Consider the following 89151-nt stretch of genomic DNA (forward strand, 5'->3'; position numbering starts at 1 on the left):
GGCAGACGCGTCTCCAGCAGGCCGTTGTCGACCAGGCGCTCCATCAGTCGCTCGGCGGTATCCGTATCGACGTCGAGCAACGCGGCGGCCGCGGGAATCCCGATATCCGGCCCCGGGCAGAACGTCAGCACCACCAGCGCCTCGACCGCCTGCCGGTCGCGCGGATCGTCGCTCTGCGCCAGCTGCTCCAGGGACAACCCGAGCGAACTCCGCACGCCCAGATCGTGGTGCTCGAGCTCGTCCAGTTGCCGGTGTTTGTCGCCGAGACGGGTGTTCACCAGCGAAACCGGCCACGGCGGCCGGGCGGCGAGACGCGCGCCGACGATCCGGATGGCCAGCGGGAGATGCCCGCAGCGACGGATCAGCTCCCGTACGGCGGCGGGCTCGGCCTCGATCCGGGAATCACCCGCCACACTCGCCAGCAAACCGATGGCCTCGCCGTCCGAGAACGTGTCGAGCTGGATCTGTTGCACCCCGGGCAGCGTGGTGAGGGACCGCCGGCTGGTCACGATCACCGCGGATCCGGCCGTACCGGGCAGGAGGTCGAGCGCTTGCTGCGCATCGGAGGCGTTGTCCAGCACGACCAGGACCCGTTTCCCCGCGAGCAGCGAGCGGTATCGCCCGGCCGCGTGCACGGGATCGACCGGGATTTCGTTCGCCGGTACGCCGAGGGCGGCGAGCAACATCGAGAGGGCCTGCCCGGCCGGCATCGGGTCGTCCGGGCCGAACCCGCGCAGGTCGACGTACAACTGCCCGTCGGGAAACTCGTCAGCCAGCTGATGTGCCACATGCACCGCGAGGGCGGTTTTGCCGACGCCGCCCATCCCGACCACCGCCGCGACCCCGACGCTCGTCGTATTGCTCAAGGCCGTCGTGAGCTCGGCGATTTGCCGCTCCCGGCCGGTGAAATCCCCGACCGTGGGCGGCAACATCCTTGGTACGTCGGCGCGCTCGGGCGAATCGGTCCCCGGTATGGGCTCGGGTGGTGGCTCGGAATCCGGCCGCGACGCGTAAAGCAGCCGGGCGCGATCGTGCGCCGACAACCGAAGCGCCTCGGCCAGCAACAGCACGGTCTCCCGCCGCGGAGACGTCCGCTTGCCCCGCTCCAGCGTGCTGACCGCCTGCGGGCTCAACGTCGCCAGCTCCGCCAGCCCGGCCTGGGTCAGCCCAGCCCGGGTCCGGAACTCCCGTAACAACGCCGCGAACCCCAACAACTCACTCGCCAAACCGTCCCCCTTTCAGCTGGTTCGTCAGGAAGCCGACCTGACGAACCACCCCCAGACCACTACCCGCGCGACAACCCGCGCACGGATGATCCGACGGCCACGCGCCGCCAACCGAACGGACCGCCATCAACACCTCCGGTCGTCGGCCGGCTCTCCCCAGAACCCGTCCAAGCGTCATTATGAACGACGCCTCCGACAACCTAGGCCGTTGTCCGCCAGTTAGCGGCCCCATTTCCGGTTCAGACCGCACCCAGAGGCCTCGCCACTACCTGCGATCCGGTCGCGGGCGGACCGCTGCGGATCACGCCGACTTCTTCTAACTCAGAACAGCATCTGGCGGTGAATTTCCTACGGCGATTGTCTCAACGCTGACGAATCATCGGTCCGTCGTACCAGTGCAGGTGTTTGCCGAGATCCTGTGCTGAGTTGCTCAGCACCTCGTCCAACTCCCTGGCGGCTATGGTGAGCCCAAGCCCTTCGTACATGGATCGAGCGGTTCGCCAGCAGATCTCGGCCTGGGCTGAGTCACCACGGGCTTGTAGAACTACGCCCATCACGTAGAGGGCCCGCGCTTCGAGCGACTGCACGTTGATCGCGCGGGCCTGCTCAACACTCTCCTGGATTGTGTCTAGTGCTTCAGCAGGCCGGTCCTGCGCAAGCTGGGTGCGCGCCAGTTCGACGAGCCCCACGCATCGATTTGGTAGCTGCACGGCGGCCTCGGCCGCTTTCACGCTAAGCCTCAGAAGCCGGGCGCTTTCTTCAAGGCGATCTGCACGACGATGAGCCATCCCGATGTGCTTGTAGACGTTGTGGCGTCTACGGAACTCGGCGGGGTTTTGTTCTACCAGGGCGATTGCACGCTCGAAACAAGCCAACTCCCGCTCGGTGTCACCTCGGAGACCGTGAGCGACGCCGAGATACATGTGCATCTGAGAGGCACGCGGCGGCACATCGGGCCGTCGCAGCAGCGCTAGACCGCGTTCGCCCGCGGCAATGCTGTCATCGAGCCGCCTGACGATGGCGTACACATGGGTGAGGTTACGGAGCACCATCGCCTCGGCGACGTGATCGTCGGCTTCACGGGCCAGGATCAAGGCGCGTTCGAACCGGTCAAGGCCTTCATCCGGATGGCCGGTCTCGAACAGGATCGCCCCGGCGTCATGAAGTAGGACGGCTTGAGCGGCGAGATCACCAAGGCGAATCGCGGCCTGCTGCGCGGTGGCGTTCACCGCTGCGGCGTCAGCCTGCATGGCCAGATCCATGTACCTGGGCATCAATCCGATGCCGAGTTGCACGATCAGCGCGTCATGTTCCGTCGTTGCCGCTGACACCGCCTCGAGCAGGTTCCGTCGTTCCAGCCCGAGCCAGTCGGCAGCCGCGGCGGTAGCGACGTCAGCGAATGATGCGACGGTGCCGAGCGTCAGGTCGTCGTACCAGGTGAGGCGCTCGTCGATACCCCAGGACCGGTCCGACGCCTGCCAGGCGTGGCGGGCGTAGAGGCGGAGCGCCCTGGTGAGGGAGGCGTGCTGATGATCTTTGGGGGCGCCCAGTTCACGGAGGTAGGCGCGGATCAGGTCGTGGAAGCGGTAGCGGCCGGGGCTGTGGCTTTCGAGCAGGGCGTTGTCGACCAGGCGTTCGAGAAGGTGCTCGGTGGAACTGGGGTCGCGGTCGATCCAGGCCGCGGCGACCTCGGTGCTGAAGTCTTGGCCGGGTGCGCTCGGCAACAGTCGCACGGTGGCCGCCGCCTGCCGATCCCTTTCGTCATCGCTGCTCGTGAGTTGGTCGATCGAAATGGCCAGCGAACGCCGGACACCGAGGTCGTGATGTTCCAGCTCGTCCAACTGACGCCGGTCGTCCGCCAGCCGGTCGCGCATCGCGGTCACGGACCAGAACGGCCGGGCGGCCAAGCGCGCGCCAACGATTCGGAGGGCGAGCGGTAGCCGGCCGCAATGTTGGGCGATCTCCTTAGCTGCTTGGAGATCCTCGTCCAGGGACCGGCCAGACGTCTGCGCCAGCATCGCGACGGCTTCGGCTTCGGTGAAGGTGTCCAGCCGGATCTGACCAGCGCCGGCGACCACGAGTGCCCTTCGGCTGGTGATGATCGCGGCTGAACCAGCCGATGTAGGCAGCAACGGTTCGACGTGGCGGGCGTCCAATGCATTGTCGAGTACGAGCAGGATCCGCCGGTCCGCCACCAGCGAGCGGTAACGCCCGATTGCGAGAGCCGGATCGGCGGGAATATCGGCGGCCGAAACACCTAGCGCGCCAAGCAGGATGGCGATCGCATCGATACTGGAGGTCGGGCCGCCGGTCGCGAACCCGCCGAGGTCGACGTACAGCTGTCCATCGGCGAACGTAGGCGCCATCTCGTGAGCGACTTGAAGAGCGAGGCTGGTCTTGCCGACGCCGCCCATACCGGTGATCACGATCAAACCGCTCGAACCGGTTGAGCGATCCAGTTGCGCCCGTACGGCGGCCGCCTCGCGCGTGCGGCCGGTGAAATCGGCGGTGACCGGTGGCAGCGTTCTCGGCACGATGCCGCTCGCGCCGGTCTGAATTGGGGTGCTGCCGGTTTGCTCCATATCGGTGTGGCGGGAGGAGCGCAAGAGGTGTTCGGTCTCGTCGGCCGATAGTTGAAAGGCGTTGGCGATCAGGAGGACCGTTTCCCGGCGCGGCTTGCTCCGTGTTCCCCGCTCCAGCGTGCTGACCGTCTGCGCGCTCAGGCCCGCCCGCGCGCCGAGCTGGTCCTGCGTCAGATCCGCCGCCGTCCGCAACTGCCGCAGCAGATCCCCGAACGTACTCCCCGAAACCATCGGCCCGATCCTCCCCCCGAACAAAAGGCGCTGTGGTTCAACCCAATCCAGCCGTCGGGCCCAGCCAGTAGGAGCCGCCCACAACGCCATCGACTGTAACCGGCCTCAAGCGATCTGGTCAGGTGCCACTTCCGGCGCGGAGAGGTCTTCAACGGCGACCGTCATGCCAAAGAGTCGGGCTGCTTGGTCCTGCGGGCCGGTCGGCCAACAGATCCTCCAGCTCGGTGATCGCCCCGACCGCCCCGAGCTGGCGGTAGATCGCCAGCGCTTCCTCCCAGCTGGCACGAGCGGCTGCCAACTTGCCGTCTCCAGCGAGTGTGCTGCCGACAGCTTGCAGAGCCCGGGCGTGTAGAGATTGAATCCCAGCTCCTTCAGCCAGCTCTATTGCCTCGTGCGCCGTCTGCAAGGATGCCGCAACGTCGCCCATCGCCGCCTGAGTTCGGCACAGCTCGATCAAAGCGACGACTTCGTGGGCCAACTGCCCTTGCTGCTGCGACGCCAGGATGCTTGCCTCCAGGAGTTCCGCACTCATCGGCAGACGTCCGGCGCGTCGATGAGCCGCCCCGATGTGCTTGAGGGCGAACGCGGCCCGGTTGGGTTGGTACTCCGCGGCAAGCATCTCCAGCGACCTCTCGAAATGCTGAAGTTGCTGCTCTTCGTCGCCCAATCCCTCTTCGCCGTAAATCGAGCCCAGCAGCATGTAGCACTGTGCCAGCCGGAGCGGCGGGTTTCTGCGCTTCGAGATCCTAAGCGCCTCCTGGCCGGCGGCCAGTCCGTCCTCAAGGCGGCCCAGTACGCCGTAGACGAAGCAGAGATTGCGAAGAACCATCGCTGCGCCAGTTGAGTCTCCAGCCTTGCGAAATAGGCCGAGGGCGGTTTCCAGACTGCCGACCGCCTCGTCAAGAAGACTCTGTTCGGCCAAGGCGGCGCCGCGGTCGTGAGCTACGAGACCTTGTGCGGCAACGTCGCCCAGACGGGCCGCGGCAACTCCCGCGATCTCGGTCAGGATCAGCTGCGCGTCGTACGCCGCCTGGTTGAGGTTGATCGGCATCATGGCCAACGAGAGCTGGACCAATAGGTCGTCGAATTCGGTACCGAGGCTCGCCAGCAGCCGTGCCAGTTCGAGGAGATGGCGCTGCTCGCCCTGCAACCACGCCACCGTGTCTTCCGCTGAGGTGCCGAGGCGTTCCAGCGGGCCGAGCCCGGTATCGCGCCAGATGGAACGCTCGTCGATACCGGAGACGCGTTCAGCCACTTGCCAGCCCGTCTCGACGTAGATCAAAAGCAGCCGCCGCAGCGATTCTCGGTAGGCGGCCGACTCGCTCGGCCTCATCGATCGCTGCCGGAGATAGGCGCGGATCAGGTCATGGAACCGGTAGCGCCCTGGCGTCGCCGTGTCCAGCAGCCCGCTGTCCACAAGCCGTTCTAGCTGTACCTCGGCCGCGGCAGGCTCGAGCTCGAGCATTGCGGCCGCCGACCGCACGCTCAGATCAGGACCGGGCGCTTGAGCGAGTAGATACGCACTCGCGGCTGCCTGGTGATCGCGAGGATCGCCGCTGGTGACGAGCTGATCGATCGAAACGCCGAGTGACGCCCGCACATCCAGATTCTGATGTTCGAGCTCGGCAAGCTGACGCTGCTCGTCGCTCAGTCGCGCTGTCAGCATCGAGAACGGCCAGTGCGGTCGGGCGACCAGCCGGGCGCTCAAGATGCGCATCGCAAGCGGCAGATATCCGCACCGGCGGGCTAGTTCCTCCGCGCCACTCTGTTCGGACTCGACTCTGTCCCGCCCGACGATGCTGGACAGCAGCGACAGAGCTTCCCGCTCGCTGAACGGGGCCAACTGCACGTGAGTCGCGCCTGGCATGGTTGTCAGTGACCGGCGGCTGGTGACCACCGCAGCTGAGCCAGCCGTGCCTGGAATCAGCGGCTGCACTTGGTCGGACCCAAGCGCATTGTCCAAGACGACGAGGACTCGGCGGCCGGCAAGGAGCGTCCTGTACTTGGCCGTGCGCAGGGCCGGATCGCGGGGTACCTCGGAAGGCGGGGTGCCTAGAGCCTCCAACAGAAAGGCCAATCCGTCTGCCGTCGTCATCGGTTCACCCGGACCGAAGCCTCTGAGGTCCAGATACAACTGGCCGTCAGGGAACTGTTCATGAAGCCGGTGCGCGACGTGAAGCGCCAAGGTGGTTTTGCCGACACCCCCCATTCCACTGACCGTCGCAATCCGGACCGCCCCCTGCGCGCCAGGAGCCGGCGGCATCAAAGCTGCGGTCAACCGGCTCACCTGCTCCTCACGACCGGTGAAGTCGCTTGATCCGGCCGGAAGCATGCGTGGCATGACCCATCGGCCGACGACGGCATCTCTAGCTGGAGCCTGAACCGTCCCGGGGCGTGAGGCGGACAGCAGCAGGGCTTGTTCAACGGAAGTCAGCCGCAGGGCTTGCGCCAACAACAGGACCGTTTCGCGGCGTGGAGCGTTTCTGGTGCCGCGCTCAAGTGTGCTCACTGTTTGCACACTCAGGGCAGTCCGCTCCGCGAGTTGCTGCTGCGTGTACTCGGCTCGCAGCCGGAAATGCCGAAGCAGGTCGCCGAAGGTCTCAGCCATCGGCCCTCCCGCCGCTGGAGCGGTCGATGAACAACTGGCCATCGGGATAGCTCTCGGCTAGCAGATGGGCGACATGAAGGGCCAATGAGGTCTTACCGACGCCGCCCATGCCGGCGATGACCGCAGATTTGGGTGCACCAGGAGCTAGTTGAGGGGTGGCCAGCAACTTCCGCAGTTGTTCGACCTCCGTTTGACGTCCCGTGAAGTCGGCCACGGAGGGCGGCAACATCCGTGGCACAAGCGCGAACGACGCGTCACTGCCAATCGGGTCGCTACTCGGCCATGGCTGTTTGACCGGCTGCGCCGCGGCTAGAAGCCGTTCGTGTGCGTCGGGGGATAGCCGGAGTGCCTCGGAGATCGCGAGAACTGTCGGCCTGCGCGGACTACTTCGGGTACCGCGCTCCAGAGTGCTGATGGTCTGCACGCTGAGCCCGGACAAGTCACCCAGCTCGGCCTGCGTGAGACCCGCCCCGGTACGAAACCGATGGAGCAGTGCTCCGAAGGATTCGTCAGCCATCCTGCTCCGTCCAAGTCAGTCGAACCGCGCGAGAGATCTCAGTCCGGGAGATCGGCCAAGTGTAAAGGGTTTGTGTTTTTTGCCGGGCTAAACTCGTAGCGCTACGGAGTGAATTGATCGCGGCGAGTTATTTCCTGGCGAAACGACGCCACGGTGCGTAAACGAGCTTCAGTTGATGTATTTGATCAAACACATCAAACATCCGTTTGATCGCCGTTTGATTGATTCCGGACAGTTGAATTCGGGCGCCGAAGGGAAGCGGTGGCAATCAAGCCGGATTGTTGCAGTGCGTGCCCGAATGCGGACGCTCCGCTGACAAGACCTGTCCAAGGACTGGTCTGGCTGTGAGCTGTGACCTAATTGCAAAGACCCCGGTCAAGGCCGGGGTCTTTGCTCTGCGTAGCCGCCTGAGTCAGGCGTTGGGGCGCTTGCCGTGGTTCGCGCCCTTCTTCTTACGTGCGCGGCGCTTGCGGCCGGTCTTTCCCATTCCAGAGCCTCCTCATTACAACTGCAAAGAGTGACAGTCTCTCATACCACAAGGGCGTCCTGAGTACAGTGCGGCGAGTCACCGGCTGCCTTACAGTGTTTCGGCGCGCCCCTGCTGAGCAAAATTCGTAAGAGAGTCAGCGAAGCGCTGTCTGCCCCCTGTGCCCACTTCGGTGGGTTCAAGACTACGCCGCTGATCGGAGGTGACGTATCATGTTCAAGGTCGATCCTGAGTGGTGAACCGGCTGAAAAGGCAAGATGACCGTGGCGACAACCAGGAGTGCCCTGCGGTTCCTGGTGTCAATGGTCGCCCTCGCTTCGCTGGTCGCGCTGGTGTACTCGGCGCCCCGCGTGAACGACTACCCGACTCTGGTCCAGTTGTGCGTCGTTGTTCTCGCTGCCAGCAAGCTCCGCTTCCCGTTCGCGGCTGCCCGGGGAGCCAACCTGGCCTCGATGGCGTTGATGTCTGTATACGTCATCTCCGGTCCTTTTGCGGCAGTAGTAGTCGCAGGGGTTGGCTCAGTGCTGCATGCTCGCGGCGTCCCATGGATCAAACGAATCTTCAACAGCGCCACACGGGTGCTGTCCGCCGTAGGCGGCGCTGTTGCCTACAGCCTTCTAGACGGTCCGGTCGGGCTGACGGTTTTCGACCACGTGCCGCGTGCCGTCGCTGCGCTGACAGTCGCTGGCCTCGTCTACCAGGCCGTGAGCATTGTCTTGATGTGTTGCGTGCTGACGGTTGAGAAGGGCGTGGGCGCGGCAAGCGCCTTCTTCAAGGAGATCGTCGTCCGGACAGCTCTTCCCTCGATCGGATACCGGTTCCTCGGCCTGCTGATGGCCTTCGTCTGGCTGGGCGGCCTGGGCATCTTGGCCGGTCTTCTCATCCTGGTACCGCTGATCGTGGCGCGATGGGCGTTCGCACAGGACGAAGCGGAACGTACTGCTCAAGCTGCGACCATGCGAGCCTTCATTCAGGTGATCGAGACCAAGGACCTCTACACCCGAGGGCATTCCGAGCGAGTCAGCCAAGGTGTGGGGATGCTCGGTCGGCACCTGAGACTGAGCGATCATCGGCAACACGCGCTAGAGCATGCAGGTCTGCTCCACGATGTCGGCAAGGTTGGCGTGCCGACCAGCGTCATCCAGAAACCCGGCAAGCTCGATGACTCCGAAATGGACGCGATCAGGCTGCATCCGGCGCGTGGAGTGGAACTGATCGGCAACATTCCCTTCCTCGAGGAGGTGAAGTCCGCGGTCCTCCACCATCACGAGAAATACGACGGAACGGGCTATCCGGCCGGATTGAGCGGCGTCAATATTCCTTACTTCGCCAGGATCATCGGCATCGTGGACGCCTTCGACTCGTTGACCTCCACTCGCTCGTACCGGCCCGCGCGATCGGTTGAGGAAACGCTGGACATCCTCATTCATGACAGGCATACGCACTTCGATCCCGACCTTGTCGACTCGTTCGTGGCGCTGATTCGCGCCGAGGGCTGGCAGCCCCAGGCCGTCGAGCAGCCCGCGCCCGACTCCGCCGCGCGCGCAACCGTCGACCACGACGACCTCAGCCTTGGCAGCGGTGGGGGCGCCTCCGGCTCGGCCGCGGGTCCGGCATGACAGCCGGGGCCCGGGCGCACAGCGTCGATCCACGGCAGGCCGGCAGTGGGGTAGTCGTCGTCGTTGTCGGCGCGGTGGTCGGCGCGTTCGCGCTGCTGATCACCATTCGCCATGGCGTCAGTGGCTGGTCGTTCGCCTTGACGTTCGGTGCCCTGATCGCCATCGGCGAGATGGTGCAGTTCCGAGTCGACAGGACGCGGAACCGCGCTCCGATCGCGACCAGTGCGGCACTGGGCTACGCGATGCTACGCGGGCCCGAGGTGATGGATCCGCCCGACCTGGCACAGGTCATCGCGATCACCGGCCTCGCCACTCTCCTTGGTGTGATGCCACGTCTGATCGCCGGTTTGTGGTGGGACATGGTCATCTCTTCGCGGCGAGTTCTGTCAGTCGCCTGCGCTGCCGGTGTGTTCGCCCTGGTCACTCCAGATCGCTTCTACTGGAGTGGGTCATGGACTCACGCCGTGCCTCTTACCGCCGTCATGTTCCTGGCGGTTCTCGCCGCAGGCCTGCTGGATGCGCTGATCGGCGCGGGGCAGGACACGGAACGCTTCAACAAGCCATTTCCCGCTGCGCTTCGTGACGAACTCGCCGTTATGGGGCGGATCGGCATGGCGATGGGTATCAGCGGCATCCTGCTGGCCGCAGGCACTTCACTGATAGGGCTATGGGCTCCGCCGCTTGTCGTGGTTCCGCTTCTGATGACTCAGTTCGCCTTCAGGAGGTACGCGTCGGCTCAGCGAACCTACCGCACGACGGTCAGATCGATGGCGCGGAGCACGGAGATCGCTGGGTTCAGTAGTCCTGGCCAGAACGTGCGAACGTCCACGCTGGCTGTTGCTATCGGCCATGATCTGGGTCTGACGCCGTCGCGGATGGAAGCGCTGGAATATGCCGCGCTGCTATCGGGGGTGGGACAGCTTGCGCTGGCTGATCCCAGTCCGGGCGGTACGTCGCTGCTGCGCAAGCGGGCGGATCGCCAACGGGCTGCCGAAATCGGGGCAGAGATCATCGAGCGTTCAGGCGTGCTCGACCACGTCGCGGAGATTGTTCGTCACTCGAGCGACCCGTACCGGCGTGGCCGCGCCAGCAACACCGATATCCCCCTCGAGAGCGGCATCGTCAACGTGGCCCTGGCGTATGAGCAGTTGGTTGGGGAGGGGAATGGGCAGCGGCCGGAGAAGGCACTTGAGAGTATTGGGTTGGGGATCGGCGCTGAGTATGACCCGAAGGTCTACGAGTCATTGCGCCGAGTGGTTGCGCGTGGCTTCCGGTTCTGACGCCTTCGGGAACTCGGCCTGGGGCCTGGTCTGGTCTGAGGGGGCTTCGTCTGCTGCGACGTTGGGGTGAGATTTGAGGGTGGTGTGGAGGAGGAGGGCGGCGCCGGCGGCGGTTAGGAGGTCGCCGAGGCTGATGGCTTGGCCGGTGGTGGGGAGGGCCAGGGGGAGGGTGTCGCCTAGCCAGGGGAGCAGGGTGGTGGGGGTTTCGAGTTCGTGGCGGGGGCCGGGGGCGACGGTGGGGGAGAGGCCGGCGGCGGTTAGGGCCGAGGGGGCTACGGGCATGGCGCCGTTGAGGGATACCACCAGGGCGTTCGCGAAGAAGCCCAGCGCTAGCAACGGAACGCCCGGGCGGGTGAGGTTTTGGCGCAGGAAGATGGCGATGCAGACGGCTGAGGCGATGAGACCCGCCGCGTAGACGGTGCCGGCGGTGATCAGCGTCCCCGCGCCGGGGAGGCCGGCGGTGGTCGGTGTTCCCGCGTCGGAGAAGCCGGCGGTGCCCAAGGCGCCGAGGAGTTGGCAGATGGCGGCTGCGGCGAGCCAGCCGAGGCCGGTGAGCGGGTTGGAGGCGAGGTTCTGCAGCCGGCCGCCGGTGAGCAGGGCCAGCGGGATGGCCAGGAGGATCACCAGCAGAACCAGCAGCACAGTTGCCGATTCTTGCCGATCCAAGTGGTTTGATGGATGACATGGCTCCCGTGCGTGTCGGAATGCAGGCCAGCGTCACCGCTCCGGTCACCGAGGCGGATACCGCTGAAGCCGGTGGCAGCGGCGATCTGCCGGTGCTGGCGTCGCCGCGACTGTTGTCCTGGGCCGAGGAGGCCTGCTGCGACGCGATCGCCAAGGAACTCGCGGATGGCGCGACCAGCGTCGGCAGCCGGTTCGAGTTCCAGCACTTGGCGCCGAGCCCGGTCGGCGAGCTGATCACCGTTACCGCGACTGTTCAGTACGTCGACGGCAAGCTGGTCCGGTTCGACGTGGTCGCCTCTCATGGCGACGAGCGGATCGTTGCCTCCGGCACCATCACCCGGGTGATCGTCGATAGCACCCGCTTCCTCCGCCGCCTTCGCTGACAAAGGGCCCACGCCAAAGGGCGGCCGCCCTCAAGAAAGAGGGCGACCGCCCCGAGAAGGGAGCTAAGGCTTGGCCGGCGCCGTGCCGTCGCCGAGGATCTCCGGCAGATCCTTCACACCGGGATCGCCGGCATCCGCGCGGTAGTCGGACGGGTGGGTCGAGTCGTGGCCGTCGGCAACACCCAGCGCCCGCAGCGCGAAGGTGAGCACGACCGCCACCAGCAGGTTGATCCCGAACGCGACCAGCCCGATGTACGCCTGGCGATCCGTGAACGGGATCGTCGTCAGCGAACCACCGAAGTGCTTGCCCGTCGTCGGGTTCACCACGTTGTACGCCGTGATCGTGCCGTACAGCATCGCGACCGCCCAACCGGTCAGCAGCGCCCACTTGTGGAACCAGCGGGAGTACAGACCGCCCACAATCGCTGGGAACGTCTGCAGGATCCAGATGCCGCCGAGCAACTGCAGGTTCAGCGAGATCGTCTTGTCCATCCCGAGCACGAAGACGAGCGCGCCGAACTTCACCAGCAGTGAGGCCAGCTTGGAGACCTTGGCCTCCTGCTTCGGGGTCGCGTCCTTCTTGAAGTACTCGCGATAGATGTTGCGGGTGAACAGGTTGGCCGCCGCGATCGACATAATCGCCGCAGGTACGAGCGCGCCCACCGCGATCGCGGCGAAGGCGATACCGGCGAACCAGCTCGGGAACATCTGGTCGAACAAGCGCGGGATGGCGAGCTGCGGGTTGGCCACGCCGTCGAGGCCGGTGATGTTCACGTTGGCCGCGATCGCCATGTAGCCGAGCAGCGCGAGCAGCCCGAGCAGCAGGGAGTACGCCGGCAAGATGGCGGCGTTGCGGCGTACGACACTGCGGTTCTTCGTCGAGAGCACGGCGGTGATCGAGTGCGGGTACATGAACAGCGCCAGTGCCGATCCGAGCGCAAGCGTCCAATAGACGGAGTACCCGGCCTCACCTGGGATGAAGGCTCCGACTGGCTTCCCCGTGTTCGGGTTGGTCTGGCTCATCTTCTCCTTGGCAGCACCGAAGATGCTGTCCCAGCCGCCAAGCAGGTGCGGCAGGTACAAGATGGCTACGGCGATCACTAGGTAGATCAGGCCGTCCTTGACGAAGGCGATCATCGCAGGCGCCCGTAGGCCCGAGGAGTAGGTGTAGGCCGCAAGGACGGCGAAGGCGACTAGTAGCGGGATGTCCTTGGCCCAGATGTTGTTACCGCCAAGGCCCATCGTTTCGAAGACGGCCTGCATACCGACGAGTTGCAGAGCGATGTACGGCATCGTGGCCAGGATGCCCGTAAGCGCGACGGCCAGTGATAGCGGCTTGCTGCCGTACCGACCGGCTACGAAGTCTGCAGGTGTTACGTACCCGTTGCGGTGCGAGACCGACCATAGGCGGGCCATGAACACGAAGATGATCGGATAGACCACGATCGTGTAAGGCACCGCGAAGAAGCCACTGACGGCTCCAGTCGCGTACATGGCTGCAGGGACGGCAATGAACGTGTACGCCGTGTAGAGGTCGCCGCCGAGTAGGAACCAGGTAATGAACACACCGAAGCCGCGACCGCCCAGTCCCCACTCGTCGAGGGAGTCGAGGTGGCCGACGCTGCGCCAGCGGGCAGCCATGAAGCCCATCGCCGTGACGCCGAGGAAGATGACAATGACGATGGAGAGCTGCACGTAGTTGACGTTGCTCATGCTGCCGGGCCCTCCTTCTTCTTGTCCGGGTCGCTCAGGCCCTGTGCGGCACGTCTCTTGCGTTCCTCACGGATTATCAGCCTGAAGGCGATACTGACCGTTCCGGCGGCAATGAACACCCAGAGCAGCTGGTACCAGTAGAAGAAGGGAAAACCCCACAGGTACGGCTCCTCCCTGGCGTACGTGGTCACCAGGAGCGGTACGGCAACAGTGATCGCCAGGAGGGCTCCGGCGATCCAGTGCGCGGGTCTGACCTCAGCCAGTTTCGACACGACTTCCTCCTCAGGGGACGCGCAGAGTGACTAGCGCAGTGCTGCACGCTACCTCCCACCGTTATCGGCGCACTAGACCCGTCCTACAGTTACTTGCCACTAGCCACGAGCAGGGGAGTCCGGTGCGAGCCGTAGCGATCAGGAGCGCGGTATTCCTTCTAGTGGTGGGTCTACCGCTCTTCCCAGGGCCGCTGGGCGGCTACACGCCCTTCGCCCAGTTGAGCGCGTTTCGGCCGCAGGGGATCCTCCTGATCGCCTTGCTCTGCGTACTGGCCTTCAACCGCAAAAGCCTCAGGTTGTACGCCGTACTGGGGCTGGCGTTGGCGGTTATCGCGGCCCTCAATACGGCGCCGAGGCTATTATCGACGCCTGAGCCAGCAGCATCCGGGCGTACGACCTTGACCGTGATGGGCGCCAATATCCTTGGTGGCGGCGCGAGTCCGGAAACGGTGGCCGCCTTGATCCGCACCCACCAGCCGGCCTTCGTATCGTTGCCGGAGGCCACCGAAGACGTGCGCAAGGCGATCGAGGCCAAGCTGCCGGGCTATCGGGGCCACACCATCCAGACTGACGATTCGCCGGTCAGCGCGACGAGCGTCCTGGTATCGACCCGGCTGGGCGACGTCCGGTTCGACGCGGCGGGGGATCCGACCAGCTTCGGCCACGTGGCAGTGACTGGTGGTGCGTTGGGGGAGCTGCGGCTGATCGCGTACCACTCGTTCCCGCCGGTTCCGTCCGCGGCTGGACGGTGGCGCGACGACCTGAAGGCGATCGGGCCGTGGTGCGCCGACGGCAAAGCCGTCATCGTCGGCGATTTCAACGCCTCTATCGACCACGCGCCGTTCCGGAAAGCCCTTGGTGACCGGTGCCGAAGTGTCGCGCCCAGTGTGGGCAGGGGCCTGATCGGGACGTGGCCCGCGGATCGGCCGGCCTTCGTACGGACCCAGATCGATCACGTGGTGTTCACCGAGGGCCTCGCGCCGATCGGCTTCACGGCGTACGACCTGAAGGGCAGCGACCACCGCGCCGTGGTCGCGAAGCTAGCTGTGTGAGTTGTTCGCGGCCGGGCGGTAGATATAGGGCTGGGAGCTGCGAACGGCCTCGGTGACCATCAGCAGCAGGTCCGCCCGGGTCTCGATCGGCCGGCCGAACAACTCGTCATCGCCCGGGATCGGGAAGCCCTTCACGCCGATCGCGAGCTGACTGAGCAACGCGTGCAGTACGCCGCGGGCGTTGAAAACCGACGGCGTCGGCCACTCCGGCAACGTCTCGTGCATCACCGGCTGTTGGGCGGCCAACGCGGCGACCGGCTTCAGCCAGCGCTCGAGCTCGTCGCTGGTCAGCATGTTGCGGTGCAGGATCGTCATCACCGCGTGGGCGACCCGGTCGTGCTCCTCGTGCACCCAGCGGTACGGCGTCTCCTTCACGACCCGGTCGGCGAGTACGTCGAGCAGTGCGCGCAGTACTCCCGCGTCGCAGTGGCGGGAACGAGCCAGGGCACCGATCGCGTCGGCGCCGTGCGCGACAACGTGCGCCCAGCCGCAGTCGGGTACGTAGCCGCGCAGATCGCGTTCGCGCAGCAGCCAGGTGGCGAGCCGGTCACCCCAGCGCATCACCACCTCGTCATGAACGAGGAACTCGGCGTTGTCGCGGTGGATCACCTCGGCCAGCGTCAGCGCCGTGAACGACCGGCGGAAGACCGTGTCCGTACCGTCCTCACCAAGGCCGTAGGCCAGACCCGCGCACAACCCATCGCCGAATCCGGGCAGCAGGTCGTCGTACACCCCGCGCTCCAGCCAGGTGGCGAGCGTCGGATAGGCCAGCGAATCCCGGATCTGCGGATTGGTGCTGGCCAGACCACGGACGAGCTCCTCGGTGAGGTCGGGCAGCGCGCGGTCGTTCGGTACCGCGTAGTCCGCGGCCATCACGTCCTGCCAGTACATCGACTCCACCAACGCATCCTTTCACTTTGTTCCCCCGCGGCAACACCCGGACGGTTAAATTCCCATCAGCTCTGCGGATACACCCTGCGGCCGGTCAAGGCAAGAGCAACCCTGCACTAGGCTCAAGAGGTGCCGTCTTTGAGCGATGTGGTGCGACACCACACCACGCTGGACCAGGCCGACCTGGATCGGCTGCAGCTGCTGATCTCCGATTGGCAGATGCTGGCCGACCTGTCCTTCGCGGATCTGGTGCTCTGGCTGCCCGATACCGACGGCCTGGGTTTCTGGGCCGGAGCGCAGATGCGGCCGACCACCGGGCCCACGGCGTACCTCGACGACATCGTCGGCAGCTTCATTCCGCGCGACCGCCGGCCGTTGCTGGACCAGGCGTACGACCTGGGGCGGATCTGCCGCGAGGGCGATCCGGAATGGCGCGACGACGTACCGGTCCGGGTCGAGACCATCCCGGTCCGGCGCGGCACCGAGGTGATCGCGGTGATCGCCCGTAATACGAACCTGCTGGGCGTCCGTACGCCGAGCCGGCTGGAGCTCGCCTATCTGCAAAGCGCGACCGACCTGGCCCGGATGATCAGCGACGGCATCTTCCCGTACGGCGGGGAGCGGTTGCTGTCGACGTCGCCCCGGGTGGGAGATGGCTGCATTCGCGTCGATCGGCACGGAATGGTGACGTTCGCGAGCCCGAACGCGTTGTCCGCCTATCGAAGAATGGGCCTGGTCACCGATCTGGTCGGCGGACGTCTCGCCGATGTCACCGGCGAGCTGGTCCAGGGCCGGCAGCCGGTCGACGACGTACTCGCGACGGTGCTGTCCGGCCGCGCGGCTCGTGAGATCGAGGTGGAGAACGACGAAGTCACCTTGTTCCTGCGGGCTATCCCGCTTCGGGCCGAAGGTGCTCATGTCGGCGCGCTGATCCTGCTCCGGGACGTGACGGAGCTGCGGAGCCGGGAGCGGGAGTTGGTGACCAAGGAGGCCACCATTCGGGAGATCCATCATCGCGTCAAGAACAACTTGCAGACGGTGGCCGCGTTACTGCGAATGCAGGGACGGCGGATCAAGGTGCCGGAGGCCCAGGCCGCGCTGGCCGAGGCGGTACGGCGGGTCGGCTCGATCGCGATCGTGCACGAGACGTTGTCCCAGTCGTTCGACGAGCACGTCGAGTTCGACGAAGTCGCCGATCGGGTCGCGGCGATGGTCGCCGAGGTGTCCACCGTGGCCGCCGAAGTGTCCACCAGACGGACCGGCAGTTTCGGCGTACTGGCTTCGGAGATCGCGACACCACTGGCCATGGTGCTGACCGAACTCATGCAGAACTCGGTCGAACACGGCCTTGGTGCCCAGGCCGGAACAGTCGAGCTGGCGGCGGAACGCGCCCTTGGCCGTTTGCGCGTAAGCGTTACGGACAACGGCAGCGGACTTCCGCCAGGGTTCGACTCGGAGACCTCTGGCAATCTCGGCCTGTCCATCGTGCGCACCCTGGTGATCGGTGAACTCGACGGCGTACTGGAATTCGGCCCCCGGGCCGACGGATCCGGCACCACCGTCGTCGTCGACATTCCAGTAAAGGAATGACATCGCTCCGTGAGATCCGGGCCGTCAACAACTAACGGCCAAAACCCCTTGTGGGTAAAGGAAAACCCGCCAGGAACGACAAAGGCCCCGCGCGATCCGCGGGGCCTGTAAGTCGACTTCGAGTCAGGCGGTGCGGATCCGTGCGCGCGCATTGCGGCGCTTCAGGGCCCGACGCTCGTCCTCACTCAGCCCGCCCCAGACACCGTGGTCCTGGCCGGCTTCCAGTGCCCAGGCAAGGCACTGTTCGCGCACGTCGCAGCGGCGGCACACCTGCTTGGCCTCCTCGATCTGCATGATCGCGGGCCCGGTGTTGCCGATGGGGAAGAACAGTTCCGGGTCCTCATCGAGGCAAACGGCCCGGTGACGCCAATCCATGGCGGATCCCATCTCTCTCAGTGGTTTGAACGCTGCGTCTGGTCAGTGACAGCAGCGAATCTCGCGGCCCCGCACGAGGTGGTGCGGGGAGTTGTGAACGTTTTCACGAACAGGTACATCGTCCCAAGCTGTGGAGGCCGAAACAAGACCTTCAATCATCAAATCGATCACAAGGTTTTGAAACGTCGCCATTGCGGGTACAGCGGTGACTCACGTCCGCATAACGGACGTTAGCCGGTTGTTGCGATGTCCCGTTCACAGCTAGTAACCGATCGAACCGGCCGGGGGTTACGCAGAACATCTACTCTTGCTTCCGTGCCGAGTAAATTCATCTCTGACGAGTCCCCATCGACGACGCCTGCAAACGTACCCGCCCCACTCAAGGTTGCCGCGGGCATCGTCGCGGCCGAAGGTGCGCTGGCCATCGTGATGGGCGTGCTCGAGGCATTCACCATCAACGCCGACCGGCTCGTACTCGGCCTGACCACCGCAGTCTTCCTCCTCCTGTACGGCGCGGGCCTCGTCGTGGTGGCCCGAGGCCTAGCCCGCGCGGCCACCTGGAGCCGCGGGCCCGCCGTATTCGCCCAGCTCATCCAGCTCGGGGTCGCCTGGAGTTTCTGGGGCGGCTCCACTCGCTGGGTAGCGGTTCTGCTGGCCGTGAGCGGGGTTGCCGTGCTTGTAGCCATCTTCCAGAAGGCCTCCCTCGACGCACTCGTGGACGACCCGAACCGGCGATAGCGCGTTCTTCCGGGGGATGTGCTGGAGGGCTTGTTTCCTTGGTGCCGTCGGATTGGTGGCGCTGGTTCGGTGGTCACCCGTCCCCCTGAGTGGTCGCAATTGTCAGGTGGACCCGGGCCGCGTCAAGGGTTGAGATCGGCTGCCGGCGACGCTGCGCGCCCTTGACGCGTCCCGGGTCCACCAAGTGCGGCGGGCTATCAGGGGGACGGGTGGGGTGTGGCCGGTTGTGTCGGGTTGGTTCGGTGGTGGCGCGGCTGGTTGGCCGGGTGGTTCGCCCGGGTCGCCGGGTTCACCGGGATCGCCGGGATCACCCGGGATCGCCCGGGGTCGCCGGGGTCGCCGGGATCGCCCGGGGTCGCCCGCATCCGTGGGAGTGGCTGGCCACTGGGGTGGTGGGTTACCACCTGGGAATCCGGGGTGGTAACCCACCGGCGGGGTGGCTGGCCACTCGCAGGATTGGCGTGAGGTGGTGTTGGTGGCGATCGGTGCTGGGGTTTCGGGTCGGCTGCCGGGTTTTTGCTCGGTTACCGGGTTTTGGTGTGTCCGCTGCCGAGTTGTTTGACCGCTACCCGGTTGTAGCCGGGTAGTCGTACCAAAAGTCGGTAGTGGGTTCGGCTGGACCGCCCCGGGCCTTCGCGGCGCCCGCTGGGGGCATCGGGACCGCCCGCCGGGTCGTCGGGATCCCCAGTGAGGGTCATCGGGACCGCCCGCCGGGGGCATCGGGACCCCAGTCGGGCCAGCGGGACCCCAGCCGGGCCGCCGGGATCCCCGGTCGAGCCGTCGGGGCCGTCAGTTGGGCCGGTGGGACGGTCAGTCGGGCCGCCAGCGCCGGGTCGAGGGTGGTGGACCCGCGCGGGGGGCGTGCCGGAGGTCCTGGCGCGGAGCGTGCGGATGTCCCGATCCCGGGCAGACCTCACCCGTCCCCCTGATAGCTGCCGCCTTTTGGTTGGTTCGGGCCGGGTCAAGGGCGCGCAGCGTCACCGCAGGTGATTCCCAAAACCCTTGACGCGGCCCGGACCGACCTGACAATTCGAAAGACCTCAGGGGGACGGGTGCCAACCGGAACCACCCCGCCCCACCCAAACGAGCCAACGAGCTACTCCTTCAAAAGCCCCGTCCGCAGCTCAGTGAGCGTCCGCGCCAACAACCGCGACACGTGCATCTGAGAGATCCCGATCTCCTCCGCGATCTGCGATTGAGTCATCCCCCGGAAGAACCGCAGGGTCAGAATCCGCTTCTCGCGAGTCTCGAGCTGCGCCAGCAATGGCTTCAGCGACTCGCGGTACTCCACGCTTTCCAACGCCTCGTCCTCGCCGCCAAGCGCGTCGAGCACCGTGCTGGAATCCGTCTCGCCTTGATCCGGCGCATCCAGCGACAACGTGTTGTACGCGTTCGCAGACTCGAGCCCTTCGATCACCAGATCCTCAGCCAGCTCCAGCCGCTCAGCCAGCTCCGCCACCGTCGGAGCCCGGCCAAGCTCCTGAGTGAGATCAGCCGTCGCAGCCGTCAACGACAGCCGCAGCTCCTGAAGCCGGCGAGGCACGCGGATCGCCCAGCCCTTGTCCCGGAAGTACCGCTTGATCTCACCGAGGATCGTCGGCGTCGCATACGTGGAGAACTCGACGCCACGGTCGGAGTCGAAGCGGTCGACCGCCTTGATGAGGCCGATCGTTGCCACCTGGACGAGGTCGTCGTACGGCTCGCCGCGGTTTCGGAACCGGCGGGCCAGGTGTTCGACCAGGGGCATGTGCAGGGAGACCAGGCCGTCGCGGGCCGCGCTGTGCGCCGGTTCGCCTTTGCTCGCCGCGGCCATCGCCCGGAACAGGGCGGCGGTTCGGGAGCGGAGGTCGAGCGGCTCTTCAGGGCCAGCGGCGGCTGCCTCGGTCACGCGTCCTCCGGGGTGAGGGCTGACGCGGTCACGGTGATGGTGAGCCGGCCTTCGATCGTCTCCGCCTCGACGGTTTCCACCAGGGCGGCCAGCACGGTCCAGCCGAAGGAGCCGGTGTCGGGCTTCCAGCCGTTGGGCACGGTGGCCGACGTGGTGACGGTCATCAGCGGCGGCTGGATGGCGAAGACGCACTCCAGTACGCCGTCGGTGGCCTGCGGCAACAGCAGCGAGCAGGCCTCGTCGATGGCGATGCGCAGGTCGTCGATCGCGTCGACGGTGAAGTTGTTGCGGGCGGCGAGATTGCCGACCACGGACCGGGGCACCGCGACGTACGCGCCGTCCGCGGGAATGGTCAGCCTGACCTCGGCACCTTGTCCGCTGCTGCTCACTGCGTGTCTCCTCACGAATTCTGCTCGGGACCAGGCGCCCGCCGCGTACATCTTCCACGCTTGGCGGCCTGGGCGCATCAGCAAGCGGCTCGCTGGCGCCGACCGGAGCGCGGGTCAGGTGACGCCCTGCAAACTCTTGCACGTTAGTGACGAATGTGATCGGATTGCGAGCATAATCACGCAGCGCTTGCGTCGGCCCCGGTCCTCTCCTTCCCGCCAGTGGCCCGGGCCGCCGAGCCCCGACGACAGGAGCCAACGTGAATCCCACCAGCTCGCGCCGATCGATCCTCGGAGCCGGCCTTGCCGCCGGCGTGATGGCCGTGACCGGCGTTCCCGCCGCAGCCGCGACTACGCCGCCGGTCGAGCCCCGGCGGCCGGGGCAGCGGTCGATGATCGGAGTTCCGTTCGAAGCGCATCACCGGGTCCGGATCGGCGTGATCGGACTGGGCAACCGCGGTATGGGCATGCTCAGCGGCTGGTCGGCGGTGCCGGGCGCCGTGGTCACCGCCGTCTGCGACATCCGGCCCGAGCGAGCCACCAAGGCCGCCGACCGGCTGGTGCAACTCGGCAAGCCGCGGCCCGCGATTCACTCGGGCTCGGCGAAGGCCGCGGCCGAGTTGTGCCAGCGGGACGACGTGGACCTCGTTTACATCGCGACGCCGTGGGAGTTCCACTACTCCCAGGGCAAGGCCGCGCTGCTCGGCGGCAAGCATGTCGGTATCGAGTTGCCGATCGCCACCGAGATGGCCGAGCTGTGGGACCTGGTCAACACCTCGGAGCGCACTCGCAAGCACCTGTGGCTGATGGAGAACTGCAACTACGGCCGCAACGAGCTAGCCATTCTCAAGATGGCCCACGACGGTGTCTTCGGCGATATCACCAACGGCCACGGCGGCTACATGCACGACCTGCGGGCGTTGCTGTTCAGCGATACGTACTACACCGACTCCTGGCGCCGTCTGTGGCACACGCGCAGTATCGCCAGCTTCTACCCGATGCACGGGCTTGCACCGATCGCGGCGGCTATGGACGTCAACCGCGGCGACAGGTTCGCCACCCTGGCTGCGACGGCTACGGAGGCCAAGGGCCTAGCGGACTACCGGCAGCGGTTCATGCCGCCCGGACACCCGTCGTGGAAGGAGGAGTACATCAACGGCGACCTAATCACCTGCATGATCAGTACGGCGCAAGGCCGGGTGATCCGGGCAGAACACGCTGTAAGTTCTCCGAGGCCCTACAGCCGGATCAACAGCCTGGTAGGTAGTCGGGGCATCGTGGAGGACTACCCCGAGCGGATCTACCTGGAGCCGGATCACACCGGTGACGTATGGAAGCCGTTCGCGCCGTACCGCGCGGAGTACGACCACTGGCTGTGGAAGAAGATCGGCGACGACGCTGCGAACAACGGCGGCCACGGGGGCATGGACTACGTGCTGCAGTGGCGGATCGTCCAGCAGATGCGTGCAGGCCTTGTGCCCGATATCGACGTGTACGACTCAGCCGTTTGGTGTTCGCCCGTACCGCTGAGTGTGGAGTCGTTGCGCAAGGGCGGCAAGCCCGTCGACGTACCGGACTTCACCCGCGGCGCCTGGCGCAAGCCCCGCGCAGGCCTCGACTCCCGCGACACGGACATGCCGCCGCTCTAACCAGACCGAGCCGCTCCAACAGGAGCAGCTGCCAGTACGACGATGGGCCCGCGCCAACCGGCACGGGCCCATCGTCGTACCAAGAGCAATCAGGTGGGTTCGACGTGCGTCGGGTCGAGAACCCGGCGCAGGAAGGTCTTGGTCCGTTCCTGCTGGGGGTTGCCGATCACTTCCTCGGGCGGACCCTGCTCGACGATGACGCCACCGTCCATGAAGACGACCCGGTCGGCCACCTCACGGGCGAAGGCCATCTCGTGGGTGACCACCAGCATCGTCATACCGTCGAGCGCGAGCTTGCGCATGACGGTCAGTACGTCGCCGACAAGCTCCGGGTCGAGCGCCGAGGTGGGCTCGTCGAAGAGCATCAGCGCCGGGTCCATCGACAGCGCTCGCGCGATCGCGACGCGCTGCATCTGACCGCCCGAAAGCTGGGCCGGATACGCGTCGACCTTTTCGGTCAGGCCGACCCGCTCCAGATTGGCGCGGGCAATCTCGTTCGCCTCGGCGGGTTTGCGCTTCAGCACCGTGACCTGGGCGACCGTGCAGTTCTGCAGCACCGACAGATGCGGGAACAGGTTGAACTGCTGGAAGACCATGCCGATGTGCTTGCGGGCGTCGTCCAGGTGGCAGTCCGGATCGGTGATGTCCTCACCGCGGACGAACACCTGGCCCTGCTGCGGCTGCTCCAGCAGGTTGACGCAACGCAGCAGCGTGGATTTACCGGACCCCGACGGCCCGATCACGCAGACCACCTCGCCCTGCTCGACGGTGAAGTCGATACCACGCAGCACGTGGTTGTCGCCGAAGGACTTATGCAGGTCCTTGATCTCGACCAGGGACATCAGTTCGCCCTCGCAGCCTTGGCCTCGAGCCGCCGGACCAGAACACCCAGTGGCAGCGTGATGAGCAGATAGCAGAAGCCGGCCGTGACCAGCGGCGTCAGGTTCGACTCGGTGTTGGCCAGTTCCTTGCCGAAACCGGTCAGCTCCAGCGCCGTGGCCGACGTACCGATGATGAACACCAGCGAGGAGTCCTTCACCAGCAGGATCAGGTCGTTCGCCAGCGGCGGCAGCACGATCCGGAACGCCTGCGGCAGCACGATCTTGCGGGTCGCCAGCGCCGGCGGCATGCCGAGCGAACGGGCCGCCTCGAGCTGGCCCTTCGGAACCGCCTGGATGCCCGCGCGAATGACCTCGGCCATGTACGCCGCGGCGACGATGCCGAGCGCGAGCCAGACCGTGCCGTACGGGTCGAACGGAATGATCAGGCCCTCGAAGGCCAGCGGCAGCAGGCTGAACGCGATGAACACGATGATCGCGGGCAGACCCCGGAAGAACTCGATGTACGCCGTGGACAGCCAGCGGTACGGCGCGACCTGGCTCAACCGCATCAGGGCCAGGATCGTGCCGCCGACCAGGCCGATCACGAACGCGCCCGCGGTGTAGACGACGGTCTTCACCAGCGCGTTCAGCAGACCCTCCGCGAAGGCGCCCTTGATCAGCTCAGGCCGGAGGAAGACGTCGACGATCTGGGGCCAGTCCGCCGCGAAGGCGGCCAGGATCGCGATCGCGATCAGGATCGCGTACTGGATCAGGCGGGAGCGCTGAGCCCGCTGGCGCGGACTCAGCCCCTTCCGCTTCGCTTCTACGTCAGTACTGGTCGCACTCACTTCTTCGGCTCAACCCCGAACCACTTCTTGAAGATCTCGTTGTAGGTGCCTTCGGACTTGGCCTTGGTCAGCACCTTGTCGAGCTCGGCCAGCAGCTTCACGCTGCTCGGGTCGGTCTTGTCGAGCGCGAAGCCGTACTGCTCGCCGGTGTCGAACTCCGCCGTGACGGCGGTCTCCGGGTTGGCCTTGACGAAGTCGTAGAGCACGCCGTTGTCGTTGATCGCGGCGTCGACCCGGCCCGACTTCACGTTGTTGGCCTGGATGCTGAGGTCCGGGAAGGTGATCACGGTGTAGCCGTTGGCGGCCGCGTTCTTCTCGGCGTAGGTCTTGCCGGTGGTGTCGGCCTGGACACCGATCTTCTTGCCCTTCAGGTCGGCCAGCGACTTGATGCCCGAGTCGGCCTTGACCAGCAGGACCTGGGTGGCGTCCATGTACGGCGTCGAGATCCCGATGGCCTGCTGGCGCTCGGGGGTGATCGTCATCGCGCCCATACCGACGTCGCACTTCTTGGCCTTGAACGCGGCACCGGAGGTGATCTGCGCCCACTCGATGTCGACCACGTCCAGCTCGACCTTGAACTGCTTGGCCAGCAGGTCGAGCAGGTCGACGTCGAACCCGACGACCTTGCCGCCCTCCTTGAACTGGAACGGCTTGTACGGCAGGTGGGTACAGACCGTGAGCTTGTCCGACTTGACCAGCGTGATGCCCTCCGGCACGGCGGATGCTTCCCCGCCACCGCCCGAGTCGTCCCCGCAGGCCGTGAGCGTGAGTGCCAGCAGGGCGGCCGAGGCGACGGCGACCGAGGTCCGGCTCTTGCGGAGGGTGGAGAGGATGTTCATCGGTAAGGCTCCTCGAACGGTGGTTCCGGTCCCGTACCCGGTGGTACCGAGCGCGGTTGCCCGCATCCTGACACAGCCCGGTGCTCCCTGTCGGCTGATTCGGCGCGATGGAGACTCGATCGTCACCGTGTGGCAGCCCTCACAAAAGAGACCAGTGCCTCCTGTGGTTTACTCGTAACCACGGGTGACCCCCGAGTAGCACCGGCGGTACTCGACGCACCCGAGTCGACCGCCGCCGCCTACCGACTGAACAGAACAAGCTTATTTCGTTGGCTTGCGCGCCAACGGGAGTACCGAAGGGTCACCATGGCTGCTGAAGCATTTCCCACCCAGAACGACCATCCCCAGGCGGACGCCTACGCCGGCGATCCGGTCTTCGATCTGCACGTCGGCGGCAAGATCGAGGTGATCTCGACCGTCAAGGTCGGTGACGCCGACGATCTGTCGAAGGCCTACACGCCGGGTGTTGCCCGCGTCTGTACCGCGATCGCGCGGGACCCCGCACTGGTTCGCCGCTATACCTGGAAGGCGAATACGGTCGCGGTGATCACGGACGGTACCGCCGTGCTCGGTCTGGGTGACATCGGTCCCGAGGCCTCGCTGCCGGTGATGGAGGGCAAGTCGCTGCTGTTCAAGGAGTTCGGCGGCGTGAACTCCGTGCCGATCGCGCTGGACTGCACCGATGTGGACGAGTTCGTCGAGACGGTCGTGCGGCTCGCGCCGACCTTCGGCGGTATCAACCTCGAGGACATCTCCGCGCCGCGCTGCTTCGAGATCGAGCGGCGCCTCAAGGAGCGGCTCGACATTCCGGTCTTCCACGACGACCAGCACGGTACGGCGGTCGTGGTGCTCGCCGCGCTGCGGAACGCGCTTAAGCTCACCGGTAAGTCGATCGAGTCGATCCGGGTGGTCATCTCCGGAGCCGGTGCCGCCGGAGTGGCGTGCGCGCGGATCCTGCTCCAGGCCGGTGTGAGCGATCTCGCCGTCGTGGACAGCAAGGGCGTGCTCTCGAAGGACCGGGCCGACCTGACGCCCGTCAAGCTTTCGCTGGCCAACGACACCGATGGTCCGTCCGGCCGGTTGGTCGACGCGCTCGACGGCGCCGACGTGTTCATCGGCGTCTCGGGTGGCACCGTGCCCGAGGACGCGGTGGCCCGGATGGCCGAAGGCGCGATCATCTTCGCGCTGGCCAACCCGACGCCCGAGGTGCATCCCGACATCGCCCACCGGTACGCCGCTGTCGTGGCCACCGGACGGTCGGACTTCCCGAACCAGATCAACAACGTGCTGGCGTTCCCGGGCATCTTCCGCGGCGCCTTCGACGTGGACGCGTCGCGGATTACCGAAGGCATGAAGCTCGCGGCGGCCGAAGCCCTTGCGGCGTTGATCCCGGACGGCGAACTGCGCGCGGACTACATCATCCCGTCGCCGTTCGATCCCCGCGTTGCCACCGCCGTCGCCGCGGCCGTCTCCGCCGCCGCCCAGGCGGACGGCGTCGCGCGCGCCTGACCGCCGGAACCCTCCTGACGCCCATACGTCCGGAGAACCTTGCGCTAGCGGGCAAGGTTCTCCGGACGTACTGCGTCCTGGCGTGATGCCGGCGGACGTGCTGCCGCCCGGTGTGATGCCGGCCGACGTACTGCCTTCCGGTGTGATGCCGGCCGACGTACTGCGGTGGGCGTGACGTCAACCACTGTCGCGACGGCGGGACCGGCCTAGGGTGGGGACATGCTTGCTGCCTACGCTGCCAGGTTTGCGCCCGAGGACCCGATCTCCGCGCTGGAGGTGGGGGAGCGGCCCGAGCCGGTCGCGCCCGAGGGCTGGGTGACGGTGGACGTGAAGGCCACCGCGCTGAACCACCATGACCTGTGGTCGCTGAAGGGCGTCGGCCTGTCCGAGGACAAGCTGCCGATGATCCTCGGTTGTGACGCCGCCGGATTCGATGCGGACGGCAACGAAGTCGTCGTACACGCGGTCATCTCGGATCCGGCCTGGAAGGGTGACGAAACGCTCGACCCGCGCCGCAGTCTGCTGAGCGAGCGGTTCCAGGGCACACTCGCGGAGAAGGTCGTCGTACCCGCGCAGAACGTGATCGCCAAGCCCGCTGGCCTCAGCTTCGAGGAGGCCGCGTGCCTGCCGACGGCCTGGCTCACGGCGTACCGGATGTTGTTCACGCAGTCGGGCCTCAAGCCGGGCGACACCGTGCTGGTCCAGGGCGCGGGTGGTGGCGTCGCGACGGCCTTGATCACGTTGGCGCGTGCGGCCGGTTACCGGGTGTGGGCCACCAGCCGGGACGAGGCCAAGCGGGCGAAGGCGATCGAGATCGGCGCGCACGACGCGTTCGAGTCGGGCGCACGGTTGCCGGACCGGGTGGACGCGGTGATGGAGACGGTTGGCCAGGCCACTTGGTCGCACTCGCTGAAGTCGCTCCGTCCGGGCGGCACGGTGGTGATCTCCGGCGCGACGAGTGGCCAGGCGCCGAAGTCGGCCGAGCTGAACCGGATCTTCTTTCTGCAGATGCGGATCCAGGGATCGACCATGGGCACTCGTCAGGAGTTGGCCGGGCTGTTGTCGTTCCTGGCCAATACAGGGATCAAGCCGCACATCGACTCGGTCATGCCGCTCAAGGACGCCCGCGACGGCTTTGCCCGGATGAACGAGGGCGACGTCTTCGGCAAGGTCATCTTCACGGTCTGACCCATGCAACTCGAGATCGTCGTACGACGCCTGGAGTTGGCTGATGCCGAGGCGGGCGCCTACTGCCACTTGAAGTGCTGGCAAGAGACGTACGTCGGCTTGGCCGATCCCGAGAAGCTCGCGGCAGCTACAGCCGATGTAGACCGCCGGATCGAACGATGGAGCACCAGGCTGGCCAACGGGCAGGTGGTGTGGGGCGCGATCAACCCCGACCCAGACGCGCCCGTACAGGAGAAGGTGATCGGGTTCGCTCAGTCCGGGGCTAATCGGGACGAGCAGCCGCCAACGATTCTGGAGCTCTACGCCATCTACGTCCGCAATGCGTGGTGGGGAAGCGGTCTAGGCGATCAGTTGATGCAGGAGGCGATCGGAAACGCTCCAGCCAGTCTGTGGGTTCTGGAGGGCAACAGTCGCGCCCAGGCCTTCTACGCGAAGTACGGCTTCGTTCCCGATGGCACCCGGGTGGACGAGCCTTTCTTCGGTGTCCCCGAGATCCGGATGGTCCGCTCCGGGGTGTGACTGTTCGTCGCGCCCGGTGGGTACTGGTGAAGAGAGGGCAAGCCGCCCATCCGCCATGCTCGTTGGGAGACGTGATGTTCGCGATCATTGCCGCAGTGATTTTCGGTTTGGCACTCATCTTGGATTGGGCTAACGCCAGCGTGGGTGACGCCTTCACGACCCAGACGCTGTTGATGGCAGGACTGCTCTGCATCGCCTTGCATCTGGCGGGTGTCGGTACGTCGGCCCGCTGGCGCGGACGCCGGCGATGAGGCCCGGGCCGCCACGAATTGCCGCCGTGGCGGCCCAGAAGTGTGGGAGGCCGGAACCGGACGTTGCACGCCGGAAACAAGTTCGTCGCACCGGGGCAACGGTTCTGACCGAAGCTGACCTCACCACGGGAAACCCCCGGGATCGATCCGCCTGATCGATGACGGAAACAGGAGCGCCCATGAGGCCTACCTTGACGGTGATCGCTGACCCCGCCGACCGCTGGATGTCCAAAGCCGCTTGTATCGGCCAGGGACCGGCGTACGACGAGACCGCCAGTGTCTGGGAGCGGCGGAAGGCACAATCCGTCTGCCTGACGGCCTGCCCGGTGCTGGAGGACTGCCGGGCCTGGGCCCGGCGGACCAAGTTCAGCGGTGTCGCCGCGGGGGAGAACTTTCTGAACGGACGTCGCCGCGGCCGCCCCGGCCCCGCCGATCGCCGCGACGAACAACAGGCCAGCTAGTGTCCTGAGTCGGAAGTTCGTGCACATCTCCGGCGCCCAGGCACGCACCTCGCGGCGTTGGAGAAACGGCCACGATGCTAGAGCATCGCGACCGCTTCTCCGCCTTGCGATGCACGCACCTGGACACCGGAGCTGAAGCACGAACTTCCGACTCAGGACACTAGCTGTTGGGTGGCACGAGGTTGATGACAGTGAAGCCGAGGCCCTCGGCCGCGGGGTCAGGCTGACTGTCGTGACGGCTTGATTCCGACGTCCGTGGCGCCGTGCCCCGGAGTGGCCAGCACACTTAGCAGGAGTCCGGGGAACCGCTTCTCGAGTTCATCGGTCCGCAGGTGCACGTAGCACCGGGTGCCTTCCTCCCGGGTCCGCGTGACCCCCGAGGACCGGAGCACCTTCAGGTGATGGCTGAGCGTGGAGTTCGCGACGGGTGCATCAAGTTCACCCCACTGACGCTCCACGCCGTCGGAAAGTAGTCGCACCAGACCCAACCGCAAAGGGTCGGACAGGGCTGCAAGGACGGTGGTCAGTGCCACCTCGTCCAGGTCCGGGTGATGTGCATCCTTCGCCACCTGTCCAGTATCGCACTGCCGCCACCTTATTCGATGTTCGTCGATCATCGAATAAGGTGGCGGCATGAGACGCCTTCAACTGCCCGGCTGGCTGGCCGGCCTCTTCGTCGCCACACTCGCGCTGGGTACTGACGAGTTCGTGGTTGCCGGCCTTCTTCCCGAACTGGCCGCCGATCTACAGATCACCACGGGTACGGCGGGCCAGTTGATCACTGTGTTCGCGCTGACCTTTGCGCTCGGTGCGCCCGTGATGGCGGTTGTGCTCGATCCCTATCCGCGGCGTCGCGTGATCCTCGCCGGGTTGGCGACATTCGTGGTTGCGAACCTCGCCGCTGCCTTGGCGCCCGCATTCGGCGTCCTGGTCGTGCTGAGGGCAATCGCTGGTCTCGCCGCGGCAGTGGTGTCGTCCACCGCGTTCGCCGTCGCCGCGCAAGGGGCTCCGCCTGATCGTCAGGGGCGCTACCTCTCGGTCGTCACCGCAGGGCTGACCGTCGCGCTGTTCACCGGAGTTCCAGTCGGGGCGTGGGTCGGTGCCCTGTTCGGGTGGCGCTCGACGTTCGTGCTGATCGCGGTCGTCGGGTTCGTGGCCATGCTTGTGCTCGGCGCTCGACTGCCTCAGCTCAGTGGCTCCCCGGCAGCAGGTCTGGCCGAGCGGCTGAGTCCCCTTCGCGACGTGCGCGTGCTGCGACTTGTTCTCGCCGTCACCCTCTCCGGCGTAGGGGGCCTGATGTTCTACAGCTACCTCTCTGCTCTCCTGGAGCACCATCAAGCCAACACGCAGGCACTACCGTGGGTGCTGCTGCTCGTCGGTGTTATCGGCGTCCCGTCGGCATTTCTGGGTGGCAGACTCGCCGATCGCTACGGTGGGCGTCGCAGTCGCCTGATCGTCGTGGGCGGGCATGCGCTGGCTCTCGTCCTGGTCGGAGGCCTTTTCGCGCTGGGCGCGCCGGTCCCGCTCCTGCTGGCCGGGATCGCTATCTGGTCGGTGTTCGCGTGGGCTCTTAATCCTCCGCTCCAGGCCAGCACCATCGAAGCGGCGCCGAGTGCTCCCATGACGGCCATCTCGCTCAACATCTCCGGTCTCTACCTCGGAACCGCGGTGGCGGCCGGTCTCGGCGGCCTTCTCGTCGATGGCCCTGGGCCACTGTGGGTTCCGTTTGTTGCCGCCCTCGCCCTGGCGCTCGCGTGGGTCAGCGCTTCGTTCCGGACGCCTCAGCCCACGGTGGTCGCAGCGTGAGAAACGCACCGCTCCGTATCGAGGAGGTGGTCGGCTCGTTGAGCGATGCGACTCCAAGACCGATCTAGGCGGGCTTCAGACGAGTTGGTGTTGTTCCGCCGGAGCCGGAGCCACGGCGGGCTCCCGGCGGAACGGCGCCAGCAGTGTCGGAATGATGTGGTGGCGGTTGTGCACGAACGCACCGATCGCCAGCACCAGGTAGATCCCGCAGAGCACATACCGCCCGGTCTGACCGGGCACGGCGAACTGCACCGCAAAGAGGCCGAGCAACGTCCACGCCGCCCAGCGCGGGAAACGAAGCGCAAGCAGTACGGCGATGCCCAGCAGGGTCTGCGTCGCCGTAAGCAGGAACTCCTCGGTCTGGCGGCTGTCGAGCTGCAAGGCTGCCGGACCGCCTCCGATGCCGTAGGCGACAGGAAGACTGCCGACGAGCAGCGTCCACTGGTTCACCTTGGCCGAGATGAGCAGGCCGATCGCGGCCGCGCCCTTGCCACGCCAGGCGAACAGGATCGCCACCAGGAACTCAGGAGTCTCCGACGCGAGCGGCGCCAACCACTGCACCAGCAGGAACTCGTCGACGCCCAGGACGCGTCCACTGGCGACCAGTGATTCCGCGAAAGGCTCGGCGCAGGCCAAGATGATGGCGGCCGCGCTGATGAACATGCCGATCACGAGCGTACGGCGCTGCGCGGTGGCCAGGGCGCCGATCCGGGCCGCGGGACCGACCAGTTCGGGCTCGTCGTCGTCACCCGACATGGCCGCACGCCACAGGTAGAACGCGAAGAACGCCAGCAGTCCGATCCCCAGCACGAGGTGGATCTGCCCGCTGATCGGGATCGCGAAGGCGACCACGGCCGCGATCGCGAGGAAACCCAGCTCGCGGCGATAACCCGAGTCGAGCACGAGGGCCCGGACCGTACGGCCGCTGCGCTTGCTCGCGATGAACAGGCTGACCAGCACCACCACGGACCAGCCGAGGCCGAGCAAAAGCCGGTTCGATCCGGTCATGTTGGCCGCCGCGTAAGCGACGTACTCCGGATTGCTGCCGGCGGTGTGCGCGAAGTAGAGATCCACCGCATACTCCGGCAGAACCGCGATCAGGGCCAGCACGGCGATGGCCAGTCCGCCCGAGATGTCGACCTCCGCCGCCTCGGCGGCCCAGGCCAGCACGAACGACGCGGCCACCACGCCCAAGCCGAAGACGGCCAGCGAAATCGCCGGCGCCGGGTGGAGCCCGGTAAGCCTCAGCACCACGGCCGGAATGGCCAGCGCCAGGCAGAGGGCTACGGGGCGGAAAGCTCTGAACACAGTTCAAGCCTGCCATCACTTCGATACTTTCGCAATTGCGCAAGTATGAGAGCGTCATCACCTGCGGCCTGGCGTCCAGAAAGTGGACGCCTCAGGCACCAGAATGGCTTTTGCGATGACAGAACCGACCCGCGCCCAGCTTGATGCCGCCGCCAGCACCTTCGCGATGCTCTCGGCGCCTGTTCGCCTGCACCTGGTCTCCCTCGCGGCGCAAGGCGAGTACGACGTCGGCACGCTGGCCGACCGCGTCGGCGTCAGCATCGCGACGGCCAGCCAGCACCTCGGCAAGCTTCGCCTGGCCGGCATCATCACCGCCCGGCGCGAAGGCCGTCGCCACATCTACACCGTGGACGACCCGCACGTGCTCACCCTGGTGGACCAGATCTTCGAGCACATCGCCCCCGACGGCACCCTCGCCCCCGACCCACCCCTGCGCCGCAACAAACCCTCCGTCGCCGACCCGGAGTAACCCGCCTCGGCTTCGATCCACCTCCGCCCGGCCCTATGGACGCCGACAGAACTCCCGTCGCTGGCCCGCCTCGTATCACCAAAGCCGGTAATACCTCGGTGGTCACCCGTCCCCCTGAGTGGTCGCGATGGTCAGGTCGGTTCGGTCCGCGTCAAGGGTCGAGATCGGCTGCGCCGACGCGTACGCGCCCTTGACCCGGCCCGAACCGACCAAAGGCGGCGGGCTATCAGGGGGACGGGTGAGGTATGGCCGTTCGCCTGAGTGGCCCCGCCTGAGTGGTCCCGAGTGGTCCGGGTGGTCGCGGAAGGTTCGCGGCAGGGGTATCGCGGCCGGGCCGGGTGGTTGGGCCTGGTCGGACGGTCGACTGCCGAGTTTTGGTACGACTACCTGGCTGCAACCGGGTAGTGGCACAACAACTCGGCAGCGGGCACGCCACAACCCGGCATCGGCGCAATAACCCGCCAGCCGCGCAACACCCCGGCATCCGGCCACCACTTCGGTCCTGTACGTGGCCAGCCATCGCGCTGATGGGTTACCACCCCGGAATCCGAGGTGGTAACCCATCTCGATCGTGGCCAGCCACGCTCTCGCCGGGCCGTCCGGCCGACCGTCGTGGCGTCCGGGGTCAGATGATGTGGCGGAGGTAGCGGTTGGGGGACTGGAGGAAGGCCTTCCAGTTCTGCACCAGTTCCAAGTCCGCCCAGGTGGTTTCGCGGATGCCCCACTCGCCGACTTCGAGGATGCGCGCGCCCGGTACGGACGCGACGACGGGGGAGTGGGTGGCGCAGAGTACCTGCGCGCCGCCGTTGGCCAGCTCGTTGAGTACGCCGACCAGCGCGAGGCTCGACGAGAACGAGAGGGCCGACTCGGGTTCGTCCAGGCAGTAGAGCCCGGGGCTGTCGAACCGGCTGCGGAGGATCTCGAGAAAGCTCTCGCCGTGGCTCATCTCGTGGAAGTTGGGGTCGTACGCGCCCGGGTTGTTCTCCAGATACGTGTAATACCCGTGCATCGTCTCGGCCCGGAGGAAGAACCCCCACCGGGCGGCACCCGCGCCGCGAGTCAGACGGATTTGCCCGGACAGAGGCGATTCGGACTCACGCGTACTCAATCTGGCGCCGGTGGAACCGCCCTCGGGGGACATGCCGAAGGCGATCGCGATGGCCTCGACCAGGGTGGACTTGCCCGCGCCGTTTTCGCCGACGAGGAAGGTTACGCCGGGGGAAAGATCGAGGCCGTCGCGCAGGAGCTGCGCGACGGCCGGGATCGTATGAGGCCACTCCCGGCCGGGTGCGACGCCATCAGCCGCCTGCACCCGCCGTACCGGATGTGTCTCGAAAACCACTTCTGCTTAATCGTCTTCGTCGTCCAAGCGGGCCAGCCAGGTGGCGAACCGCTCGATCGGCGTTTCGAACTCCGGGTTCAGGTCGACGAACTCGCGCAGCCGTTCGGCCATCCAGGCCAGCGTGACGTCTTCCTCGCCACGCCGGCTCTCGAGCTCCTCGATACCTCTGTCGGTGAAGTACACGTCAGCTGAAGGCCTGCTTCAGCAGCGTGGCCTGCTCGGCCGCGTGCACGCTGTGCGAACCAACCGACGGCGCGGACATGTCCGCACGCGACACCCGGTAGAACGGCTTGCCGCCGAGGTGCTGAGTCAGGTTCAGCGCCATGAACGGCCACGGGCCCTGGTTCGCCGGCTCGTCCTGCACCCAGCGGATCTCCTGCAGGTTCGGGTACTTCGCGAGCTCCGCCTGGATCTCGGCCACCGGCAGCGGGTAGAGCTGCTCGACCCGGACGATCGCGGTGCTGAGCTTGTCCGGCTCGGCCTTCTTGCGCTCGGCGAACAGGTCCCACGAGACCCGGCCGGACGAGAGCAGTACGCGCTCGACGCCACTCGCGACCGCGGGGTCCGTGGAGGTCTCGTGGTCGCCGATGACCGGCTGGAACGCGCCGCGGGTGAACTCCTCGGGCTGCGAGACCGCCGCCTTCAACCGGAGCAGTTGCTTCGGCGTGAAGACGATCAGCGGGTGGTGCTCCTCGCCGAGCGAGTGGCGCCGCAGCAGGTGGAAGTACGACGCGGGGGTCGACGGCTGTGCCACCGTCATCGCGTCCTCGGCGCAGAGCGTGAGGAAGCGCTCGATCCGGGCCGAGCTGTGGTCCGGGCCCTGGCCCTCGTAGCCGTGCGGCAGCAGCAGAACGACGCCGGACTTCTGGCCCCACTTCGCCTCACCGGACGAGATGTACTCGTCGATGATGCTCTGCGCGCCGTTCACGAAGTCACCGAACTGCGCCTCCCACAGCACCAGGGCGTCCGGACGCGCCACCGAGTAGCCGTACTCGAAGCCGAGCGCGGCGTACTCGCTGAGCAGTGAGTCGTAGACGTAGAAGTTCTCCTGGCCCTCGTCGAGGTGCTGCAGCGGCGTGTAGTCCTGGCCGGTGACCCGGTCGATGATCGTCGCGAACCGCTGCGAGAACGTACCGCGGCGGCTGTCCTGACCCGCGAGGCGGACCGGGCGGCCCTGCAACAGCAGCGAACCGAAGCCGATGATCTCCGCGGTACCCCAGTCGATCGGGCCCTGGGTGATCGCGGCGGCGCGGCGCTGCAGCTGCGGCAGCACCTTCGGGTGTGCGGTGAAGCCCTCCGGCAGCGTGGTGTACGCGTCGGCGATCTTCTTCAGCACCTCCGGCGTGGTCGCGGTCGCGTCCGGGCCCTCCGGCTTGTCCGGGTAGATCGGCACCGTCACGTACGGCGGCGGGGTGTCCGGCTCGGACTTGGCCTCGCGCACCTCGGTGAAGACCCGCTCGAGCCGCTGCTGGAAGTCGCGCAGCACCTGCTCGGCCTCTTCGACGGTGATGTCGCCACGGCCGATCAGGGACTCGGTGTAGAGCTTGCGCACCGAGCGCTTCTGCTCGATCAGGTCGTACATCAGCGGCTGGGTGAAGCTCGGGTCGTCGCCCTCGTTGTGACCGCGGCGGCGGTAGCAGACCAGGTCGATCACGACGTCCTTGTTGAAGGCCTGGCGGTACTCGAAGGCCAGGTCCGCGACCCGGATGCAGGCCTCGGGGTCGTCGCCGTTCACGTGGAAGATCGGCGCCTGCACCATGCGCGCGACGTCGGTGCAGTACATCGACGAGCGAGACGAGGCCGGCGAGGTGGTGAAGCCGACCTGGTTGTTCACGATCACGTGGATCGTGCCGCCGGTGCGGTAACCGCGCAGCTGCGACAGGTTCAGCGTCTCCGCGACGACGCCCTGGCCGGCGAAGGCCGCGTCGCCGTGCACCAGCACCGGCAGGACCGGGAAGGCCGCGCCACGGTTCAGGATGTCCTGCTTGGCGCGGGCGATGCCCTCCAGGACCGGGTCGACGGTCTCCAGGTGGGACGGGTTCGCCGCGACCGACACCTTGATCTTGTCGCCGTGCTCGGAGATGAACTCGCCCTCGGCGCCGAGGTGGTACTTGACGTCACCGGAGCCCTGCACCGTGCGCGGGTCGATGTTGCCGTCGAACTCGCGGAAGATCTGGCTGTACGACTTGCCGACGATGTTCGCCAGCACGTTCAGCCGGCCGCGGTGGGCCATACCGATGGTGACCTCGTCCAGGCCCGCGCCGGCGGCCTCCTCGCAGATCTCGTCCAGCAGCGGGATGGTGGTCTCGCCGCCTTCCAGCGAGAAGCGCTTCTGGCCGACGTACTTGGTCTGCAGGAAGGTCTCGAAGGCCTCGGCCTCGTTCAGCTTGGCGAGGATGCGGAGCTGCTCCTCGCGCGGCGGCTTGGTGTGCGGACGCTCGATCCGCTCCTGCAGCCACTTGCGCTGTTCGGGGTCCTGGATGTGCATGTACTCGATACCGACCGTGCGGCAGTACGAGTCGCGCAGGATGCCGAGGATCTCGCGCAGTTTCATGAACCGGCGGTCGCTCTGGGCCCCGAAGGAACCGGTGGCGAACTCGCGGTCCAGGTCCCACAGGGTCAGCCCGTGGGTGGCGACGTCGAGGTCGGGGTGGCTGCGCTGCTTGTACTCCAGCGGGTCGGTGTCGGCCATGATGTGGCCGCGCACCCGGTAGGCGTGGATCAGCTCGAGGATGCGCGCCTGCTTGCTGACGTCCTCCTCGTGGCTGTGCGGCAGGTCCTGGGCCCAGCGGATCGGCTCGTACGGAATCCGCAGCGCCTGGAAGATCTCGTCGTAGAAACCCTCCTCGCCGAGCAGTAGCTTGTGCAGCCGGCGCAGGAACTCACCCGACTGGGCGCCCTGGATGATGCGGTGGTCGTACGTCGAGGTCAGCGTCATGACCTTGCTGACCGCGAGCTTGGCCATGGTCTCCTCGGCCGCGCCCTGGTACTCCGGCGGGTACTCCATCGCGCCGACGCCGACGATCGCGCCCTGGCCCTTCATCAGCCGCGGCACGGAGTGCTGGGTGCCGATGGTGCCGGGGTTGGTCAGGCTGATCGTGGTGCCCTGGAAGTCGGGCAGCGCGAGCTTGTTGTCGCGGGCCCGGCGCACGATGTCCTCGTACGCCATCCAGAAGTCGGCGAACGTCATCGTGTCGGCGGCCTTGATCGACGGCACCAGCAGCTGCCGGGTGCCGTCCGGCTTCTGCATGTCGATGGCCAGGCCCAGGTTGATGTGGGCGGGCTTCACCACCGTCGGCTTGCCGTCGACCTCTTCGTAGTACGCGTTCATCTCGGGCAGCGTCTTGAGCGCCTTGACCAGGGCCCAGCCGACCATGTGGGTGAACGAGACCTTGCCACCCCGCGCGCGCTTGAGGTGGTTGTTGATCACGATCCGGTTGTCGATCATCAGCTTGACCGGCACCTGCCGGACGCTGGTGGCCGTCGGGACCTCGAGGCTCGACTCCATGTTCTGCACGGTCCGCGCGGGCGCACCGCGCAGAATCATCCGCTCGGGCTCTGCCTGGGCGGGTGCGGACTGGGGTTGCGCGCTGGGCGGCTGGTTCACCGTGCCTCCGGTCGGGCTGCCGCTTCCGGCAGGTGCTGCTTTGGTCAGGGAAGTTGCGGGCTGCTTGGCCGGGTCGGCCTTGGCCTCGGCGGCCGGCTGCGCCGCGGCGGGCTTCGCAGCCGCCTGAGCGGCCGGCTTGGCGGCCCCTGCCGCGGGCTGAGCCGAAGCGGCCGGAGTCGCCGAGGCGGCCTGTTTAGCCGGGGTGGCCGTGGCCGGGGTGGCCGAGGGAGCTACGGGCTGAACGGCGGCGGGCACACTCGAGGCGGGGGCGCCGGCGGCGGTACCGCGGCTCGGCGCCTCGGGCGTCTTGTTGTCGGAGACGGCATCCGGGCGCGGGGCATCGTTGGAGGTGCCCTTGGTCGTCCGGTTCGCACCGGCATCCGGGGTGTACCCCTTGAAGAAATCCCACCAGGCCCTGTCCACCGAGTTCGGATCCTGAAGGTACTTCTGGTACATCTCGTCGACCAGCCATTCGTTCGCGCCGAAGGCTGCAAGGGGATTCGTTTCTGATGGCTCGGTGGCCACTGGGCAGTTCGCCTCTTCCGATCGTGTCAATGCCGGTGATGTGCATGCCGAAGTTATGGGTAGGTCCCGAGTGCAAGGCTAATAGCACGGCCCACACTTCTACAGCCCGGGCCTACCGGACCACTCGCCCCACTGGTTGCCTCGCCACCCGCGTGCACCCCCGGTTCGGCGGCCGGCAAGGCGGGTTCGTCCGGCAAAGGCCTGCCAGCAGACCGTTGTGGGCACCGCGATCACCACCCGCAAGCCGACCCGTACAGTCCGTGCTGTGGCGAACGTCACTCTCAACCTTCACCACAATTTCACCGCTTGACCAGCCTCCGCTCGCCATCCGGTGCGCCGCATGCCCACGCCGCAGCTATGACCTCCGGCCCGGTCCGGACGGCGGACGCCAGTGGTCACCGTGCCGGAAGCGGCCGGGCGGGCTGGTTGGGCGGCATACTGACCGAATGGCGCTGACGGACGAGGCGATCGTCAAGATCAAGTCGATGATCACTTCGGGCGAGCTGGGGCCGGGCGACCGGTTGCCCAAAGAGGCGGATCTGGCCGCGCGGCTTGGGCTCTCGCGGAACTCGTTGCGCGAGGCGGTCAAGGCCCTCACCCTGGTCAACGTGCTCGATGTCCGGCACGGCGACGGCACCTATGTGACCAGCCTCGACTCGGCGCACCTGCTCGACGCGTTGAGCTTCATGGTCGATCTGCATCGGGACGACTCGGTGCTGCAGTTCTTCGAGGTACGGCGTTTGCTGGAGCCGGGTGTCGCGGCCCTCGCGGCCGGCCGGATCACGCCTGAGCAGCTGGCTCATCTCCGTGAGCTGACCAGTTCGCTCACGCCGGACGCGGACGTGGACACGCTGGTGGCGAACGACCTTCGCTTCCATCGCGGCATCGCCGAGGCGACCGGCAACACGGTGGTGTGTTCCCTGCTGGACGGCGTATCCGGGGCGACCCAGCGTGCCCGGGTCTGGCGCGGCATCACCCAGTCGGGCGCGGTCGAGCGAACCCTCGCCGAACACAGCGCCATCCTGGACGCGCTCGAGGCCGGCGACGCCGAAGCCGCGCGCGCCTGGATGACCGCGCACATCGTCGGCGTCGAGACCTGGCTGCGAAAAGCCGCCACCGCCGACTGACTCCGGCCGTTCCGCCCCGCTTGACTGACCCCGACGGCCCCACCCGCCGACTGACCCCAGCAGTCCCACCCTGCCGACTGACCCCCGATGTTCCGGGCGGCCCGGCGCCGGTCGTCGTACCGGGTGGAAATAAATGGGTTGAACGCCTGCGTTGGGCCTAGGTATCGTTCCGCTTGCCTTATTGCCTCTGATCGGAGACCCGGTTGTTCCGTTGAGATCGACTTTCGCCGCTGGCCGCCCCATTTCTTTGGGTGTGTGGCCTCGACACCGATCTCAGGAGCCACCATGTCTATTTCGCCTATCAGCACGGCCATTTCCTGCACCGACCTGCACTTCGCCTGGCCCGACGGGGATGTCGTCTTCGACGGCCTGTCGTTTGTGGTGGGCCCGGGCCGTTCCGGTCTGGTCGGCCGCAACGGCACCGGTAAATCGACCCTGCTGCGGTTGATCGCGGGCCGGTTGCGGCCGCAGGGCGGTGCGGTGAAATCCACCGGCCTGCTCGGTTATCTCCCCCAGGACCTCACCCTGGACGTCGGGCTCACCGTCGACCAGGCGCTCGGTATCGCCACCACCCGCCAGGCCATCGCGGCCATCGAGGCGGGCGACGCGTCCGAGGCCAACTTCACCGCGGTCGGCGACGACTGGGACGTGGAGGAGCGGGCCGAGGCGATGCTCGGCAAGCTCGGTCTCGGCAGTATCGGCCTGGATCGGCGGATCGCCGAGCTGTCCGGTGGCGAGACGATCCTGCTCGGGCTGGCCGCGGAGCTGATGCGCCGTCCTGACGTCCTGCTGCTGGACGAACCGACGAACAACCTCGACCTCAGCGCACGGCACCGGTTGTACGACGCCGTCGCGTCCTTCCGTGGCGCCCTGCTGGTGGTGAGCCACGACCGGGAACTGCTCGAACGGGTGGACCAGATCGGTGATCTGCGTCAGGGCGAACTCACCTGGTACGGCGGCAACCTGTCGGCGTACGAGCAGGCCATCGCGATCGAACAGGAAGCAGCCGAGCGGATGGTCCGCGCGGCCGAGTCCGACGTACGGAGGCAGAAACGTGAACTGATCGAAGCCCGGATCAAGATCGACAAGCGCCGGGCGCAAGGACAACGCGCGCAGGAGGCGGGTGGCATCCCGAAGATCGTCGCGGGTGGTCTCAAGCGCAGTGCGCAGGTGGCCGCGGGCAAGCATCGCAACCTGCACATCGATCGCCTCGAAACCGCGAAGGAAACGCTCGCCGAGGCGGAGACCCGGGTTCACGATGACGACGGTATCCGGATCGACCTGCCGGCCACGGCCGTACCGCCGGGGCGCATCGTGCTCCAGCTCGACGGGCTGGGCCTGCGGACCGGTCAGGAGATCGACCTGGAGATCCGGGGACCGGAGCGGATCGCCCTGGTCGGGGCGAACGGCGCCGGCAAGAGCACGCTGCTGCACGAGATCGTGAAGTCGGCGGCTCCGGTCGTGCCGTACCGGTTGCTGCCGCAGCGCCTGGACCTGCTGCGCGACGACCTGACCATCGCGGAGAACCTCGCCGAGGTCGCTCCGCAGACCGACAACAACGAACGGCGGGCCCAGCTGGCGCGGTTCCTCTTCCGGGGCCGGGCGGCGGATCAGCTCGTCGGCACGCTGTCGGGTGGTGAGCGGTTCCGGGCGACGCTGGCCGCGCTACTGCTGGCGGAACCACCACCGCAGTTGCTGATGCTGGACGAGCCGACGAACAACCTCGACCTGGCGAGCGTGGCCCAGCTGACCGACGCCCTCGCGTCGTACGCCGGGGCGCTGGTGGTGGCGAGCCACGACCTGCCCTGGTTGCGCTCGATCGGCATCACCCGCTGGCTGCAACTCGATTCGCACGGACTGTCGGCTATCGATCCACTCTGAAAGGGGGACGAATGACTTCTGCGATCACTTGTACTGATCTCACGTTCGCCTGGCCCGACGGAGAGTTCGTGTTCGACGGGTTGTCGTTTGTCGCCGGTCCGGTCCGTTCCGGGCTGATCGGCCGCAACGGCACCGGCAAGTCCACCCTGCTGCGGTTGATCGCCGGCCGCCTCCAGCCCCAGCAGGGCGAACTCCGGATCGCCGGGCGGCTCGGTTACCTCCCGCAGGACTTCACCCTCGGCGTCGACCAGGTCGTCGCCGAGGTCCTCGGGATCGCTCGGATCCGCCAGGCCATCGCGGCGATCGAACGCGGTGACGCCTCCGCGGCCAACCTGGCCGTCGTGGGAGACGCCTGGGACGTCGAGGAACGAGCCGAGGCCACCTTGGCCAAGCTCGGCCTCGGCGGTATCGGCCTCGATCGGCGGATCGGGCAGTTGTCCGGTGGCGAGACCGTGCTGCTCGGCCTCGCGGCGCGACTGCTGGATCGACCGGACGTGCTGCTGCTCGACGAGCCGACCAACAACCTGGACCGCGACGCGCGGGCCAGGCTGTACGACGCGGTCGAGGCCTTCCGTGGCGCGCTGCTGATCGTCAGCCACGACCGGGAACTGCTCGACCGGGTGGACCAGATCGGCGACCTGCGCAACGGCCGGATCGGCTGGTACGGCGGCAACCTGAGCGCGTACGAACGGGCTGTCGCGATCGAGCAGGAGGCGGCCGAGCGCGCGGTCCGGATGGCGGCGGCCGATCTGCGCAAGCAGAAACGCGAGCTGGCGGCGGCCCGGATCAAGCTCGACCGGCGGCAGCGGTACGGCCAGAAGATGTGGGACACCAAACGCGAACCGAAGGTGGTGATGGGCAATCGCAAGCAGGACGCACAAGTTGCCGCAGGCAAGCACCGCCACCTGCACCTGAACCGGCTGGCGACCGCCGATCAGGCGCTGACCGAGGCCGAGGCGTTCGTGCACGACGACGACTCGATCCGGATCGACCTGCCGGAGACGGCGGTTCCGACCGGCCGGGAGGTGGTCCGGCTGGTCCGGCGGATCCGCACCGGCCAGCGGATCGCTCTCGAAGTCCGAGGGCCCGAGCGGATCGCCCTGCAAGGCCCGAACGGCGTTGGCAAGACGACGTTGCTCCGGGCCCTTGCGAGGGACCCGCTGGTGCCGTGCCGGTTCCTGCCGCAGCGGCTCGACGTACTCGACAACACTCTCTCGATCGCGGAGAACCTGGCCAAGACCGCGCCCGAGGCCGACAACAACGTACGGCGGGCTCGGCTGGCGCGGTTCCTCTTCCGTGGCAGGGAGGCCGATCAGCTGGTCAACACGCTGTCCGGCGGCGAGAGGTTCCGGGCGACGCTGGCCGCGTTGCTGCTGGCCGAGCCGCCTCCGCAGTTGTTGATCCTCGACGAGCCGACGAACAACCTCGACCTGGCCAGCGTGGCTCAGCTGACCGACGCGTTGCTGGCGTACCAGGGCGCGCTGATCGTGGCCAGCCATGATCAGACCTGGCTGGACACGATCGGCATCACCCGCTGGTGGTCGCTGAGCGCGGACCGCCTTACGGATCAGGGGAGTCCGGGCGGCCTGGCGGAGTGGGGGAGTTCGGGCGGCCTTATGGGGTAGGGGCGTCCGGACGGATGAGACCGGCCGAGCGAAGGTCTGACCAGACCTCGGCCGGGATGTCCGCCCGGACGAGCTCGGCATTGGCGTGCACCTCCGCGGCGGTCTTGCAGCCCACGGCAACGCCGGCAACGGCCGGATGAGCCAGTGGGAAGTGCAAAGCCACCGCGGGCAGGGAGACACCGTGGCCTTCGCAGATGTCCGCTAGCTGGTTGGCCTTGGCAATGAGCTCGGGCGGCGCCGGCGCGTAGTTGAAGGTGGCGTCGGCCGCCGGACGTGGTTGAGCCAGCAAACCCGAGTTGAAGATGCCTACCGCGATCACCTGGACGTCGTTCGCCTGGCAGGCGGGCATAACGTTGTCGAGCGCCTGGTGGTCCAGCACGCTGTAGCGACCCGCCAGCATGATCACGTCGACGTCGACCTCGTTGACGAAGGCGGTGAGCATCTCGGCCTGGTTCATGCCGGAGCCGATCGCACCGATCACACCCTGGTCCCGCAGTTCGACCAGGGTGGGGAACGCAGTGGCGACCGCCTCCTCGTAGTGGTCGTCCGGGTCGTGCACGAACACCACGTCCAGCCGGTCGGCGCCCATACGTTGGAGGCTGTCTTCAACGCTCCGCAGTACGCCATCCCGGCTGAAGTCCCAGCGACGCCTGCGCGTGGTGGTGACGGCAAAGCCTTCGGTATCCGGTGCAGGGCCTTGGTCACTCTCGTAGAGGATCCGCCCGACCTTGCTGGACAAGACGTACTCGTCGCGCGGCTTGTCCCGCAGAGCGGCGCCAAGCCTTTCCTCGGACAGGCCGAGGCCGTAGTGCGGTGCCGTGTCGAAGTACCGCCAGCCTTCTTGCCAGGCGGCTTCGATCGCGGCCGCCGCATCCTCGTCCGAGACCTCGCTGTAGAGATTGCCGAACGGACCGCCGCCGAGGCCTACGCGCTGGTCTGCCGGGAACAACCTCATTGCTTCACCGCCGGAAGGCGCAGGTTCTGCATGCCTCCGTCGACCGCCAGCGCCGTACCGGTGGTCGAACCGGCCAGTGGGCTCGCCAGGTACACGATCGCCTGGGCGACCTCGTCAGCCGTTACAAGTCGGCCCATCGGCTGACGTGCCTCTAGGTTGGCTCGCTCGGTGGCGGAGTCCGCCGCGGCGTCTAGGAGCCGTCCGACCCACGGAGTGTCGGCCGTACCCGGGTTCACACAGTTGACGCGAATGCCTTCACGTACGTGGTCTGCGGCCATCGCCATGGTTAGTGCGAGTACCGCGCCCTTGCTGGCGCTGTAGAGCGCCCGGTTCGGTAGGCCAGCCGTAGCCGCGATAGAGCAGGTGTTGACGATTGCGGCCGCCTCAGACCGTTTGAGGTACGGGAGCACCGCACGGGAGACTCGGGCGATTCCGACCACGTTGACGTCCAAGACGCGGTGCCACTCGTCGTCGTCGTTCGTGGCGACTGTGCCTTGCGCGCCGATGCCCGCGTTGTTGACGAGGATGTCGATGCCGCCAAGGCGCAGAGCCGCCGCGGAGACCGCCGCGCGGACGGAGGCGTCGTCACTCACGTCGGCCGCGATTCCGTTCAGTGGCTCCGGTACGTCGGGCTTGAGGTCGAAGACGACCACCTGCGCGCCGCGAGCCGCCAGCAGCGAGGCGGCGGCCAGGCCGATGCCCGACGCTCCGCCGGTCACGACGGCCCGCAGGCCGGTGAAGTCCGTCACGCGATGTTCTCCTTCTGCCAGCCGGTGGATAGTTCGGTCCAGACCTTGCCACCTGGATACCGGTGCTCGGCAAGGGTGGCCGGATTCATCTCAGCGCTGTACCCCGGCCGGGTCGGCGCCAGGTAGTGTCCGTCGCGAATGATCACCGGGTCCACGAAGTGCTCGTGCAGGTGGTCGACGTACTCGATCACGCGATCATCGGTGCTGCCGCTGACCGCGATCAGGTCGAACATCGACAGGTGCTGGACCAGCTCGCACAGGCCGACACCACCCGCGTGCGGGCAGACCGGAATGCCGAACTTCGCCGCCAGCAGCAGAATCGCGATGTTCTCGTTCACCCCGGCGACCCGGGCGGAGTCGATCTGCAGGAACGACAGCGACTTGGCCTGCAGCATCTGCTTGAACACGACCCGGTTCTGCACGTGCTCGCCGGTCGCCACCCGGGCCGGCGCGATGGCCTGCGCGATCGCGGCATGGCCGAGGATGTCGTCCGGACTTGTCGGCTCCTCGACCCACCACACGTCGTACGGCTTGAGCGCCTCGATCCAGGTGATCGCCTCGGCCACGTCCCAGCGCTGGTTGGCGTCGATCGCGATCCGGATGTCCGGTCCGACCGCGGCACGGGCCAGCCGCATCCGGCGGATGTCGTCGTCCAGGTTCGCGCCGACCTTGAGCTTGATCAGGCCGAAGCCCTCCGCGACCGCCTCGTGGCACAGCCGGACCAGCTTCTCGTCGTCGTAGCCGAGCCAGCCGGGGGTTGTCGTGTACGCCGGATAGCCCTTGGCGCGTAGCAGTTGCTCCCGCTCGGCCCGGCCTGGTTCAGCCCGGCGCAGGATCTCCAGCGCCTCGTCGCGGGTGAGGGCGTCCGTCAGGTAGCGGAAGTCGACCAGGTCGACGATCTGCTCGGGGGTGAGATCGGCCAACAGCTTCCACAGTGGAACGCCCGCGCGCTTGGCCGCGAGATCCCAGACCGCGTTGACAACCGCTCCGATCGCCATGTGCATGACGCCCTTCTCGGGGCCGAGCCAGCGCAGCTGGGAATCGTGCACCAGGGACTTCCAGAAGCCGCCGAGATCCGCCAGGGTCGCCTCGACGTCCAGGCCGAGTACGTGGTCGCGCAACGCCTCGATGGCCGCGGTCTGTACGTCGTTGCCCCGGCCGATCGTGAAGGCGAACCCGTGACCCTCCAGACCGTCCCCGGCGTCGGTACGCACGATGAGGTACGCCGCGGAGTAGTCCGGGTCGGCGTTCATCGCGTCGGAGCCGTCCAGGTCCACCGACGTGGGGAAGCGGACGTCATAGGTCTCGAATTCGGTGAAGCGGCTCATCGTTACCCGTTCTGCTCGGCGGTAGCCAACGTCAACTGCGCCCGAATCCTATAGGATGTATGGGCAAGCGCATACCGCTAACTGCAAATTGATCGGATCTCTGCGCCGATTACAGTCGGGCGCATGATCCGGCGCCTCACTTCCACGGCACACCTGACCGAAGCCGAGCTGATCGCGGCGTACGCGCCCGACGACCGCTCGACACCTACTGTGCGCGCGAACATGGTCAGCAGCCTGGATGGCGCCGTGGAGGTTGAAGGCGTCTCGAAGAGCCTGGGCGATGACGACGACAAGCAAATGCTCGGACGACTGCGGATGCTCGCGGATGTTGTGCTGGTTGGTGCCGGCACGGTCCGCGCCGAGAACTACAACCCGCTCCGGGTTGGCAAGGAGCGTCAGGCCTGGCGACGCGAACAAGGCCTTCCCGACAACCCGGGCCTCGCGATCGTCTCCGGCCGTCTCGAGCTGGACCCGTCGCACCGGGCCCTCGCCGAAGCGCCCGTGCGCCCGATCGTCATCACACACGCAGCAGCACCGCCCGAGCGTCGTACGGCGCTGGCGGAGGTGGCGGACGTGGTGGTCGCGGGGGAGCAGGAGGTCGACCCCACGGTGGCGCTGTCCGAACTGACCGCCCGAGGTTTGCCGCAAGTGCTCTGCGAAGGCGGACCCGGTCTGCTCGGCACGCTCATCGAGGCCGATCTGCTCGACGAACTCTGCCTCTCGCTATCCCCGCTACTAGCCGGAGCCGGTTCAGGCCGAATCGTGGCCGGCCCCGCCTCCGCCGTACGCCGGATGACCCCGCTGCACGTCCTCCAAGGCGACGGCGGTCTGCTGTTCACCCGCTACCGCCGGGGCGTGCCGGCGGGACTTTAAGAAAAGCTGAAGCCAGGCCTGGAGAATTGCTGGTAAGAGCCGGTCAATGGGGGATGCGGCTCAACCGGAGGGGGAACTTCCATGGCCAAGAGCGGACCTCAGCGTTTTCCCGGCGCGTCCGTCGACAACTTCTGGCAGTCCAAATGGGGTGGGGACCCGATGGAGTCCAGGATCGTCGTCTGGCACACGACCGAGGGCACCAGCCTGCCCGGCTACGAGCAGGGTGGTAAGGCGCCGAACTTCACCGCGGTGCCCAACTTCACCGCGCGCAAGCTGGTCTGGCACCAGCACTTCGACTTCGACGTCTCCAGCCGGGCCTTGCGCAATCTCTCCGGCGGCGTCGAGACGAACACGCTGCACGCCGTCCAGGTCGAACTGGTCGGCACCTGCGATCCGAAGACGCACGCGGAGTGGAAGGCGAGCAAGATCCCGCATTTGTTCACACCGGCACTGCCCGACTGGGTGCTGCGGGACCTCGCCACCTTCGCGCGCTGGGCCAACGTCCAGCACCAGATCCCGTTGTCCTCGAACGTCAGCTGGAAACCGTTCGACGCGTCCTTCGGCGCCGGCAACGGCGTCCGCATGACGCCGGCCAAGTGGCGGACGTTCAAGGGCCATTGCGGTCACATGCATGTTCCGGAGAACAGCCACGGCGATCCCGGCACCCTGCCCATCGCCCGGATCCTCGGTCTCGCCAAGTCCCCGGCGCCACCGCGTCCCGCGGCCCCGCGGCCTTCGGTACCGCGGCCTTCGGTACCGCGCCCGCCGGTGGCGCGGCCGAAGGTGCACGTGGTGCGATCCGGCGAGACGTTGTCCGGGATCGCGAAGGCACACCGAATCACCCTGGCCGCCCTGCTGACCGCGAACCCCAGCCTCAAGCCCAACCCGAACCTCATCCGGGCCGGGCAAAAACTCCGCCTCCCCGCCTGACCACCCGCGGCGTCCACCGCCGAGCACCTATTCGCCACGTGGACATGCGGAACAGGGAGTGGACCCGCGAGATCTGACGGGTCGACCCTCGAGTCCGCAGGCCGACGTGGCGAACGGGACCGGCCCACCGCGTCACTGTCGCGAGCTCCACCGAGTCGCCCGGAGTCGTCGGAGCCACCGGGCCGCACCGGCGACCTGTGATCGGGTGGACAGGGGCGACAGCCGCGGGGTCAGGAGGCCGGCTTGACCGGGGCCGGGACGTCGAAGGCCTTGGCCAGGTCGGTGAGGATGACCCAGGCGCCTTGCAGGCCGACGGCGGTCATCCAGGTGATGTCGGAGACCTCGTGCACCTTCGGGGCGAGCGGGGTCCACAGCGGGTTGGCCTTGAACTGGGCCTTGGTCTTCTCGCCCTTGCCCTCGTCGTCGGCGTAGACCGTCACGAAGATGGCGTCGGCGTCCGCGTCCTTGATCCGCTCGGGGCTGATCTCCAGGGCGAAGTCGTCGACGTCCTGGGACTTCGGCCGGGCCAGGCCCGCGTCGGCGAAGACGATGCCGGAGAAGCTGGCCTTCTGGTAGAGCCGGGTCGGGCCGTCGAGGAAGCGGACCACCGAGATGGTCGGGTTCTTGGCCTTGGCGTTGATGGCGGCGCCGACGGTCTTCGCGGCGGCCTCGTACTGGGCGAGCTCCTGCTCGGCGAGGGCCTCCTGACCGAGGGCCTTCGCCTCCATCCGGATGTTGTCCTTCCAGGTCGGGCCGGTGGTCTCGGACATCACCGTCGGCGCGATCTTGCTGAGCTGGTCGTACAACTTCTCGTGCCGGACCTTGGCCGAGACGATCAGATCGGGCTTGAGCGCCTGGATCTTCTCCAGGTTCGGCTCGGCCAGCGTGCCGACGCTCTGCGCCTCCGGGGCGAACTTCGTGCGGTCGTCGCCGAGGTAGTCGGGCAGCGAACCGTCGATCGTGCGGTACTCGGTGAAACCGACCACCGGGGTGTCCATGATCAGCGTCGCGTCCACGAAGCTCGCGTCCAGCGCCACCACGCGCTTGGGCTTGGCCGGCACCTCGGTCTTGCCCATCGCGTGCTCGACCGTGCGGGGCCATCCCTCGCCGGCCTGACCGGCGGAGGCGTCCGCGCCGGGAGCGTTGTCGGGCTCGTTCGATCCGCAGCCGGTCAGGGCGAGCGCGGCGACGGCGAGCAGGGCGGTGAAGCGGGGGAGGCGCACGGAATCTCCTGAGGACATCGGTTACTGTGCCTGCACCCTACTTCACGAGTAAGGCTTGCCTAACCATGCCCAAAGCGCGTCCGGTCGCCCCCGCGGTGGCCCTGCTGCTGCTCGCGCTCGCCGTGACGGTGGCCTTCGTCGCCAGTCTCGCGCTCGGGTCGCGCTGGCTCGGCCTGGACGCGATTCCGCACGCGCTGTTCGACTACTCCGGCCGCGACGCCGACATCATCGTGCGCAAGCTGCGGCTGCCGCGCACGGTGGTCGCAGTCCTGGTCGGCCTCTGCCTCGGCATCGCGGGCGCGCTGATGCAAGGGCACACCCGCAACGCCCTGGCCGAACCTGGCATCTTCGGCGTCAGCTCCGGCGCCGCCCTCGCGGTCGTGATCGGCCTGCAGGTTCGCGGCAACACCTCCATCGGTACGACGGTGTGGTTCGCGCTCGCCGGGGCCTTGATCGCGACGTACGTCGTCCAGCGCCTCGCGACCCGGGGAACCGGTGCTTCGCCGGTAGGGCTCGCGCTCACCGGCGCGGCCGTCGCGGCGATGCTGTCGGCAGTGACTTCGGCGATCGTGCTGCTCGACGCGGACACCCTGGACGGTTATCGCTTCTGGGCGGTCGGATCGGTCGCGGACCGCGGGTTCGACGTGGCCGGGCAGGTATTGCCGTTCGCCCTGGTCGGTCTCGTGCTGGCCATGATCAACGCGCGCAGTCTGGACCTGCTTGCCCTGGGTGATGACGTCGCAGCCGGGCTCGGCCTCTCGATCAGGCGCGCGCGGTTCGTTGGCCTGGCGGCGATCGGGCTGCTGACTGCGGCCGGAGTCGCCGCCTGCGGGCCGATCGGTTTCCTGGGGCTTCTGGCAGGTCACGTCGCTCGCAGACTGGTAGGCGCTCGCAACCTCTGGCTGATTCCAGCAGCAGGTCTAACCGGCGCCGCCGCGCTTGTGGCCGCCGACCTGGCCGGACGACTCATTGGCGGTGCTGGCGAGGTCCAGGCGGGCGTAGTCCTCGGACTGATCGGAGCGCCTCTCTTCATCATGGTCGTACGTCGACGGGCGGTAGCGCTGTGACCACGGCTACTCCGGTTGCTCCGGTTGTGATGGCCAAACCGCGTTTGGTTGTTCTTGCCACGCTCTTCGGCGTACTGGCCGTCGCAGTTGCTCTGGTGTCCCTGAGCTACGGCACTACGAAAATCCCGGTGAGCGAGGTTCTAGGCGCTCTTCTCGGTACGGGCGACAGCGGCACCATGCTCGTCGTCAGGGAGTTCCGGCTGCCACGAGTGGCTACGGGTCTTCTGGTCGGTATTGCCTTCGCGGTGTCGGGTGCGTTGCTGCAGACGCTTTCGCGTAATGCCCTCGCTAGCCCCGACATCATCGGGGTGAACTCGGGTGCGTCGGCTGCAGCCGTTTCGGTCATCGTGTTCGCCGGAAGCGCCGGTGGCGTCTCGGGGTTCGCCGCGAAGGTGGGAGTGCCTCTGGCGGCGATCGGCGGCGGGCTGCTCGCGACTCTGCTTGTGGGCCTGTTGTCCATGCAGCGAGGTGTAGTCGATGCAGGCCGGGTGGTCCTCATTGGCGTAGGTGTAGCCGCAGCAGCGAACTCACTCGTCGCCTGGCTCCTAGTCCTCGGTGACGTGATGGACGCGGGTCGAGCCGCCGCCTGGCTTGCAGGCTCTCTCAACGCCCGGTCGTGGGCTGACGCGACACCTGTCGCTGTAGCCGTGGTCGTGCTGGTTCCACTTGCCATGACGTTCGGACGCGACTTGTCGGCGCTCGTACTCGGTGACGACGTCGCGTCATCCCTAGGCGTCCGGGTCTCCCGCACGCGGCTAGCCCTGCTCATCATCGCCACCCTGCTTGCGGCGGTCGCGACCGCTGGCGCCGGTCCAATCGCCTTCGTGGCGTTGGTATCACCGCAGATCGCGCAGCGCCTCGCGAAGGCGGATCGGCCACCACTGATGGCCACTGCGATGTTGGGCGGCCTGTTCGTCGTACTGGCTGATCTGGTTGCCCGAACCGGTCTGGAGACCCTTGGGGTCGGGCCGTACGAATTGCCCGTCGGGGTGGTTACCGCCGCTTGCGGTGCGCCGTACCTGATCCACCTGATCGGCCGTCAGCAGAAGGGACGCTGAAACCGTGTTCGTCGAGAACATCACCCTCGCGTACGGCGCTGGGCCGACGATCGTGTCGGGCCTGTCGCTGGAGGTGCCGGCCGGTCGCGTAACCGCCATCGTCGGGCCGAACGGTTCGGGCAAGTCCACCCTGTTGCGCGGGATGAGCCGCCTGCTGACGCCTACCACCGGCCGGGTTCTGCTCGACGGCGACGACATCCACCGGCTGCCAGCCCGCGAACTCGCGCGCAAACTCGGCATCCTGCCGCAGGGCCCGATCACGCCGGAAGGCATCACCGCGGCCGAGCTGGTCGCGCGCGGACGGCATCCCCACCGCGGGTTGTTCGCACGCCTGTCCTCCGATGACCAGCAGGCGATCGAGGAAGCCCTGACCGCCGTCGAACTGCTGGAGCTGCGTGATCGCCCGGTCGATCAGCTCTCCGGCGGTCAGCGTCAGCGAGTGTGGATCGCGATGGTGCTGGCCCAGGGCACACCGCATCTGCTGCTCGACGAGCCGACCACCTACCTGGATCTGGCCCACGCGGTGGACGTGATGAACGTCGTACACGCGGCCGCTCATCGCGCCGGACGAACGGTGGTCACCGTGCTGCACGACCTCACCCTCGCCGCGCAGTACGCGGACCACCTGGTCGTGATGGGCGACGGCGCCATCGCCGAACAGGGCCCGCCGCGCGACGTACTGACCGAGGCCCTGCTCGCGGAGGTGTTCGGCCTGCGCGCGACGGTGGTGGAGGTCGGCGGAGCGCCGGTAGTGGTGCCGGATCGTACGCTGGCCCGGTGACGTATACCGCCCGCCGCATCGCCGGCCTGCTGGACGAGGAGCTGCCCTGGCTCTCCGTCCGTGCCGCCGATCGCGTGCCCGGGCCGGACTGGATCTCCTGCGCGGAGCTGGTCCAGTCACAACAGGCCGGGGCTGACCCGACGGCCGCTTGGCGGGCCGCCTTGGCCAGGGAGTACGGCCAGCAGTACGGGGTGGAGCCGCCCGTGCAGGTCGCCGCGATGTTCGTGCTGATGTGGTACGTCGGCGTGCCCGCGCTGGTGGCAGGACTTTCCGGCGCGCTGACGGGGGTTTCGCCCGATGTGTCACCCGCCGCGCTGGCCTTCCGGCGCCACCCGACCCAGCACTTCCCGACCGAGGTGGCCCTCCTGTCGGACCGGGTGATTCCGCTGGAGGTGGCGGCGGTCCAGCTCGAGGAACATACCCGGGCCTTCCTGGAGACCTTCCGGCCCGAGGTGAAGCTCAGCAGCCGCCAGCGGTACGGCGCGGCCGAGGACGAGTTGCGTCGGGCCATCCAGACGCCGGAGGAGGCGGAGTTCGCCAAGGAGACGGCCTCGGCTTTCGGCATCGACCTCGGTCAACAGGTCCGGACCTCTTGTTGTTTCTTCTACGCCTTGCCAGGTGTGACGCCGTGTGGCGGTTGTCCCCGGATCTGCTGATCCAGCGCTGGATTCCGGGCCGGACACGCGGACGCGGAATATTGTCGGTGGGCCCTGGCATTGTCTGACCTATGACGATGTCACGGAGCAGTAACCCGCTGTCAGTTGTCCGTGCCGTGGGCCACGGATAGGTTCGCAAGCGAGATGACCGAGACTCCGATGGGCCTCAGTACGGCTCCGATCGGCTCCCGCGAGGAGGCCGAGGGCTTTGTCGCGATGGTCTGTTTCAAGCACGGGCCACCGCGATTACACGGCGTCGAGCTGGAGTGGACGGTGCATCATGCGGACGATCCGCATCGCCCGCTCGACGCGGCACAACTGAGTTCCGCCCTTGGCGTGCACGCGCCACCCACCCTGGTCCCGGACAGCCCACAGCTTCCGCTCGGCCGGGGTTCCCTGGTCACGGTTGAGCCCGGTGGCCAGGTTGAGATCTCCGGGCCGGCCGCGGCCTCGGTGTCACAGCTGATCGATGACACCGCCGCCGACGCCGCCGAGCTCACCGCCCTGCTTGCCGCCGCCGATCTGGTTCCCGGCGACCACGGCCTAGATCCGTTCCGTCCTCCCCGGCGCCTGCTCGACGTACCGCGCTACGCCGCGATGGAGCGCGCCTTCGAGCGGCTCGGCCCGCACGGTCCCCGGATGATGTGCAGCTCGGCCGGCCTGCAGGTCTGCCTGGACGCGGGGGAGACCGCTCAGCGCTGGCAGGCCCTGCATGATCTGGGCCCGACGATGCTGGCCCTCTTCGCGAATTCCAGTCATCGCGAGGGTGCCGACACCGGCTGGGCCTCCGCGCGGACCGAGGCCACCTTCGGTACCTGCGCGCCGTTCACCGAACCACCGCCGCGGCCGACGGCCGATCCAGCGGCGGACTGGGCCCGGACCGCGATGGAGGCGCCCGTGCTCTGTTTGCGCCGCGGCGACAGCTGGGACTCACCACCCGGTCTGACTTTCGGCGCCTGGGCCGACGGCGCCCTGCCGGGGGACCGGCCGACGTACGACGATCTCGACTATCACCTCTCGACCTTGTTCCCGCCGGTTCGCCCGCGCGGTTATCTCGAGGTCCGCTATCTCGATGCCCAGACCGGCGACGGCTGGGTGGCGCCGACCGTGCTGCTCAGCGCGTTGATGGCCGGACCGGACGTGGTCGACCAGGCCTTGGCCGCGGCCGAGCCGGCTGCCGGGCGCTGGCTGCCCGCCGCCCGGAACGGCCTGGCCGACCCGTTGCTGCTGGAGTCGGCCCGGGAGGTGGTCGAGGTGGGCACGAATGCCTTCGACCGCCTCGACATCGGCAACGACCTGGCCACCGTGGTCGGTGACCGCCTGCACTCCATCGTCGACGACCTCAACGGAAGGCGAGCTTCATGAACTCCCACCAGCTGTCCGGCCTCACCGCCGAAGGGCTGCGTACGTTTGTCGCCGAGCAGCTCACCCGCTCTCGCGCGCGAACGGTCCAGCTGACCGACTCGGTCGATACCGACGACCTGGTTCGCCAGCACTCCCGCCTGATGTCGCCGCTGGTGTGGGACTACGCCCACATCGGCAACCAGGAAGAGCTCTGGCTGGTTCGCGACGTCGGCGGCCGTGAGCCCGTTCGGCAGGACATCGACGAGCTGTACGACGCCTTCAAACACGCCCGGGCGGATCGGCCGGCGCTGCCGCTGCTCGGACCGGACGAGGCCCGGGCCTACGTCAGCGAGGTGCGGGACAAGGTCTTCGACGTGCTCGACCACGTCCGGTTCGACGGGCGCGAGCTGGTCGACAACGCCTTCGCCTTCGGCATGATCGTTCAGCACGAGCAACAGCACGACGAGACGATGCTGGCCACCCACCAACTGCGCGAAGGCGTGCCCGTGCTCGACGCGCCGCCGCCTCCGCCGGGCCGCCGGTTGCCCTCGGCCGAGGTGCTCGTGCCAGGCGGCGAATTCCTGATGGGTACGTCGACCGAGCCGTGGGCCCTCGACAACGAGCGGCCCGCACATCCGGTGCGCGTCGCGCCGTACTTCATCGACACCGTGCCGGTCACGAACGGCGACTACCTGGCCTTCGTCGACGCCGGTGGGTACGACGATGAGCGCTGGTGGTCCCCGAACGGCTGGGCCCATCGGCAGAAGGCGAGCCTGGTCGCGCCCCGGTTCTGGCAGCAAACGCCCGAAGGCTGGTTCCGGACCAGGTTCGCGCATCGCGAGGCGTTGCCGCTGGACGAACCGGTGATGCACGTCTGCTTCTACGAGGCCGAGGCCTACGCCGCCTGGGCGGGTAAGCGCCTGCCCACTGAGGCGGAGTGGGAAATGGCCGCGCGGTTCGACCTGGCGACGGGCCGGACCAGGCGCTTCCCCTGGGGCGACGAGAACCCCGGCCCGCAGCACGCGAACCTCGGCCAGCGGCATCTCCGTCCGGCCCCGGTCGGCGCGTATCCGGCCGGTGCCTCGCCGCTGGGCGTCGAACAACTCGTCGGGGATGTCTGGGAGTGGACCAGCAGCGACTTCACGCCGTACCCGGACTTCCGCGCCTGGCCGTACGACGAGTACTCGCTGGTCTTCTTCGGCCCGGACTACAAGGTGCTGCGCGGTGGTTCGTTCGGCGCGGACGAGATCGTTGCCCGCAGCACCTTCCGGAACTGGGACTACCCGATCCGGCGGCAGATCTTCGCCGGCTTCCGCTGTGCGCGGGATCCACGGCCAGAGGAGCTGGGCTAATCCGATGTGCCGCCATCTGGCGTATCTCGGGCCGATCGTACCGCTGGCCGAGCTGGTTCTTGATTCACCCCATTCGCTCTACCGGCAGAGCTGGGCTCCGGCCGACATGCGCGGCGGTGGAACCGTCAACGCCGACGGCTTCGGCATCGGCTGGTACGACGCCACCGGCGCGGCGGTTCGGTATCGCCGCGACGTGCCGATCTGGGCGGATGAGAACCTGCCCGGCCTGGCCGCGTCCATCCAGACGGGCGCGGTTCTGGCCGCGGTCCGCAATGGCACTGCCGGTATGCCGCCCGGCGAAGCCGCCTGCGCGCCGTTCCAGGACGGGAACTGGTTCTTCAGCCACAACGGCGTCGTGCGCGGCTGGCCCGACTCGATCGCGAAACTGGCCGAGTCGCTACCCGTCACGGACTTGATCCGCCTCGACGCCCCGACCGATTCCGCGTTGCTGTGGGCCTTGATCCGGCACCGCCTCCGCGCTGGTACGGCGGCGCCCGAGGCCGTCTCGCAGGTGGTCGCCGAGGTGGTTGCGCTCGACCCGTGGGCGCGGCTCAACTTCCTGCTCACCGACGGCCGGCAGATCGTCGCGACCAGCTGGACCCATGCCCTCTCGGTCAAGGCCACGGTGGACTCCGTCGCGGTCAGCTCCGAGCCGTGGGCGCTGGCCGACGGCTGGGAGCCGGTGCCGGACCGGTCCCTGCTGGTCGCCACCCAGACTTCCCTGGCGGTAACACCGCTGGATCTCGATGACTCGACGGAAGGACCACAGTGACCCTGATTGATCCCACGATCGACATCCACCTGACTCCGGACTACGCCTCGCGCGCCCTCCGGGCCGACGCGCGGGCCGGACTCACGGCCGAGCCGAAGTGGCTCGCGCCGAAGTGGTTCTATGACGCGCGGGGCAGCGAGTTGTTCGAGCAGATCACCCGGCTTCCGGAGTACTACCCGACCCGGGCCGAGCGCGAGATCCTCGACGCCCGGGCCGGCGAGATCGCGGCCCTGACCGGCGCGCACACCCTGGTCGAACTCGGTTCCGGCTCCTCGGAGAAGACCCGGCTGCTGCTGCAGGCCTTGCACGACCACGGCACGCTCAGCACGTTCGTCCCGCTGGACGTATCCGAGGTCGCGCTGCGCGACGCGGCCCGGGCGATCAACGCGGACTTCCCGGCCCTCACCGTGCATGGAGTGGTCGGCGACTTCACCGCGCATCTGGACCGGCTCCCCGGTGAAGCCCCTCGGGTGGTCGCGTTCCTCGGTGGCACCATCGGCAACCTCCTACCCGCCGAACGGGCCGAGTTCTACACCTCGGTCCGGGCCGCGCTGGAGCCCGGCGAGTGGCTACTGCTCGGCACGGACCTGGTCAAGGACCCGGACGTGCTGGTCCGGGCGTACGACGATGCCGCCGGGGTGACCGCCGAGTTCAACCGGAACGTGCTGCGCGTGCTGAACCGCCAGCTCGGCGCGGACTTCGAGGTCGAGGCCTTCAGCCACCGGGCCATCTGGGACCCGGAGAACGAGTGGATCGAGATGCACCTGCGGGCCGATCGCGCGATGAGCGTGCTCATCCCGGAGATCGGCCTGGAGGTGGAGTTCGCCGAGGGCGAGGAGCTGAGCACCGAGGTGTCCGCCAAGTTCCGCCGCGAAGGCGTTGAGGCAGAGCTCACCAAGGGTGGTTTCGCTGCCGGCGCGTGGTGGACCGACAGCGAGGACCGCTTCGCGCTTTCGCTCTGGCAGGCGCTCTAGGTCTTCTTGCGGAACCCCGGTGATTACTTGATCCGCTCCGAGAGGTGCACGGTGATGGTGTCGCCGGGGTTCTTGCCGATCAGCGCCCGTAGCTCGGCCTTGACCGGCAGCTTGTGCGTGCCGTCGCCCAGCGCCATGAACGAGCTCTCGAACGGGTGCCCGTCCATCGTGCCGCGCACCTTCACCAGCCCACGCGTGCCGAAGAACTCGGCCGATCCGTCCATCTTCACGTAGGTCCAGCCGCCCTTGGCGTCACTCTGCAGCAGCTGAGCCGTGAATTCCTTGTCGAGCTCCATCGTCGTGCTCCCTTTCGCTTGGCTTCTTATCTGGGAGTAGAAGCCACTCAGCCATTCTCGACATCCCGTTCTCATCTTTTTCGTTCAACGGTCCGAAGTGTCTGCTCTCAGTAGAAAGCCTCCGGTGGAGGGCGGAAGCGCCCTAGGTTCGGAGGCATGATCCTCGACATCGATGACCTGCCGCTGCACTACGAGGTGTACGGCGAGGGGCGCCCGATCGTGTTCCTGCCGCGCTGGGGTGACCAGCTCAGCGAGAACCGGGACCTGCACGAGCCGGTGTTCGCGAACCGCCCGGGCTGGCAGCGGATCTACCTGGACCCGCCGGGCCACGGCGAGACGCCAGGCCGCTCCTGGATCAAGGGCCTGGCGGGGTTCCAGCAGGTAGTCCAGCGCTTCATAGACGAACTGATCGGCGACCGCCACTTCGTCATCGCCGGCGCCTCGGCTGGTTCGTTCATGGCGCGCGGAGTGCTGCGTGATCGCTTCGACCAGGTGGACGGCGTACTGCTGCGGGTCCCCGGCGTGGTGCTCGACCCGGACAGCCGGACCGTACCGGCCGAACAGCCGGGCATTCTCGACTCCGAGGACTACCAAGCGGCGTACAAGCTCAAGCAGGAGCGGTACTACGCTCCCGCGGAGCAAGCGGCTGACCTGGACTTCCTGGCGGAGGTGGTCGGCGATCTTGGCGCGAGCACCTACAGCGTCGACAACTTGCCTAAGCCGTGCGAAGTGCCTGCGCTGATCGTTACCGGCCGCCAGGACACCGCCACCGGGTACGTCGACCCGTGGAGCCTGCTGCCGGACTACCCGCGTGCGACGTACGTCGTACTTGATCGGGCCGACCACGACCTCCCGGTCCTGCAGGACGCGCTGTACCACGCGCTCGTCACCGACTGGCTCAACCGCATCGAGTACCCGTAGTGGCATACCGCCCGTACAAGTCGAAAGGCCGGTCGCCTTGGAGGGAAGGCGTCCGGCCTTTCAGTACTAGTTAGAAGTTCGGCACTAGTTAGAAGTTCGGCCAGGCCCAGCCGAGGTAGTTGGAGAAGTACGGCATTCTGGCGCTACCGATGGCTCCACCCACGCTTGTCGCGACGAAGTAGCCGCCGCCCTTGGAGACACCTACGTGGCCGTACGGCGCCGCGAGGTCCCAGTAGACGAGTGCGCCCTTGGGCGGGTTGAGGTCGCCTCGATGGGCTGCGCCTCGTGCCACCGCGTCGTTCCAGCCGGCCTTCGCGGAGGCCCAGATACCGGTCTTGCCGTACGAGTTCTCCGCCGCCTTCTCACACAGGCCCTGGTACGCCGTGGAGCCCATGCGGGCGTTGAACCACGCGATGGCCCGGTCGGCCCGCGGGTTCGCCGTACACAGGGGAGCGACCAGGCCGGTGCTACCGGTGTTGACGTACGCGTCGGAGACATAGCCCTTCCCCGGGATGTGGTCCCAGATCAGGCTTCGGCCGAACTTGCCGGTCACCGGCTCGCCGTAGATCTGGCAGTCGATCTGGATCGGCCCGTCGGGTTGGTTGCCGGCCGACCCGAAAGTGGTCGCGTTGCCGGTCCGAATGGTGACACCGGCCCCCGAGTCGGTCACAACCGTTCCAGTCGCCAGTACGGCGGTGGCAGTGGTCGGGGCGGTGGGAGCCGCGGAGGCGGTGGCAGCGGGCAGAACGATCAAACTCAGTCCACTGGCAAGTACGGCGGCGGTGACGCGGGAGATGGCGGTTCGCATCATGTTGTCCCCTTCTGGGTTGCGATTTGGCCGTACATGCAGAGAATCAGAGAGTCACGGTGTTGTCGCAGTGGGCAACGACCTACAACTGACCACTATCAGCCGCGCAATCGGCTCGAACGGGGGTTCGGCGTGCGAGCAGCACAGGCCCGGCAGGTGATCGGCTTGCGCATGCGTGAGTTACGGGAATCCGCGGGCGTACCACTGACGAAGGCCGCCGAGCAGTCCGGCTGGGACAAGGGCCACCTGTCCCGGGTGGAACGCGGGCACACCAAGCCCAGCCGGGAGTTGATCGAGTGGTACGACGCCGCCTTCGGCGCGGGTAGTGCCCTGGTCGCGCAGGTGGTTGATCTCGACGCCGCCGTCCGGGCCGACCGGGACATGGCGTTGCGGGACATGCGTAAACGTGGCCCCGAGCTCAACGCGCCGATGTTGCTGGGCGGTTCCGTTCCGGCCGACCACCACGCGGAGGACCGGGCCGAACTCGTCGGCGAGACCGTGCCCGACGGAACCCGGATCGTGCGGGGCCAGAGCTTCGAGAAGAGCTGGGATATCCGGAACAGCGGGGAACGCCCGTGGACCGGCAGGTGGCTCACCCGGCAGGGCGCCGCCGGCGTACCGGGATGGCTGCGGTCACCGGCGCGGGTCAGCCTGCCCGACGCGCTGCCCGGGGAGACCGTGACCGTGCGGATGATGCTGCAGGCCCCTGAACAGGCCGGATCCTCCACGGCGTACTTCAAGATCACCGACGAGGCCGGGCGGCTCTACTATCCGGGGCTGGAATCACCGCCGGTGTACTGCACGATCTTCAGCACCTACGAGGAATGATTGCCCTTGTTTGTGCCGCATGTGGCGATTTCCGGCTAGCCCGGCCATCACTCCTGACCTATGGTGCACGGGTCCTGCCCGCCCGTGATCAGGAGAGAATCACGTGAGTATTCGACTTCGAGTCGTCGCGGCCACCGCGGCGCTCGCCCTTGTCGGCGTGGCTCCGCCCGCCGCCACCGCAGCCGGGCCGGCCAAGCTGACAGACCCGGTCACGCCGTCGATCCCGCAGCGCTACCTGGACCAGCCGGTCTCCTGGTCGACCTGCTCGTTCGACGCGACCATCAAGGCCGCCTATCCGCAGGCGCCGACGACCAGCTGCGCCGTTGTCAAGGTTCCGATGGACTGGGCCAATCCCGACGCCCACCCGGACATCAAGCTGGCGATCTCGTACAGCAAGGCCACCGGCGTCTCGAAGGGCCTCCTGACCACCAACCCGGGCGGTCCCGGTGGCGCGGGCCTGAACTTCTCTGCCGCCCGTGCGACCCGCAAGACCCAGCTCTTCAGTGACTTCGATCTACTCGGTTTCGACCCGCGCGGATTCGGTCAGAGCGAGGCACTGCGCTGTGTCACCACGGCGGAGAAGCTGAACGCACTGCCGACCACGCCGGATTACAAGGAGCGCACCCGCCAGACCCACAAGGTCGAGGTGGCCGAGGCCAAGCTTCAGGCCGAGGCCTGCTCCTCGACCGAGTTCGGCCAGTTCGTCAGCAGCCAGCAGACCGTGTACGACATGGACTTCCTGCGTGAGCTACTGAAGGCCCGTCAGCTGAACCTCATCGGTTACAGCTACGGCACCTGGCTCGGCGGCTGGTACGCCGACACGTACCCGCACCGCACCGGCCGGATCGTGCTCGACTCGAGCATGGACTGGACCCACACCCAGTGGCAGAACGTGAACTTCGACCCGTTCTCGGGCCAGCGCCGGCGCGACCAGCAGCTGTTCCCCTGGATCGCCCGGCACGCCGACCAGATCCAGGGCCTTGGTAAGACCGCGGCCCAGGTGAAGGCCCGGTACAACGGCATCCGTGCGCAGACGGTCTCGCTGTACAAGTCCGGTGAGGGCACGCTGCGCGGCGACGACCTGGACGGCGCCATCTACAGCGCGATCTACAGCAACACCCGGTTCATTCGCGCGACGCTCGACATCCTCGTGTACGACGAGTTCGTGACGGCGCCGTCGGCGTCCGGCGAGGTCGAGCTCGGGCACGTCGACCGGGCCTGGGCACGTCTCGCCCCGGCACTGCAGGCGTACGACACCCTGGCCGCCACCCGCGCCCGGTACGGCGTCTCGGCCGCGGCCAGCCCGACCCTGCTCGCCGCCGCCAAGGTCAACACCCGCACCTCCGTACTCGACGACGCCCGTGAGCAGGCCGCGGCGGCCCCGAGCGGCGATACGGAGATCAACCTCGGCCCGATTGGTACCACCGTGCGGTGCAACGACACCGCCTGGAGCAAGGACCCGAACTTCTACCTTCGCGAAGCCGACAAGATGGCCCGCAAGTACGACTTCTTCGGGTACATGAACGGCGTACCGATGTGCGCCTTCTGGAAGTACGCGCCGCAGGACCGCAAGCTCGACATGGTCGGATCGCCGAGGATGCTGATCGTGCAGAGCGAGTTCGACCCGGCCACCTCGTACGAGGGCGCTTGGCGCACGCACCGCGACACCCTGGCCGCCACCCGGTTCGTCGGCATCGACGACGAGGGCCAGCACGGCCAGTACATCGGCAACATCTCCTCCTGCGTCGAGGCGATCGGTGACCTGTTCGTCTTCCGCGGCGAACTGCCCGGCAAGAACCAGGTCTGCGGCACCACCCCGCTGCCGGCCGAATCCGCGGTCTACCCGGTGGTCGGCCCGGTCGACGGCAAGGCAGTCCCGCTGCCCAAGTCCAAGGCCCGCACCGCTCCGACCAAGGCCGACCTCCTCAACCAGCAAATCGACGACATCCTCGCCAACAACACCCTCCGCTAACCCATCCGAACCGGCCCGCGCCTCCCACGGGGAAGGCGCGGGCCGGTTCTATTTGCCCGGCGCGATTTGGTCGTTCAATGCCGCGACCGTTCCAACGAGGCTTTGTGGCAACGGTCATCCAGCTGACCGCGGTCTCGTTGCCGTTGCCCTGAGGGGCGGGGGAGGAGGTGGGGAACTACGATCGGCGGGTGCTGACGAGTGAGCGGGGCCCTGGGTTTGTGGACTTTTGGACGGAGCGGCATTTGTGCACGCTCACCACGGTTCGCAGGGACGGGACGCCACACGTTGTGCCGGTGGGGGTGACAGTGGAGTTCGAGGCGGGGATCGCGCGGGTGATCTGCTCGGGTGGCTCGTACAAGGCGCGGTTGATCCGGGCCCAGGGCGAGGCGGCCGTCGCGGTTTGCCAGGTCGACGGTAAGCGGTGGTCGACGTTGGAAGGCCGGGCGGTTGTGCGGGACGAACCGGAGCAGGTTGAGGAGGCCGTACGGCGCTACGCCGAGCGGTATCGGCAGCCGCGGGTCAATCCTGAGCGGGTGGTACTCGAGATCACCGTCACAAAGGTGCTCGGCAATGTCTGACCTGACCGTGGTCGGGATCGGCGCCGACGGGTGGTCCGGACTCGCAGCGGCGGGCCGTGAGGCGGTCGAACGGGCCGACGTGGTGATGGGAAGTGCCCGTCAGCTCAAGCTGGTCCCGTCGACAGGGGAACAGATCGCTTGGCCGTCGCCGCTGTCCGAATCGCTTCCAGGCCTTCTAGCCCAGAACCGCGGCCGCCGGGTCGTCGTACTGGCTAGCGGGGATCCGACCTTCCACGGCATCGGTACGACGCTCACGAGGCTTCTCGGCGCTGACGCGGTTCGGGTGATCCCAAGTCCGTCGAGTGTTTCCCTGGCCTGCGCGCGACTCGGGTGGGCCCAAGACCAGGTGGAGGTGGTGAGCCTTGTCGGGCATCCTCTGGAACTTCTGCAGCCTCACGTTCAACCAGGGCGGCGGATCGTCGTACTGAGTTGGGGAGCGCATACGCCTGCGGAGGTGGCTGCGCTGTTGGTGGACCGTGGGTACGGCGACAGCGAGTTGACCGTGCTGGAGCAACTTGGCTCGGCTGAAGAGCGTATTCGCCGTGCTACCGCGTCAACCTTCGCGGAGGAGGACGTGAACAGCCTGAACGTCATCGGTATTACCTGTCGGGCCAACCCGGGGGCGCCGCTGCTGTCGACTAGCCCGGGATTACCGGACGAGGCGTACGAGAGCGACGGCCAGCTGACCAAGCGGGAGGTACGGGCCGTCACGCTCTCCAGGCTCGCCCCGACACCCGGGCAGTTGTTGTGGGATGTGGGCGGTGGCGCCGGCAGTATCGCCATCGAGTGGTCCCGGCATCACCCGAGCTGCAAGGCGGTCGCGATCGAGCAGGACGCCACGCGGGCCGGGCGGCTCACTCGCAACGCGGCCGCGCTCGGCGTTGTGGTCGAGGTGGTGACCGGGAAAGCGCCCGAGGCGCTGATTGACCTTGAGACGCCGCAGGCGGTTTTTGTCGGCGGAGGCGCTACCAAGACCGGGATGATCGAGACGTGCTGGCAGGCGCTCGCGCCCGGCGGCCGGCTCGTGGTGAACGCGGTGACGCTGGAGACCGAGGCGGTTGTCGCCAAGTGGTACGCCGAACTCGGCGGGGACCTGGTCCGCCTGGCGGTGCAAAGAGCCTCGCCCGTCGGTGGCATGACCGGCTGGCGAGCCGCCATGCCCGTAACAATCTGGAGTGTGACCAAGTGACCCGTGCCGCGACAAGCCGGAGCGTGACCAAGTGACTGTGCACTTCATCGGCGCGGGGCCGGGTGCTGCCGACCTGATCACGGTGCGGGGTCGCGACCTGATCGCCGCCTCGCCGGTCTGCCTGTACGCCGGTGCGCTGGTCCCGGTGGAGTTGCTAGCGCACTGCCCGCCGGACGCGCGCAAGGTGGATACAGCCGACCTGACGCTGGACGAGATCATCGCGGAGCTCGTCGCGGCCGACGCGAAGGGCCAGGACGTGGCTCGGTTGCATTCGGGCGACCCGTCGGTGTTCAGCGCGATGGCCGAGCAGATGCGACGGCTCGACGCGCTCAAGGTCCCGTACGACGTGACCCCCGGCGTTCCGGCGTACGCGGCCGCGGCGGCCAGCCTCAACCGCGAGCTGACCGTGCCGGAAGTCGGGCAGACCGTCATCCTGACCCGGCTCCAAGGCCGTGCCACCGCGATGCCGCCCGGAGAGGACCTCGCCACGCTCGGCGCCAGCCGGGCCACGATCGTGCTGCATCTCGCCGTGAACAACATCGAGCAGGTAGTCGCCGAGCTGGTCCCCAACTACGGCACGGACTGCCCGGCCGCCGTCGTCGCCTGGGCCAGTCGCGACAACGAGGTGATTCTGCGCGGCACTTTGGCCGATATCGCGGCTCAGGTGGTTGCCGCGGGCATCCGCCGTACGGCCGTCATCATCGTCGGTAAGGTCCTGGCCGCCGAAGGCTTTACCGACAGTCACCTTTACTCCGCGGCCCGCGATCGCGCGTGAAGGTCCTGCTACTCGGGGGAACCGGCGAAGCGCGTGAGGTGGCGCGCCTGCTGGCCGACGAGCACGAGGTGGTTTCGTCGCTGGCCGGACGGGTGAAGGACCCCAAGCTGCCGGTAGGCCAGGTGCGCCACGGGGGCTTCGGAGGCGTCGAAGGCCTGGCCGCCTACCTCCGGGCCGAACGAGTGGATGCGCTGGTAGACGCGACTCATCCGTTTGCCGCGACTATGACGGCCCATGCCGCCCAAGCCGCGCGCGAGGTCGGCGTACCGCTCCTACTGGTACGACGACCCGGGTGGACCCCGCAACCCAGCGACACCTGGCACTGGGTGGACGACCTGGCAGAGGCTGCGCAGGCTTTACCGGGCGTAGGCACTAGAGCGTTCGTCACCACGGGCAGGCAAGGGCTCGCCGCATTCGCCGCGGCCGAGGGCAGGGTATGGATGCTCGCGCGGTGCGTGGAACCTCCTGAGCCCGTACCGGCTTGGTGCGAGCTGATCCTGGCCCGCGGGCCGTACAGCCTCCAGGACGAGTTGAACCTGCTGCAGGAACACCGGATCGACGTACTGGTCACGAAGGACAGCGGCGGCGGGATGACCGCAGCCAAGCTGGAGGCGGCTCGCGCGCTGGGAATACCTGTAGTGGTCGTACGACGTCCTAGCGTGCCGGAAGACGTAGAACTCGTCACAGAACCGGCCCAGGTCGTCGAATGGCTCCAGGGCCGTCGATAGACTCGCGAATCTCATGGGTATTCAGATCGCGCCGAGCATCCTGTCCGCCGACTTCGCCCGTCTCGCCGACGAGGCGCGGGCCGTCTCGCATGCCGACTGGCTGCACGTCGACGTGATGGACAATCACTTCGTTCCGAACCTCACCCTCGGCATGCCGGTGGTCGAGTCGCTCGCGAAGGCGACGGACCAGCCGCTGGACTGTCACCTGATGATCGAGGACCCGGACCGCTGGGCGCCGGGTTACGTCGAGGCGGGCGCGAGCAGCGTCACGTTCCACGTCGAGGCCTGCCGGGCGCCGATCCGGACCGCGCGGGAGATCCGGGCCAAGGGCGCGCGGGCGTCGATGGCGCTGCGCCCCGCGACGCCGATCGAGCCGTACGAGGACATCCTGGCCGAGCTGGACATGGTGCTGATCATGACCGTGGAACCGGGCTTCGGTGGCCAGAAGTTCCTTGACGTGTGCCTGCCGAAGATCCGCCGAACCCGCGAACTCGTCGCCAAGCACGGCCTGGACATCTGGATCCAGATCGACGGCGGGGTATCGGCCGAAACGATCGAGCGCTGCGCCGACGCGGGCGCGGACGTGTTCGTGGCCGGCTCGGCGGTCTACCAGGCCGACGACCCGAACGTGATGATCGACAAACTCCGCGACCTTGCCACCAACGCCAGCAAGCTCTAACCCAGCACGAGAGCACCCGCAGGAGACCACCGCCGCCGGTTCGAACCGACAGCAGGGAGATCACGATGACTGACGCGAAGCCGGTCGAGAGCTGGCTGACCGACATGGATGGCGTGCTGGTTCACGAGGAGCGCGCGATCCCCGGTGCCGGGGAGTTCATCGCGAAACTGCAGGACTCGGGCAAGCGGTTCCTGGTCCTGACGAACAACTCGATCTTCACGCCGCGCGACCTGCGGGCGCGACTGCTTGCCGGTGGCATCGATGTACCCGAGCACTCGATCTGGACGTCGGCTTTGGCCACCGCGCAGTTCCTCGACGACCAGCGCGCGGGTGGTACGGCGTACGTGATCGGCGAGGCGGGTCTGACCACGGCGTTGCACGAGGTCGGTTACGTGCTGACCGAGCGCAATCCGGACTACGTGGTGCTGGGGGAGACCCGGACGTACTCGTTCGAGGCGATCACCCGGGCGATCCGGCTGATCGCCGACGGCGCGCGGTTCATCGCGACCAACCCGGATCCGACCGGTCCGTCGGCCGAGGGACCGTTGCCCGCGACCGGTTCGGTGGCGGCGCTGATCACCCGGGCCACCGGCGTCGCGCCGTACTTCGTGGGCAAGCCGAATCCGCTGATGATGCGCAGCGCGCTGAACCAGATCGAGGCGCATTCCGAGACCACGGTGATGATCGGCGACCGGATGGACACCGACGTGATCAGCGGGCTGGAGGCGGGGCTGCGGACCATTCTCGTGCTCACCGGTTCGACCGGCAGCCACGAGGTGGACCGCTTCCCCTATCGTCCAACCCGCATCGTCGACTCCATCGCCGACGTCGTCCCCCTGATCTAAAGCACCTGGGAGAGGAATTGCTGTAGCCGGGGGGATTCCGCGGCGCTGAAGATCTGTGCAGGTGGGCCGGCCTCGACCACGACGCCGTGGTCCATGAACGCGACCTGGTCCGCGACCTCGCGGGCGAAGCCCATCTCGTGCGTGACCACCACCATCGTCATACCGGCCTTGGCGAGCTCGGCCATCAGCGCGAGCACGCCCTTGACCAGTTCCGGGTCGAGCGCCGAGGTGGCCTCGTCGAACAACATCACCTCGGGCTTCATCGCGAGCGCCCGGGCGATCGCGACCCGCTGCTGCTGACCACCCGAGAGGTTGCCCGGTCGCGCGGACGCCTTGTGCCGAAGGCCGACCAGATCGAGCTGGTGCTCGGCCGCGGCGACCGCCTCGTCCGGCGACAGCTTCTTGATCTTGCGCAACGGCAGGGTCAGGTTCTCCAGCACGCTCTTGTGCGGGAAGAGGTTGAAGTGCTGGAAGACCATGCCGATCCGGCGGCGCAACTCGTCCGGATTGCTGCGCAGGACGGATTGACCACCGAGCCGTACGTCGCCCGCGTCTGGTTCGAGCAGGCGGTTCGTCGTCCGCAAGAGGGTGGACTTGCCGGAGCCGGACGGCCCGATCACGCAGGCCGTCGTACCGGCGGGCACGGCGAGATCTACCCCGCGCAGTACCTTGTTGTTGCCGAAGGCAAGCTCGATCCCGGTGACCTCGAGACTGGCCGCTTGGTAGCTGTCAGGCACGGGCCGACTCCTCTTCCAGGACCGGGCGGCCTTCGCGCAGCCGCTTGTCGAAGTAGTTCACCAGATGGGTGAGCGGGATCGTGATGAGCAGGTAGAAAATGCCCGCCAGCAGCAACGGCGAGAGATTGCCGTTGGTCGCGGCGGCGTCCTGGCCGATCCGGAACAGCTCGCGCTGACTGGCGAGCAACCCGAGGAAGTAGACCAGGCTGGACTCCTTCACCAGCGCGATGAACTGGTTCACCAGCGCGGGCAGGACCCGTCGTACGCCTTGGGGAATGACGACCAGCCGCATGCCCGAGGTGTAGCTGAAGCCCAGCGCCCGGGCCGCCTCCAGTTGCCCCTTCTCGATGCTCTGGATGCCGGACCGGAAGATCTCACCGATATAGGCGGCCGCGATCAACGACAGCGCGAGAATTCCCAGCGGGTAGGGATTCGGGCCCCACCAGTGCCGGGTGATCGGCGAAAGGCCCTGACCGATCAGCAGGATGGTCAGGATGGCAGGCAGACCGCGGAAGATGTCGGTGTAGATCTTCGCGGGCCAGCGCAGCCAGCGGCGCCGCGACAGCCCCATCACCGCCACGATCATGCCGAGCACGGTGCCCAGCACGACCGAGGCGGCGGCGAGGATCAGGGTGTTGACCAGTCCCACCTTGAGCATTTCCGGCAGGACCAGCTTCATCGACTCCCAGTCGAGAAACGTGTCGCTGAGGGTAGACCAGATATCCATCAGCTCGAGTGCGCCGGCGGCGCGAACTTCACCGTACCGCTGCCGGGCTTGAACGACGGCGGTACGGCGCGGCCCGGGTAGTACTGCTCGACCAGCTTGGTCCAGGTGCCCTCGGCGATGACCTCGTCGAGGGCCTTGTTCACCGCTTCACGCAGCTTGTCGTTGCTCTTGGCAACCGCGTAGGCGGTTGGCGCCGAGCTGAGCTCCTTCGCGGCCAGGATGACGACGCCGCCGCCCTGCTCCTTGGCCATCTTCTCGCCGATTTCGGCCGGGGAGATCCACGCGTCGGCGGTGCCGGCCTTGAGCTGGCCGACCGCGGCGTTGTAGTTCGGCACGCGGACCGGGTTGAGGTTCTTCTGGGTGGCGTAGTCGTCCTGAACGGTGCCCTGGACAACAACCACGCGCTTGCCCGGGAGCTGGTCGAACGAGGTGATACCCGAGGTCTTGGTGGTGTTCAGACCGAGGTAGCCGAAGTCGTAGCCATTGCTGAAGGCAACCGTCTTCTTGCGCGCCGCGGTGATCGTGATGGAGGAGCTGCCGAGATCGAACTGGCCGCCGTTCACCTGTGAGAGCAGGGCGGAGAAGTCGGTGCCGACGAACTCGGGCTTCAGGTTGAGCTTGGCGGCGACCGCGGTGATCAGGTCGTTGTCGAAGCCGGTGAACTTGCCGTCCTTGACGTACACGTTCGGCGGGGCGTCGGTGAGCGTGCCGATCCGCAGTGTGCCGGCCTGCAGCAGCCCGAGGTCAGGACCGTCGGTGGCGGGCTGGTCGTCGCCACCGCAGGCGGCGAGGCTCACGGCCAGGGTGATGGCGGTGCCGAGGGCGGCGAGCTTACGGAAGGCGCTGATGGCGCGCACGGGGATCTCCTTAGGTGCAGCGGGCAACGATCGTGGGGGTGACCCACACCTCGACGCTAACGCCGCCCGGCCGGGCCTCATTCCGCGCGAGCGGCGAATGAGACAACGCCCGAAAGTCCACCGCTCCTGTGCTATATCATCCCCACCGTAGAAGTCGCTGAGAGCCCGGTGCCGCGCCCAACAGGCACCCGGTCTGTGTCTCGGGGTGTGACCTGGGTCGTGGCGCGATTGCGGACTAGTGGCACACTGAAGGTACGAGTGAACCCACTCGCGTGCTCCGGGGTCGGTGTAATTCCGAGCCGGCGGTTATAGTCCGCGACCCGGTCGATGCGGTTTGTCGGCCGGTTGACCTGGTGGAATTCCAGGACCGACGGTGAAAGTCCGGATGGGAGGCGCACGCGATCGGCGGGTGCGTCTCGCGTGTGTCCGGAGGTCTGCCCGGATTCAGGTGAACGCGCGCGCCGGTTGTCACGACCCCGAGAGCTCGACCGTGACAACGAGGGACCGCCGTTCATGAGTTCCACCTCGCCGATCGACGTCGCGTGGATGCGCCGCGCCGTCGAACTCGCCGCGCGCGGTATCGGCAGCACCCATCCCAATCCCGTCGTCGGTTGTGTTATCACCGCCCGTGACGGCCATCCCGTCGGCGAAGGCTGGCACGCCGTGACGGGTGGCCCGCACGCCGAGGTCGGCGCCCTGCGGATGGCGGGTAACCGCGCCCGCGGCGGGACGGCGTACGTGACGCTTGAGCCGTGCAACCACACCGGCCGTACCGGGCCGTGCGCGCAGGCCCTGGTCGAGGCCGGTATCGCCCGCGTCGTGTACGCCGTACCCGACCCGAACCCGCAAGCCGCGGGCGGAGCGTCGTACCTGGTGGAGCACGGGGTCGAGGTCGAATCCGGCGTGCTGAGCGGGGAGGCCGAGGCCGGGAACGGGATCTGGCTGCACGCGGTTCGCACCGGAAGGCCGTTCGTCACCTGGAAGTTCGCCACCACGCTCGATGGGCGTAGCGCCGCCAAGGACGGTTCGAGCAAGTGGATCACCGGTACGGCGGCCCGCGCCGACGTCCACCGCCTGCGCGCGACGTGCGACGCCATCGCGGTCGGCACCCAGACCGTGTTCGACGACGACCCCGAGCTGACCGTGCGGGACGAGTTCGACGTACCCGTCGAGCGGCAGCCGCTGCGGGTGGTCGTCGGCGACCGCGAAATACCGGAGACGGCCCGGGTGCGGAACCCGCAGGCCGAAACGCTGCTGCTGCCCACGCATGACCCGGCCGAGGTCCTTCGCCAGCTCGCGGATCGCCAGATCCGGCACCTGTGGCTCGAAGGCGGCCCGACCCTGGCCGCCGCCTTCGTACGAGCGGGTCTGGTCGACCGGATCGTCACGTACGTCGCCCCGGCGCTGCTCGGCTCGGGTCGTTCCGCGGTTGGTGACCTGGGCGCGGAATCGATCGCGGACCTGCGGCGCTTCAGTCTTTCGGATGTCACCCGCCTCGGCGACGACGTCCGGCTCACGCTTTCCCCCGTAAGCCAGCACGCACAGTCCCCTGCACGAACTGATTTAAGGACGGTCTGAATGTTCACCGGAATCGTCGAAGAACTAGGCACGGTCGAGGCCTTCGAACTGCTGGAGGGCGACGCCGCCCGGCTACGGATCGCCGGCCCGACCGTGACGTCCGACGCGGGCCATGGCGACTCGATCGCGGTGAACGGCTGTTGCCTGACCGTGGTGGCGGTCGACGGTGAGACCTTCACCGCCGACGTGATGCGCGAGACCCTGCTGCGGACCAGCCTCGGCTCGGTCCAGCGCGGCTCCCGGGTCAACCTGGAACGCGCCGTCACCGCGCACTCCCGGCTCGGCGGCCACATCGTGCAGGGTCACGTCGACGGCGTCGGCACGATCGTGTCGCGCGAGCCGTCCACGCACTGGGAGAACGTCCGGATCGCGGCCGTTCCGCAGATCCTCAAGTACATCGCCGAGAAGGGCTCGATCACCGTCGACGGGGTCTCGCTGACCGTCACCGACGTCGACGACGAGTCCGGCACCTTCGGCATCAGCCTGATCCCGACCACGCTCGAGCTCACCGTGCTCGGCCGCAACCAGGTCGGCGACGTGGTGAACCTCGAGGTCGACGTGATCGCCAAGTACGTCGAGCGTCTGCTTGCCGGAGGCAAGGAATGAACTTCTTCAGCTGGCTGCTGCACGAGCAGGTGACGATCGCCGGATCGCCCGTGCTGGTGCGCGAGATCGTCGGCAACGTGTTCGGCCTGGGCAGCGCGTTGTTCGGCATGCGCCGGATGGTCGCGGCCTGGCCGGTCGGGGTGATCGGTAACGTTCTGCTGTTCACCGTGTTCGTCGGCGGCATGTTCGACAACCCGCAGGACAAGGATCTGTGGGGCCAGGCCGGCCGCCAGGTCTTCTTCGCGATCGTCAGCCTCTACGGCTGGTACCGCTGGTACCACAACCGCCACTCGGCCGGTACCGATGGGCACGGCGTGCAGCCGCGCTGGGCCACCAACCGCGAGCGGCTGGAACTGTTCGGCGCCGCGGTGATCCTGTACGGCGTGAGCTACTTCGTACTGAAGGAGCTCGGTTCCTGGGGCCCGCAGTGGGACGCGTGGATCCTGACCGGATCGATTCTCGCCACCTACGGTATGGCCCGCGGCTGGGTCGAGTTCTGGCTGATCTGGATCGCGGTGGACGTCGTCGGCGTACCGCTGCTGCTCAAGGCCAAGTTCTACCCGTCGGCCGTCATGTACATCGTGTACGGCGTCTTCTGCGTGATCGGATTCGCCGCCTGGTGGCGGATCCAGCGCCAGTCGCAGACCGCCGAGCCGCAGCCGGTAAGTACTGGAAAGGTGAGCTGACATGGGTGAGGTACTGAAGCTCGACACCATCGAGCACGCGATCGACGAGATCCGCGCGGGCCGCCCGATCATCGTGGTGGACGACGAGGATCGCGAGAACGAAGGCGATCTGATCTTCGCCGCGTCCAAGGCCACTCCGGAACTGCTGGCCTTCCTGATCCGGTACAGCTCGGGCGTGGTCTGCGTGCCGATGGAGGCCGCCGAACTGGACCGCCTCGGCATTCCGCTGATGACGCCGCACAACCGGGAGCGCCTGCGTACGGCGTACACGATCTCGGTGGACGCGCGCGACGGCGTGACCACGGGTATCTCCGCCGCCGACCGGGCCCGGACCATCCGGGTGCTGGCGGATTCGGCCTCCGAGTCGTACGACCTGGTGCAGCCCGGGCATATCTTCCCGCTGCGCGGTCGCGAGGGCGGCGTACTGGTTCGTCCGGGTCATACCGAGGCCTCGCTCGACTTGACCCGGCTCGCCGGGCTCGGCACGACCGCGGTGATCGCCGAACTGGTGAACGACGACGGCACGATGAAACGTGGTCCCGAACTGCGCGAGTTCGCCGACGAGCACGGGCTGGTGCTCGTCTCGATCGAGGACCTGATCAAGTATCGGCGCCGTACCGAGACACAGATCGAGCGGGTCGCCACAACACGGCTGCCCACCCGGTACGGCGATTTCGTCGCGCACGGCTATCGCAACACCGTCGACGGATCGGAGCAACTCGCCCTGGTTCGCGGTGACATCGGAACCGGGCCGGTACTGGTTCGCCTGCACTCGGAGTGCCTGACCGGCGACGCCTTCGGTTCGCTGCGCTGCGACTGCGGCCCGCAGCTGGACGAGGCGATGCGCCAGATCGCCTCGGCAGGCGGCGTGATCGTCTACCTGCGCGGGCACGAGGGCCGGGGGATCGGCCTGCTGCACAAACTGCGGGCCTACGAACTGCAGGACGCGGGCCGCGACACGGTGGACGCCAACCTCGACCTCGGGCTGCCGGCCGACGCGCGCGATTACGGCACGGGCGCGCAGATCCTCGCGGATCTGGGCGTCACGTCGGTGCGGTTGCTGACCAACAATCCGGAGAAGATGGCCGGTGTGCAGGGGCACGGCATCGAGGTGGTCGAGCGCCTGGGCATTCACATCGATCCGACCGAGCACAACCTGCGGTACCTGAGCACCAAACGCGACCGGATGGGCCATCACCTGCCCGGCGCTGCCCCCCTCATCGACGAGAACGGAGCCGGCTGATGTCCGGAAGTGGCGCACCGACCATCGAAACCCCGCGGGCTGAGGGCCTGCGCGTCGCGGTCATCGCGGCGCAGTGGCACCCGCTGATCACCGACTCCCTGGTCGCCGGGAGCGAGCGGGCCCTGGCGGAGGCCGGCGTCACCGATCACAAGGTCGTCCGGGTGCCGGGCTCGTTCGAGCTGCCCGTCGCGGCGTTGCACGCGGCCCGCAGCGGGTACGACGCGGTGGTCGCGCTCGGCGTGGTGATCCGCGGCGACACCCCGCACTTCGAGTACGTCTGCCAGGCCGCGACCGAAGGCCTCATGCAGGTCTCGGTGACCACGGGCGTGCCGGTCGGATTCGGCCTGCTGACCTGTGACAACGACCCGCAGGCCCTCGATCGCGCGGGCCTGCCGGACAGCCGTGAGGACAAGGGCTACGAAGCCGCCCAGGCCGCGCTCATCTCGGCCCTGGCTATCCGCTCACTCTGAAATTCGTGGGCCCCGGTTGTTGCCCGGGGCCCACGAGTTCTAGCGGCGGAAGGTGGTTCGCCAGTTGGCCTCCCAGGTCTGGCCGCCGTCGGTGGAGAACGACTGCTCCCACGTCGGCGCCGGACCGTTCTTGCGCCAGTGGAACCGGACCTCGATCGGTACCCCGTTGTGCTCGTCCGGCCCGTAGAACAGACCATTGCCCTCGGCATCGAACTTGCCGACCACCGGGGTGTCCAGCTTTCCGCGCAAGCTGTTGATCCAGTAGATCGACCACTCCTTGGCGATCGGGTCGAACGTCCGGAACGTCAGGCCCTTGAACCCGAGGCTCGGCAGCACCCCCTCGTCCACGCTGACGGCGCCGTCGAAGTACGTCCAGCCGGTCAGCGTGCTGGAGAACTCGTACCACTCGGTGCTACCGGTCAACGGCTCGCGCAGCCGCTGGTGTTCACCCTGCCAAACGCCGTTGAGGAACTCGAAGTCGTCCGTGACCTTCGGTAGGCCCAGCGGCTCCGGCGCATCGTCTCGCCGGGTGAACTCCATCACCCAGTTCGTCTCCCAGGTCTCCCCGTTGTCCACGGAGAATGCCTGCTGCCATTTCGCCGTACGCTCGGTGACGTCGGACCACACGTAGCTCGCGAGCACCGGGCGGCCCTCGTGCTCGTCCTCGCCGACGAGCCAGCAGCTGTCACCATCCCACCGCCCCCGGACCGGCGGCTGGGTCTTGCCGGTTTTGCTGTTGATCCAGTAGATCGTCCAGTCCTTCTCGACCGGATCGAACAACCGCAGCGACATGCCGTACGCCCCCTTGGAGGGGAACGTCACCTGGTCGATGCTGACCGCGCCGTCGAAAAGGATCCGCGCGTGGCAGGTTCCGGTGTATTCCTCCCAATCGTCACTCCCCGTCAACGGGTTCTTCAGTTGGCGGTGCGCGACGTCGAAATGCCCGGTGAAGAAATCGAAGTCGCCGGTGATCTTCGCGGGCTGGGCTGCGGTGGTTGCGGTAGTGGTGTCTGTGCTCATGGATTGAGCTTGACGCCTATACCTGACAGCGAATGGCAGTCTTTCCGGCTAATCTCGAACCATGCGGTCCAGTCGGCTCCTCTCGATCCTCCTGCTGCTCCAGACCCGCCACCGGCTGACGGCGCGCGAACTGGCAGACGAGCTCGAGGTCTCCCTGCGCACGGTGTACCGCGACGTCGAGGCCCTCGCCGCCGCCGGAGTTCCCGTGTACGCCGAACAAGGCCGCGCCGGGGGATACCGCCTGGTCGACGGCTATCGCACTCGCCTGACAGGCCTGACCGAACAGGAAGCCGCCTCGCTGTTCCTGGTCGGTATGCCCGGGCCTGCGGCAGCACTCGGGTTGACCCGGCCCGCGGCCGCCGCCGAGTTGAAGCTGCTCGCGGCGCTGGCGCCGGACCAGCGGGATCAGGCCGGACGGCTGAAGGATCGGTTCTACCTGGACATGCCGGCTTGGTATCGGCAGGCCGAGGATTCACCGTTCCTGGCGGAGTTGGCGGAAGCGGTTCTGCAGGATCGTCGCGTGCGTGTGCTGTACCGGCGTTGGGAGGCACCTCGCGAGGTCGAACGCGTCTTGGAGCCGTACGGTCTGGTGCTCAAGAGCGGGAGTTGGTACGTCGTTTCAGGTACGGGGAAATCCGGCTTCCGGACGTACCGGGTGTCGAATGTGTTGTCACTGACGCCTACCGACGAGGTGTTCGAACGCGAGCCCGGCTTCGATCTGGCGACGCATTGGCAGGCGCATCTCGATGACTTCGAGGCTCGGAGGTTTACCGGAACTGCGCTTGTGCGGATCTCGCCCGGGTTGTTGCGACGGCTTTCGGATCTGTCGGCGACGTTGTTGCTTCGGGCCGTTGGCGAGAGTGGCTCCACTCCTGATGAGGAGGGGTGGGTGACGGCGGAGGTGCCGATCGAGTCGGTGGGGAACGCGGCTGAGCAGTTGATTCGGTACGGCGCGGGGTTGGAGGTTCTGGCGCCGGAATCGCTGCGGGGCAAGCTGGCGGAGATTGCGGGGGAGTTGGTTGGGATGTATTCGTCCGGGGGAGTGATTGATTCTGTGGGGTGGTTTCGGTTGGCACCGGTCCCCGGGATGTCGCGCACGCTCTGAGTCGGGCCACCGCGCTTCGACCAGGTGGTTGACGGCCCAACTGGCGGTCCAGGCGGCCGGGCGGGCGGTCCCGATGGACCAGCGGGGGTCCGGTCCAGCCGACTACCGATTTTTTGTACGACTACCCGGCTGCAACCGGGTAGCGGTCAAACAACTCGGCAGCGGCCACCCCAAATCCGGGTAGCGGAGCGAAACCCCGGTAGCCGCCCCGAGCCCCGGCGACCGCGCGGCCCAAACCACCACATCGGGCCCGTCCAGAGTCCACATCGCGCCCGTCCAGAGTCCACATCGCGCCCATCCGGAGCGCGGTCATCCGAGCCCATCAACGCCGACGGCCGAGGACCCCGGGTTCGAAGGCCATCGACACCGGCACCGGGCAGTCCTGCGAGTGGCCAGCCATCCCGCCGGTGGGTTACCACCCCGGAATCCGAGGTGGTAACCCACCTCGCGAGTGGCCAGCCACTCCCACGATCGGCATGCGCAGCACCCGGTCGCGCATCGGCCTGGATCGGGGGAGATCGCGCTGCAGCGAGCGGATCACGGCGACTATTTCAGGGGTCGACATGTGAAGTCGGGGGTCGACTCGTCAAGTTTCGAACGCCGACCCCCCAGTTGACACGCCGACCCGCGAAACTTCCAGGCGATAACCCGCCGACGAGCGGCCGACCCCGTCGATTCGGCCCATCGGCCGCATCGACCAACCACCCGACCCCCGCGGGACCACCCGACGCAACCGGCCAGACCCCACCCGTCCCCCTGATAGCCCGCTGCACTCGGTCGGTTCGGGCCGGGTCAAGGGCGCGAACGCGTCGGCGCAGCCGATTCCAACCCTTGACGCGGTCCGGACCGACCTGACAATTCGCAAGACTCAGGGGGACGGGTGCAACGAACCACCCGCCGACACACACTCCGGCCGGACCTCAACCCGCCGACGCACAACACGGTCGGCCCCACCCGCAGTGGCACCACGCGGCCGCCCTCCCGCAGGGACTACGCGGCCGTTTCCCGAGGTGTACGACCACCCTGGTACGACGGCACGGCTGAAGGTGCTCGGGGAGGTGGCGAAGGAGCTCGGGATGACGCCGGGACAGGTCGTACTCGCCTGGTTGTTGCCGTCGATCAAGGCCATCATCGGCGCGAGCAGTCGGGCCCAACTGGACGAGGCCCTCACCGCGGGCAAGCTCGAACTCACCGACGACCAGCGCACCCGCCTCGACGCCGCCCACTGACGGACTACGACACGGTGGCCAGCGCCGGACCATGACACGGTGGCCAACGCCGGACCATGACACGGTGGCCAGCGCCGGACCATGACACGGTGGCCAGCGCCGGACCATGACACGGTGGCCAGCGCCGGACCATGACACGGCGGCCAGCGCCGGACCGTGACACGGTGGCCAGCGCCGGAGCACCACGTGGCCCCGAGCGTCGGCATTCCCGGAAAGGTAGGTTTCGGGGATGCCTTTGCAGCACCTTGCCGGACGGGTTTGGCTCTGGCCGCATGATCCGGATCCGGATGCGATTCGCGGCTGTGTCGCGGTGATCGCCGACGATCGGGGCAGCGTGATCGTGGATGCCGGCAATTCGCCGGACCAGGCCCGCCGGATCCAGCAGGCCATCGCGGCCGAACAGCTGCCGGCGCCACGTTGGCTGACGTACACGCATAACCACTGGGACCACACCTGGGGCGCCTGCGCCTGGGAAGACGTCGAGATCGTCGCGCACTCCGCCGCGACCGCCATCCTCGAGAGGGAGGCGGCCCGCCCGTGGAGCCACGCCTACCTCCGCGACCAGGTCGCCGCGAATCCGAAACTTGGCCCGAGCTTCCGGGCGAGAGCCCTGGCGATGGCGGATTGGACCGGTTTCAAGGTCGTACCGCCGCACCGCACGTTCGACGGCACCCTGACGTTGCCGACCGGCGTACGGCTCGAACATGTCGGCGGCAGTCACGCGCCCGACTCCCTGATCGTCATCGATGACGAGTCGAGCGTGGCGCTGCTGGGCGACTGCTTCTACCCGCCGCCGTTCCACGAACGCGAGGGTGACGAGAGCACGGATTTCGCCATGGTCCGGCGCCTGATGAAAACCGGACTGGAGTGGTATGTGGACGCCCACTCAGCGCCCCGGCGGATGGCCGGTAGGCTGAGCGGGCGATGAAGACCTTTGACGAACTCTTTGCCGAGCTGGGTGAGAAGGCGCTGACGCGACCGGAGGGATCCGGCACCGTGGCAGCGCTGGATGCCGGCGTGCATACGATCGGCAAGAAGCTGGTCGAGGAAGCCGCCGAATCCTGGATGGCCGCCGAGCACGAGGGTAAGGAGCGGGCCGCCGAGGAGCTGTCCCAGCTGCTGTACCACGCCCAGGTGATGATGCACGCGCTGGGACTGAGCCTCGACGACGTGTACCGACATCTGTAGCAGTGCCGCTACAGATCCCGGTTCATCTCATTCGAAAGGCCGATCCATGCTGCGCGTCGCAGTGCCGAACAAAGGCTCGCTGAGCGAAGCCGCCATCGACATCCTGACCGAGGCCGGATACCGGCAGCGCCGTTCCACCAAGGACCTCGCGCTGACCGATCCGGACAACGAGGTCGAGTTCTACTACCTGCGCCCCAAAGACATCGCCGTGTACGTCGGGCTGGGCACGCTGGACGTGGGGATCTCCGGCCGTGACCTGGTGCTCGACTCGCACGCCGAGGCCGAGGTCATCGTCGAGCTCGGCTTCGGCCGGTCCACCTTCCGGTTCGCGGGTCCGCCCGGCGTGGCCGGTTCGGTGAAGGACCTCGGTGGCAAGCGCATCGCCACGTCGTACGCCGGAGTCCTGGCCGACCACCTCGCGGAGAACGGGGTCGAGGCCCAGGTGGTCCGGCTCGACGGCGCGGTCGAGTCCGCCGTACAGCTGGGTGTCGCCGATGTGATCGCGGACGTGGTCGAGACCGGGACCACGCTGCGGCAGGCCGGGCTGGAGGTCTTCGGTGAGCCGATTCTCAAGTCCGAGGCCGTGCTGATCACGCGCAACGGTGTGACCGAACCGCCCAAGGGCCTGGAGCAGCTCGTGCGCCGGTTGCAGGGCGTTCTGGTCGCGCGCAACTACGTGATGATGGACTACGACATCCGCGCCGAGGCGGTCGAGAAGGCCAACGCGCTCACGCCCGGCCTGGAGTCGCCGACGGTATCGCCGCTACATCGGGAAGGCTGGGTCGCCGTCCGCGCGATGGTGCCCCGGGCCGACGCACAGCGGATCATGGACCAGCTCTGGGAGGTCGGCGCCCGCGCCATCCTCACCACGGACATTCACGCATGCCGGATCTGATGGCCAAGACCGTGGCACCCCTGTGGCAGTTCCGCGCGCGGGTGCTCGCGGTGATGTCCGCGATGCTGACGGCCTCGATGGTGTCGGTGTTCGGCGTGATCTGGATACGGCTGTCGGACGAGATCAAGGAGACGTTCACGCTGTTCCAGCGGCTGACGTTGCTCTTTTTCGCCGGCATCGTGCTGTGGGGGCTGTACCGGATGGCCACGGTTCGCGTTGCGGCGTACGAGGACGGCCTGGCGGTGCGCAACGTCTTCAAGTCGTACCGGCTGAAGTGGAGCGACATCTCCGTACTACGGCTCAGCCCGGGTGATGCCTGGTTGCAGGTGTTCGATCAGGAGGGCACGCGCCTCGGAGTGCTCGCAGTGCAGACTTCGGACGGCCCGCGGGCCCGCGAAGCGGCGAAGGATCTCGCTCGCATCGCGAAGGCCCACGGCGCCGGCCGGACCTGATCAGGCCACGCGGTACGACGTGCTGTGGCGGTCGCCCGGCGCCAGCACGATGACGTCCTCGCCGGTGACGAAGGCGTTCGGCGGGCAGGTCATCGGCTCGACCGCGACACCGGCCCGATCGATGGCGTTCGCGGAGTAGAGCTGCAGCCAGCGGGTGTCCGAGGTGAGCGCCACCGAGCGGTCGGACGACGGATCGGTCAGCCGCACGGTCCACTCGTCCGGCAGGTCCGTGAAAGCGTTGTCGATGAACAGGTCGCCAACCACCCGGCCCGTGCTGAAGTCGAACGGCGTGCCCGCAACGTCCTCCACGCCTCGCGGCAGGAGCCGGTCGGGATCGACATCGACCCGCTTGCCGGCGGTGAAGGACAGCTCGCACTCGTCGAGCCGACGGCCCACGGTCAGATAGGGATGCGTGCCAAAGCCGTACGGCGCGTTGGTGGTGCCGATGTTCGTCGCGGTGGCCTCGACCGCGAGGCCCTCGGCCGAGACCTCGTAGCGGATCGAGAAGTCCAGCTGGTGGCGGTACCCGGGTTCGCCGTACAGGCGGTAACCGACCACGCAGACGGCCTCGCTCGAACCGTCGTCCAGCCGGGACCAGGAGGCCCATCGGGTGAGGCCGTGAATGGCGTTGTGCTTGTCCGGTTCGGTGAGGGAGAGCTGCTCGTCAGTGCCTTCGAAGGTGTAGCGGCCGTCGGCGATCCGGTTGGGCCAGGGCAGCAGTTGCTGGCCGATTCCCGCGTGGGCGCTCTCGTTCTCGCCGTACCCGATCAGGACGTCGGTACCGTCCCGGGTGAGGCTGCGGACTCCACCGCCTACCTCGACGATGGTGGCGGTGTATTCGCCCGAGCTGATGGTCCACTGGCGTCCAGACGGAGAGGTCATGCGGTCAGCTTAGTTGTCCCTTTAAGTACAAGTTCCGCCTCGGTGCCCGGTCCGGCGCCGTCGACGATCAGGTCGGCCCGGTCGCGGGTGGCCTCGGTCGCGAAGTAGTCGCGTTCCCAGCGCATCCACTCCAGCCAGCGGTCCCGCATCGCCTCGCCGTCGCGCTCGATCCCGCGGTCCAGGCGCAGGGCGTTACCGGTCTCGACCCAGATCCGCAGGGACGGCCAGGGCTCGACGCCACGGTTGGCCGAGGTGACTCCTTCAACGATCAACAGCTCCACCGTGGCCGGGACCAGGTGGACCTCCGCGTACGCGCCGGCTTGCCAGTCGTACCGGCGGTAGCGGCCCTCGAGCCCCTTGGCCAGGCGCGCCAGCACGTGGTCCCGTAGCAGGGCGAATCCCTGCTCGGCGCCGTCCCAGCCGGCGTACAGGTCGTCCATGTGCACGACCTGCACCCGCAGGCCACGGCCTTCGGCGGTCTGGGCCAGTCGCCCGGCGACGGTGGTCTTACCCGAGCCGGCCGGGCCGTCGATGCAGATCAGCCGGGTGGCGCCGAGCGCCGGGGGACTGGCCAGCACCTGGTCGAGGAGCCGGCCGTAGGTGATCGTCTTAGTTGATTCCATGGCGCTTCAGGATGTCCTCGATCTCGTCGAACTCCTCCGAGGTCTCCGCCTTCTTGCCCGGCTTCGAGGCCTTGGGAGCTCTGGCCGGCTGAGCCGAGGCGGTCTGCGGCAACTGGCCGGTGGCGGCTTTGGGGGAGTCCTTGGTGGCGGCCTTCGGCGCGGTCCGGCCCTTCACGAAGCCGGACACCACGAACAGCACGACCGAGACGCCGAACAGCGCGATACCGGCCCAGACGGTCGGGGAGAAGATCAGCTGGGTGACCCAGTCGACGGACGCCTTGACCACGTCCCAGAGCAGCTCCAGCAGGTTGGTCAGGTAGAGGGCGACCGGCAGCAGGGACCAGGCCACGCCGCGAATCCCGGCGTTCAGGCCGCGACGGCGCCAGGCCGCCCAGCTGGCGATCAGCCCGATCAGGGTCAGGCCCACGCAGAGTGGCAGCAGCGTCAGATCGTTGAAGTCAGGCACATACCCAGGCTTGCACAGGTCCGGCCGGAACCAAGCCGGGAACAGCCCTGACGCCACCCTGAATCACCCGCCGGGGACAATGACAGGGTGGAACCCAAGCGGCAGTTGGCCTTCACCGGATTCGAGCACGACGACGGCACGGCCGATCCCGCGCTGGCGGCGGCCCTCGCGGCCGGAGCGCCCGGGCCGATCCTGGCCGCGCTGACCAAGGCCCGCCTGCTCGTACCGGTCGTGGCCCTGCTCGGCGAGGTGGAGTACGACGAAAACGGTCTGGCCCACGACAAGACCTCCGATATGGCCGTCGCGCTCCTGCAAGGCCAGGACGGCCGGAAGGCGCTGCTCGCGTTCACCGGTACCGAGAGCCTGCGTCGGTGGAGCCCCGAGGCCCGGCCGATGCCGACCCAAACCGCGCTGGCCGCCACCGCCGCCGTACAAGAAGGCGCCGACGCCATCGTGGTCGACCTGGCCGGCCCCGCGTCGTACGTCATCGAGGGCGACGACGTACGACGCCTCGCCTCCGGGCAGCAGGTGCTTCGCCTGGAGGACGGCAGCTTCGCCTGGGCGCAGTCAGTCCCGGCCGACGGAGATGCCGACCGGACCTGAGACGCGCGCGGCCACCCATTCGCGGTGGAAGGCGCTGCCCGGCGCGACCTCGTCCCGTCGTTCCGGCTCGGCCAGTAGATCGACCGGGGCCTGCAGCGTTCGCTCGGGCTTGACCGGCTCCGGATGCGGGCCCGCGATGATCTCCGCGATGGCCTCGGCCGCCGGTTTACGCCGGTGGTCGACCGTGAAGAGGCCCAGGTCGTACTCGCGATCCGGGAAATCGGCCAGCGAGCGATCGATGTCGTGCGACGACCACCACGTGACGCCCCAGAGCGCGGGATTCGTCAGTACGTGCGCGAGGGTCTGCCGTACGAAGGTGGCGGCGTCACCCGGCGGCACATCCGGCTCCGGTACGCCGATCTCCTGGAGCCAGACCGGCCGATCCGGGTCCAGCGCGGTGGCGGCGGCCAGCTCCACCAGGTAGTCCGCGTGCGAGATCGTGGCGGGCCCGAGTGGTCCGTCGATTCGGGACACCCCGTTGAAGACCCAGGAATGAACCGTCGTCAGGTCACCCATTTCGACCGCCTCGGCCGGCGTGAACGGGTGATCCGGCTTGTACCAGGCGTCGTCGAAGACCGAGTGCAGACAGAGCTTGTCCGGCGCTGCCGCCCGGGCCGTCTCGAGTAGCTCGCGCGCCCAGTCGTACGACGCGGCCGCGGTGGTGGTATTCGTGGGCCAGAGGTTGTTCACCTCGTTGCCCAGGGTCAGCGCGAAGACGTTGTCCCGGGTGCCGACGGCCCGCGCGAGCGTGTCGACGTACTGCGTGAGGCCGTCGCGGACCAGGCGGTCCTCGAACAGGCTGCGCTGATGCCAGGTCAGGGCCCAGGACGGCAGGAAGTCGTAGCTGGACAGGTGGCCCTGGATGAAGTCGACCGAAACCGCCAGACCGAACTCCGCCGCGGCGTCGATCGTGTCCAGCAGGTCGTCGATCGGCCGCTGCCGCACGATCGCCCGGTTCGGCTGGATCCACGGCCAGATCGGGAACACCCGGACGTGGTCGAGGCCGAGGCCGGCCAGGTCCTCGAAATCGCGCCGGACGTCGTCGCCGGAGTAGTCCAGCCAGCTGTAGAACCAGCCGCGCGACGGCACGTAGTTGGCGCCGAAGCGGGGCGCGGGCGGCGTACCGGTCGGGCCGGTGATCGGATCGGGGCGCATTCGAGGATGCTAAAGCGATTTAGTCAAGACCGCCAGTCAGTCTCATTCCGCCGGCGGTGCCGTGCTCTCCCGAACGGTCAGCACCGGCGTCGCGGTCTTGCGGTTGATCACCGTGGTCGGGTCCGCCAGGACGGCGAGCAGCACCTCCGCGGCCTGCCGGCCGAAGTCGAAGGTGTCGCGGGACAGCGCGGTCAGGGCCGGGTGCATCAACTGGGTCAGCACCGAGTCGTCGAACGCGACCAGCGACAGCTCGCCCGGCACGGACACACCCATCTCCATCGCCACCCCGAGCCCGGCGACCGCCATCACGTCACTGTCGTAGACGATCGCGGTCGGCCGCTTCGCACCGGACAGCAGCTTGCGCGTGGTCGCGGCCCCCTCGGCGTCGCTGAAGTCGGTCGGCAGTGAGACGACGTCCAGCCCAAGGCGCGGTACGACGTCGCGGATCGCCCGGATCCGGCGCTGGGTGTGCTGGAAATTCGGCGTACCGGCTACGTGCGCGATGCGGCGGTGGCCGAGCGCGGCCAGGTACTCCACGATCGACAGCATCGCCTCGCGGTCGTCGGCCCACACCGACGGCAGGCTGCCGCGGCCACCTCGGCCGCCGATCACCACGGTCGGAATCGCCAGTTCGCGCAGGAGGTCGACGCGCGGGTCCTTCACGGTCAGGTCGACCAGCACGATGCCGTCGACGCGGTGCTCGGAGGCCCAGCGCCGGTACACCTCGATCTCGGCGGCGGTGTCCTCGACGATCAGCAGCTGTAGCGAGATCGAGCGCGCGGACAGGCCCGACTGCAGGCCGGAGAGCAGTTGCGCGAAAAACGGCTCGACCCCGAGCGTGCGGGCCGGCCGGGCGATCACCAGGCCGATCGAGTCCGCCCGGGAACCACCGAGCGCCCGCGCGGCGCTGTGTGGCCGCCAGTGCATCTGGTCGGCGATCTCGAGGATGCGCGCGCGGGTGGCTTCGCTCACCCCGGGCCGTCCGTTCAGCGCGAACGAGACCGCGCCCTTGGACACCCCGGCGCGGTCGGCGATGTCCGCGATCGTCGGTCTGGCCATGGCCCCTCCTAAGCGTCCTGTGCTGGGCATTGCTTCGCCCCGGTGACGCGGCGTTGCTCTTGACAGCGGATTCTACGGGGTGGATAGTCCGGGAACTAGACCGGTTTATCTGTTCAGGAGAATTCGATGTCAAAGCGTCTGACTTCAGCGGCCGCCCTGGTGGCCACCGCCGCACTTTCCCTGTCCGGCTGCGGGCTCGGCGGCGGCGAATCCGCAGGAGAGAGCAAGCCGACCGTCTCCACCGGCGCCGAGGTGAAGGGCGAGGTCAGCCTGCAGACCTGGGCGCTGAAGCCGAAGTTCACGACGTACGTCGAAGGCGTGATCAAGGCTTTCGAGGCGAAGTACCCGGGCACCAAGGTGACCTGGCTGGACCAGCCCGGTGACGGCTACGACAAGAAGGTGCTCAGCCAGGCCTCCGCCGGGCAGTTGCCGGACGTGGTGAACCTGCCGCCGGACTTCGCGCTGCCGCTGGCCAAGCAGAACCTGCTGCTCGACGTCGCCGCGGCCGACCCGGATCTGGGCAAGGACTACGTCGAAGGTGGTGTCGCGGCGTACCAGTTCCAGGGCCAGGACGGCACCTTCGGCTACCCCTGGTACCTCAACACCGACATCAACTACTGGAACTCGGCGAAGTTCGCGGCGGCCGGCCTGGACGTGAAGAACCCGCCGAAGACGTTCGACGAGCTGCTCGCCGCGGCCAAGGTGATGCACGACAAGTCGAACGGCCGCGAGTACCTGATGAGCCGCTTGCCGGGCATCGGTGACCTCACCAACGCCGGGGTCAAGATCCTGTCCGACGACGGCAAGAGCTTCGTGTTCAACACCCCCGAGGCCGCCGCGCTGCTGGACAAGTACCGCGACGCCTACCAGGCCGGTTACCTGCCGAAGGGCATCCTGACCCAGGAGTACCTCGGCAACTCCAAGCTCTTCACCGAGGGCAAGGTGGCGTGGACGACCGGTGGCGGTAACGCGATCCAGGACTTCGTCAAGGACAACCCGTCGCTGAAGGGCAAGGTCGTGCCCTCGCCCGCGCTGGACACCCCCGCGCTGTACGTGCAGGGGCTGTCGGTTTCGGCCAAGACCAAGAACCAGGCCGCGGCGATCGCGCTCGCCCGGTTCGTCACCAACGCCGAGAACCAGGCCGCCTTCGCGAAGATCGTGAACATCTTCCCGTCCACCAAGGCCTCCGCGAGCGACCCGTACTTCTCCAAGAGCGACGGCACGCCGGAAAGCGAAGCGAAGGTGCTCGCGTTCGAGTCGCTGGCCAAGGCGAAGCCGCTGCAGCCCGCCATCATCAGCGGTGCCACCAACGACTTCATCAACCAGCAGATCTCGCTCGCGATCGCCGGCAAGGTGAGTTCGAAGCAGGCCCTCGACGCGGCCGTCGCAAAGGCGAACCAGTTGCTCAAGCAGTAGTCCTCGTTGTTCCTTCGTTCCTGGAAGTAGGCAATGCGCTCCCACCGCTGGTTCTCACCCTGGCTGCTGGTTCTGCCCGCGTTCGTCTGGTTGCTGGTGTTCAGCCTGTGGCCGTCGATCAACACGGTCATCCTGTCGTTCACCAATGCCCGCCCCCTTGGCGGCGGTCAGTTCGTCGGCCTGGCGAACTTCCGTGCCCTGCTGGAAGACGAGCAGCTCCGGTACGCCCTGATCAACAGCGTCGTCTACATGCTGGTGTGCCTGCCGCTGCTGACGATCCTGCCGCTGCTGATCGCCGTACTGGTGGAGAAGAAGCTGCCCGGAATCACGTTCTTCCGGACGGTCTTCTACACGCCGGTAGTGGCCTCGGCGGTGGTGGTCGCGCTGATTTGGACTTGGCTGCTCGACGAGCGCGGGCTGGTCAACGGCCTGGCGGAGAAGCTCGGCTTCATCCAGGGGCCCTTGCCGTTCCTGAGTGACCAGTGGCTGCTGTTGTTCAGCGCGATCAGCCTGACGGTCTGGAAGGGCCTTGGCTACTACATGATCATCTACCTGGCCGCACTGGGGAACGTCGGCCGCGAGCTGCACGAGGCGGCCGCGGTCGACGGAGCCAGCGCGTTCCGGCGGTTCATCAACATCACCATTCCCGGTGTGCGCGGCACGATGATCCTGATCGCGATCCTCATCTCGGTATCGGCGCTGCGGATCTTCTCCGAACTGTTCATCCTCAGCGGCGGTACCGGTGGCCCGGGCGGCCGGGACAGCTCGGTGGTGATGCTGATCCAGCAGTACAGCCAGGGCTTCGAGGGCAACCTCGGTTATGCCTCCGCGCTGTCGATCGTGCTGTTCTTCGTCACCGTCGTACCGATGCTGGTGCTGGCCCGGATCAACCAGAAGGCGGCGGACGCATGAGCATCGTGACCGACCCCGCGCGGCCCATCGACGTACCCGATGCCGCTGACGCACCCTCTGAGCGCCGGGGGCGTCGTTCCGGCGGTGGCTTCAACAAGATCACGTGGCAGGAGCTGGTGCTGCGCTACGTGCTGCTGGTGTTCGTCCTGATCATCACGGTCGGCCCCTTCCTGTGGCAGCTGTCCACCTCGTTGAAGGGCTCGGGGGAGGACATCTACACCCGGATCCCGAAGCTCCTGCCGTCGGAACCGACGTTCGACCACTACCAGGCGGTCGCCGACACCATCCCGGTGTGGGACTACGCCGGCAACTCCCTGTTCGTCGCCGCACTCGTTGTCAGCGGCAACGTCATCGGCGCTTCGCTGGCCGGGTTCGCGCTGGCCCGGCTGCAGTACCGCGGGCGCAAGCTCGTGCTCGGTCTGTTCCTCGCCACGCTGATCCTGCCCGGCGAGGTCACGATCATCTCCCAGTACGTGACGGTGCGGGAGTTCGGTCTGGCGAACACCCTGTTCGGGGTGGCGCTGCCCGGCATGATCGGCACGCTGAACGTACTGCTGATGTACAACGCGTTCCGGGTGGTGCCGCAGGAGATCGACCAGGCCGCGATCGTCGACGGCGCGAACGTCTGGCAGCGCTTCCTGTACATCGGTTTGCCCAGCGTGCGCGGCACCCTCAGCGTGGTCGCGATCTTCGCCTTCATCGGCGCCTGGGACGACTTCCTCTGGCCGCTGATCGTGCTCACCGATCCCGACAAGTACACCCTGACGGTCGGCCTGCAGTACCTGAGCGGCACCTTCAGCAACAACCCCCGGCTGATCGCCGCGGGCACGATGATCGCGTTCATTCCGATCGTGATCGTGTTCGGCACCCTGCAGCGGTTCTTCTTCAAGGGCGTTGAGGAGGGCGCCGTCAAGGGCTAGAACCGCGCCTGTTTCGACCATCCATCCGCCCGAAGTTTCGGTTGGTTCGAAGTCAAAGGAGCACCAATGTTTCGTGAGGCAATCACCGCGCTGGCCGTCACGGCCCTCGCCGGTGCCGCGCTGACCGCCCCCGCCGCTGCGGTTGTGAGTCCGGCCGCTGCACCGGTCTCGGCTGTTGCCGACAGCAAGCGTGTGGTCGTGTACTACCAAACGCAGTACCTGAACAACGTGTACGTGTCGCCCAAGCCGATGACCGACAACAACACCGGCGTCACCGACGTACTGGTCGGCGCGATCCACCTCAACAGCGATGGCAGTACGCACCTGAACGACCACCCGCCGGGCGATCCGCGGTACAACCAGATGTGGACCGACCTGAAGGCCATGCAGGCCAAAGGCGTGCACGTGCTGGGCATGGTGGGAGGCGCCGCGCAGGGTACGTTCCAGCGCCTGCAGAACGACTTCGCGACGTACTACCCGCGGCTGAAGAACGTCATCACGACGTACGGCCTGGACGGGGTGGATCTCGACGTCGAGGAGACCATGTCCCAGGCCGCGATCAACCGGCTGATCGACCAGTTGACCACCGACTTCGGCACCGATTTCATCATCACGCTGGCCCCGGTCGCGACGGCCTTGTCCGGCGGTGGCAACCTCTCGGGCTTCAACTACGAAACGCTCGAGCGTGAGCGTGGTACCAAGATCGACTGGTACAACGCGCAGTTCTACTGCGGCTGGGGCTCGATGGCCAACACCACCGGGTACGACAACATCATCAACCGCGGTCTGTTCACCCCGAACAAGGTCGTCGCCGGCGTCGTCACGAACTCGGCGAACTGCGGCGGCTACGTCCCACTCGCCACGCTGAAGAACACCCTCGGCGCCCTCGTCGCGAAGTACCCGAATTTCGGCGGCGTCGACGGCTGGGAGTACTTCAACTCCGACCCAGGCGGTACGGCGGCACCCTGGCGCTGGGCCGCCGAAATGACCTCCGCGATGTCCGGCGGCAGTACCGGCCCAGCCAACCTCGCGCTGAATAAGCCCGCCACTGGCTCAACCCCGTGCACGTCGACCGAAGGCCCTGCGAAGGCCGTCAACGGAACCGTCTCTGGTGGCAACACGGACAAGTTCTGCTCGCTGGCGTCGTCGAAGTTCCTGCGCATCGACCTAGGCGCCCCGACGTCCCTGCGCTCGATCGAGATCTCCCACGCGGGCGCCGGCGGCGAGTCCACCGCCTACAACACCCGCGCCTTCACCATCCAGGCCTCGAACGACGCCACCACCTGGACCACCCCGGTCACCGTCACCGCGAACACCGCCTCAGTCACCACCCACCCGGTAGCCCTGACCACCCGCTACCTCCGCATCACCATCACCACCCCCACCCAAACCACCGACCCCGCCACCCGCCTCTACGAGGTAAAAGCCTTCGCCTAACCAGCTCACGCCTTCTGCTTGACCAGACCAGGGGTGCCGCCCAATCCGGTGGGCGGTACCCCGACCTTTGCTCCCGACCTTTTTGCTCCCGGCCTTTGGTCCTTCCACTGCGGCAGTCGTCGCCCTGTTCCGTGGTGTGATCCCGCGATGGACCTGCGCGCACTCGAAGACCAGCTCACCGGAAGCCGCATCGTGCGAGTGGCGCACCGCCCCCACGAGATCCGCGTTCGCCTCCTGCGTCCGACCGACCCCTCGATCTGGCTGTGCCTCGAACCAGCCGGCACCGCAACCGTCGACGTACTCCTACCCGACGCGACCATCACCGGTGCCTCGGCGGAGGAGTCAGACGGCCGAGTACGGATCCAACTGTTGTCCGCCGATGGCGTCGCCCTCACCGCCATCGCCGACTCGTGGAGCTGGCACCCGTACGACCGCGACGAAGGCCTCTGGAACCTCGCCGACGACGAAAAGGCCGCCGTACGCCGAGCCGTCGAGGCAGTGGTAGCCCGCGACGCAGCCTCCCTGGCCCCGATGCTGCCGCCGGACTGGACCCAGCCGGCCGAGGACTTCTGGATGTGGGCCATCGACAGTGACGACGTCCCGGTCAACCTGCTGCTCCCACCCCCGCCCTTCGACGACTGGGAAGGCTCGGTACTGCGCCTGCCGGCGGACACCGAGGTCGTCATCGACTTCCTCAACGCCGACGACCCCACCCAACTCATCGACCTGACCCTCGAACTGACCCTGACCCGCACCCCCGACGGCGCCCTCCACACCCACGTCCACAACCTCCACACCCTGTGACCCACTCACCCGCGCCAGCTGCCGACTTTTTGCGCGACTACCTGGTTGCAGAGCCTGTTGCGTTTTGGGTGTGGCGCGGGTTGCTGGGTGGGTTCGGGGTGTT

The 89151-nt window shown here is 67.4% G+C and carries 88 protein-coding genes and 1 riboswitch (1 of these 89 cut by a window edge); of the genes, 53 read left to right on the forward strand and 35 right to left on the reverse strand.

Annotated features, from left to right (window positions below; genetic code table 11):
- From ACFFGN_RS22320 to ACFFGN_RS22340, 5 genes are all read right to left on the reverse strand, one after another.
- On the reverse strand, positions 1 to 1226 hold the 5' portion of the coding sequence (locus ACFFGN_RS22320; RefSeq protein WP_380050865.1) for an ATP-binding protein. It extends 1174 nt beyond the left edge of the window; only the first 1226 of its 2400 coding nucleotides appear in the window; the start codon lies at positions 1224 to 1226; its stop codon lies beyond the left edge, outside the window.
- Positions 1227 to 1588: 362 nt separating this feature from the next.
- Complete coding sequence (locus ACFFGN_RS22325; protein WP_380050867.1) at positions 1589 to 4039, reverse strand: ATP-binding protein; 2451 nt, start codon at positions 4037 to 4039, stop codon at positions 1589 to 1591.
- Between the two features lie 148 nt (positions 4040 to 4187).
- A complete protein-coding gene (locus ACFFGN_RS22330) occupies positions 4188 to 6647 on the reverse strand; it encodes a helix-turn-helix domain-containing protein (RefSeq protein ID WP_380050869.1) in 2460 nt (819 codons plus the stop codon).
- Entirely contained in the window at positions 6640 to 7164 is a 525-nt protein-coding gene (locus tag ACFFGN_RS22335; protein ID WP_380050871.1) for a helix-turn-helix domain-containing protein, read from the reverse strand. Before ACFFGN_RS22335 ends, ACFFGN_RS22330 begins: the two co-directional genes overlap by 8 nt.
- A 412-nt stretch (positions 7165 to 7576) precedes the next feature.
- The gene (locus ACFFGN_RS22340) at positions 7577 to 7651 is read right to left on the reverse strand and encodes a 50S ribosomal protein bL37 (protein ID WP_369759046.1); all 75 of its coding nucleotides are present in this window, start codon (positions 7649 to 7651) and stop codon (positions 7577 to 7579) included.
- A 257-nt stretch (positions 7652 to 7908) separates the two neighbouring features.
- On the opposite strand from ACFFGN_RS22340, the gene ACFFGN_RS22345 reads away from it, so the two are divergent.
- Together ACFFGN_RS22345 and ACFFGN_RS22350 are read left to right on the forward strand one after the other, a co-directional pair.
- Positions 7909 to 9270 (forward strand): HD-GYP domain-containing protein, encoded by a 1362-nt coding sequence (locus ACFFGN_RS22345; protein ID WP_380050873.1) that lies wholly within the window; start codon positions 7909 to 7911, stop codon positions 9268 to 9270.
- On the forward strand, positions 9267 to 10550 hold the full coding sequence (locus ACFFGN_RS22350; protein WP_380050875.1) for an HD-GYP domain-containing protein: 1284 nt from the start codon (positions 9267 to 9269) through the stop codon (positions 10548 to 10550). The genes ACFFGN_RS22345 and ACFFGN_RS22350 overlap by 4 nt, the downstream gene beginning before the upstream one ends.
- Here ACFFGN_RS22350 and ACFFGN_RS22355 read toward each other — a convergent pair.
- The gene (locus ACFFGN_RS22355) at positions 10512 to 11192 is read right to left on the reverse strand and encodes a DUF5317 domain-containing protein (RefSeq protein ID WP_380050877.1); all 681 of its coding nucleotides are present in this window, start codon (positions 11190 to 11192) and stop codon (positions 10512 to 10514) included. The two genes, ACFFGN_RS22350 and ACFFGN_RS22355, sit on opposite strands and share 39 nt — an antisense overlap.
- Before the next feature lie 41 nt (positions 11193 to 11233).
- Here ACFFGN_RS22355 and ACFFGN_RS22360 point away from each other — a divergent pair, with 41 nt between their 5' ends.
- Complete coding sequence (locus ACFFGN_RS22360; RefSeq protein ID WP_380050879.1) at positions 11234 to 11617, forward strand: thioesterase family protein; 384 nt, start codon at positions 11234 to 11236, stop codon at positions 11615 to 11617.
- Between the two features lie 63 nt (positions 11618 to 11680).
- On the opposite strand, the gene mctP is transcribed toward ACFFGN_RS22360, so the two are convergent.
- Both mctP and ACFFGN_RS22370 read right to left on the reverse strand, forming a co-directional pair.
- Entirely contained in the window at positions 11681 to 13330 is a 1650-nt protein-coding gene (mctP, locus tag ACFFGN_RS22365) for a monocarboxylate uptake permease MctP (RefSeq protein ID WP_380050881.1), read from the reverse strand.
- Positions 13327 to 13602, reverse strand: a complete 276-nt coding sequence (locus ACFFGN_RS22370; protein WP_380050883.1) for a DUF3311 domain-containing protein — start codon at positions 13600 to 13602, stop codon at positions 13327 to 13329. Before ACFFGN_RS22370 ends, mctP begins: the two co-directional genes overlap by 4 nt.
- Before the next feature lie 122 nt (positions 13603 to 13724).
- Here ACFFGN_RS22370 and ACFFGN_RS22375 point away from each other — a divergent pair, with 122 nt between their 5' ends.
- Complete coding sequence (locus tag ACFFGN_RS22375) at positions 13725 to 14654, forward strand: endonuclease/exonuclease/phosphatase family protein (RefSeq protein WP_380050885.1); 930 nt, start codon at positions 13725 to 13727, stop codon at positions 14652 to 14654.
- On the opposite strand, the gene ACFFGN_RS22380 is transcribed toward ACFFGN_RS22375, so the two are convergent.
- Complete coding sequence (locus tag ACFFGN_RS22380) at positions 14643 to 15545, reverse strand: DUF2785 domain-containing protein (protein WP_380051035.1); 903 nt, start codon at positions 15543 to 15545, stop codon at positions 14643 to 14645. The two genes, ACFFGN_RS22375 and ACFFGN_RS22380, sit on opposite strands and share 12 nt — an antisense overlap.
- 129 nt (positions 15546 to 15674) lie before the next feature.
- Between ACFFGN_RS22380 and ACFFGN_RS22385 the strand changes: the two genes are divergently transcribed.
- Positions 15675 to 17135, forward strand: coding sequence for a sensor histidine kinase (locus tag ACFFGN_RS22385; protein ID WP_380050887.1), 1461 nt, complete (start codon positions 15675 to 15677; stop codon positions 17133 to 17135).
- 123 nt (positions 17136 to 17258) lie between these two features.
- Here ACFFGN_RS22385 and ACFFGN_RS22390 read toward each other — a convergent pair whose 3' ends face one another.
- Positions 17259 to 17510: a WhiB family transcriptional regulator gene (locus ACFFGN_RS22390; RefSeq protein WP_012922773.1), complete on the reverse strand. Its 252-nt coding sequence runs from the start codon at positions 17508 to 17510 to the stop codon at positions 17259 to 17261.
- A 315-nt stretch (positions 17511 to 17825) separates the two neighbouring features.
- Here ACFFGN_RS22390 and ACFFGN_RS22395 point away from each other — a divergent pair, with 315 nt between their 5' ends.
- Positions 17826 to 18248 carry a hypothetical protein gene (locus ACFFGN_RS22395; protein WP_380050890.1) on the forward strand — a complete coding sequence of 141 codons (423 nt, stop codon included), beginning with the start codon at positions 17826 to 17828 and terminating at the stop codon, positions 18246 to 18248.
- A 1096-nt stretch (positions 18249 to 19344) separates the two neighbouring features.
- On the opposite strand, the gene ACFFGN_RS22400 is transcribed toward ACFFGN_RS22395, so the two are convergent.
- Complete coding sequence (locus ACFFGN_RS22400) at positions 19345 to 20136, reverse strand: RNA polymerase sigma factor SigF (RefSeq protein ID WP_380050892.1); 792 nt, start codon at positions 20134 to 20136, stop codon at positions 19345 to 19347.
- On the reverse strand, positions 20133 to 20525 hold the full coding sequence (locus ACFFGN_RS22405; protein WP_380050894.1) for an ATP-binding protein: 393 nt from the start codon (positions 20523 to 20525) through the stop codon (positions 20133 to 20135). The genes ACFFGN_RS22400 and ACFFGN_RS22405 overlap by 4 nt, the downstream gene beginning before the upstream one ends.
- A gap of 257 nt (positions 20526 to 20782) precedes the next feature.
- On the opposite strand from ACFFGN_RS22405, the gene ACFFGN_RS22410 reads away from it, so the two are divergent.
- Positions 20783 to 22171 carry a Gfo/Idh/MocA family protein gene (locus ACFFGN_RS22410; protein WP_380050896.1) on the forward strand — a complete coding sequence of 463 codons (1389 nt, stop codon included), beginning with the start codon at positions 20783 to 20785 and terminating at the stop codon, positions 22169 to 22171.
- A gap of 89 nt (positions 22172 to 22260) precedes the next feature.
- Here the strand turns inward: ACFFGN_RS22410 and ACFFGN_RS22415 are convergent, their stop codons facing one another.
- The 3 genes from ACFFGN_RS22415 to ACFFGN_RS22425 are packed head-to-tail and all read right to left on the reverse strand — an operon-like array spanning position 22261 to position 24679.
- Positions 22261 to 23013: an amino acid ABC transporter ATP-binding protein gene (locus ACFFGN_RS22415; RefSeq protein ID WP_380050898.1), complete on the reverse strand. Its 753-nt coding sequence runs from the start codon at positions 23011 to 23013 to the stop codon at positions 22261 to 22263.
- Positions 23013 to 23840 carry an amino acid ABC transporter permease gene (locus ACFFGN_RS22420; protein ID WP_380050900.1) on the reverse strand — a complete coding sequence of 276 codons (828 nt, stop codon included), beginning with the start codon at positions 23838 to 23840 and terminating at the stop codon, positions 23013 to 23015. The genes ACFFGN_RS22415 and ACFFGN_RS22420 overlap by 1 nt, the downstream gene beginning before the upstream one ends.
- The gene (locus tag ACFFGN_RS22425; protein WP_380050902.1) at positions 23837 to 24679 is read right to left on the reverse strand and encodes an ABC transporter substrate-binding protein; all 843 of its coding nucleotides are present in this window, start codon (positions 24677 to 24679) and stop codon (positions 23837 to 23839) included. The genes ACFFGN_RS22420 and ACFFGN_RS22425 overlap by 4 nt, the downstream gene beginning before the upstream one ends.
- A gap of 306 nt (positions 24680 to 24985) precedes the next feature.
- On the opposite strand from ACFFGN_RS22425, the gene ACFFGN_RS22430 reads away from it, so the two are divergent.
- From ACFFGN_RS22430 to ACFFGN_RS22450, 5 genes are all read left to right on the forward strand, one after another.
- Positions 24986 to 26188: an NAD(P)-dependent malic enzyme gene (locus ACFFGN_RS22430; protein WP_380050904.1), complete on the forward strand. Its 1203-nt coding sequence runs from the start codon at positions 24986 to 24988 to the stop codon at positions 26186 to 26188.
- A gap of 219 nt (positions 26189 to 26407) precedes the next feature.
- Entirely contained in the window at positions 26408 to 27376 is a 969-nt protein-coding gene (locus tag ACFFGN_RS22435; RefSeq protein ID WP_380050906.1) for a zinc-binding dehydrogenase, read from the forward strand.
- 3 nt (positions 27377 to 27379) lie between these two features.
- Entirely contained in the window at positions 27380 to 27895 is a 516-nt protein-coding gene (locus tag ACFFGN_RS22440) for a GNAT family N-acetyltransferase (RefSeq protein ID WP_380050908.1), read from the forward strand.
- A gap of 74 nt (positions 27896 to 27969) precedes the next feature.
- The gene (locus ACFFGN_RS22445) at positions 27970 to 28146 is read left to right on the forward strand and encodes a hypothetical protein (RefSeq protein ID WP_380050910.1); all 177 of its coding nucleotides are present in this window, start codon (positions 27970 to 27972) and stop codon (positions 28144 to 28146) included.
- Between the two features lie 179 nt (positions 28147 to 28325).
- Positions 28326 to 28607 carry a WhiB family transcriptional regulator gene (locus tag ACFFGN_RS22450; protein WP_380050912.1) on the forward strand — a complete coding sequence of 94 codons (282 nt, stop codon included), beginning with the start codon at positions 28326 to 28328 and terminating at the stop codon, positions 28605 to 28607.
- 218 nt (positions 28608 to 28825) lie between these two features.
- On the opposite strand, the gene ACFFGN_RS22455 is transcribed toward ACFFGN_RS22450, so the two are convergent.
- Positions 28826 to 29176, reverse strand: a complete 351-nt coding sequence (locus tag ACFFGN_RS22455) for an ArsR/SmtB family transcription factor (protein ID WP_380050914.1) — start codon at positions 29174 to 29176, stop codon at positions 28826 to 28828.
- Positions 29177 to 29240: 64 nt separating this feature from the next.
- Between ACFFGN_RS22455 and ACFFGN_RS22460 the strand changes: the two genes are divergently transcribed.
- Positions 29241 to 30413 carry an MFS transporter gene (locus ACFFGN_RS22460; protein WP_380050916.1) on the forward strand — a complete coding sequence of 391 codons (1173 nt, stop codon included), beginning with the start codon at positions 29241 to 29243 and terminating at the stop codon, positions 30411 to 30413.
- 75 nt (positions 30414 to 30488) lie between these two features.
- Here the strand turns inward: ACFFGN_RS22460 and ACFFGN_RS22465 are convergent, their stop codons facing one another.
- The gene (locus tag ACFFGN_RS22465) at positions 30489 to 31721 is read right to left on the reverse strand and encodes a calcium:cation antiporter family protein (protein ID WP_380050918.1); all 1233 of its coding nucleotides are present in this window, start codon (positions 31719 to 31721) and stop codon (positions 30489 to 30491) included.
- Positions 31722 to 31836: 115 nt separating this feature from the next.
- Between ACFFGN_RS22465 and ACFFGN_RS22470 the strand changes: the two genes are divergently transcribed.
- On the forward strand, positions 31837 to 32190 hold the full coding sequence (locus ACFFGN_RS22470) for an ArsR/SmtB family transcription factor (protein ID WP_380050920.1): 354 nt from the start codon (positions 31837 to 31839) through the stop codon (positions 32188 to 32190).
- A 625-nt stretch (positions 32191 to 32815) separates the two neighbouring features.
- Here the strand turns inward: ACFFGN_RS22470 and ACFFGN_RS22475 are convergent.
- Genes ACFFGN_RS22475 through ACFFGN_RS22485 form a run of 3 tightly spaced genes read right to left on the reverse strand, consistent with a single transcriptional unit; the run spans position 32816 to position 37664 of the window.
- A complete protein-coding gene (locus ACFFGN_RS22475; protein ID WP_380050922.1) occupies positions 32816 to 33532 on the reverse strand; it encodes an AAA family ATPase in 717 nt (238 codons plus the stop codon).
- Positions 33533 to 33538: 6 nt separating this feature from the next.
- Complete coding sequence (locus ACFFGN_RS22480) at positions 33539 to 33715, reverse strand: DUF6104 family protein (protein ID WP_380050924.1); 177 nt, start codon at positions 33713 to 33715, stop codon at positions 33539 to 33541.
- 1 nt (position 33716) lies between these two features.
- Positions 33717 to 37664: a multifunctional oxoglutarate decarboxylase/oxoglutarate dehydrogenase thiamine pyrophosphate-binding subunit/dihydrolipoyllysine-residue succinyltransferase subunit gene (locus ACFFGN_RS22485; protein WP_380050926.1), complete on the reverse strand. Its 3948-nt coding sequence runs from the start codon at positions 37662 to 37664 to the stop codon at positions 33717 to 33719.
- A 446-nt stretch (positions 37665 to 38110) separates the two neighbouring features.
- On the opposite strand from ACFFGN_RS22485, the gene ACFFGN_RS22490 reads away from it, so the two are divergent.
- From ACFFGN_RS22490 to ACFFGN_RS22500, 3 genes are all read left to right on the forward strand, one after another.
- Complete coding sequence (locus ACFFGN_RS22490; RefSeq protein ID WP_380050928.1) at positions 38111 to 38791, forward strand: FadR/GntR family transcriptional regulator; 681 nt, start codon at positions 38111 to 38113, stop codon at positions 38789 to 38791.
- 285 nt (positions 38792 to 39076) lie between these two features.
- Positions 39077 to 40672: an ABC-F family ATP-binding cassette domain-containing protein gene (locus tag ACFFGN_RS22495; protein ID WP_380050930.1), complete on the forward strand. Its 1596-nt coding sequence runs from the start codon at positions 39077 to 39079 to the stop codon at positions 40670 to 40672.
- A gap of 11 nt (positions 40673 to 40683) precedes the next feature.
- A complete protein-coding gene (locus ACFFGN_RS22500) occupies positions 40684 to 42297 on the forward strand; it encodes an ABC-F family ATP-binding cassette domain-containing protein (RefSeq protein WP_380050932.1) in 1614 nt (537 codons plus the stop codon).
- Here the strand turns inward: ACFFGN_RS22500 and ACFFGN_RS22505 are convergent.
- From ACFFGN_RS22505 to ACFFGN_RS22515, 3 genes are read right to left on the reverse strand one after another with little or no spacing between them, the layout of a single operon-like run.
- Positions 42287 to 43252, reverse strand: coding sequence for an aldo/keto reductase (locus ACFFGN_RS22505; protein ID WP_380050934.1), 966 nt, complete (start codon positions 43250 to 43252; stop codon positions 42287 to 42289). The two genes, ACFFGN_RS22500 and ACFFGN_RS22505, sit on opposite strands and share 11 nt — an antisense overlap.
- On the reverse strand, positions 43249 to 44001 hold the full coding sequence (locus tag ACFFGN_RS22510) for an SDR family NAD(P)-dependent oxidoreductase (protein WP_380050936.1): 753 nt from the start codon (positions 43999 to 44001) through the stop codon (positions 43249 to 43251). Before ACFFGN_RS22510 ends, ACFFGN_RS22505 begins: the two co-directional genes overlap by 4 nt.
- A complete protein-coding gene (locus ACFFGN_RS22515; protein WP_380050938.1) occupies positions 43998 to 45329 on the reverse strand; it encodes an L-fuconate dehydratase in 1332 nt (443 codons plus the stop codon). Before ACFFGN_RS22515 ends, ACFFGN_RS22510 begins: the two co-directional genes overlap by 4 nt.
- 123 nt (positions 45330 to 45452) lie before the next feature.
- Between ACFFGN_RS22515 and ACFFGN_RS22520 the strand changes: the two genes are divergently transcribed.
- On the forward strand, positions 45453 to 46202 hold the full coding sequence (locus tag ACFFGN_RS22520) for a pyrimidine reductase family protein (protein WP_380050940.1): 750 nt from the start codon (positions 45453 to 45455) through the stop codon (positions 46200 to 46202).
- Positions 46203 to 46283: 81 nt separating this feature from the next.
- Complete coding sequence (locus tag ACFFGN_RS22525) at positions 46284 to 47132, forward strand: LysM peptidoglycan-binding domain-containing protein (RefSeq protein WP_380050942.1); 849 nt, start codon at positions 46284 to 46286, stop codon at positions 47130 to 47132.
- A 230-nt stretch (positions 47133 to 47362) separates the two neighbouring features.
- On the opposite strand, the gene ACFFGN_RS22530 is transcribed toward ACFFGN_RS22525, so the two are convergent.
- Positions 47363 to 48355, reverse strand: coding sequence for an ABC transporter substrate-binding protein (locus ACFFGN_RS22530; RefSeq protein ID WP_380050944.1), 993 nt, complete (start codon positions 48353 to 48355; stop codon positions 47363 to 47365).
- Between the two features lie 65 nt (positions 48356 to 48420).
- On the opposite strand from ACFFGN_RS22530, the gene ACFFGN_RS22535 reads away from it, so the two are divergent.
- The 8 genes from ACFFGN_RS22535 (at position 48421) to egtD (ending at position 56359) form a co-directional block, all read left to right on the forward strand.
- Positions 48421 to 49422, forward strand: a complete 1002-nt coding sequence (locus tag ACFFGN_RS22535; protein WP_380050946.1) for a FecCD family ABC transporter permease — start codon at positions 48421 to 48423, stop codon at positions 49420 to 49422.
- A gap of 29 nt (positions 49423 to 49451) precedes the next feature.
- On the forward strand, positions 49452 to 50480 hold the full coding sequence (locus ACFFGN_RS22540; RefSeq protein ID WP_380050948.1) for a FecCD family ABC transporter permease: 1029 nt from the start codon (positions 49452 to 49454) through the stop codon (positions 50478 to 50480).
- A gap of 4 nt (positions 50481 to 50484) precedes the next feature.
- Positions 50485 to 51261 (forward strand): ABC transporter ATP-binding protein, encoded by a 777-nt coding sequence (locus tag ACFFGN_RS22545; protein WP_380050950.1) that lies wholly within the window; start codon positions 50485 to 50487, stop codon positions 51259 to 51261.
- Positions 51258 to 51917, forward strand: a complete 660-nt coding sequence (locus tag ACFFGN_RS22550) for a (2Fe-2S)-binding protein (protein ID WP_380050952.1) — start codon at positions 51258 to 51260, stop codon at positions 51915 to 51917. The genes ACFFGN_RS22545 and ACFFGN_RS22550 overlap by 4 nt, the downstream gene beginning before the upstream one ends.
- A 144-nt stretch (positions 51918 to 52061) precedes the next feature.
- Positions 52062 to 53282 (forward strand): glutamate-cysteine ligase family protein, encoded by a 1221-nt coding sequence (locus tag ACFFGN_RS22555; RefSeq protein ID WP_380050954.1) that lies wholly within the window; start codon positions 52062 to 52064, stop codon positions 53280 to 53282.
- Positions 53279 to 54613: an ergothioneine biosynthesis protein EgtB gene (gene egtB, locus ACFFGN_RS22560; RefSeq protein ID WP_380050956.1), complete on the forward strand. Its 1335-nt coding sequence runs from the start codon at positions 53279 to 53281 to the stop codon at positions 54611 to 54613. Before ACFFGN_RS22555 ends, egtB begins: the two co-directional genes overlap by 4 nt.
- A gap of 4 nt (positions 54614 to 54617) precedes the next feature.
- Positions 54618 to 55385: an ergothioneine biosynthesis protein EgtC gene (gene egtC, locus ACFFGN_RS22565; protein WP_380050958.1), complete on the forward strand. Its 768-nt coding sequence runs from the start codon at positions 54618 to 54620 to the stop codon at positions 55383 to 55385.
- Positions 55382 to 56359, forward strand: coding sequence for an L-histidine N(alpha)-methyltransferase (gene egtD, locus ACFFGN_RS22570; protein WP_380050960.1), 978 nt, complete (start codon positions 55382 to 55384; stop codon positions 56357 to 56359). The genes egtC and egtD overlap by 4 nt, the downstream gene beginning before the upstream one ends.
- Positions 56360 to 56382: 23 nt before the next feature.
- On the opposite strand, the gene ACFFGN_RS22575 is transcribed toward egtD, so the two are convergent.
- Entirely contained in the window at positions 56383 to 56655 is a 273-nt protein-coding gene (locus ACFFGN_RS22575) for a DUF1905 domain-containing protein (RefSeq protein WP_380050962.1), read from the reverse strand.
- 156 nt (positions 56656 to 56811) lie between these two features.
- On the opposite strand from ACFFGN_RS22575, the gene ACFFGN_RS22580 reads away from it, so the two are divergent.
- Positions 56812 to 57576: an alpha/beta fold hydrolase gene (locus ACFFGN_RS22580; protein ID WP_380050964.1), complete on the forward strand. Its 765-nt coding sequence runs from the start codon at positions 56812 to 56814 to the stop codon at positions 57574 to 57576.
- Positions 57577 to 57664: 88 nt separating this feature from the next.
- On the opposite strand, the gene ACFFGN_RS22585 is transcribed toward ACFFGN_RS22580, so the two are convergent.
- A complete protein-coding gene (locus ACFFGN_RS22585) occupies positions 57665 to 58387 on the reverse strand; it encodes a CHAP domain-containing protein (protein ID WP_380050966.1) in 723 nt (240 codons plus the stop codon).
- Positions 58388 to 58555: 168 nt separating this feature from the next.
- Between ACFFGN_RS22585 and ACFFGN_RS22590 the strand changes: the two genes are divergently transcribed.
- The 8 genes from ACFFGN_RS22590 (at position 58556) to ACFFGN_RS22625 (ending at position 65978) form a co-directional block, all read left to right on the forward strand.
- Entirely contained in the window at positions 58556 to 59212 is a 657-nt protein-coding gene (locus tag ACFFGN_RS22590) for an NBR1-Ig-like domain-containing protein (RefSeq protein WP_380050968.1), read from the forward strand.
- 103 nt (positions 59213 to 59315) lie between these two features.
- Positions 59316 to 61184, forward strand: coding sequence for an alpha/beta fold hydrolase (locus ACFFGN_RS22595; protein ID WP_380050970.1), 1869 nt, complete (start codon positions 59316 to 59318; stop codon positions 61182 to 61184).
- A gap of 218 nt (positions 61185 to 61402) precedes the next feature.
- Positions 61403 to 61762 (forward strand): PPOX class F420-dependent oxidoreductase, encoded by a 360-nt coding sequence (locus tag ACFFGN_RS22600; RefSeq protein ID WP_380051037.1) that lies wholly within the window; start codon positions 61403 to 61405, stop codon positions 61760 to 61762.
- Positions 61755 to 62951, forward strand: a complete 1197-nt coding sequence (cbiE, locus tag ACFFGN_RS22605; protein ID WP_380050972.1) for a precorrin-6y C5,15-methyltransferase (decarboxylating) subunit CbiE — start codon at positions 61755 to 61757, stop codon at positions 62949 to 62951. Before ACFFGN_RS22600 ends, cbiE begins: the two co-directional genes overlap by 8 nt.
- A gap of 31 nt (positions 62952 to 62982) precedes the next feature.
- Entirely contained in the window at positions 62983 to 63726 is a 744-nt protein-coding gene (gene cobM / locus ACFFGN_RS22610; protein WP_380050974.1) for a precorrin-4 C(11)-methyltransferase, read from the forward strand.
- Positions 63723 to 64454, forward strand: coding sequence for a cobalt-precorrin-6A reductase (locus ACFFGN_RS22615; RefSeq protein WP_380050976.1), 732 nt, complete (start codon positions 63723 to 63725; stop codon positions 64452 to 64454). The genes cobM and ACFFGN_RS22615 overlap by 4 nt, the downstream gene beginning before the upstream one ends.
- A 13-nt stretch (positions 64455 to 64467) precedes the next feature.
- A complete protein-coding gene (gene rpe, locus ACFFGN_RS22620) occupies positions 64468 to 65133 on the forward strand; it encodes a ribulose-phosphate 3-epimerase (RefSeq protein ID WP_380050978.1) in 666 nt (221 codons plus the stop codon).
- 65 nt (positions 65134 to 65198) lie between these two features.
- Positions 65199 to 65978, forward strand: a complete 780-nt coding sequence (locus tag ACFFGN_RS22625; protein ID WP_380050980.1) for an HAD-IIA family hydrolase — start codon at positions 65199 to 65201, stop codon at positions 65976 to 65978.
- Here the strand turns inward: ACFFGN_RS22625 and ACFFGN_RS22630 are convergent.
- The 3 genes from ACFFGN_RS22630 to ACFFGN_RS22640 are packed head-to-tail and all read right to left on the reverse strand — an operon-like array spanning position 65975 to position 68299.
- A complete protein-coding gene (locus tag ACFFGN_RS22630) occupies positions 65975 to 66715 on the reverse strand; it encodes an amino acid ABC transporter ATP-binding protein (RefSeq protein WP_380050982.1) in 741 nt (246 codons plus the stop codon). The two genes, ACFFGN_RS22625 and ACFFGN_RS22630, sit on opposite strands and share 4 nt — an antisense overlap.
- Positions 66708 to 67442, reverse strand: a complete 735-nt coding sequence (locus tag ACFFGN_RS22635; protein WP_380050984.1) for an amino acid ABC transporter permease — start codon at positions 67440 to 67442, stop codon at positions 66708 to 66710. Before ACFFGN_RS22635 ends, ACFFGN_RS22630 begins: the two co-directional genes overlap by 8 nt.
- Positions 67442 to 68299: an ABC transporter substrate-binding protein gene (locus ACFFGN_RS22640; RefSeq protein ID WP_380050986.1), complete on the reverse strand. Its 858-nt coding sequence runs from the start codon at positions 68297 to 68299 to the stop codon at positions 67442 to 67444. The genes ACFFGN_RS22635 and ACFFGN_RS22640 overlap by 1 nt, the downstream gene beginning before the upstream one ends.
- Positions 68300 to 68568: 269 nt before the next feature.
- Positions 68569 to 68700: riboswitch (FMN riboswitch) on the forward strand.
- A gap of 112 nt (positions 68701 to 68812) precedes the next feature.
- On the opposite strand from ACFFGN_RS22640, the gene ribD reads away from it, so the two are divergent.
- The 5 genes from ribD to ribH are packed head-to-tail and all read left to right on the forward strand — an operon-like array spanning position 68813 to position 72882.
- Complete coding sequence (gene ribD, locus ACFFGN_RS22645) at positions 68813 to 69877, forward strand: bifunctional diaminohydroxyphosphoribosylaminopyrimidine deaminase/5-amino-6-(5-phosphoribosylamino)uracil reductase RibD (protein ID WP_380050988.1); 1065 nt, start codon at positions 68813 to 68815, stop codon at positions 69875 to 69877.
- Entirely contained in the window at positions 69878 to 70483 is a 606-nt protein-coding gene (locus tag ACFFGN_RS22650; RefSeq protein ID WP_380050990.1) for a riboflavin synthase, read from the forward strand.
- Entirely contained in the window at positions 70480 to 71169 is a 690-nt protein-coding gene (gene pnuC / locus ACFFGN_RS22655; protein WP_380050992.1) for a nicotinamide riboside transporter PnuC, read from the forward strand. Before ACFFGN_RS22650 ends, pnuC begins: the two co-directional genes overlap by 4 nt.
- Position 71170: 1 nt before the next feature.
- A complete protein-coding gene (locus tag ACFFGN_RS22660) occupies positions 71171 to 72412 on the forward strand; it encodes a bifunctional 3,4-dihydroxy-2-butanone-4-phosphate synthase/GTP cyclohydrolase II (RefSeq protein WP_380050994.1) in 1242 nt (413 codons plus the stop codon).
- The gene (gene ribH, locus ACFFGN_RS22665) at positions 72412 to 72882 is read left to right on the forward strand and encodes a 6,7-dimethyl-8-ribityllumazine synthase (protein WP_380050996.1); all 471 of its coding nucleotides are present in this window, start codon (positions 72412 to 72414) and stop codon (positions 72880 to 72882) included. Before ACFFGN_RS22660 ends, ribH begins: the two co-directional genes overlap by 1 nt.
- 39 nt (positions 72883 to 72921) lie before the next feature.
- Here ribH and ACFFGN_RS22670 read toward each other — a convergent pair whose 3' ends face one another.
- Complete coding sequence (locus ACFFGN_RS22670) at positions 72922 to 73902, reverse strand: hypothetical protein (protein WP_380050998.1); 981 nt, start codon at positions 73900 to 73902, stop codon at positions 72922 to 72924.
- Between the two features lie 61 nt (positions 73903 to 73963).
- On the opposite strand from ACFFGN_RS22670, the gene ACFFGN_RS22675 reads away from it, so the two are divergent.
- The 6 genes from ACFFGN_RS22675 (at position 73964) to ACFFGN_RS22700 (ending at position 78771) form a co-directional block, all read left to right on the forward strand.
- Complete coding sequence (locus ACFFGN_RS22675) at positions 73964 to 75007, forward strand: helix-turn-helix transcriptional regulator (RefSeq protein ID WP_380051000.1); 1044 nt, start codon at positions 73964 to 73966, stop codon at positions 75005 to 75007.
- A gap of 959 nt (positions 75008 to 75966) precedes the next feature.
- Positions 75967 to 76236 carry an aldo/keto reductase gene (locus ACFFGN_RS22680; protein ID WP_380051002.1) on the forward strand — a complete coding sequence of 90 codons (270 nt, stop codon included), beginning with the start codon at positions 75967 to 75969 and terminating at the stop codon, positions 76234 to 76236.
- Positions 76237 to 76465: 229 nt separating this feature from the next.
- On the forward strand, positions 76466 to 77164 hold the full coding sequence (locus ACFFGN_RS22685) for an MBL fold metallo-hydrolase (RefSeq protein WP_380051004.1): 699 nt from the start codon (positions 76466 to 76468) through the stop codon (positions 77162 to 77164).
- Positions 77161 to 77424, forward strand: coding sequence for a phosphoribosyl-ATP diphosphatase (locus ACFFGN_RS22690; protein ID WP_020390973.1), 264 nt, complete (start codon positions 77161 to 77163; stop codon positions 77422 to 77424). The genes ACFFGN_RS22685 and ACFFGN_RS22690 overlap by 4 nt, the downstream gene beginning before the upstream one ends.
- Positions 77425 to 77470: 46 nt before the next feature.
- Positions 77471 to 78319 carry an ATP phosphoribosyltransferase gene (gene hisG / locus ACFFGN_RS22695; protein WP_380051007.1) on the forward strand — a complete coding sequence of 283 codons (849 nt, stop codon included), beginning with the start codon at positions 77471 to 77473 and terminating at the stop codon, positions 78317 to 78319.
- Complete coding sequence (locus tag ACFFGN_RS22700) at positions 78307 to 78771, forward strand: PH domain-containing protein (RefSeq protein WP_380051009.1); 465 nt, start codon at positions 78307 to 78309, stop codon at positions 78769 to 78771. The genes hisG and ACFFGN_RS22700 overlap by 13 nt, the downstream gene beginning before the upstream one ends.
- On the opposite strand, the gene ACFFGN_RS22705 is transcribed toward ACFFGN_RS22700, so the two are convergent.
- From ACFFGN_RS22705 to ACFFGN_RS22715, 3 genes are read right to left on the reverse strand one after another with little or no spacing between them, the layout of a single operon-like run.
- Positions 78772 to 79653, reverse strand: coding sequence for an aldose 1-epimerase family protein (locus ACFFGN_RS22705; RefSeq protein ID WP_380051011.1), 882 nt, complete (start codon positions 79651 to 79653; stop codon positions 78772 to 78774).
- On the reverse strand, positions 79650 to 80276 hold the full coding sequence (locus ACFFGN_RS22710; RefSeq protein WP_380051013.1) for a uridine kinase family protein: 627 nt from the start codon (positions 80274 to 80276) through the stop codon (positions 79650 to 79652). The genes ACFFGN_RS22705 and ACFFGN_RS22710 overlap by 4 nt, the downstream gene beginning before the upstream one ends.
- The gene (locus ACFFGN_RS22715) at positions 80263 to 80742 is read right to left on the reverse strand and encodes a hypothetical protein (RefSeq protein WP_380051015.1); all 480 of its coding nucleotides are present in this window, start codon (positions 80740 to 80742) and stop codon (positions 80263 to 80265) included. The genes ACFFGN_RS22710 and ACFFGN_RS22715 overlap by 14 nt, the downstream gene beginning before the upstream one ends.
- An 87-nt stretch (positions 80743 to 80829) precedes the next feature.
- On the opposite strand from ACFFGN_RS22715, the gene ACFFGN_RS22720 reads away from it, so the two are divergent.
- Positions 80830 to 81345, forward strand: coding sequence for an SseB family protein (locus tag ACFFGN_RS22720; protein WP_380051017.1), 516 nt, complete (start codon positions 80830 to 80832; stop codon positions 81343 to 81345).
- Here the strand turns inward: ACFFGN_RS22720 and ACFFGN_RS22725 are convergent.
- Positions 81310 to 82500, reverse strand: coding sequence for a glycoside hydrolase 5 family protein (locus ACFFGN_RS22725; protein ID WP_380051019.1), 1191 nt, complete (start codon positions 82498 to 82500; stop codon positions 81310 to 81312). The two genes, ACFFGN_RS22720 and ACFFGN_RS22725, sit on opposite strands and share 36 nt — an antisense overlap.
- Positions 82501 to 82542: 42 nt before the next feature.
- Entirely contained in the window at positions 82543 to 83559 is a 1017-nt protein-coding gene (locus tag ACFFGN_RS22730; protein ID WP_380051021.1) for a LacI family DNA-binding transcriptional regulator, read from the reverse strand.
- 126 nt (positions 83560 to 83685) lie between these two features.
- Here ACFFGN_RS22730 and ACFFGN_RS22735 point away from each other — a divergent pair, with 126 nt between their 5' ends.
- The 5 genes from ACFFGN_RS22735 (at position 83686) to ACFFGN_RS22755 (ending at position 89048) form a co-directional block, all read left to right on the forward strand.
- Complete coding sequence (locus tag ACFFGN_RS22735; protein ID WP_380051023.1) at positions 83686 to 84975, forward strand: ABC transporter substrate-binding protein; 1290 nt, start codon at positions 83686 to 83688, stop codon at positions 84973 to 84975.
- A gap of 33 nt (positions 84976 to 85008) precedes the next feature.
- Positions 85009 to 85887, forward strand: coding sequence for a carbohydrate ABC transporter permease (locus ACFFGN_RS22740; protein ID WP_380051025.1), 879 nt, complete (start codon positions 85009 to 85011; stop codon positions 85885 to 85887).
- Positions 85884 to 86807: a carbohydrate ABC transporter permease gene (locus ACFFGN_RS22745; protein WP_380051027.1), complete on the forward strand. Its 924-nt coding sequence runs from the start codon at positions 85884 to 85886 to the stop codon at positions 86805 to 86807. Before ACFFGN_RS22740 ends, ACFFGN_RS22745 begins: the two co-directional genes overlap by 4 nt.
- Before the next feature lie 66 nt (positions 86808 to 86873).
- On the forward strand, positions 86874 to 88244 hold the full coding sequence (locus tag ACFFGN_RS22750; RefSeq protein ID WP_380051029.1) for a discoidin domain-containing protein: 1371 nt from the start codon (positions 86874 to 86876) through the stop codon (positions 88242 to 88244).
- Between the two features lie 147 nt (positions 88245 to 88391).
- A complete protein-coding gene (locus tag ACFFGN_RS22755; protein WP_380051031.1) occupies positions 88392 to 89048 on the forward strand; it encodes a hypothetical protein in 657 nt (218 codons plus the stop codon).
- Positions 89049 to 89151: the final 103 nt, after the last annotated feature.

The organism is Kribbella deserti (assembly GCF_042434725.1).
Taxonomy (GTDB): Bacteria; Actinomycetota; Actinomycetes; order Propionibacteriales; family Kribbellaceae; genus Kribbella; species Kribbella deserti.

What these genes read in the sequence shown, in the direction of transcription:
- ACFFGN_RS22325 (WP_380050867.1), bottom strand. Translation starts at nt 4,039, where the DNA reads ATGGTTTCGGGGAGTACGTTCGGGGATCTGCTGCGGCAGTTGCGGACG.
- ACFFGN_RS22330 (WP_380050869.1), bottom strand. Translation starts at nt 6,647, where the DNA reads ATGGCTGAGACCTTCGGCGACCTGCTTCGGCATTTCCGGCTGCGAGCC.
- ACFFGN_RS22335 (WP_380050871.1), bottom strand. Translation starts at nt 7,164, where the DNA reads ATGGCTGACGAATCCTTCGGAGCACTGCTCCATCGGTTTCGTACCGGG.
- ACFFGN_RS22345 (WP_380050873.1), top strand. Translation starts at nt 7,909, where the DNA reads ATGACCGTGGCGACAACCAGGAGTGCCCTGCGGTTCCTGGTGTCAATG.
- ACFFGN_RS22350 (WP_380050875.1), top strand. Translation starts at nt 9,267, where the DNA reads ATGACAGCCGGGGCCCGGGCGCACAGCGTCGATCCACGGCAGGCCGGC.
- ACFFGN_RS22360 (WP_380050879.1), top strand. Translation starts at nt 11,234, where the DNA reads ATGGCTCCCGTGCGTGTCGGAATGCAGGCCAGCGTCACCGCTCCGGTC.
- mctP (WP_380050881.1), bottom strand. Translation starts at nt 13,330, where the DNA reads ATGAGCAACGTCAACTACGTGCAGCTCTCCATCGTCATTGTCATCTTC.
- ACFFGN_RS22380 (WP_380051035.1), bottom strand. Translation starts at nt 15,545, where the DNA reads ATGTACTGGCAGGACGTGATGGCCGCGGACTACGCGGTACCGAACGAC.
- ACFFGN_RS22390 (WP_012922773.1), bottom strand. Translation starts at nt 17,510, where the DNA reads ATGGATTGGCGTCACCGGGCCGTTTGCCTCGATGAGGACCCGGAACTG.
- ACFFGN_RS22415 (WP_380050898.1), bottom strand. Translation starts at nt 23,013, where the DNA reads ATGTCCCTGGTCGAGATCAAGGACCTGCATAAGTCCTTCGGCGACAAC.
- ACFFGN_RS22425 (WP_380050902.1), bottom strand. Translation starts at nt 24,679, where the DNA reads ATGAACATCCTCTCCACCCTCCGCAAGAGCCGGACCTCGGTCGCCGTC.
- ACFFGN_RS22430 (WP_380050904.1), top strand. Translation starts at nt 24,986, where the DNA reads ATGGCTGCTGAAGCATTTCCCACCCAGAACGACCATCCCCAGGCGGAC.
- ACFFGN_RS22435 (WP_380050906.1), top strand. Translation starts at nt 26,408, where the DNA reads ATGCTTGCTGCCTACGCTGCCAGGTTTGCGCCCGAGGACCCGATCTCC.
- ACFFGN_RS22440 (WP_380050908.1), top strand. Translation starts at nt 27,380, where the DNA reads ATGCAACTCGAGATCGTCGTACGACGCCTGGAGTTGGCTGATGCCGAG.
- ACFFGN_RS22445 (WP_380050910.1), top strand. Translation starts at nt 27,970, where the DNA reads ATGTTCGCGATCATTGCCGCAGTGATTTTCGGTTTGGCACTCATCTTG.
- ACFFGN_RS22450 (WP_380050912.1), top strand. Translation starts at nt 28,326, where the DNA reads ATGAGGCCTACCTTGACGGTGATCGCTGACCCCGCCGACCGCTGGATG.
- ACFFGN_RS22460 (WP_380050916.1), top strand. Translation starts at nt 29,241, where the DNA reads ATGAGACGCCTTCAACTGCCCGGCTGGCTGGCCGGCCTCTTCGTCGCC.
- ACFFGN_RS22470 (WP_380050920.1), top strand. Translation starts at nt 31,837, where the DNA reads ATGACAGAACCGACCCGCGCCCAGCTTGATGCCGCCGCCAGCACCTTC.
- ACFFGN_RS22490 (WP_380050928.1), top strand. Translation starts at nt 38,111, where the DNA reads ATGGCGCTGACGGACGAGGCGATCGTCAAGATCAAGTCGATGATCACT.
- ACFFGN_RS22495 (WP_380050930.1), top strand. Translation starts at nt 39,077, where the DNA reads ATGTCTATTTCGCCTATCAGCACGGCCATTTCCTGCACCGACCTGCAC.
- ACFFGN_RS22500 (WP_380050932.1), top strand. Translation starts at nt 40,684, where the DNA reads ATGACTTCTGCGATCACTTGTACTGATCTCACGTTCGCCTGGCCCGAC.
- ACFFGN_RS22505 (WP_380050934.1), bottom strand. Translation starts at nt 43,252, where the DNA reads ATGAGGTTGTTCCCGGCAGACCAGCGCGTAGGCCTCGGCGGCGGTCCG.
- ACFFGN_RS22515 (WP_380050938.1), bottom strand. Translation starts at nt 45,329, where the DNA reads ATGAGCCGCTTCACCGAATTCGAGACCTATGACGTCCGCTTCCCCACG.
- ACFFGN_RS22520 (WP_380050940.1), top strand. Translation starts at nt 45,453, where the DNA reads ATGATCCGGCGCCTCACTTCCACGGCACACCTGACCGAAGCCGAGCTG.
- ACFFGN_RS22525 (WP_380050942.1), top strand. Translation starts at nt 46,284, where the DNA reads ATGGCCAAGAGCGGACCTCAGCGTTTTCCCGGCGCGTCCGTCGACAAC.
- ACFFGN_RS22535 (WP_380050946.1), top strand. Translation starts at nt 48,421, where the DNA reads ATGCCCAAAGCGCGTCCGGTCGCCCCCGCGGTGGCCCTGCTGCTGCTC.
- ACFFGN_RS22540 (WP_380050948.1), top strand. Translation starts at nt 49,452, where the DNA reads ATGGCCAAACCGCGTTTGGTTGTTCTTGCCACGCTCTTCGGCGTACTG.
- ACFFGN_RS22555 (WP_380050954.1), top strand. Translation starts at nt 52,062, where the DNA reads ATGACCGAGACTCCGATGGGCCTCAGTACGGCTCCGATCGGCTCCCGC.
- egtB (WP_380050956.1), top strand. Translation starts at nt 53,279, where the DNA reads ATGAACTCCCACCAGCTGTCCGGCCTCACCGCCGAAGGGCTGCGTACG.
- egtC (WP_380050958.1), top strand. Translation starts at nt 54,618, where the DNA reads ATGTGCCGCCATCTGGCGTATCTCGGGCCGATCGTACCGCTGGCCGAG.
- ACFFGN_RS22575 (WP_380050962.1), bottom strand. Translation starts at nt 56,655, where the DNA reads ATGGAGCTCGACAAGGAATTCACGGCTCAGCTGCTGCAGAGTGACGCC.
- ACFFGN_RS22580 (WP_380050964.1), top strand. Translation starts at nt 56,812, where the DNA reads ATGATCCTCGACATCGATGACCTGCCGCTGCACTACGAGGTGTACGGC.
- ACFFGN_RS22585 (WP_380050966.1), bottom strand. Translation starts at nt 58,387, where the DNA reads ATGATGCGAACCGCCATCTCCCGCGTCACCGCCGCCGTACTTGCCAGT.
- ACFFGN_RS22590 (WP_380050968.1), top strand. Translation starts at nt 58,556, where the DNA reads ATGCGTGAGTTACGGGAATCCGCGGGCGTACCACTGACGAAGGCCGCC.
- cbiE (WP_380050972.1), top strand. Translation starts at nt 61,755, where the DNA reads ATGTCTGACCTGACCGTGGTCGGGATCGGCGCCGACGGGTGGTCCGGA.
- rpe (WP_380050978.1), top strand. Translation starts at nt 64,468, where the DNA reads ATGGGTATTCAGATCGCGCCGAGCATCCTGTCCGCCGACTTCGCCCGT.
- ACFFGN_RS22625 (WP_380050980.1), top strand. Translation starts at nt 65,199, where the DNA reads ATGACTGACGCGAAGCCGGTCGAGAGCTGGCTGACCGACATGGATGGC.
- ACFFGN_RS22635 (WP_380050984.1), bottom strand. Translation starts at nt 67,442, where the DNA reads ATGGATATCTGGTCTACCCTCAGCGACACGTTTCTCGACTGGGAGTCG.
- ribD (WP_380050988.1), top strand. Translation starts at nt 68,813, where the DNA reads ATGAGTTCCACCTCGCCGATCGACGTCGCGTGGATGCGCCGCGCCGTC.
- ACFFGN_RS22650 (WP_380050990.1), top strand. Translation starts at nt 69,878, where the DNA reads ATGTTCACCGGAATCGTCGAAGAACTAGGCACGGTCGAGGCCTTCGAA.
- pnuC (WP_380050992.1), top strand. Translation starts at nt 70,480, where the DNA reads ATGAACTTCTTCAGCTGGCTGCTGCACGAGCAGGTGACGATCGCCGGA.
- ACFFGN_RS22660 (WP_380050994.1), top strand. Translation starts at nt 71,171, where the DNA reads ATGGGTGAGGTACTGAAGCTCGACACCATCGAGCACGCGATCGACGAG.
- ribH (WP_380050996.1), top strand. Translation starts at nt 72,412, where the DNA reads ATGTCCGGAAGTGGCGCACCGACCATCGAAACCCCGCGGGCTGAGGGC.
- ACFFGN_RS22670 (WP_380050998.1), bottom strand. Translation starts at nt 73,902, where the DNA reads ATGAGCACAGACACCACTACCGCAACCACCGCAGCCCAGCCCGCGAAG.
- ACFFGN_RS22675 (WP_380051000.1), top strand. Translation starts at nt 73,964, where the DNA reads ATGCGGTCCAGTCGGCTCCTCTCGATCCTCCTGCTGCTCCAGACCCGC.
- ACFFGN_RS22685 (WP_380051004.1), top strand. Translation starts at nt 76,466, where the DNA reads ATGCCTTTGCAGCACCTTGCCGGACGGGTTTGGCTCTGGCCGCATGAT.
- ACFFGN_RS22690 (WP_020390973.1), top strand. Translation starts at nt 77,161, where the DNA reads ATGAAGACCTTTGACGAACTCTTTGCCGAGCTGGGTGAGAAGGCGCTG.
- hisG (WP_380051007.1), top strand. Translation starts at nt 77,471, where the DNA reads ATGCTGCGCGTCGCAGTGCCGAACAAAGGCTCGCTGAGCGAAGCCGCC.
- ACFFGN_RS22700 (WP_380051009.1), top strand. Translation starts at nt 78,307, where the DNA reads ATGCCGGATCTGATGGCCAAGACCGTGGCACCCCTGTGGCAGTTCCGC.
- ACFFGN_RS22705 (WP_380051011.1), bottom strand. Translation starts at nt 79,653, where the DNA reads ATGACCTCTCCGTCTGGACGCCAGTGGACCATCAGCTCGGGCGAATAC.
- ACFFGN_RS22710 (WP_380051013.1), bottom strand. Translation starts at nt 80,276, where the DNA reads ATGGAATCAACTAAGACGATCACCTACGGCCGGCTCCTCGACCAGGTG.
- ACFFGN_RS22725 (WP_380051019.1), bottom strand. Translation starts at nt 82,500, where the DNA reads ATGCGCCCCGATCCGATCACCGGCCCGACCGGTACGCCGCCCGCGCCC.
- ACFFGN_RS22730 (WP_380051021.1), bottom strand. Translation starts at nt 83,559, where the DNA reads ATGGCCAGACCGACGATCGCGGACATCGCCGACCGCGCCGGGGTGTCC.
- ACFFGN_RS22735 (WP_380051023.1), top strand. Translation starts at nt 83,686, where the DNA reads ATGTCAAAGCGTCTGACTTCAGCGGCCGCCCTGGTGGCCACCGCCGCA.
- ACFFGN_RS22740 (WP_380051025.1), top strand. Translation starts at nt 85,009, where the DNA reads ATGCGCTCCCACCGCTGGTTCTCACCCTGGCTGCTGGTTCTGCCCGCG.
- ACFFGN_RS22745 (WP_380051027.1), top strand. Translation starts at nt 85,884, where the DNA reads ATGAGCATCGTGACCGACCCCGCGCGGCCCATCGACGTACCCGATGCC.
- ACFFGN_RS22750 (WP_380051029.1), top strand. Translation starts at nt 86,874, where the DNA reads ATGTTTCGTGAGGCAATCACCGCGCTGGCCGTCACGGCCCTCGCCGGT.
- ACFFGN_RS22755 (WP_380051031.1), top strand. Translation starts at nt 88,392, where the DNA reads ATGGACCTGCGCGCACTCGAAGACCAGCTCACCGGAAGCCGCATCGTG.